The following is a 112,099-nucleotide window of genomic DNA, read 5'->3' as shown; positions in this document are numbered from 1 at the left end:
CAACAATCCGGATGCGCGGCTGAACGAGCAGATCATGGCCGCGCTCTATCTCAACCATCCCTACGGGCGTCCGGTGATCGGCTGGCATCAGGAGATCGAAAAGCTCGATCGCGAGGATGCGCTTGCCTTCTATCGCCGCTTTTATGCGCCGAACAACGCGATCCTGGTGATCGCCGGTGACGTCGACGCCGCCGAAATCCGCCCGCTGGTCGAACGCAATTTCGGCTCCATCCCGGCACAGCCCGCGATCCCGGCACGCCGCGTCCGTCCGCAGGAGCCGGAGCCCGCCGCACCGCGCACCGTCACGCTGGCCGACCCGCGCGTCGAGCAGCCGAGCATGCGGCGCTATTATCTGGTGCCCTCCGCGACCACGGCGGCAGCCGGCGAAAGCGCGGCCCTCGACGTGCTGGCGCAGCTGATGGGCAGCGGCAGCAATTCCTATCTCTACCGCGCGCTCGTCGTCGACAAGCCGCTCGCGGTGTCCGCCAACGCCAGCTATTCGAGCATCTCGCTCGACCCGACCCAGTTCGCGATCTCGGCCGCGCCGAAACCCGGCGTCAGCTTCGCAGAAGTGGAGCAGGCGGTCGATGGTGTCATTGCCAGCGTTGCGCAGAACCCGATCCGCGCCGAGGATCTGGAACGCGTGAAGACCCAGCTCATCGCCGAGGCGATCTATGCCCAGGACAACCAGGCGGTGCTGGCGCGCTGGTACGGCGGCGCGCTGACCACGGGCCTGTCGATCGAGGACATCAGGAGCTGGCCCGACCGCATCCGCGCCGTCACCGCCGAGCAGGTTCGCGCCGTCGCGCAGAAATGGCTTGAGAAGAAGCGCTCGGTGACGGGCTATCTGATCAAGGACACCGCTACCGCCAAGCGCGAGGAGAAGCGTTCGTGACCTATCCCTTCCTTCGACGCGTTGCATTCTCCCTTGCCGCCGGCGCGGCGCTCGCGCTCGCCGCCGTCTCGCCGTCACATGCCGCCGCAAAAATCCAGCGCCTGATCTCGCCCGGCGGCATCGAAGCCTGGTTCGTGCAGGACGCGACTGTGCCGCTGATCGCGATGGAATATTCCTTCGCCGGCGGTTCGTCCCAGGATCCCAAGGACAAGCCGGGCGTCGCCAATCTGGTCGGTGATCTCCTCGACGAAGGCTCCGGCGATCTCGATTCCAAGTCGTTCCATGAACGGCTCGACCGCCGCGCCATCGAGCTCTCGTTCAACGCCACCCGCGATACGTTTCGCGGCAGCCTGCGCATGCTGCGCGACAACAAGGACGAGGCCTTCGACCTGCTCAGGGGCGCGCTGACCTCGCCGCAATTCAACACCGCCGACGTCGAACGTATCCGCTCGCAGGTCATCTCGGGCCTGCGCCGCGAGACCACCAATCCGACCTCGCTGGCGAGCCGCAAATTCCTGGAAGTCGCCTTTGGCGAGCATCCTTACGGCCGGCAGACCAACGGCAACCTCGACAGCGTGCCGACCATCACGGTCGGCGACATGAGGGATTATGTCGGCCGTGTCCTCGCCAAGGATGGGCTGAAGATCGCGGTCGTCGGCGACGTCGATCCGGCGACCCTGGGCAAGCTGCTCGACCACACATTCGGCAGCCTGCCTGCCAAGGCCAATCTGACGCCGGTCCCCGATGTCGAGGCTGCAAAGCCGCCGCAACGCACCTTCGTGACACTCGACGTGCCGCAGACCGTGATCACCTTCGGCGGCCCCGGGGTGAAACGCAGCGATCCGAACTTCATGGCGGCCTATGTCGTCAACCACATCCTCGGCGGCGGCGGCCTGTCCTCCCGGCTCTATCGCGAAGTGCGCGAGAAGCGCGGGCTGGCCTATTCGGTGTTCGAATCGCTGCTCTGGATGGAGCATTCGGCGATCTTCATCGGCAACACCGGCACGCGCGCCGACCGCGCCGGCGACACCATCGACGCCATCGAGAAGGAGGTGCGCCGCATGGCCGAGGAGGGCCCGACGCAGAAGGAGCTCGATGAGGCCAAGTCCTACCTCAAGGGTTCGCAGATGCTGGCGCTCGACACCTCCTCCAAGCTGGCACAGGCGCTGCTGCAATATCAGCAGGACAAGCTGCCGATCGACTATATCGAGAAGCGCAACGCCATCGTCGACGCCGTGACGCTGGACGACGCCAAGACGGCCGCCAAGCGGTTGTGGGGCCAGGGCCTCCTCACCGTCGTCGTCGGCCGCGCCCCGCAGGCTGCGGCGCAACCGGCGGCTGCGACGCCGAAGTCGAACTGATCTGTTCTCCACACGCTCCCTGAATGGCCGGGCTCGTCCCGGCCATTTGCGTTTGCGTGAGCACCATTGCCGAACCTGGACGTCCGCGATATGTCCGGACACCACGGATGGTGCCCACATGCTGCGGATATCCCGCGATCTCGTCATCGACGAGGACGACATCGAGATTGGCTTTGTCCGCGCCTCCGGCCCGGGCGGGCAGAACGTCAACAAGGTCGCGACCTCGGCACAGCTGCGCTTCGACACGCGCAAGCTGACCTTGCCGGAGGACGCGGCCCTGCGGCTTGCGCGCCTTGCCGGCCAGCGCATGACCAAGGACGGCGTCATCGTGATCCAGGCGCAGCGCTTCCGCACCCAGGAGCGCAACCGCCAGGATGCCATCGACCGTCTCACGGAGATGCTGCGCGAGGCGATGATCAGGCCGACGCCGCGGCGCGCGACGCGGCCGACCTTCGCCTCCAAGCAGCGCCGGCTCGAGGGCAAGAAGCGCCGCAGTGACGTCAAGGCAGGACGCGGCCGGAGCTTCGACGACTAACTGGCGCGGCAAAGAGCTCCGGCCGCGAGGCGACCGGAGCTATGCCGATTCGCCCGGCGAGACTAGTAACGTTTGGACGGGGCTGCGCCGCCCGTCGCGGCATCGTCGGCCACTCCCTTGTGCGTAGCGCTGCCCGTGGTACCGACCGTGCCCCTTGTGCCTTTGGTCGACTTCATGCCGGTCTTCTCACCCGCCGCGCCCGCCTGCGGACTCATTTCTTCGTCGCCGCTGCCCATGGTGCTGCCCTGCATCGGTTTGCTCTGCACGGTGCCGCCTGTCTTGGCAGGTGGCGCGCCTTGCGCGAGAACGGGCGTGGCAGCGAGAGCCGATAGAGCGCATGCGATCATCGAGGTCTTGACCAACTTCATCCATTTCTCCTGGATTCCTTCGCGAGGAACGGCTCGGCGGCTCCCCACACCGCTCATCTGCACCGGCCATGTCATCGCGTAGAGAGTTCGAGCGGCGTGATCGTCATGCAATCCCGATGGTGTGGTGATCGTTTAGGGATTTGACGGCGGTTTCGCGGAATTGTGCTCCGCATATAAGGCGCCGCGGAACATCACACGGCCCAAGACATCTCCGTTCGCCGCGAAACAGCCCGCTACTACCACCTCATCTCTGACGCCGATTAGAGTTTGCACACGCTGGATTTGACGTGGATGAGCAAGCTCTTGGCGATGCGCGCGATCGTGCTGGGATTGTGCACCGCGATGGTGCTGATGGTGCGAGGCGCCGACGCGCAGATGCCGCTGCCGGCGGCAAAGCCGCCGGATGGCGCGACGCTGTTCAGGCAGCAATGCGCGGCGTGCCATACCACAAATCTGTCGGATCCGATGCGGCAAGGTCCGCCGCTGGTCCGGATCGTGGGCCGCGCTGCCGGCAAGGTCGAAGGCTTTCATTATTCAGACGGTCTCGCCAAAGCTGACTTCACCTGGGACGAGGCCCGGCTGGACGCGTGGCTGGCCAATCCGCAAGCCGTCATTCCTGGTGTGATCATGGCCTATCGGCAGGCCAGGCCCGAGACACGCGCCGCCATCATCACTTACCTCAAGGAGCTGAACTGAATGGCAAAGCCAGTCCATTCCATGATCCGCGTGCTGGAGGAGGCGCGCTCGCTCGACTTCTACAAGCGTGCCTTCGGCCTGGAGGTCACCGACCATTTGAAGTTCGCGGATTTCGCCCTGATCTATCTGCGTCACCCCTCCTCGCCTTTCGAGGTCGAGCTGACGGTGAATTTCGATCGCAAGGAGCCGTACCAGCTCGGCGACGGCTACGGCCATCTCGCCGTGGTGGTCGAAGACATCGATGCCGAGCATGCCCGCTTCGAACGCGAAAAGCTCGCACCAGGCCCCTTGCGCGATTTCAAGCATGACGGCCGAACATTGGCGCGCTTCTTCTTCGTCAGTGATCCCGATGGCTACAAGATCGAAGTGATCCAGCGGGGCGGCCGCTTCAACTGATCAAACCAAAATCAAAAATCTACGGAGGACATGCCATGAGAGAAATCGATCGTCGAAGCAAGCACAGCCGCCGCGTCTTTCTCAAGGGCGCGGCAACCGCCGTGCCGGTCGCGGCCGTTGCGACCAGCGTCGGTGTCAGCATCGATGACGCCTGGGCCGAGGAGACGAGCGCGCTCTCGCCCGCGACGATGAAGACGCTGCTGAAGGTCGCGCGCGACATCTATCCGCACGACGTGCTCGGCGACAGCTACTACATCACCGCGGTCAAGCCCTGGGACGGCAAGGCGGCGAAGGATCCCGCCGTCAAATCGCTGATCAGCGACGGCATTGCGCGGCTCGATCAGAACGCGCGCGACCGCCACAAGGTGCCTTATGTCGAAGTGGCCTGGGAAGCCGACCGCGTGGTGCTCCTGAAGGAGATCGAGCAAAGCGACTTTTTCCAGAAGGTGCGCGGCGATCTCGTCGTCTCGCTCTACAACCAGAAAGAGGTATGGCCGCGGTTCGGATATGAGGGCTCCTCCGCCGAGCTCGGCGGCTACATCAACCGCGGCTTTGCCGACATCGACTGGCTGCCGAAGGCTTAGATCGCCACCCCAACGGTTCAGGAGAACGCATATGGCAAAATTCGATCTGAACGACTCCGGCGTCGTGGTGATCGTCGGCTCCGGCGCCGGCGGCGGCACGCTGGGCAACGAGCTCGCGCAGAAAGGCGTCAAGGTCGTCATTCTCGAGGCAGGTCCCCGCATCGAGAACCACGACTTCATCAACGACGAATGGGAGAGCTTCTCCCAGCTCGCCTGGACCGATGCGCGCACCACGTCGGGCACATGGCGCGTCGCCAAGGATTTTTCGGGCCTTCCCGCCTGGATCGTCAAGGCGGTCGGCGGCTCGACCGTACATTGGGCCGGCGCCTCGCTGCGCTTCGACGAGCACGAGTTCAGGGTGAAGAGCACCTACGGCAACATTCCCGGCGCGAACCTGCTGGACTGGCCGGTCACGCTCGCCGAGATGGAGGCGTGGTACGCCAAGGCCGAGAACAAGATGGGCGTGACTCGCACCAACGGCATTCCCGGCCTGCCCGGCAACAATAACTTCAAGGTGCTGGAGGCCGGCGCGAAGAAGCTCGGCTACAAGACCGTGCACACCGGCAACATGGCGATCAACAGTCAGCCGCGCGACGGACGGGGCTCGTGCCAGCAGATCGGGTTCTGCTTCCAGGGCTGCAAATCCGGCGCCAAATGGTCGACGCTCTACACCGAGATCCCCAAGGGCGAGGCAACCGGCAATCTCGAGGTCCGTCCCGGCAGCATGGTGGTAAAGATCGAGCATGACGCAAGCGGCAAGGTCACCGGTGTCGTCTACGCCGACGAGCAAGGCGCGATGCAGCGTCAGAGGGCGCGCATCGTTGCGGTGGCCGGCAACTCCATCGAGAGCCCGCGGCTGCTGCTCAACAGCGCCTCGCCCATGTTCCCCGATGGCCTCGCCAACTCCAGCGGTCAGGTCGGCCGCAACTACATGCGTCACATGACCGGCAGCGTCTACGCGGTGTTCGAGAAGTCGGTGCACATGTATCGCGGCACCACCATGGCCGGCATCATCCGCGACGAGGCCGCCAACAACCCCAAGCGCGGCTTCGTCGGCGGCTACGAGATGGAGACGCTGTCGATCGGCTTGCCGTTCATGGCGGCGTTCCTCAACCCCGGCGCCTGGGGACGCTCGTTCACGTCCGCGCTCGACGGCTACCCGCGCATGGCCGGCATGTGGCTGGTCGGCGAGGACATGCCGCAGGAGACCAACCGCATCACGCTCGATCCGGTCGTGAAGGACAAGTTCGGTCAGCCGGTCGCGAGCGTGCATTTCGACGATCATCCCAACGATGTCGCGATGCGCGCGCATGCCTACAAGCAGGGCGCCGCGGTCTACGACGCCGTCGGCGCCACCGTGACCTATCCGACGCCGCCCTATCCGAGCACGCACAATCTCGGCACCAACAGGATGAGTGAGAAGCCCCGGGACGGCGTCGTCAACAAGTTCGGGCAGAGCCACGACATCAAGAACCTGTTCGTCTCCGATGGCAGCCAGTTCACCAGCGGCGCGGCCTGCAACCCGACGCTGACCATCGTCGCGCTCGCGATCCGGCAGGCGGACTACATCGCCGGTGCGATGCAGAAGAAGGAGATTTGATCTCACCTGGCATTGCCAGGGCGATATTGAGGAGAGATTGCCTGCTCACACGCCAAGGTGTCGTCCCGGCCTGGTGCGCGATTGCGCATCAGGCTGGAGCGACATCGAGAATGCGGGTGTGGCTCTCGCTGTAGGGACTATTCGGCCGCGTCGAGAATGGGCGCAACAATTGCCTTGAACTCCCGGACCGGCGCAACGCTTCGAGATCGGTAGATCAGACAGGAGCAGCGCAGCAGCGAGGCAAAATTGTTGACCTCGCCATGATGGTCGAGCACCTCGTTGTAGAGCGTGGTCAGGAACTTGCCGAGGCTCATGCTCTCCTTGGCCGCGATCTCCTCCAGCGTGTCCCAGAACGCCATTTCCAGACGGATCGACGTGCAGTGCCCACCGATCCGCAAAGACCGTGTCTGGGATTCGTAGTCGCGTTGGGGCTGATGCGCGAAGAGATGGCACATGGCGTCCTCCCGTCCTGTTGCCGTTTTTTCACGATGCTACACCGCTGCCCGGCGCCTCACAATCACAACCACGGCCGAAAGCCGGCGCATCGACACCGCGGCACTGTCCCGAACGTCCAATGTCTTCAATGTGATAGGGGGCCTTCTTCCCCAGCCCGTCACGCGGCTGTTGCCCAACGCATGCTTTTGACGCAACACGGCCTAGAATAGACCATCAGCGAATCCAAGACCGAGCCCGATCGAATTCATGCCCGTCCGCCAATTGCCAGAACAGGTCGTCAACCGCATCGCCGCCGGCGAGGTGGTCGAACGTCCGGCGAGCGTGGTCAAGGAGCTGGTCGAGAACGCCATTGATGCCGGCGCGAGCCGGATCGACGTTTTCACTGATGGCGGCGGGCGGCGGCGGATCGGCATTACCGACGACGGCAGCGGCATGACCGCAAAGGACCTCTCGCTCGCGGTCGAGCGCCACGCCACCTCCAAGCTTGACGACGAGGACCTGCTCCAGATCCGCACCCTCGGGTTCCGCGGCGAGGCCCTGCCCTCGATCGGTTCGGTGGCGCGGCTGTCCATCACCACGCGACATGCCGGCGAACCGCATGCCTGGGCTCTCACGGTCGAGGGCGGCGAGAAGTCCGAGATCATGCCGGCGGCGCTGGCCCACGGCACCCGCGTCGAGGTTGGCGACCTCTTCTATGCGACGCCGGCGCGGCTGAAGTTTTTGAAGACCGACCGCACCGAGGCGGAAGCCATCCGCGAGGTGGTGCGGCGCCTCGCCATGGCCCGGCCCGACATTGCCTTCACGCTCGCGGGCGAGGAGCGCGCGCCGGTGACCTGGTCCGCCGCCCTGCCCGGCGCCGCCGGACGGCTGACCCGGCTCGGCGATATTCTGGGGGCCGAATTCCGCAGCCACGCCATCGAGGTTCATGCCGAGCGCGAAGGTGTGGTCGTCGACGGCTATGCGGCGGCGCCGGCGCTGACCAAGGCCAACGCGCTCGGGCAATATCTCTTCGTGAACGGCCGGCCGGTCCGCGACAAGCTCATTCTCGGCGCTGTGCGCGCGGCCTATTCCGACTACCTGCCGCGCGATCGCCACCCGGTGCTGGCGCTGTTCGTCACGCTCGACCCGCGCGAGGTCGATGCCAACGTGCATCCGGCCAAGACCGAGGTGCGCTTCCGCAACGCCGGCCTTGTGCGCGCACTGATCGTGCACGGGCTGAAGGAAGCCCTCGCGCGCGAGGGCCGGCGCACCGCCGCCAACAGCGGCGAGAGCGCATTGTCCTCGTTCCGGCCTGCCTTCACGCCGCGCCCCGCTAGCTGGGACTGGCGGGCCTCGCCAGCCGCGGTCGCGCCCTGGCCGTCCTTCGAAGGCGCCGCCGCCCCCGCCTTCGCCGAGCGCGTGCAGGCTGCATTCGATGTCGGCGCGCCCAGCGCGGACGTGCGATTCGAATCGCAGCCAACCGGCGACCTCGTCGATCGCCCGCTCGGCGCAGCGCGCACGCAGATCCACGAGACCTACATCGTCTCGCAGACCCGCGACGGCCTGATCATCGTCGACCAGCACGCCGCGCATGAGCGCATCGTCTACGAGCGGCTGAAGGCCTCGCTGGCTGCCAACGGCGTGCAGCGGCAGATCCTCCTGATCCCCGAGATCGTCGAGATGGACGAGGCGACCGTCGAGCGCCTGCTCGAGCGCAGCGAGGAACTAGCCTCGTTCGGCCTCGCCATCGAATCCTTCGGCCCTGGCGCGGTCGCGGTGCGCGAGACGCCGTCGCTGCTCGGCAAGACCAATGCGGGCGGACTCTTGCGCGACCTCTCCGAGCACATGGCCGAGTGGGACGAGGCGCTGCCGTTGGAGCGCCGCCTGATGCACGTCGCCGCCACCATGGCCTGCCACGGCTCGGTGCGCGCCGGCCGCAGGCTCAGACCGGAGGAGATGAACGCGCTGCTCCGCGAGATGGAGGAGACGCCGAACTCCGGCCAGTGCAATCACGGCCGGCCGACCTATGTCGAGCTGAAGCTGAGCGACGTGGAGAAGCTGTTCGGGCGGAGGTAGCCCCGGCCTTGTAGGATGGGTCGAGCGTAGCGAAACCCATCAATTCCACCCACGCGGCGAGACGATGGGTTTCGCTACGCTCTACCCATCCTATGGCTTCCGCAGAAACACGAACTCGGTATCGTCATACGCGCGCCGCTCCAGCTCCTCGTATCCTTCCGGCGTCACGAACTGCGCGGCCTTCGCCTCCTCCACCACCAGCAGCGCGCCCGGCGTGAGCCAGCCGCCGTCGCGCAGGCTCGCGAGCGCCTTCTCCGCAAATCCCTTGCCATAGGGCGGATCGAGGAACACCAGCGAGAACGGCTCGACGGGATGCGCAGGGCCGAGATCGGTGGCATCGCGGCGATAGACCTTGGTGACGCCGCCGAGGCCGAGCGCCTCGACATTGTTACGGAGCAGCGCACGCGCCTCGGCACCGTTGTCGACGAACAGCGTAAACTTGGCGCCGCGCGAGGCCGCCTCGATGCCGAGCGCCCCGGTGCCGGCGAAGAGATCGAGCACGCGCGCGTCCTGGATCGGATCCTCATAGGCATGCACGAGGATGTTGAACACGGACTCGCGCAGGCGGTCCGCCGTGGGGCGGATGTCGCGCGAGGACGGCGAGGCCAGATTACGCCCCTTCAAGCGACCGCCGACGACGCGCATCTACATGACTCCGTCATGCCCGGGCTTGTCCCGGGCATCCACGTTCTTCAAGCCGGAAAGCAAGCAAGGCGTAGATGGCCGGGTCAAGCCCGGCCATGACGACCTGTGGCGGAGCGTCGGCATCATCTCGGCCATCGGCCTTACTCGCCGTCCCGCGGCGTCAGGTCGCGCTTGCCGTGATAGCCGCGCTTGGGACGGCGTGGCGGGCCATGGCCGGCCGCGTCCATCTCGTTGCGCTCGCGCGCCTCCTCGCTGCCGGTGCGCTGCACCAGCACGCGGCGGCCCTTGCGGTCGTTGATCACGGCGCGCTTGCTGGCGGGCTTGTTCTCGCGGGGCGCATCATCATCGGCCGCAGACGATTTCTGCGGCACATCGAACTGCGCGCCCGATTTCTCGATCACCTTGTCGCCGAGCTGCTCGCGCAGCACGCGCGAGCGGACCTCCTCGACCTGGCCCTCGGGGACCTCGCCGAGCTGGAACGGGCCGTAGGAGACCCGGATCAGTCGGTTCACCTCGAGCCCGAGATGGGCGCAGACATTGCGCACCTCGCGGTTCTTGCCTTCGCGGATTGCGAACACCAGCCAGACATTGGCGCCCTGGTCGCGCTCCAGCGTCGCCTCGATCGGGCCGTACTTGACGCCCTCGATCTCGATGCCGTTCTTGAGCTCGTCGAGCTGCGCCTGGGTGACGTCGCCATGGGCGCGGACGCGGTAGCGGCGCAGCCAGCCGGTGTCGGGCAGCTCGAGCGTGCGCGCGAGCCCGCCGTCATTGGTGAGCAGCAACAGGCCCTCGGTGTTGAAGTCGAGCCGGCCGACGCTGATCAGGCGCGGCAGGCCTTCGGGCAGGTTGTCGAACACGGTCGGACGTCCCTCGGGGTCGTCATGCGTCGTCATCAGGCCGCGTGGCTTGTGATAGAGGAACAGCCGCGTGCGCTCGCGCGGCGGCAACGGCTTGCCGTCGACGGCGACGGCGTCGTTCTGCGTGACATCGAGCGCCGGCGAGTTGATCACGCGGCCGTTGACGGTGACGCGGCCCTGCGTGACCATCTCCTCGGCGTCGCGGCGCGAGGCAAGGCCGGCGCGCGCCAGCACCTTTGCGATGCGCTCGCCGGCCTTCTTCGGCTTCGGCGCGTCTTCGCGACGCGGCCGCCCCTCGAAATCGCGATCGCGCTGACGATAGGCGCCGCGGCCGCCGAAGGCGGGGCGCTTCTCGAAAATCCTGCTCTCATCCTCGTTTTCGCGGCGCGGACGATCGCCGAAACGGCCTTCGCTGCGCGGATGCTCGTGCCAGTCGGAGCGGCCCTCGGAGCGCTCGCGTGGCCGACTGAATTTCGGGCGATCGCCGCCGCGCCCACCGCGCTCGCCCTCGGCATCACGACGAGGCCGATCGAATTTCTGGCGATCCTCGCGCGGCCGATCGAACTTGGGACGATCAGACCTGGGCCGATCAGATTTCGGCCGATCAAATTTGGGCCGCTCGCGGAACGGACGATCGCCCGGCGCGCGATCGTCGCGCGAACGCGAGAAACGCGGACGGTCCTCGCCGCCTTGCCGGTCGTCGCGCTTCTGCCACGGCTTCTCCTGGCTGCGGTCGCGGCCGCCGAAATCCTTGCGCGGCGGCCGATCGCCGCGGGAAGCCGCGTCGCGCTTCTGCCAGGGCTTTGAATCGCTGCGCTCGCCGCGATCGCGCGGGCGGTCGCTGCGATCCGGTCCGCCTCGCGAAAACTTCCGCTCGCCCTCGAACTTGCGCTCCGGGCGATCGCCACGCGGCGCGTAGGGCCGCTTCTCGCCGAACTTCCTCTCAGCGGAGCGACCTGCCGGACGGGAATCGTCGCGGCCATAGGACGGGCGATCACCGCGCGGCTTGAATGGCCGCTTCTCGCCGTCGCGCGAGGAGCGGTCGGAAAACGGGCGGTCGCCGCGCGGCTTGAAGCTGCGCTCGCCACGGCCTTCACTGCTGCGATCCTCGCGCTTGACGCGGGGACGATCACTGAAATCGCGGCGCGGGGCATCGCCCTCCTCGCGGCGGCGGAACGGACGATCCCCGCGGTCGGCGCGAGGTGGACGGCTGTCGCGGTCGCCGCGGGGCGGGCGGGGATCGCTCCTGCCCTCAGGGCCGCGCTTGGCGAACTTCTTCTCGGGGCCACGCGGCTTGCCGGACCGGCCCTTCGGCGGGCCTCCCCTTGCCGGGCCTCGCCGGCCGCGGGAATCGTTGTCTTTGTCGCTGTCGCGAGGCATGAATAATCTCACCTAGGGGGTAGCGCGATGAGCATTGTGCGCGCTCGCTGCGAGCCGCATGCTCAGGCAAAATCGGTATCCACTCTTGCTGAAGGCGGAGCTAGTAGCAGGTTTCTGGCGATGATACGAGGCATGAAAGCCCCTTCTTTCATGGATTTGGCGCTTCTGACGGCCGAAAATGCCGGAAAATCGGGCGAAGTTCCGATCGGATGCGTGGTGGTCCGCAATTACGAGGTCATCGCCACCGCCGCCAACCGGACGCTGACCGACCATGATCCGACCGCCCATGCCGAGATCATCGCGCTGCGCGAGGCCGCCGCGAAGATCGGCAGCGAGCGCCTCGTCGACTGCGACCTCTACGTGACGCTGGAGCCCTGCACCATGTGTGCGGGCGCGATCTCCTTTGCAAGGATCAGGCGGCTCTATTACGGCGCCGCCGATCCCAAGGGCGGCGCGGTGGAATCGGGCGTGCGCTTCTTTGCCTCCCCGACCTGCCACCACGCGCCGGACGTCTACTCCGGCGTCGGCGAGAGCGAGGCGGCGCGGCTGCTCAAGGAGTTCTTCCGGGAGCGGCGTTAACCCGCGGAGAAGAACTCGCGCAGCGCCTTCGCGGTCGCGTCAGGATTCTCCTCGGTCAGGAAGTGCCCGGAATCGACCGGCATGCCGTCCAGATTGGTCGCCCATTGCTTCCACGTGTCCAGCGGCGTCGCGGCGGCCTGGGCGATGCCGGCACTGCCCCACAGCGCCAGCATCGGGATCGTGATCTTCTTGCCGGCCTCGAAATCCGCCTTGTCGAGGTCGTAGTCGAAATAGGCGCCGGCGCGGTAGTCCTCGCACATCGCATGCACGCGGGCGGGATCGCGGAACGGGGCGAGGTAATGTTCGAGCGCGCGCGGGTCGATGGCGTCCAGCGTCTTCGACTTGGTCTGGCTCGCCATCTTGAAGCGCAGGAAGAACTCGCCATTGCTCGAAATCAGCGTCTCCGGCAGCGGATAAGGCTGCGCCAGGAAGGTCCAGTGATAGATCTTCAGGGCATAGGCGCGGTTCATCCGCTCCCAGTAATTATAGGTCGGCAGGATATCGAGCACGGCCAGACGCGACAGCCGGCCGGGATGGTCGAGCGCGAGGCGGTAGGAGACGCGGCCGCCGCGGTCGTGGCCGGCGAGCGCGAAATGCACATGGCCGAGACGCTCCATCGCCTCGACCATGGCTTTCGCCATCGCGCGCTTGCTGTAGGGCATGTGCAGCGCATCGCTCGCGGGCATGTCCGACCAGCCGTAGCCCGGCAGATCGGCGATGATCAGCGTGAAATGGTCGGCAAGCTCGGGCGCCACCTGGTGCCACATCACATGCGTCTCGGAGAAGCCGTGCAGCAGCAGCAGCGGCGGGCCCTTGCCGCCGACGCGGGCGAAGACGCGGCCGAAGGCGGTATCGATCCATTCGGCGGCAAAACCCGGATAGAGGTCGGCGAGGTCGGACATCTTCCTGCATCCTTGTCTGGTCAGTCCCGAAGCCGCCCCGACACACCAAAAATGTCGAAAACAACCCCATGCACAGTAGCGGTATTATCTGGGGGGCTACTAACCCCAACAGCTGATTGCACATTCTGGAATATCGATGTGGCGGCGCGGTGACACCAGAACCTCGAATCCCGCAATTGATGCGCTTTGCGGCCCGTCCGGAATGACGAGCCGATTGCTGTCAGTTCCCGGTCTTCTCCGCTTCCACCGCCTGCCAGCCGATGTCGCGGCGGCAGAAGCCCTCGGGCCAGTCGATCCGGTCGACGGCCTGGTAGGCGCGCTTCTGCGCCTCGGTCACCGTCTTGCCGAGCGCGCAGACATTGAGCACGCGGCCGCCATTGGCGAGGATCGCGCCGTCCTTCGCGACCGTGCCGGCGTGGAAGATCTCGACCGTCTCGACCCTGGCGGCCTCCTCCAACCCCTCGATGCGCGTGCCCTTCTGGTAGTCGCCGGGATAGCCCTTCGCCGCCATCACCACGGTGAGCGCGGAATCCGGATGCCAGCGCAGATCGAAATTCTTCAGCTGCCCATCGCAGGCCGCAAGGAAGGCCGGCACGATGTCGCTCATCATGCGCAGCATCAGGACCTGGCACTCGGGATCGCCGAAGCGCACGTTGAACTCGAACAGTTTTGGGCCCTGCGTCGTCAGCATGATGCCGGCATAGAGAATGCCGCGGAACGGCGTGCCGCGCTGCTTCATGCCTGATACCGTCGGCAGGATGATCTTCGCCATGATCGCGTCGTGGATCGCAGGCGTCACCAGCGGGGTCGGCGAATAGGCGCCCATGCCGCCGGTGTTCGGGCCGACGTCGTGGTCGAACACGCGCTTGTGGTCCTGCGCCGAAGCGAGCGGAATCGCGGTCTCGCCGTCGCACAGCGCGAAGAAGCTGATCTCGCGGCCGGGCAGAAACTCCTCGATCACGACCTCGGCGCCGGCCTCGCCAAAGGCGCCCTCGAACATCATGGCGATGGCGTCCTCGGCCTCGCGCACCGTCTTGGCGACCACGACGCCCTTGCCGGCGGCAAGCCCGTCGGCCTTCACCACGATCGGCGCGCCCTGGCTCTGGACATAGGCGCGCGCGTCATCGGCGTTGGTGAATCGCTCATAGGCACCGGTCGGAATGCCGAATTCGGTGCAGAGCGCCTTGGTGAACCCCTTGGAGCTTTCGAGCTGGGCCGCGACCTTGCTCGGCCCGAACGCCTTGATGCCGGCAGCGGTGAGATCATCGACGATGCCGGCCGCCAGCGGCGTTTCCGGCCCGACCACCACGAGCGCGACCTTGTTCGTCTTGCAAAAATCGATCACCGCGGCGTGGTCGGCGACATCAAGCGCGACGCATTCCGCCTCCTTCGCGATGCCGGCATTGCCGGGCGCGCACCAGAACTTGGTCACGAGGGGGGAGGCTGCGATCTTCCACGCCAGGGCATGTTCGCGGCCGCCGGAACCGAGCAGGAGAATGTGCATCGAGGGCTCAGGAATTGAGGGTTTTGCTGGGCGGAGGTCGCATGAATCGGGTTGGGGCTCAAGGGGGATCGCCCTGAACTCTCCGCCATTCCCGGGCGCGGCGAAGCCCTTCTTCCTTCTCCCCTTGTGGGATGCGCCACGCCGGGAAAAGGTCCATGAGCTCAATGACAGACGCCGCCAATGCCGGCCTAGTATCGGGAAACGGCTTTTTCGGGTGCTTCCAAGCGTCGCTTTCGGCGCGGTCGGCGCACGGCCATGCTGCTGGGATTGAGCTAAAGATAGGCCTGCAGCATCGGGCGCTGCGGCTAAGCGCAAGCCGCCCCCATCTGCGATACGCGCGCAGCGCTCTTCTAGGCTTCGCCGTCCGTCTCGCTTTCCTCAAGCGCGATCTTCATAAACTCGTTGGGATTGAACGTAACCTTATCTTTGGCGGGCACGAGGTGTTTTGTATCTAGCTCCAATCGGTGCACGCTCGTCCTGGGCAAGGCCAGCCTCGCCTGATGCGCTCGAGTTGAGCAATTTGGAAGCTGGGGATATGTCCCTTGCGGTTCTGCCAGAGCGAGCGAGCAGCGATAATCTCACCCTCACAACGCACGGGGCCGTTACGTCATGGCGTGGGCACGACCTGAACACTCGAAACGTCGCGTCAATGATGCCGGTGCATTGGTGGCGACCTGGGATTTGGGGTCCGAAAGTGACTTTTCGAAGTATCTTGAAGCTCTGGACATTGTGAACAACTGGCGCTCGGCCCACAACTTCCCTCTGAACACCTTCCACGTCGGCTTGAGGAGGAGAGGAAGACAAATCGATAGCGGGATAATCACAGCACAACGCATCAAACGTCTGTCCTCGATTGAGCACAAGCTGGATCGCTTCCCGACGATGACGCTTTCGCAGATGCAGGATATCGGGGGATGTCGCGCTATCATGAGATCGAGCAAGGCTGTGAGGCAGCTTTGCGAAGCTTATGCTTCCAGCGATCTAAAGCACACGCTGGCAGTGAACGACGATTATGTCGCTTCGCCGAAGCCCTCTGGTTATCGGGGCGTTCATCTCGTTTATAAATACTTCTCGGATCGCAAGGCCGACTACAACACGCTAAAGATCGAAATCCAGATTCGATCTCAGTTGCAGCACGCGTGGGCGACGGCAGTCGAGACCGTCGGCACGCTCCAGCAGCAGGCGCTCAAGTCCAGCCAAGGTGAGAAAGATTGGCTGCGATTCTTTGCGTTGGCCAGCAGCGCCTTTGCATTGCGGGAAGGCACGCCGCCTGTTCCGGGAACGCCGAGCGCCTATCGTGAGCTCGTCCGCGAAATGCGCGATTATGTGCGTCGGCTCGATTTAGCGAAGCGGTTGCAGGCCTACGGGCACGCGATGAAGCTATTGTCGAGCCCGCGGCACAACAGAGGAGACGATCACTACTTCCTTCTAGAGATGAATCCAGCCTTGATGTCCGTCCAGGTCACCACCTTCAAGTTCGCCGAATCGACATTGGCAAATCAAAAATATCTGGAAGTTGAACGCAAGCTGAAGGACGTCCCAGGCGCGGAGGCCGTGCTTGTCTCAGTCGATTCTCTGGACGCGGTTCGGAAGGCCTATCCGAATTATTTTCTTGATACGCAGGTGTTCGTGCGGCTTATTCAAGAGGCGACCAAAACGCTAACGCCGCCGCCGCGTCCCTCAAGGAGGCCCCCCGACACAAGGCAGCTCGATTTGTTCAAGTAGTAGCGCTACCCTGTCCCACTGTCACGCTTCCAGCTCCAGTCGGTGCTGAGCCGGTACCTTTCCTCCTTGGGCAGTGTTAGCCTTGCTTGAAGCTCCTCCGGCTCAACTCTGCGCTTGGCCCAACTGGCAAAGCTCTTCCGCTCGCAGTCGCCTTTTTCCTGCGCGAGCCAAAAGTAGTTCAAGATTTCTGGATCGGCATCCTGCCATTTGACGGACCAATCGGTCGCTGCGGTCACTTGGCGGATGCGCTGCGACTTGCCACCAATGTAGAATTACGGTGACAGTGCACATAACTCTCAGAGCACCGGTTGAAGTTTTGTGCACTGTCACCGCAATCCCCTTGCGAAACCCATCGCACTTGTTGCGTGATAAGATCGCGTCATGACCGTGTACCGCCGCAACTTCGCTCCGGGTGGGTGTTTCTTCTTCACCGTCAATCTGGCGGAGCGGAGGCTCGCGTTGCTGACGGATCATGTCGAGGCGTTTCGCGAAACGCATCAGCGTCATCCATTCACGATCGATGCCATCGTGGTTCTGCCTGACCACCTTCACACCGTGTGGACGTTGCCGAACGGTGATGCCGATTTTGCAATGCGCTGGCAGTTGATCAAATCCGCCTTTTCGCGCGGTCTGGCGCGCAACGAGAGGATATCCCAAAGCCGTTCGGCCAAAGGTGAACGGGGCATCTGGCAACGCAGATATTGGGAGCATACCATTCGCGACGACGTCGATTTCGCGCGGCATGTCGACTATGTTCATATCAATCCGGCCAAGCACCGCCTCGTCAACCGAGTGCGTGACTGGGGGCCCTCCTCGTTTCATCGCCACGTCAGGCTCGGCAATGACCCGGCCGCTTGGGCCGGCGATCAGTCGGATGACGGCCGCGATGACGGTGAACGGGGATAGGGAGGCGATGGGTTCCGCGAGGGGCTCAACCCATTCTACGGGTTCCAGGCGCTCCGGCGGCTCTGACGGAGAACTCGTTGCAAGAAGAGAATAACATGCGCCTTGTCCCTTATCGGCCCATGATGCCGTGCCGTTTTGAACGGCGATGTGCTAGGTTTCCTGCAAGCATCGAGGACTGGGGACCACATTGAGTGATTCAGGAAAATGGGTCAGCCAAGGTCAGGAACGCCTGGCCGACTTCATTCGCCACAACCAACCTGCAATCATCAAGGAATGGACAGACTTCGCGCGGACCCGTTCGCCGGCCAGCGACGGGATGTCGAAGCTTGCTCTCGAAGACCATATTGCCGACATTCTCAAGTTCATCGCCGAGGACCTGGAGTCGCCGCAAACCGCGCGCGAGCGAGTGGACAAGTCGCACGGTTTGACCGTCGAAGACGGACCCTTTAGCCAAAGCGCGGCGGAAATTCATTCCGCACTTCGCCTCGCCGATGGTTTCGACATCGACCAGATGGTTTCGGAATATCGGGCACTACGTGCAAGCGTCGTGAAGCAATGGGTGGCCAAGCAGGAAAGCCTTGCCAGCACAGATGTTGAGGACCTTACGCGGTTCAACGAAGCAATCGACCAGGCCGTGACGGAGTCGGTGGCGCATTACACCAAGACCATCAACAACTCGCGGAACCTGTTCCTCGGAGTCCTTGGGCACGACCTGCGTAACCCCATAGGCGCTGCTTCCATGGCCGCGCGGTGGATGGCACGATCGGGAACATCTGATCCGAAGCAGGCAAAAGTGGTGGCTGAGATGGTCCTGACGACGGACAGGGCCACGCGCATCCTTGATGACCTGCTGGATCTCACACGCTCGTCTTTCGGCACTGGTATCCCCGTCGAAAAAGCCAAAATGGACATGGCGAGGCTCTGTCACCAAATCGCTGATGAGTTGCGGGGCATCAACGCAGGCCAGATTATCGAAGTCACCCATCAAGGTGACCCGACGGGCCTTTGGGACGCGGCACGAATGGGACAGGTGCTCTCCAACCTGATGGGCAACGCGATTCAATACAGCGAGGCATCGGGTGCGGTCACCGTCGCGATATCCGGACTAGACCCCGAGGGGGTCGTCGTGACCGTGCATAACTTCGGCCCCCCAATTCCTCCCGAGAACCAGAAGATCATTTTTCAGTCTTGGATGCGCGGCCAGGAGGTTAAGGTCTCCGCCGAGCATGGGACACACCTCGGGCTGGGGCTCTACATTGCGAGACTGATCGTCGAAGCCCATGGCGGCGAGATCGATGTCACTTCGGACCAGAAGTCCGGCACGACATTCACGCTTCGGCTTCCGCGCTCGTGATCCTTTGGTCCGCGCATCGTTAACTCGTTGAGCGCTCTTTTCCATCGAGAATGCTTCGGGGTTTGTCGCGTTGTCAGAATGCGGGCGCAGCCTGCAGCCGCCGAGCTCGACCCCAGTCGATTGCGTTGAATGGACCCGAGCCCGTTGCATGGGTTGAGCCCTGGCGAAACCGATCACTCGAAGCGTCCTGGCCGCCGGGGCGCCCTCCGCGATTCGTCGTCACTTACAATCGGATGACGGCCGCGATTACGGTGAACGGGATAGAGAGGCGATGGGTTTCGCAAGGGCTCAACCCATTATACGAGCTGCAACGACGGAGGTGCATTCCCTTTCCCGCGTGCGGGAGAGGGCTGGGGAGAGGGTGTTTCCGCAATGGGAGAGCCACCTAGAGGAGAAAGCCCTCACCCGCGCCTTGCGCGACCTCTCCCGCACGCGGGAGAGGTTGCACCGAGCCCGCAGCAAAGGGGTCTACCGCTTCACCCTTTTTGTTTCTCTTCTGCACTTTTTCCGTCCGAGCTTTTGGCGCGCTCTTCGAAACGATCAGGCCCCTTCGCTAGATCGTGTCCCATCTTGCTCTCGTTTTTCGCTTCATCCCTCGAAGTCGCTTCACGCAAGCCTTCAGCGGCCTGTTCACCCGCCTTTGATGATTTTCGTTCGTCATCCATTGGTGGCTCCTTCCTCATAAAGACGCCTCCCAGGAAGCTCGCTGGTCTATCCCGGATTGGACGTATCAACGTTCCAATCAGATCGCCTGGACATTGTTCCCGGTCCCGTTGAGGCTCCGAGTCCGAACCGCGGCACATACCAGCCGAACAGGCAAGGCCGACATCGACGCGCTAAGCACGCTTCGACGCGCCCAACAGCGCTCGAAATGTCTGCCTTGGTTCAAGGCAATTACGGTGACAGTGCACAAAATTCCAAAGTCTGAGCACTAATTGCTCCCGACTAGTGCACTGGACTGCGCCGTCACCGTAACCTGATGCCGCCGGGCAGCGCGTCGAAGGCGGCCATGATCTTCGGACGCAGCGGCTGGTGGATGATGCCATCGAGCTCGGCCAGGCGCTTGCCGGCGATCGACTTTTCGCCGTGCGAGCAATCGGCTACACGGGAATTGCATTTTCCCCCGTGTGCTCGCGAAGCGCTGATCCAACAAGGCCTAGGGATGACTGAAAAGCCGCAGCCGGGCGCTCCCGCCCTCGAAAAAGGGCTGGACCTTCTGGAGGCGCTGGCAGGCGCCTCACGCGGCCTGAGCCAGAAGCAGCTCGCCGAACGCGTCGGGCGCTCCGTCAGCGAGATCTTCCGGATGCTGGTGGCGCTGGAGCGCCGCGGCTATGTCGCGCGCGACCCGGCGACCGGCGAATACACCTTGACGCTGAAGCTGTTCCGGATCGCCTCGCAATTCCCGCCGACCGAGCGGCTGCTGAAGGCGGCGCTGCCGGTCATGGAGCAGCTGGCCTCGCGCGTGCAATTGTCCTGTCACCTGACGGTGCTGCACGGCGAGCAGTTCATGGTGATTGCCCGGATCGAGCCGGAATGGCTGATGGGCTGGTCGGTCAAGGTCGGCGCGGTGTTTCCGCTCACCCAGCAATACGCATCGGCGAAGGTGCTGGCGGCCTTCCAGCTCGAGGGCCGGCGCGAAGAGCTTGCGCAGGTCATCGCGACAAATGATCGGATCAGCACCAGGAAGGCGCTTGCGGCGCTCGACCGCATTTCGGCGGAGGGGGGAAACTTCTCCAATGACGACGGCTATACGCGCATCCTCGCCTATAGCTGTCCGATCATCGAAGCTTCCGGCCGTGCTGTGGCCGCGATGACCGTTCCGCTGGTGAGGCAGGATCAAATCCCCGCAACGGAGGCCAGCACCATTGCCGCCGAGCTGCGCAGCGCGGCCAGGATCGTCTCCGAGAAGATCGGCGGCGTTTCCTGACGTATGTTGGGATCAGGCTCCATTGCTGCAACGACGGAGGTGCACGCCCTCCTCCCTCTTGCGGACAAGGGCTGGAGAGAGGGTGGATCCTCAAAGAAACAATATTCAATAGGTTAAGTCCCCCTGCCCCGCCGCAAGCGGGAGAGGTGAACGATCCGCAGCAATCCCTTCCAGCCGAAGCCAACCCGCTAGGACGTGTGCTCATAAGCGGCTCGGCGCCTGAGGTCCACTCAGCCCCAACGGTGGCGGAGAAGCAGCAGCCTTCCAAGGTCGCACAAGGGCCAAACGCAGACGTCGCCAGTAGTCGCGACAGTTAACGCCATTCGATTCCGTATGCATCAATGGGCTGCTGAAAGCCTTTGAGATGGTAGGCACCCAAGCTTGACACTTGCACGCGATCTCGGATGCAATCCTGTACAGCCTTTGACACCAGAATGGCATCGGGGTCGGCCAACTGACACAAACGAGCGGCCAGTTGAACGGTCGCACCGAAAAGGTCGTTGCTGTCAGCAATCGGCTCGCCGACATCGATGCCAATTCGCACCTGAAGCTTCTCCTTGCTTGCCAGATTGAAGGCTTCAAATGCGCGCTGGATGGCGCGGGCGCATTGCACGGAGGCAGAGGCGGCGGCAAAGGACGCCATGATACCATCGCCGGTGTGCTTCACCACATGCCCGCCCTCGTCCTTCAAGGCCCGGCGCACCAGCGCGTCATGAGCCCGAACCATCTCCACTGAACGGGCGTCGCCAAGACGCTCCGTCATGCTGGTAGAGCCAACGATGTCGGTGAACATGATAGCTCGCAGCGCCGAATCGAATTTGACATCGTCCGCCGCGCCGTTAGGGACCGGGTCGGACACCCTCCCCAGAAACGCCTGGACCGCCGAGAGGTCCACTTCGATGACATCTTTCGCTACGTCGCCGTGAGCTTCGTCATGAACCCTCATCGCCGTTCGGATATCCGGTGCGTCAATGAGACAGAAGCCCGTCCCGCGCGATTCATCAAACCAGTACGTTAGAAAGCGAACGCCGTATCGATCTTGCACTTCCAAATCTTTGCGATGCGCCTCGGCGATATCGGCGGCAGTCAGCCCCGACAGATCGTGTCGATCGAGGAAAATTGGCATCGGCAGCACCCTATCCAATTCTTCGAAATATGGCCTGAAGTCTGCACCAAGCTTGAAGTTCCCGAAAGGGCCAATCCCTGCGTCCTGATGTCGGCTACGGGGCCAACAGGCGACATTGTAGCCGCCGCAATGCCTAGACTTGGCGATTCCAGGAGAAAGCCTTCGAGGGCGTCCCTGTGATATTATGATCCGATGCAGCTTATTTTCATCTATGGGCAAGTCGCCTCGGGAAAACTGACTATCGCGCGCCATCTTGCCTCCCGGACAGGGATTGCGCTGTTTCACAATCACCTCGTCGTCGACGCAGTTGGCGCGGTATTTCCGTTTGGCACGGAGGCATTCTCGCGTTTACGTGAGCAGTTCTGGATGGCCGTGTTCGAGGAAGCTGCCAAGCAGAAGCGATCGTTGATATTCACATTCGCCCCCGAGCCAACGGTGGCTGAAGACTTTCCGGTCCGGGTACAAGAAATAGTGGAGCGGAATGGCGGCGAGGTCATCTTCGTAGCACTTCACTTGGAACAGGCCGAGCAAGAGCGACGCCTGGTTGATGAGGATCGTGCCGCCTTCGGCAAGATGCGGGATCTGTCGCTACTGCGCGCACTCCGCTCGCAGTTCGACGCCTGCATGGTATCGATGCCTCAGCCCGCACTCACCCTCGATGTAGGTAATCTGAAGCCGTCTGAGAGTGCCGAGGCTATCTCAAGCCTGATCTCGGCAAAGCCTGAGCGAGAGACATTGTTTCAATGAGTACACGCCTTACGCCAGCGTCATCCCGCCGTCCACGACCCACGCGGCACCGTTCACGTGCGCAGCCTCGTCGGAGGCGAGAAACGCAACGACGTTCGCGACATCCCGCGGCCGCCCATGCGCGGTCGCAACGTTTCGGCGCAACGCAATGGCGCTGTCACGCGCCTGGCCTTCCAGTTCCCGGATCATGCGCGACTCGACCGGTCCGGGCAGAACGGCGTTGACCCTGATCCTCGTCCCCGCGACATCGAGCGCCGCCGTGCGTGTCAGCCCGAGCACGGCGTGCTTGGAGGCGACATAGCCGGCGAGCCCTGCACGCCCCCGGATCGCAGAGGTCGATGCGGTGTTGATGATTGCGCCCGTCCCACGCTGCATCATCCTTGCGATCACGTGCTTGAGGCCGAGAAAAACGCCCCTCACGTTCACCTGCAGCAATTGATCGAATGTTTCGTCCGGGTATTCGTGAAGAGGCGCGACGACGCCCTCGATGCCTGCATTGTTGGCAAAGATGCCGATCGGCCCCAGGCGCGTTTCGGCCGCCTCGACGAAGGCGATCGTATCCTGCGCGAGCGAGACATCCGCACGGACGGCGAGCGCCCTTGCCCCGCCCTCCTCGACCAGCTGCGCAGTGGCACGTGCAGCCGCTTCGTCGCGATCGACGATCGCGACCGCATCGCTCATCCGCGCCAGCCTCAGCGCAATGGCGCGTCCGATATCGCCCCCGCCGCCGGTGACGAGCGCGACGCGCGGCCGGTCACTCTCGGTCACGACTTCAGGAACTCGCAGCCGCCATCTGCCAGAGGCCGCCACGCCTCGGACGGCGCAATGGTCTTGACCAGCTTGTAATAGTCCCAGGGATATTTGGAATCTCCGGGGGTCTTCACCTCGAACAGATACATGTTGTGCAGCTTGCGACCGTCGGCGCGCACGCTGCCCTTGCCGAACAGCGGATCATCGGTCGGCAGCTTCTTCATCTGTTCGACGACCGCCTTGCCGTCGCTGGAGGCGCCGAGCGCATCGACGGCCTTGAGGTAGTGCAGCGTCGTGGCATAGGCGCCCGCATGCAGCGCGGTCGGATAGCGGCCGCCATTGCGCGGCGCGAAGCGCCTGGTCCAGGCGCGGGTATCGTCGTTCAGGTCCCAGTAGAAGGATTCGGTGAACTGCAGGCCCTGCGCGATCTTGAGGCCGAGCGAGTGGACGTCGCTGAGATACAGCACCGTCGCAACGACGCGCTGACCACCTTGCGGAATGCCGAATTCGACCGCCTGCTTGATGGAGTTGATGGTGTCGCCGCCGGCATTGATCAACGCGATGATCTCCGCCTTCGAAGACTGGGCCTGCAACAGGAAGGAGGAGAAGTCCTGCGTGTTGATCGGCGTGCGCACACCGCCGAGAACCTTGCCGCCGAATTTCTGCACGACGTTCTTGATGTCGCCTTCCATGGCATGGCCGAAGGCGTAGTCGGCAGTGAGCAGGAACCAGCTCTTGCCACCGCTCTCGACGACAGCGCGCGCGACACCCGACGAGAGCGCGTAGGTATCGTAGGTCCAGTGCACGAGATTGGGCGAACAGGACTTGCCGGTCAGGTCCGACGAAGAGGCGCCGGAGACCAGCAGAGTCTTGTTGTTCTGCTGCACGACGTTGCGGACCGCGAGTGCGACGGCCGAATTCGGCGCATCGACGATCACGTCGACACTCTGCCGATCGATCCACTCGCGCGCGATGTTGGCGCCGAGATCGGCCTTGTTCATGTGGTCGCCGCTGATGATCTCGATCGGCCGGGTCATCCTGGGAGCCGAGGCCTGGAAATCCTCGACCGCCATTTTTGCCGCCAGCAGCGAGCCCGGGCCGGTGACATCGGCATAGAGGCTGGACATGTCCGTCAACACGCCGATGCGGAGCGGCTTTGCCTCCTGCGCCCGCGCACCGAGTCCCGTCATGCCCAAAGCAAATCCGCCGGCGCCGGCCAGCAGCCGGCGGCGGCTCACCCGAAATCGTCCTTCCATGTCGAATCCCTCCTTTGCCTCGTGCGTGTTTCTTCCCGGTATTCGCCGCCCGCACGTACATCGCGCGCAGGCTGATCTTGTCGTCAGGGAATGAGCCGCTCGATGAGCCGCCGGTCCTCGACCTCGAATCCGCCGCCATAGACCTCCGACACCATGAAATGCGCGCCGAGGATTTCCGGCTCGAGCTCGGCAATCGGATCGTACTCGCTGGCGTGCAGCGTCATCGCGGCACGGCCCGGCACGGGCTTGGAGTATTTCAACGGCGTGCGGCGATAGGCGATGTCCGCATAGGCGATGCCGAGGCGCTCAGGATGCGGCAAACGACGCACATGGATTTCGCCGGCCGGCAGCTCGTCGCCATCAACGATGCGGACGACGGGTGCGGATGCATCCGGTGTGAAGGCGAAATCGGCGAGTGGAATTCCGCGGCGCCGGACCCACCCGGTGATCGAGCCGTCCGGATGCTCGTCGAAGGCGTAATGGGCGTCCTTCTTGGTGTAGCCGAACACTTCGCGTCCGGCGCAGATCCCCATGGGATCGCTGCAATACATGAAGATATGCGTCTCGGTGAACAGCCCCTTGTACCGGACAGGCACGGAGATCATCAGGTCGAACATCTCGCCCGTGTGCACGGCCAGGGAGTGGCCGGGCGAACGCATGAAGCGGAAGGCGACGCGATCGCCGGCGATCTCGAACGGCGTGTCGGCCAGCAGTGCCGAGACTTTGCCCGGCGCGACACGGGTCATGATCTCGACGGTCCGCAAGGTGCAGCCCCACTCCACCGGGTAGGCCGGGGAATAGGGCGGATTGACCCCGCTATCCGGCTTGAGCCGGTACTGCGCAAACATGCGCCGACGGGGATCGTTGGGATCGGCCACGGTCATCGGGTCCGCCTCCTCCTCTTAATTCATATATGATTTTTAACTTTCATATATGAAATAAAGCGCGAGTCAAGCAGCCCTCCGCGGGCGCGGTTCCACGGCTCGCCGAATCGATTGGCGCTGGCTTGCGAAAATCCTTAACGTCGGGCTCGACCCCAACATGCCGAATCGTTCGCCGATGCCGCCCGCGGAACCACTGCTCAACGCCCCCGAATTCACCGTTTCCGAGCTCTCGCAGTCCCTGAAGCGGACGGTCGAGGATGCCTTTGGCCATGTCCGGGTCCGCGGCGAGATCTCGGGCTTTCGCGGGGCCCATTCCTCCGGCCACTGCTATTTCGCGCTCAAGGACGAGAGCGCGAAGATCGAGGCGGTGATCTGGAAGGGCGTGCACGGCCGCATGCGCTTCAAGCCCCAGGAGGGGCTCGAGGTGATCGCCACCGGCAAGCTCACGACCTATCCGGGCTCCTCGAAATACCAGATCGTGATCGAGGCGCTGGAGCCCGCCGGCATCGGCGCGCTGATGGCGCTGATGGAGGAGCGCAAGAAGAAGCTCGCGGCCGAAGGGCTGTTCGACGAGGCGCGCAAGCAACTGCTGCCTTGGCTGCCGGAGGTGATCGGCGTCGTGACCTCGCCGACCGGCGCCGTGATCCGCGACATCCTGCACCGGCTGGAGGACCGCTTCCCCCGCCGCGTGCTGGTGTGGCCGGTCAAGGTGCAGGGCGACGGCTCGGCCGAGCAGGTCGCGGCCGCGATCCGCGGCTTCAACGCGATCCCTGCGGGCGGCAGGATTCCGCGGCCCGACGTGCTGATCGTCGCACGCGGCGGCGGCTCGCTGGAGGATCTCTGGTCCTTCAACGAGGAGATCGTGGTGCGCGCGGCGGCAGAAAGCATGATCCCGCTGATCTCCGCGGTCGGGCACGAGACCGACATCACGCTGATCGATTTCGTCGCCGACAAGCGCGCGCCGACCCCGACGGCGGCGGCCGAGATGGCGGTGCCGGTGCGCGGCGAATTGTTCGTCGAGGTCGCCGATCTCGGCCGCCGCACCCGCGCCTATTGGCAGCGCGCCCAGGAGAGCCGCCGCAGCGAGCTGCGCGCCGCCGCGCGCGCGCTGCCGGCGGCCGGCGATCTGCTCGCGATCCCGCGGCAGCGGCTGGATTCGGCAGGCAGCGCCCTGCCCCGCTGCCTCAAGGCCAACACGCATGCGCATTTCCGCCGGTTCACCGCCGCCAGCTCAAAGCTGACGCTGCGGGTGCTGCACGGCCAGATATCGCAGGCCGATCACCGGCTCACCGTGTGCGGCGAGCGGCTCGGCCTCTCCGCGCGCTCGCTGCTGCGGCAACGGCGCGACCGCTTTGCCGGACTTGAAGTGCGCCTGCGCGCCTCGAGACTTTCGAATGCGCAGGCGCAGCGCAACGCGATTGCGCGCCAGCGCGAGCGCACGCATCGTCTCGCCGAACGCGCGCAACGCGCGCTTGCGACGCTGCTGCACCGGCTCGACACCCGGGTCGAGAACAGCGGCAAGCTGCTTTCCGCGCTGTCCTATCGCAGCGTGCTCGCGCGCGGCTTTGCGCTGGTGCGCGACGAGGCCGGTCACCCCCTGCATGCGGCGGACGCGATCGGCCCCGGCGCACGCGTCGAGATCGAATTCGCCGATGGCCGCGTCGGCGCGACGGCGGATGCGGATCGCCCGGCGCCCGCGCCAAGGCGCACGGCAGCGCAAGCCAAGCCGGCCACGCAGGACGCCAAGCCCGCTCCGAAACGCATGGCCAAGCCGGTGGATCAGGGCAGCTTGTTCTAAAGGCGCGAGGACGGCGCTCCACCCTCGCTGTCATTCCCCGCCTTGTGCGCAAATGCGCACTGGAGCGGGGAATCCAGTACGCCGCGGCTTCTCAGTGAATCACAGCCATCTCGGCGTACTGGATCGCCCGGTCCCGGCTCCGCCAAGGCTACGCCGGGGCTCTAAGGGTGCTCGGCCGCCGAAGCTTTAGCGAAGGCGGCAAGCCGTGCGATGACAGCGAACGGGTCGGACAATCACTCCACATCCTCGTCATTGCGAGGAGCTCTTGCGACGAAGCAATCCAGTATCTTTCCGCGGAGGGACTCTGGATTGCTTCGCTGCGCTCGCAATGACGACGTCGATGCAGCGCGTCTTACCGGCAGGACAGTCCCGCGTCGATCGTGGTCCAGAAGCCGCAATGTTCCGGCGCCAGCATTGGCGCGCCGGCGCGGGCTTCGAACAGGAAGATCGCCACGGTGAAGACGATCAGGGCGGAGGCGAAGAGGACGATGCGGTTGCGCATGTGAGACCCGTTTAACCGCCATCGTGGTCGAATGATGGCACGGTCACAGCCGAAACCGGCGCAGCATGGGGCCGTAGATTCCCGGTCGGCCATACTCCCTGCAGGGCGGTGGTCGATGCGGGGCTGCCCGCCTACGTTGTTCCTCGGGCGGCCCCGCTTGGGGATTTGTAGCCCGCATGAGCGAAGCGGTATGCGGGGACAGTCTTCCCGGATGTCGCTTCGTTCATCCGGGCTACTGGAGCTTCATCACCGCTCACCGCGCCAGCCACCGCGCGACGTCGTTCTGCGATTCCGCACGCGCCTCGGCGTCCATGCCGAAATGGCCGCGCTCGGGCGCGCCGGCCTCGCTGCTGCCGGCAGCTGCGTGCAGCGGCATGTTGGCGCGGTCGAAATCGTGATCGGCGCCGGGATAGACCACGATGCGCGCCAGCGCGCTGCGGCCGCGCGCGCCGTCCACCATCTGGCGGCAGGCCGGCGGCGACGACACGTCGTCGTCGGCGCCGATCAGCACCAGCGTCGGTACCCGCGTGCTCCACCCCAAACCCGCCGAGATCCGGCAATCCGGATAGAACGCGATCGCGGCGCGGAAATCCGGACCGAGATCGCGCGCTGCGCTCTGCGGGCGCACGGCCCAGAGCAGCGCGCTCGCGCCGTTGGCCCAGCCGATCAGGCTGACGCGGTCGTGCGCCACCCAGGCCTGCTTCATCAGCCAGGCGCGTGAGGCCGCGATATCGGCGACCCGCTCGCGCCGCGCCTTGAGATGCATCTCCCTGACGCGGCATTGCGGCCCGAGCTCGCGCGAGCCGTAGCTGTCAGGCAGCAGCACGGCATTGCCCGCCTTGAGCAGGCGCTCGGCCCAGTCTCGATAGCGCGGCAACACGGGATCGGAATGGCCGCCGAGGCCGCCGCAGCCATGCAGCGCGATCACGGTCGGAAACGGGCCTGCGCCCTCGGGCTTGTAGAGCTGCGCATGGAGGACCCCGGACGCGAGCGGAATGTCGACCGCCTGCGGCGCCGGTGCGGCATGCGCGGCCGATACCAGCAGCGCCAGGAACAGGGCGGTCAGTCGAAAGCGCATCGGAGCCTGCCGGAGAAGATGGCGGAACCAGCGATCCTTCGCTCGGGGCCTTATCACGCAGAAACGGCGGTAAAACATCACGAACCGGTGGGTTTGACGGGCGGACAAGCCACCCTATCTATGCTACATCCAAGCCAACACATCGTGCCCCCCAGGGTTTTCTGGGAGGGGCCTTCCACGGAGACTTTCGACCGTGCTGAACAAGTTCGGCCCCTCGGGCCATGGCGAAGCGCAGGTGCAGTATCTCGACGGCGATTTCCGCGTGATCTCGCCGGGGACCTTCGTGCGCTGCGCGATCACCGACACGCGGATCCCGCTCGACGAGTTGAAGTACTGGAGCGTGGATCTGCAGGAGGCCTACGCCACACCCGTCGCGGTGCTGCAGCGGCATTTCCCCGGCGCGCTCAAGCCGCAGCCGTAAGGCCCGTGGCGCGCGGCTATCGCTGCTCCGTGCCATCCGACGAGCCTGCGCAGGTCTTGATGAAATCCTTCCGGGCCTCTGCGACGATTTTCTGATCGATCGCCTGTTTCAGACAATCGACCCGCGCCTGCGCCATGCAGAGCTGCAGCTGGTCGCGCCTGTCCTGTCCCTTCAGGCTTTGCGTCGTAGCCAGGCACGTGACCCGCTTGGTGGCAGGAACCGGCACCGTGCTGGGAGCAGCGGACGGCGTCGTTTGCGCAGCAAACGCAGGCGCAATGATCAGACACACAAGGCTGGCGGCGACAGTCGCGGACGGCAATTTCATCGCATTCTCCCGATCGTCCGAACCGATAGAAGTTTTGCGATGAATGCCGCCTGAATGACCTGCAGGACCGAGAAGACGCAGACGCAGCGGCGCACGTGGTGCAGCTTGTGGCGAAGCACGGGGATGAGTGCTTCGCGTCCCGACGATGTTCGCGTGCCTGATCCGGCGGTCTCGCAGCCGTGATCTCCGTGCCGCTCCGAGTTGCATCGAACAGTTGCGTGCACTCCGCGGCGAGTCATTTCGCGCTGTGGTTGGATTCTTCGTTGCCGTTCGGCGCCCTTGAGTTGTTTGACGAAGTCTTGGCGAAACAGATCGCTGCTAAAGTGCATGTTAGGTAATCAGCGCTGTTCCTTTTCGCACAGACGATCAGATCAATTAAACAGCCATCGAGCTTCGGAATTTGCACAGTCTGTGAACGGGCTCATACCGAAGAGCCATCTGACAGGCTACGATCATGGCGAAAATTCGCGGTGGAATATCTGTAGATTGAAAGTCAAACGATGGGGGTGATCATGCCCGCCATACTGGACCTGCTCTATCGTGAATATTGCCGCGCCCGTCTCGCCGAGATGCGCAAGCAGCTTCTGATCGCAGCTGAACGCTCTGAAACTCGCGAAGCGGATCATCATCCTGCGAAGCAGGACGACGATGAGAGAACGGACGCACGCCGCAAGACCGGTCAGGACATGCCGAACTGAAGCGGCCGCAAGACCGGCGATCACTCCCGCGTAGCAGTGACCAAGCAATTGGCAACAGTTTGGGAGACAGCAATGAATACACCCGAATGCTACACTGTCATCGTGGCCTGCATGTCGTGCGTGACCATCGTCGCATTAATGGCCGTCGGGGCGTGGTGAGCAGGCTCCCTCGCCTCGTTGCAGACATGGTTCTGGCTTCGACATGAGCACAGCCGCCGCGTCGTTCGGCTGCGGCGGCTGCGCGTCAGATCCGGATATCAGCTTCCAGGCGGGGTATACGAAGAACGCAGCTTCGCCGCGTTCTGACGGACCTGCTTGATCTCGTCCTGCGTGAACAACCGGACCAGTTTCACGTCCTGCAGGGTGCCCGCCGTGACGGTCAGGCCGGAAATGGCCGGAGCCGCACTGGGATCAGGCACATCGAAAATGACCAGGACGCCAGGGCCGTCGGCCGCAACGCTGTACATTGAAATCAGCTTTCCACCGGCCGCTTCAATGAGCTTCCTGGCGGCCTCCTGGCGATTGGTTGCCGGGTTTTCCAAGATGGCGTTGAGAGCGCGTGGTGTGTATTGGCCGGTGAGGCAAAAATGCATGGCATGTTCTCCTCTGCTTTTGGCAATGACTCTCCCTGCCGCTCCGAACTGGTCGTTGCGGCCGTCGCATCTGAAATAATAAGATCGCGCCCGCCGTGGGCATAAACGCCGTCTATGATTGCCGGGAGTTCGGCACGTCCTGGTGACGGCTCTCGTGAAAGGCTACATCAACGGCCAAGAGCGCGGAAGAGAATTCGTCACCCGCGACACGTCGCTGCATGAGCTATGGCAGAGACGCTTGCCTAGTGCACGAGATCACCGCGCGCTGAACCGCCGCTCGCGCGCCCTGTAGAGATGATCGCTGATCAATTGCCTCAGCTTTGCCGGCTCGTCGAACTCGAGCTCAACGGCGAATGGCACGATGCCGTCGGGCACGTCCGCGCGGCCGCGCAGGCGTGCAAGGTCTTTCTCTGTCGTCACCAGCGTGAGCTGCTCGCGCCGCGCGTCCGCTGCGAGCGCTGCGATCTCGTCCTGCGAAAACGCGTGGTGGTCGGCGAAGGCGCGCGTGCGCGCGACCGCGATGCCGCTGGCGTGCAGAGTGCGAAAGAAGCGCTCGGGGTCGCCGATGCCGGCGAACGCGAAGACCCGCTTGCCGGTCAGCTGCGCGAGCGAGGCCGCAACCGGCTTCAGGCGTGCGCGCAGCTCCGGCTTGTCGCGCTTGGCAAGCTCGGCCGCGACATCGTTGGCGGCACGGCCATCGCCGATCAGCACCAGCGCGTCGGTGCGCGCGAGCTGCGCCTGCAGCGGCGCGCGCAGGGGGCCCGCGGGAAACACCTGGCCGTTGCCGAGGCCGCGCTCGCTGTCGATCACGATCAGCGACGCGTCCTTCAGAAGGCGCGGGTTCTGGAAACCGTCATCCATCACGATCACGGTGGCGCCCTGCGATTTCGCCAGTGCGACGCCGTCGAGCCGGTCGCGCGCGACTGCGACCGGGACGTCGCGTGCCATCATCAGGGGCTCGTCGCCGACGTCGGCCGCGGTATGACGGGCGCGGTCGACCATCACCGGGCCCTTCATGTGCCCGCCATAGCCGCGGCTGAGCACGACCGGCGTCTCGCCGAGCTCGCGAAGCAGCTTCGTCAGCGCCAGCACGGTCGGCGTCTTGCCGGCGCCGCCGACATGGTAGTTGCCGACGCAGATCACGGGAATGCCGGCGTCCACGCCGTCGCGCTGCATGCGCCATGCGGTGACGGCGCCGTAGAGCGCACCCAGCGGAAAGAGGACATGCGATAGCGGGGAATGTGGCCGGTACCAGAAGGCCGGCTCACGCATTCGCGGCCCCCATCTCGATGCGCAACTGCAGCAGATACGGCTCGAGCGCGGTCATGGTACGATCGAGCGCACCGCCGAGCTGCTCGACCACGCCTGAACCTGCGCGTTGCATCTTGTCGCGCACCATCGGCTCGGCCAGGAGCAGGCCGAGTTGCTTGACCAGCGCCTCCTGCGTATCGGCCTGGCGCGCCCCGCCGCTGCCGTCGAGCGCTTCATAGACGTCGGCGAAGTTGAAGACGTGCGGACCGTGGACGATCGCCGCGCCGAGCTTGATCGCCTCGATCGGATTCTGGCCGCCATGGTGGATCAGCGATCCGCCCATGAACACGATCGGCGAGAGACGATAGAACAGGCCGAGCTCACCCATGGTGTCGGCAACATAAACGTCGGTCGTGGCCGTCGGCAGCTCCTCGCGCGAGCGCAAGCCGGGCTTCAGGCCGGAGGACGTGACCAGGCCCGCGATTGCGGAGCCGCGATCCGGGTGCCGCGGCACGATCACGGTGAGAAGCTGCGGGAAGAAACCGGAGAGGCTGCGATGCGCCGCGATCAGCATCTCGTCCTCGCCCGGATGGGTCGAGGCCGCCACGATGATCGGACGCCCGCGCGTCATCGCCATCAGCCGTTCGAGCTTTGCGGCATCGGCCGGCGGCGCCGGCACGTCCAGCTTCAGATTGCCCGTGGTGACGACGTCGCGGCCACCGAGCGCGGAAAAGCGCTCGGCATCAGTCTTCGACTGCGCAAGACAAATGTCGAACCGCGACAGCAGCGCCGAGATGGTGCCGTGCATGCGCCGCCAGCGCGGGAAGGAACGCGGCGACATCCGCCCGTTGATCAGCACCATCGGCACCCGGCGCGCCGCGCCGGCGAGGATCAGGTTCGGCCACAGGTCGGATTCGATGAACAGCGCCAGCGACGGCTTCCAGTGATCAAGGAAGCGCGCGACATAGCGCGGAGAGTCGTACGGTACGTACTGATGAATGACGTCAGGCGGAAAGCGCTTTGCCACCACCGCCGCCGAGGTGACGGTGCCCGAGGTGAGCAGGATGCGCAGATTGAGATCGCGCAGGCGCCCGATCAGCGCCGCCGCGGCCAGCACTTCGCCGACGCTGGCGCCGTGGATCCAGACCAGCGGGCCATGCGGCCGCACGTCGCGGGACAGCCCCCGCCGCTCGCCGACGCGGGCGGGATCCTCCTTACCCTGCTTCAGCCGCCGCTTGATCAGTGCAGGCGCAAGCGGCACCAGGCCGGAGGCCAGGCGCCGATACATCCGCAGCGTGATCGGCAGCGCAATGGGCAGCGACTTAGGCATCTTCCGGTCCCGGACGGCCGAGTTGGGCGTAGGCGCGGCGGGTCGCTTCGTTCAACGTGTCTTCCAGCTCCTGCCGTAATGCTTCCATCGTGGCGGCATCGGCATCCGCAGGAACGTGGATTTCCTTGATGCCGACCAGTGCGCCGCGCCCGAACGGCAAATTGATGGTGGTGCGGTCCCAGTTCTTGAGCCGGACGAAGCGGCTGGTCGCCATCGCGAAAGGCATGATCGGCCGCCCCGATTCCCGTGCCAGCATGATGATGCCGAGCCCCGCCACGCGCGAGCGCTTGGGGACATCGGCGGTCAATGCGACATTACAACCGGCCTGGAGCGTCCGCACCATTTCCTTGAAGGCGCCCACACCTCCCTTGCGATGGAACGCCCCGCCATGGTCGCCGGAGCCGCGGATGGTGCCGATGCTGAGCCGTTCGGCCGCGATCGCATTGAACTCGCCATCGCGGTGCCGGGAGATCAGGACCTTGGCCCGATAGGAGGCCTTGTCCTGATTCTTGATGAAGGGCGTGAGGAAATGCTGGCCGTGCCAGAACGCGAAGATGGCGGGGAGCTGCGGCTCGACGCGTTCATAGACGTCCGGGGGATCGAACGTGAATTTGTTGGTCCGCCAGACCAGACGCAGATATTCGGCCGCCAGGACCCCGACGGCACGCTGAAACCAGCTGCTTCGCAGCGTATTGCGAAGCAGTCTTTTCAACGCGCCGGTTCTTGATTCGGGTCGAGCAGCCGGTGGAGATGGACGATGAAATAGCGCATCTGTGCGTTGTCGACCGTGCTCTGCGCCTTGGCCCGCCAGGCGGCGTGGGCGGCGGCATAGTTCGGATAGAGGCCGACGATGTCGACGTCATCCAGATTCTTGAAGATGTTGTGCTCGAGATCGACGAGCTCGCCGCCGATGACGAGGTGGAGCAGTTGTTGCGGGGCACTATCTGGCATGAGTTCTGTTCCTAACGGGCTGCCCGGCAAAGCAGTGTCCGACAAGCACGACGAAGCGCTTCAGGCCAAGGGACGGTTGCGAAAATGCGCGACAATGCCCGCATGACGATCGCGTCCCGCTGCCACCAGCACTCCGTGCGCCACTTCCCGGCGGTTATAGAGGATGGGTTCTCCGGAGAGGTCGCTCATCCTACCATCCGCTTCCTGCACGATCAAATCGGCCGCCGCAAGGTCCCAATCATGGCTGTTGCCCCCCGCAAAAGCCGCATCCAGCGCGCCATGGGCCACCCGGCACAGCCGCAGCGCCAGCGAGCCGATTCGCCGATGCAGCTTGATCTCGCCGAGAGACGGCTTCAGCCGCTCGACCAGGGGCTTCGGGCCGGCGACGCGGGCGAAGTCGAGCTCGGATCCGGACGTCGCCCGCACCGGCTTGTCATTGAGCGTCGTGCCCTGGCCACGCACCGCGAAGAAGAACTCGTCGCTCGCTGGTGCAAACACCGCGGCGAGAACGGGCGAGGCGTCCTCCACCAGCGCCACGCTGACGCACCACTCGTCATGACCGCCCAGATAATTGCGCGTGCCGTCGATGGGATCGACGATCCATGTCAGCCGCCGCGACAGCCGTGCCGCATCGTCGGCGCTTTCCTCCGACAGCCAGCCATAGTCGGGTGTCGCAGCGCGCAGACGCGCTTCGAGGAGATCGTTGACGGCGATGTCGGCCTCCGACACCGGGGAGGACGCGCCCTTGGTCCACTTCCTCAGCTCGGTGCGAAACATCGACTGCGCGAGCGCGCCCGCTTCTCGCACCGTGTCCTTCAGCAGCGCCGCGTCGCGGGCCAGGATGGTTTCGTCGAGAACAGGCGTCATCGGGTCAACCGGGCCGCATGCGAGGACCACCTCTCCCCATCGGGGAGAGGTCGATTTGCGCAGCAAATCGGGTGAGGGGGCGCAGGTCCCACGAGAGAGAGTAACCCCTCACCCGGATCGCATCTTGCGATGCGATCCGACCTCTCCCTACGGGAGAGGTGAGCCAAGTCGCCTCTGCTCGATCAGCGTCCGCCAAGCGTCAAACCCTCGATGCGCACCGTCGGCGCATTGATGCCGTAGCGGAACTCGAGATTGTTCGCGGGCTGCATCGACTTGAAGATCTCGAACAGATGCCCGGCGATCGTCACTTCGCTGACGGGATAGGTGATTTCGCCGTTCTCGATCCAGAAACCGGAGGCGCCGCGGCTGTAATCGCCGGTGACGCCGTTGACGCCGGAGCCGATCAAATCGGTGACATAGAACCCTTGCTTGATATCGGAGATCAATTCGGCCGGCGTCGGCGTGCCGGCCTCGAGATGCAGATTGTACGGCCCGGGCGAGGGAGAGGAGGAAACGCCGCGATGGGCATGGCCGGTCGTGGTGAGGCCGAGTTCGCGCGCGGTGGCGCAATCGAGCAGCCAGGTCGTCAGCACGCCCTCGTCGACCAGCGCGATCCTCTTCGCCGCGACGCCTTCGGCATCGAAGGTCTGCGAGCGCAGGCCGCGCTTGCGCAAGGGATCGTCGATGATGCGGATGTTGTTCGCAAACAGCTGCTGGCCGAGCCTGTCCTTCAGGAAGCTGGTCTTGCGCGCGATCGAGGCGCCGTTGATGGCGCCGACGAGGTGGCCGACCAGGGAGCCGGCAACGCGCGGATCAAACACGACCGGCACCTTGCAGGTCTCGACCTTGCGCGGATTGTAGCGCGCCACGGTGCGCTCGCCGGCGGAACGGCCGACCGTCTCCGGCGACAACAGATCGGCGCCGTGCGGCGCCGTGGTGAAGTCGTAGTCGCGCTCCATGCCGGTGCCTTCGCCGGATATGGCGGTGGCGGAAATGCCCTGGCTGGAGCGCAGGTAAGAGCCGTGGAAGCCGGTCGAGGTCACGAGCACCATGCCGCCGATGCCGGCGGAAGCCGAGGCGCCGCCGGACTTGGTCACACCCTTCACGCCGAGCGCCGCAGCTTCGGCGGCGAGCGCGCGGCGCTCGAGCTCGGCGGTCGCCGGCACATCGGGATCGAGCAGGTCGAGATCGGGGAAATCGCGCGCGAGCAGCGCGGGATCGGCGAGGCCGACATATTTGTCGTCGGGCGCAACACGCGCCATCGCGACCGCACGCTCGGCGAGCTTGGTCACGGCATCGCCGCTGACGTCGTTGGTCGAGACCACTGCCTGGCGCTGGCCGACCAGCACGCGCAGGCCGACATCGTCGCCCTCGGACCGCTCGGACTCCTCGACACGGCCGTCGCGGACCTCGACGCCCTGCGAGACGCCGCGCACCGCGACCGCATCGGCCGCATCCGCGCCGGCACGCCTGGCCGCCTCGACCAGCCGCTGCGCGAGATCGGAGAGCGCGGACTGATCGAACAGGTCGCGATTGGCCTGCGACGATGTTTGGGTCGAAAGCGTCGAGCTTGGTGAAGAGTTCACGAACGAAATCCTGTTGGGGCGGGGTTCGGGGCCGGAACTCACAGATGTGCCCTGATAGCGCGGACTTCAAGCATTTTCAGCCCGCCAAAAGCTCAGATTCGCAACTTCGGCGCAACGTCTCGTCAATCATGCGCGCCAAGGTCTTGTCAATCATGAGTAGCGGTGACGGTGGGTTAACCAGGCTTTTTAAGCGGTTTCGGAAAGGCACGCGCTAAGGTCCTCGCATCGACCGGGAACATAATCCCGGCGGGGAGAACTAAAGCCGTGAGGCGTCAAACAGCAACATGCGGGATCGCTCCCGCCGGGTCGAGCCGCTCCTTGCGGCTCGACCCCCTTTCCCTTCCGGTCCGCTTCGATGCGCATGACCCGCGCGCCGACGGACATGTCAGGCAGATCGAGCTTCATCGCGAGCGTGTCGTGCTGCGCCGTGCCGTCCGCGGCATGCAGATGGCGATCAACGTGCGCGTTGCCGACTTCACCGGCGTCGCCTTGCGCGGCAATGACGAAGCGCAGACGCTCGTCCTCGTGCATCGCGATCCCTCGCTGTCCATTCCGCTGCTGGTCGGCGCCGATGCCGACGAGATCGCGCAAGCCTGGGCGATCTGGAGCGAGCTCTTCGCGCTGCCGCAGCTCGACGAAGGCGCCCGCAAGCCAGCGCCGCGCCGTCGCCGCGCCAACGCGATCCGCGCCCGCCGCCCGAAATTCCTGATGCGCCGGCGCACCGGCATGGCGCGCGAGCTCCCGGTTCATCGGGAAGAACGCGAGATCATCGCAAGGGATTGAGCGGCAATCACGGTGCCGCAGGGTGGGCAAAGCGAAGCGTGCCCACCTTTTTCATCAATCATTGAGAGATGGTGGGCACGGCGCAAGTGCGCCTTTGCCCACCGTACGACAGCTACGCTGCCCGCATCACCGCATCGACCAGCAATCCCGCAAACAGCAACAGCCCCGCATCCCTGTTCGACTTGAACAGGCGCAGGCACAGCGCACCGTCGTCGATCCGCAGGCGTGCGATCTGCCATGCGAGATGCGCGGCGAAGGCCACGAGCCCGAGCCAGGCCGGCCAGCGCACATCGGCGGAGGCCAGCGCGATGCCGATCAACATCACCGCGAGCCCGTAGAACAGGATCAGCGCCTGGTGCGTGTGCGCGCCGAACAGGCGCGCGGTCGACTTGATGCCGATCAGCGCGTCGTCCTCGGCGTCCTGATGCGCATAGATCGTGTCATAGCCGATCACCCAGGAGATCGCGCCGGCATAGAGCACGAGTGCGGTGACGTCGATGTGTCCGAACGTGACGGCAAATCCCATCAAGGCGCCCCATGAGAAGGCAAGCCCGAGCACGATCTGCGGCCACCAGGTGATGCGCTTCATGAAGGGATAGATCGCGACGATCAGCAGCGAGGCGATGCCGGTCGCAATCGCGAAGCGGTTGAACTGCAGCAGCACGAGGAGGCCGATCAGCGCCTGCGCGACCATGAAGGCCAGCGCCTGCTTCGTGGTCACCTGCCCTGACGGCAACGGCCGCGAGCGCGTGCGCTCGACCTTGTCGTCGAGATCGCGGTCGGTGATGTCATTCCACGTGCAGCCCGCCCCGCGCATCACGAAGGCGCCGATGAAGAACAGCACGATGGTAAGCGGCAGGCCGCGGACGTCATGCGCCATGCCGGCGGCGAGCGCCGCCGACCACCAGCATGGCATCAGGAGAAGCCAGGAGCCGATCGGACGGTCGAAGCGGGACAGGCGCAGGTAAGGCCGCGCCCAATGCGGCGCGAGCGTATCGACCCAGTTGCCGGTAGAATCGGCAACGCGGGCGGATGTCTCGCTCATCGGGTCAGGACGTTGCCGTTGAGCGTATCGAAGGTGCTGCCGCCCTTCTTGCCGGCGTTGACCTCGGGCGCCGAGCCCGAACCCAGCACCTCGCTCAGGGACGGGCCGGCCGGACGCGCCTGTTGCTGCTGCATCTGCAGCGCGACGTTGCAGACCTTCGCCGCCATCGCCTCTGTGTTCTTGTGACCGTCCTTCATCTGCGCGCCGACCTGCGGCGGGATTCCGCATTTGGCGGCGTGGGCCTCGATGTACTTGATCATCTTGGTCTCGGACTGGCTGAAATTGCGAATCAGCTTGCAGGCCTCGTCCGGCGGCGCGTGACGGTCGCTCGCCGCCTTGATCAGCTTGCCGCGCTTCTCGGCTTCTTCGCGCAGGGGCATGAACGCCTTCATGCAGTCCTCGCCGGGACCGGCTTGCGTCGGCGGAGCCGCGCTGAAGGCGCCGGCACCACCGACCGGGGCGGCGCCGTTCACCGGAAACGACGATTGCGGCGTCGTGCCGACCGAGGCGACGGGCGCCGCGCCGTTCACGGGCGGAAAGGGGGAGCTGGTGGCAGCCTGGCCGGGCAGCGGCGCCGGGAAGGCGCTTTGCGCATGAGCGCCCGCGGCACCCATGGCGACCATGGCGGCAGTGATCGGAACCATCAGACGACGGATCATGAAGGCAGTCTCTCCGGCAGGAGCTTACGGGGGCGGCGTCTTCCCAATTGAAGCGCGACCAGCATGTTCGCTTTTCTACGATTCCCGCCGGCCCTTAACAACCCGTGGAATAGGGCAAGAGCGCGGCGCTGGGACGCACCAATTCGGCGATATTTACCCCCAAAACTACTGGTTTCGGTTAAGAACGGCGGCAAATCGGACCTCTGACGATGCCCTCCCACGATTTTCGCGCTCCACGGCTGTTCGTCGATGCCGCCCTCGTCCAGGACGCCAGGGTGCCGCTCGACCGCGACCAGAGCAATTACCTCGGCAACGTGCTGCGCCTTGCCGCCGGGGCCGAAGTCCTGGCCTTCAACGGCCGCGACGGCGAATGGCAGGCGGCCATCGAAGGCCGCAAGCGGCCGGAGGGCCTCGTGATCCTCCAGCAGACCCGGCCCCAGGACCGGCTGCCCGACCTCACTTACGTCTTCGCGCCGCTCAAGCATGCCCGGCTGGATTACATGGTGCAGAAGGCGATCGAGATGGGCGCCGCCGCCCTGCAGCCGGTCCTGACACGGTTCACCCAGGCCTCCCGGGTCAATACCGAGCGGATGCGCGCCAATGTGGTCGAGGCGGCCGAGCAATGCGGCATCCTCAGCATCGCCGCCGTTGCCGAGCCGGTGCCGCTGGAGCGCTTCTTGAGCCAGCGCGCCGCGGGCCGGTTGCTGATCTTCTGCGATGAGGCGGCGGAGGTCCAGGACCCCGTTCAGAGCCTGCAAAACACCCGTGAGGCCGGCGGAGGTATTGACGTGCTGATCGGCCCCGAAGGCGGCTTCGCCGAGGAGGAACGGGCACTGCTGCTGCGGCAGCCCAAGATCCTGCGGCTGGCCCTCGGCCCGCGGATCATGCGAGCCGACACCGCCGCGGTGGCGGCCCTTGCGCTGGTGCAGGCGGTGCTGGGCGACTGGGGCGGTGGACGCGGTTAGATCGTTTCCCGCATCGCGCGGCGCAGGGTCTCGGACGGCAGCTCCCCGAAGGCCGCCCTGTAACTCGCCGCGAACTCGCTCAGATGCCAGAAGCCGTGCGCAATTGCGCAGGCCTTCACACTGCGCTGCCCGGGACCGATGCGCAGTTGCTTGCGCACCGACCAGAGCCGCAGGACCCGGCTGTAGCGATGCGGGCTCATGCCGCAAATGGCTTGCGTCGCGCTCTGGAGAGTTCGGACGGACACGCCCACCTGCGCGGCCAGTTCGGGCGTCCTGGGCCAGACCGTCAGGTCTTGTCGGATCAATCTTTCCATGTCCGCGACGATCCGCCGATAGCCATCCGTGGCGGACGACGCAGGTCCGCCGCTCGCGCTGGTGCGCAGCGCAGCGTCCATCGTGCTGAGCAGGGACTGCTCGACGGCGGTCAGCGACATCGGCTCGTTCAGGAAGTCCGGATCATGTGCCGCGATTTCCAGCGTGACGGAGATCAGGCGGCGCAGCGAGGCAAGAACGTCCGACGGCGGGTTCACCAGGCAATAGCCGTCACCCAGTTGCGCCCAGGGTTCGCGCTGCGGCGGACTGAGATACACGACAGCCATCAGCCGGCCCTCCGGCTCATAGACCAGGCAATCGGAGCTGCCCGTCAGAACGACGATGGAACGGCCCATTGATTGCCCGTTGATGCGGGCCGAGGTCACCTGATCCATCGGCACCACGACGGCGGCGGCATCCGTCAATTGATAGCCGCGAACGATCCTCGGGAAGGTCTTCACCAGAGAGAGGGTCAGGGTCGGCAGGCTGAGCCGAGCCCGCATGATTGCCGTCGCCCCGGCCGACAACGGCATGCTGGATGCGCCGGCATATCTCTCGGTCTCGCCGAAATGGTCGATGTCATATGCCCTGAGCTCGAGGGCCGACGATGGCTTGAGCTCCTGGAAGGACATCAAGCGGTCCGTCGCCAGCTCTCGCGCTCCGTCGCGTGCAGTATCGAGATGGCCTTGATCCATATCGTGTCGCTTACTTTGCCCTCTTTGCGGACGTCGCGCCCCTGGAGGCGCGCAGATCATCCGGCCCGCTGATGCCGGCACGCCTGAGATCGCGAAGCAGCTTCGTGAGCAACAGCATGTTCGTCTTCTGCAGTTCGTGGTTGTTTCCAAACCTGAATGCGTTCTGCTCGGTCACGATGAGTCCGGCCTTCGTCTCGGCGAGAATCTTCCGCCTCTTCAGTCCCGTCACGCGACGGCGAACCGTCTCCAGTGGCAGGCTGAGGAAGCGGGAGAGTGCGGCACGAGAGACTCCCTGCTTGATCACATCCGGCTCGACGGCATGAATGCTGGAGAATTTCTCGTCCAACGCCGGATCGTTCATCACGTGGATGACATTGGCGTTCAGGACCGCATGAATGATCAGAAGGTCCAGCGGATCGAATTCGTCGTAGTGCCGGAACAACTCGCTCATCGAGAACAGCATATAGGCTAGCGTGTGCCGCGAGACCGTCCGGATGATATCTGAAGCATTGCGCATGAATCGAAAACCAACATTCATCTTGTAAACGATGGTTACGGCGAACGGATCATCGGCCATACCCAAAATGAGTATGCGACGACTTGCCAGCCGTCCGTAGTTTCTCATTGTGACGCCGGCCTGCTGCTGCATCTGGACATCGTTGTCGACGAGACCTTCGACGTGCCTGCCGGACCCTGGCCGCCAGGACTTCATTGCGCGAGCGCGCATCCAACAGTTTCGACGATGCCGGCGCCGTCCAGGTGGCGATCGCGATGGAAGACATGGTGATGAATGACGACCTTGTGCCCGAGGCGGGACCATGCGAGGCGCTGCGAGTCATCAGGGCGTTTCTCCGCCTCACGGACCCCGGCAGAAGGGGAAGGGTCCTCGACCTGGCGGAGCAACTCGCGGAAGCAGCGGGATCCGCGACGCCAGGGGCGACCTTTGCCGTGACCGAGGCATCATTCGTGGAATCAGCCCCAGGCCCCGGCCCAACCGAATGAAGCCGAACGCGCTCGTCCGGCGCATCCCGCGACGAAACGTGATCCATCGGAATTCGGTATCAAATTACCTAATCGGTGCCACTTTCTACACCCGGCCGACGGGGCCGGCCGTCGCGCCAAACTCGTTAAGCGATTGATCCTTTGGAGGTCGAAACCGCTTTCCGGCCATGCTAAGGGCTGCGCCAACTCCCATTCCTTTCCAGCCCTGCCCGGTTCCACCGGGCCGATGGACCCTGAGATGACCGCGACTGCCACCTCAAATGCTGCCGGCTCCGCCTGGGCGGATACGCTGCTCTTGTCGTTCGCACAGGCCGGTTACATCAGGGCCGAGCCCGCCATCCTGCAACCGGCCGAGCCGTTCCTGGATCTCTCGGGCGAGGACATCCGCAAGAGCCTGTACCTCACCACGGACCTCTCCGGCGAGGAGCTCTGCCTGCGCCCGGACCTGACGATCCCCGTCGCGCGCGACTATCTCGCCTCGACCCGCGCCGGCCAGCCGGCCGGGTTCAGCTATCTCGGCCCGGTGTTTCGCTACCGTAGCGGCCAGGCCAGCGAATTCCTGCAAGCCGGCATCGAATCGTTCGGCCGCCAGGACCGCGCCGCGGCCGACGCCGAGATGTTGGCCCTGGCGCTGGAGGCGACCGCCGCCTTCGGCGTCCGCGATGTCGAGATCCGCACCGGCGACGTCGCGCTGTTCAATGCCCTGCTGGATGCACTCAACCTCTATCCGGTCTGGCGCCGCCGCCTGGTCAAGGATTTCAACCGCAAGATCAGCCTGGAGCAGGATCTGGAGCGGCTGGCAGCCGCCAGCACCGCGACGCGCAGCGAATACGAGGGCGTGCTGGCCGCCCTCGCCGGCTCCGATCGCAAGGCGGCACTCGCCTTCGTGACCGATCTGATGTCGATCGCCGGCACCACCAATGTCGGCGGGCGCACCACGGCCGAGATCGCCGATCGCTTCCTCGAGCAATCGACGCTGAAGGGCGGCGCGCTGCCGCGCGAGGCGATCGCCGTGCTCAAGCGCTTCCTGTCGATATCAGGCAATCCCGACGACGCCATCGCCGAGCTGCGCGCACTCACGACCGACGCGAAGCTCGATCTCGCCCCGGCGATCGATCAGTTCGAGAGCCGCGTCGGCTTCATGGCGGCGCGCGGCATCGAGGTGAAGCAGACGCGCTTTTCGACCGCGTTCGGACGCGGCCTCGACTATTACACCGGCTTCGAATTCGAGCTGCATCACCGGGGCAACGGCGCCGAGCCGCTGGTCGCCGGCGGCCGCTATGATGGACTGATGACCCAGCTGGGCTCGGCTGAACCTATTCCCGCGGTCGGCTTCTCGGTCTGGGTGGATGCGCTGACGAAGATCGGCCGCAAGGTGGGAGCTTAGGTCATGAGCGCGCCATTCGTTCTGGCCGTTCCCTCCAAGGGCCGCCTTCAGGAGAATACCGAGGCCTTCTTCGCCCGCGCCGGACTCAAGCTGTCGAAGGCCGGCGGTGCCCGCGACTACCGCGGCACGATCGCAGGTCTCGACAATGTCGAGGTCGCCTATCTCTCGGCGAGCGAGATCGCCTCGCAACTCGCCCGCGGCTTTGCGCATCTCGGCGTCACCGGCGAGGACCTGGTGCGCGAGAACATCGCCGATGCCGACAAGCGCGTGTCGCTGATCGAAGGGCTCGGCTTCGGCTATGCCGACGTCGTCGTCGCGGTGCCGCAGGCCTGGATCGACGTCCGCACCATGGCGGACCTCGACGATGTCACCACCGGCTTCCGCGAGCAGCATCACATGCGGATGCGGGTCGCGACCAAGTTCGTCAACCTCACCCGCGGCTTCTTCCAGGCCCACGGCATCACCGATTACCGCATCGTCGAAAGCGCAGGCGCGACCGAAGGCGCGCCGGCGGCCGGCAGCGCCGAGCTGATCGTCGACATCACCACCACGGGCGCAACGCTCGCCGCCAACGGCTTGCGGGTGCTCGACGACGGTACAATCCTGCGCAGCCAGGCCAATCTGGTGGCATCCAAAGGGGCCGACTGGTCGCCGCAGGCGCGAGAGACGGCGCGTGTCATCCTCGATCACATCGCAGCGCGGGCGCGGGCCAACAAGTACCGCGAAGTCCGCACCCGCTTCCGGCAATGCGACGCTGCCCTGCTCGGCGAGGCCCATAGCCGGTACGGAGTCGAGGCGCCGTTCGGCGGTCCGACTTCGTCAGGCATGCTGACGCTGCACTGCCCGCCGGGTCAGCTCTATGCACTGGCGAGCTTCCTGCGCGAGCATGGCGCCGAGACCGTCTCGGTGGTCTCGCTGGACTACGTGTTCGATCGAGAGAACCCGCTGTTCGCCAAGCTCGAGGCGTTCCTCGGGCAGTGAGCCTCGGGTTCGTTCAGCATAGCGACAGCAAGCGGCAGCTACCATATGCTGTTGAGAACATCTAAACGCCTCTGGAACCTTGATCGATGACGCTGGGCTCTGACGTATCAGGCATGACGACCACCGCAGCGAGCGCCGCCGCGAAGGGGCTGTCGATAGTCGTCCCCGTCTACAACGAGGCGGCGGGGCTCGCTGCCCTGCATCAGCGCATCTGCGATCTCGCAAAGACGCTGCGGCAGCGCTATCGGCTGACTTGCGAGGTGGTCTACGTCGACGACGGCAGCAAGGACGCGACGCTGTCGATCGCGCGGTCGCTGCCGGCCGACGCGATCGACGTCCAGGTGGTGTCGCTGTCGCGCAATTTCGGCAAGGAGGCCGCGCTGATGGCGGGCCTCGACCATGCCCGGCTCGGCGCCGTCCTGTTCATGGACGGGGACGGCCAGCATCCGCCGGCGCTGATCGAACAGCTGGTGCGGCACTGGATCGATGACGGCTATGACGTCGTCTACACCGCCAAGGCGCATCGCGACAACGAGCCCTTCTTGCGCCGGGTCGCGGTGCACGGCTTCTACGCGCTGATCAATTGGGGCGCACGCCAGAAGATTCCCGAGGACGCCGGCGACTTCCGCCTGCTCTCGCCGCGCGCGGTCACCGCGCTCAGGCAGTTGCCGGAACGCAACCGTTTCTTCAAAGGCCTCGCCAGCTGGATCGGCTTTCGCCAGATCCGCGTCGACTACGAGCCTGCGGCGCGCGCCCATGGCGTCACCACCTTCAACGCCGCAAGCCTGCTCGGCCTCTCGATCGAGGGCCTGACCTCGTTCTCGGTGGCACCGCTGCGCTTCGCCAGCCTGCTCGGCGTCATCCTCGCCGGAGGTGCCTTCCTGTTCGGGCTGTCGATCCTCTGGGAGGTGTTCACGACCGGCAAGCAGGTGCCCGGCTATCCCTCGCTCGTGATCGGCCTGATGACGATCGGCGGCGTGCAGCTCATCATGATCGGCATCGTCGGCGAATATATCGGCAAGATCCTGTCCGAGCTGAAGGCGCGCCCGATCTACTTCGTCGCCGAGCACAGCGAGAAGCACTTCGAGGCCGGCAAGGCCGAGGACCCTTCAAGCCAGGACGCCCCGAACAGGACGGCGGCCGAATGAGCGCGGCCGCGAGCCCGCGGCGAATCTGGCTCTGCGCCGACGATTACGGCATCAGCCCGGCCGTCAACCGGGCCATCCGCGACCTGATCGAACGCGGCCGCCTCAACGCCACCTCGGTGATGATGGTGGGTCCGGCGATCGCGCGCAGCGAGATCGAGGCGCTTCAGTCCGCCGCAAAGACGAACCCGCGCTGCACGATCGGATTGCACGTGACGCTGTCGGCGCCGTTCCGGCCGCTCACCATGCATTTCCGACCGCTCGACGGCGACATGTTCATGCCGTTTCCCAAGCTGCTGCGTGCGGGCGTTCTGCGGCGGCTCGACCGGGAATTCTTCCGCAACGAAGTCAAGGCACAGCTGGCAGCGTTCATGGAAGCGTTCGGGCGCGCCCCCGACTTCGTCGACGGCCACCAGCATGTGCAGCTCTACCCGCAGGTGCGCGACGGCTTCGTCGATGCGGTCGTTGAGACTGCGCCGGCCGCCTGGGTGCGTCAGGGCGGCCGCGATCTGCCGCTCAGGCAACGGCTGGCCTCACCAAAAGCCATGGTGCTCGACAGTCTCAGCGCGCAATTCCGCCGCCGCGCCGGCAGCGCCGGCCTCAGCTTCAACCCCGGCTTCGCCGGCGCCTATGATTTTACGCGCGACGCCGATTTCGGCGCGCTGATGCGGCAGTTCCTGGAAGGCCTTCCCGACGGCGGCCTCGTGATGTGCCATCCCGGCTTCGTCGATGACGTCCTCGCCGGCCTCGACCCGATGACCGATGTCCGCGAGCGCGAGCACGCTTATCTCGCCAGCGACGCCTTTGCGCGCCTGCTGACGGACAGCAACGTGACACTGGGATGACCCCGGCGAGACGTGGGCCAGGAGGCAGCTTGTCGCATACGGAAATTTAATCCGGCCGGCACTGTTGGGGCCACAATGGAACCCTACATCTCCTGCGCGCTTGATTTTGCGCAAAGGAGACAGATCATGACGCCGCAGGAACGCCAGCTCGTCGACGACCTTTTCGACCGGCTTTCAAAGCTGGAAAATGCACCGCGCGATCCCGATGCGACCGCCGCGATCTCCGACGGTCTGCGCAAGGCGCCCGGCGCCGTCTATGCGCTGGTGCAGACCACGCTGTTGCAGGACGAAGCACTGAAGCGCGCCCATCATCGCATCCAGGAGCTGGAGGCCGCCCAAGCGCCCGAACCCGCCCAGTCCGGCGGCTTCCTCGACACCATGCGCGACTCGCTGTTCGGCGGCAGCCCCTCGCGTGGCTCGGTTCCGAACGTGCCGCCGCGTGAGCAGCGACCGGTCTGGAACACCGGCCAAGCGACGCAGCAGACGCAGCCAGGCTACGGCCAGCCGCCTTATGGACAGGCTTACGGCCAAGGGCCAGTGCAAGGGCCGGGACAAGGTTATGGTGCCCCGCCCGTGGGCGGTGGTGGCGGCGGCTCCTTCCTCGGCACGGCGGCGGCGGCCGCGGCCGGCGTTGTCGGCGGCTCGCTGCTGCTCTCCAGCATCCGTGGCATGATGGGTGGCTCGCATCAGCAGGCTTTCGGCGATACCAATGCCGCGGGCGACCGCAGCCCCTGGGGCGGCGGCGACCAGTCGGGCGGATCGCTGTCGCGCGATGCCGGCCTCAACGACATCGGCTCGAACCAGGATTCCCGCCAGGGCTTCGTCGACCAGGCCTCGAACGATCGCGACAACAACGATCAGAACTACGACGACAATAGCGACGACAACATGGACATGGCCGACGACAGCGATTTCGGCGGCGACGACGGCGGCAGCGATTACGCGTAAGGCCGTCTGGTAGCCGCGCAAGCAAGGACGGCCGCCCAAGAGGCGGCCGTTTTCATTTTCCAACCCTTGCTCAGAACCTCTTCCTTCTCCCCTTGTGGGAGAAGGTGGCGCGAAGCGCCGGATGAGGGGTATCTCTCCAAATTGCAACGCTGTTCGTGCGGACAGAGACCCCTCACCCGGCTTCGCTTTCAGCGAAGCCACCCTCTCCCACAAGGGGAGAGGGTAAAGCGAGCATCACATCACTACGACCCTGGTGCCGACATTGACGCGGCCGTAGAGGTCGATGACATCCTCGTTGCGCATTCGGATGCAACCGGAGGAGACGTTGGTACCGATGGTCCAGGGCTCGTTGGAGCCGTGAATGCGGTAGAGCGTCGAGCCGAGATACATCGCGCGGGCACCAAGAGGATTTTCCGGACCGCCTTCCATGTGCCGGGGCAGATCGGGACGGCGCGCGAGCATTTCCGCCGGCGGCGTCCAGTCTGGCCATTCGCGCTTGGCGGTGATCGATTTCACGCCGGACCAGGTGAAGCCGGGCCGGCCGACGCCGATGCCGTAGCGCATCGCCCTGCCGTTGCCCTCGACGAGATAGAGGAACTTGTTCGGCGTATCGACAACGATCGTGCCGGGACTTTCCTTGCCGTTATAGTCAACGAGCTGTTTCTCGAATCTCGGATCGAACGGACGCTGCCGAGGATCGATCGCCTCCTGCTGGAAAGCTGCGCCTTGCATCTGCGGCTCGCCCATCGGCGGCAGACGGCGCTGATCGTAGTAGGCCGGCTGCTGCTGATACACCGGCTGCTGTGGCGCGTAAGCCGGACCGCGGCCGGGACCGTCGCCGAACAGGAACTCGATGAAGCCGCCCCCCAGGTTCGAATTGGAAGCGACGCGCACCGGCGCCGGAGGCACCTGCGGCGCGTAGAGCACTGCGGGCGGATCGTTCGGCACGCTGTTGTCGAAGGCGCCGGCGCCGCTGGTGCCGGCCATGAAGGTGCAAGCGCTGCCGAGCAGCGCGACAGACATTTTCTTGAACATCGACGTACTCTGTACTGTTTCGTCTAGATCACATGCGTCGCGGAAGCTGCCTGGCTGATCGGCGCCGCGACGTGGTCAATAGAGAGCAAAAGCCGTTTCGTTTGGTAAACGCATCGGCCGTTTGGATTCACCACGTCGCGAGTGGCGGCGCAATTCGGCGATCAGCGTTTATTTTCCATGAACGCCGCGCGTCCATGGTTAATCGCTTCTTCGCGCAGCGTCGCCCGCGGCCGACTGGCAGTTCCCGCTGTGAACTTCGTGTTAAATCGCTTGTGCCTACAAAGACGCGTGAATGAGGTGGGGGGAGTTTCCTGATGGCTGTTCACCGCAAACGTTTTCGTGTCGAGGATATCGTCGGTGGCGAGATGCCCATTCCAGATGTAGTTGAAGAGGCCCCCCCGATGCATAACGAGATCATGGCCGAGTTGCGCGCGATCCGCGCACAGATGGCGAAGGGCGCCGCCCCGCTGTCCGGCAGCGCAGCCATGGCGGCGATCGACGCCTCGACGGCCCACGAGCTGGCCGAAGCGCGCACCATGCTCGATACCTACCGGGCACAGATCGAGCAGTGCGAGAAGCTGAAGGTCGAGCTCGACCTCATCCACGATGCCATCGATCGCACCAAGCGCGAGATCGCGACGCTGCACGGCAAGAGCTTCGACGGCGGCGAGATGGCCAAGGTCAATGGCGAGCTCGGCGCGGTGGTCGGCGGCACCGAGCAGGCGACCCAGCAGATCCTCGAAGCCGCTGAATCGATCGACCAGGCCGCCAGCGCAATGTCCAAGGTGGACTCGGCCGATCAGCAGAAGCGGCTGGCCGACGACATCCAGGAACGCGTCATCTCGATCTTCGAAGCCTGCAACTTCCAGGACCTGACCGGCCAGCGCATCAGCAAGGTCATGACCACGATGAAGTTCATCGAGCAGCACATCAACGCGATGATGGACATCTGGGGCGGCGTCGACGCCATCAAGGCCCATGTGCCCGCGCATGTCGACAACCGCAGCGACGACGAGAAGCTCCTCAACGGCCCGAAGCTCGCCGGCGACGTCGGCCATGCCTCGCAGGACGACATCGACGCGCTGTTCGACTGAGCGGACAAGACCGACAGAAAATAAAACGCCGGCCCAGGGCCGGCGTTTTTTTGATTTCTATCGCCTAACAAGAGACTGCCCCTTCTCCCCTTGTGGGAGAAGGTGGCGCGAAGCGCCGGATGAGGGGTATCTCTCCGCGCATTCCAATGAGAGTTAGACGTGGGGAGAGAGACCCCTCACCCGTCTCGCCGCTACGCGGCGAGCCACCCTCTCCCACAGGGGGAGAGGGGAAGTCGCACGATCGCCTTTAAGCCCGCGGCGCGCAGCGGACGTAGACCATGTTGCCGTAGCGGGTGGCGGCGTCCTTGTCGATGAAGCGGGTGATCAGGACGCGGCCGTCGAAGGAGATGATCTCGCGATCCTGCTCCCCAGGGGTCGGCCCCGCCGGTCCGATGTAGTTCTTGCCGCTCGGCGAGCCCTTCAGGCGCAGCTCCTGCGGCGTCGCCTGGTCGGCCAGATGCATGATCACGCCGCCGGAGGAGCCCGCGGTGATCACGTAGGGGTTCTTGCACTGCGCCCGGGCGGCTGCCTCGGTGCGGGCGCGGTCGGCCGGGTTCTGGAACGAAGCGAGACCCCAGCGGCCGACGATCTCGTCCGCGCGGATGGTGGCGGGCATTTCCGGCGCTGTGCCGGGCTCGGCTTCGGGCGGCGGAGACGACGACGAGAAGGACGGCAGGCTCATGCCGCCGCCGCAGGCGCCCAGCAACAGCGCCAGACAAGAGGCTGCCGCCAGATTGGCAACCGTGCGCGCGTGAGCTGAACTGATCATGGCATTCCCCCGAACAAGACGACGGCCGCACCCCTCCCGCAGCCAAGCGTAAAACCGCTGCCGGAGCAATGACGTCCTTCTGTACGCCGGCGCTCCGAACGAGTTTCCAATGCCACCATCCTATATCCGCCTCAACAATCGCTTAACCACCTTTGCTTGACAGGATCGCGGCCAAGCCATATTTCCGGGCGCACTATTAGCACTCGGAAAGCCCGATTGCTAAGCGCGCCGTTCGGTCTCTCGGGGAGAGGGTGGACGGTCGCGCCGCCCCACCGACTTCCACTCCTTCCGAAGCGAGCCTCCAAAGGGAAACGTCATGGCTAAATCCAAATTTCGTCCGCTGCATGACCGTGTCGTGGTCAAACGTATCGACGCCGAGGAAAAGACCAAGGGCGGCATCATCATTCCCGACACCGCCAAGGAAAAGCCGTCGCAGGGCGAGGTCGTCGCCGTCGGGCCCGGCGGCCGCGATGAGACCGGCAAGCTGATCCCGATCGACCTCAAGGTCGGCGACCGCGTGCTGTTCGGCAAGTGGTCGGGCACCGAGGTCAAGATCGACAACGAAGAGCTCCTGATCATGAAGGAGTCGGACATCATGGGCGTGCTGGCCTAAGGCCATCTGCCTGAACGGCCGCTGAATGCTCCATCGACATGCCCGGGCTTGCCCCGCCGAAGCGGCTACGGCCGTGCAGGCCGGACAAGCCCGGTAGGACGGAGAGAGCGCGGCAGCAAACAGCGCGAACAAGACACATCACGAAACACGAGGGATTGCAGACATGGCTGCCAAAGACGTCAAGTTTTCCGGAGACGCGCGCGACCGCATGCTGCGCGGCGTCGACATTCTCGCCAACGCCGTCAAGGTGACGCTCGGCCCGAAGGGCCGCAACGTCGTCATCGAGAAGTCGTTCGGCGCGCCCCGCATCACCAAGGACGGCGTCACCGTCGCCAAGGAGATCGAGCTCGAGGACAAGTTCGAGAACATGGGCGCCCAGATGCTGCGCGAGGTCGCCTCGAAGACCAACGACACCGCCGGCGACGGCACCACCACCGCGACCGTGCTGGCCCAGGCCATCGTGCGCGAAGGCGCCAAGGCGGTTGCCGCCGGCATGAACCCGATGGACCTCAAGCGCGGCATCGACACCGCGGTTGCGGCCGTGGTCAAAGACATCGAGAAGCGCGCCAAGCCGGTCGCCGCCTCCTCCGAGGTCGCCCAGGTCGGCACCATCTCGGCCAACGGTGACGCCGCCATCGGCAAGATGATCGCCCAGGCGATGCAGAAGGTCGGCAACGAGGGCGTTATCACCGTCGAGGAGAACAAGTCGCTCGACACCGAGGTCGACATCGTCGAAGGCATGAAGTTCGACCGCGGCTATCTCAGCCCCTACTTCGTCACCAACGCCGAGAAGATGACCGCCGAGCTCGAGGATGCCTACATCCTCCTGCACGAGAAGAAGCTCTCGGGCCTGCAGGCCATGCTGCCGGTGCTGGAAGCCGTGGTGCAGTCGGGCAAGCCGCTCGTCATCATCGCCGAGGACGTCGAGGGCGAGGCGCTGGCGACCCTGGTCGTCAACCGCCTGCGTGGCGGCCTCAAGGTCGCGGCCGTCAAGGCGCCGGGCTTCGGTGACCGGCGCAAGGCCATGCTGGAGGACATCGCGATCCTCACCGGCGGCCAGCTCATCTCCGAGGAACTCGGCATCAAGCTCGAGAACGTCACGGTGAAGATGCTTGGACGCGCGGGCAAGGTGGTGATCGACAAGGAGAACACCACGATCGTCAAGGGCGCCGGCAAGAAACCCGACATCGAGGCGCGCGTCGGCCAGATCAAGGCCCAGATCGAGGAGACCACCTCGGACTACGACCGCGAGAAGCTCCAGGAGCGCCTCGCCAAGCTCGCCGGCGGCGTCGCGGTGATCCGCGTCGGCGGCGCCACCGAGATCGAGGTCAAGGAGAAGAAGGACCGCGTCGAGGATGCGCTCAATGCCACCCGCGCTGCGGTGCAGGAAGGCATCGTCCCCGGCGGCGGCGTCGCGCTGCTCCGCGCCAAGAAGGCGGTGGGCCGTCTCACCAACGCCAATGACGACGTCCAGGCCGGCATCAACATCGTGCTGAAGGCACTGGAAGCCCCGATCCGCCAGATCTCCGAGAACGCGGGCGTGGAAGGCTCGATCGTCGTCGGCAAGATCCTGGAGAACAAGTCCGAGACCTTCGGCTTCGACGCCCAGACCGAGGACTATGTCGACATGGTCGAGAAGGGCATCATCGATCCCGCCAAGGTGGTGCGCACCGCGCTCCAGGACGCCTCCTCCGTGGCGGGCCTGCTGGTGACCACCGAAGCCATGGTCGCCGAGCTGCCGAAGAAGGAAGCTGCGCCGGCCATGCCGGCCGGCGGCGGCATGGGCGGCTTCTAGGCTCCGTTCCATTGCAGTATTGCGAAGGCCGCCTCCGGGCGGCCTTCTTTTTTGCCGACCCTGCCTCTCCGCTTTCCAATTCAACCGGCAGCCAAAAACCACTACGGTGGCGCCGATTCTAACTGTTTGGGCATGATCCTCTCGGAAAACCGCTTCACACTTTTCCGGATCATGCCCGTTGCCCGAGGTCTTCGTCGATGCGCGCGCTTCCGGTTTGTTCGACTGCCCTTCTGGCGGCTCTGCTCGCCGTCTCGCCCGAGTTCGCCTCCGCCCAGATGAAGCTGTCGCCGAAGGCGACGGCGCCGGGCGGCATCGAGACGCGCTATTTCACCTCGATCGACGGGCTGATGGACGGCAATGCCGACGTGATCCTGAAGGAGACGCGCCAGGGCAAGACGGTCACCGCGGCGGTGCTCGACGTCTGCTACCCGATCGCGAAAAACTCCGACCGCAAGGACCGCTTCGTCGTCAATCTCCAGGTCGCCGGCCAGACGCTGACGGGAACGACGCAGAGCATCAGTGAGAAGTCGCCGGTCAGCGTCAAGCTGACGCGCAAACAGTCCGGCGACACGTTCGAGTTCCGCGGCCAGATCGCGGTCGGCCAGGCGGTGACCGAGGTCACCTCGCCCGACAATTCCGATCTCAGCGAAAGGGAATTTCTGGACAACCAGACCTCCGACGACGGCATCACGCCGCAGCCGAAGGATTTCACCGACGTCTCGCCGGAAGCGATCGCAGTCAAGGTCAAGCTCGACGCGGCGACCGACTTCCTGAAGAGCCTGAAGGGCCAGGAGGTCGAGGTGACGCTGGCCAGCCTCACCGTCGGCTGCGACGCACTGCGCGCAGGCGAGCAGACCATCAACATGTCGGTCGATCCCGAGCGCGCCGGCGCGCTGCTGTCGAAATTCAAGGCGATGCCCGGCGTCACGGCCGCAGGCTGGACCGCGGGCATGACCGAGATGGACCGCACCATCCGCTTCCCCGCCGCGGACTGGCGCGAGGGCGACAAGATCAACAAGGGCAAGCTCGCGACTGCGGTGGCGAGCGTGCTGAGCAGGACACTCGCGGCAAAGCCGGTCTCGCAGAACTTCAACCCCGCGACCGGCAAGCTCAAGCTGGTGTTCAAGCGGCCGAACCAGGATCTTCCGGCGCTCGATCTCACCGACACGATCGAGGTCGCAGGGCTCGTGTCGCCGGACAAGCCAGGCACCACCGACAAGCTCATGCTCTGGATCGGCAGCCCCGCGACCACGACCGCCGACGAGAGCAGCGGTGCCAAGCTCAATCTGTCCGACGACGCGAGCCTGGACGAAGAAGGCGATCTGCCTGACGACAACGGCTCGATCGAGGCGCTTGCCAAGGAGCTGAAGGGCCAGCGCTGGGACGCCGACAAATCGGAGTGGAAATAGCACGCCGAACGATCATGCCCCGGACGCCATAAGCGCGTTGACGCGCGTCTTCGACGCGCTATGGCGAAGCGCTGCGAGCCGGGGCCCAGAGGCCGCAAGCGGAATCGCGGAGAGACAACTGGGTCCCGGCTCTGCGTCGCATCGCTTAGGCGACGCGCCTTGTCCGGGACACGAGAGCGTGCCTCAGTTCCCGTTGACGCGAAAGTGCAGCGGCTTGGGGCCAATCAGCGTCAGCACGTCGCCCTGGCGCCTCCAGGTTTCGACGCTGCCGAGCGCGGCCACGAGTTCGTCGTCGGCCTGCGCCTTCGCCGGCGGACAGGAACGGTCCTGGATCTGGCCGGGAAGGAAGATCACGGTGTTGCCGGCAACCGAGAACTGGCCCTTGCCGCCCTTGCACCAGAGCTCCAGCACGACTTCGCCATGGTCGCCGATCTCGATGTTCGGAATCCGCTTCGAGCCTGCTTGCGGCAATGCTTCCAGCGTCATCTCGGTGCCGAACGGGAAACCGTCCTCGGCACGCGCGAGCGTGGACATCGCGAGCATTGCAACTGCCGCACACACCAATCGCTTGAGCGAAACCATGAGACCTCTCGACCGACCCGATTTGCGGCACCTTCTATAAGATGGCGATGCCAATGAGAAGGTTCGCCCGGATGCAAAAAATCCCCGCGGGGGCGAACCTCGCGGGGATTTGTCTCAAGCGAGGCGCAGGCGACTATTTCAGGACCATCGCCGTGAACGGCCAGACATAGGCCTGCAACGTCACGAGCACGCCGACGAGGCACGCCAGCACGATCGAGTGCCAGAATACGAAGCGCAGGATGGTGCCCTCATGCCCGTACCAGTTGGTCGCTGTGGAGGCGACCACGATCGACTGGGCGTCGATCATCTTGCCCATCACGCCGCCGGAGGAGTTCGCCGCGCTCATCAGGATCGGCGACAGGCCGAGTTGCTCGGAGGTGATCTTCTGGAGGTTGCCGAACAGGATATTGGACGACGTATCCGATCCCGTCAGCGCCACGCCGAGCCAGCCGAGCAGCGTGCCGAAGAAGGGATACAACACACCGGTCGCGGCAAAGGCGAGACCCAGCGTTGCGTCGACGCCGGACAGACGCGTCAAGGTGCCGATCGCGAGCATGGCCGAGATCGTGATCAGCGAGATCGCGCACAGACGTATGGTGCGGCCATACTCGGCCACGAGCCGGCCGGGACCGACGCCCATCAGGACACCGGAGATGATCGCCGCGATCAGCATGCCCGTGCCGGTGAACGACAGGTATGTGAAGCTGAACACCGCAGCCTCTTTCGTCGGCCCTGGCGCGACCGGCGGCATCTTGTTGATCATCTGGTGCAGCTCGGGCACGGGATAGTTCCAGACGAAGATCGAGTTTGCCCAGCCCTTGAAGGCGCCGTTGCCCCAGATCAGCATCACGATGCAGACGATGATCCAGGGAAGAAGCGCATTGAAGAGCTCGGTCTGCGTCAGCGGCGTCTTGTCGAGCGGCTTTGCTGCCGCCATCGTCGAGGCCGATTCATCGTGGCCCCGCAGCGCCGGCGAGAGCCAGAGCTGCTTCGGTTGCCAGACCTTGAGGAACAGGATCAGGGCACCCATCGAGATCAGTGAGGCGCCGATGTCGACGATCCAGGGATTGATGTAGTTCGAAATCACGAATTGCGGGACGGCAAACGATAAGCCGGTGACGAGGATCGCCGGCCAGACGTCCTTCATGCCTTTCCATCCGGCGAACGCCCACACCACCCAGAACGGCACGATCAACGAGAAGAACGGCAATTGCCGGCCGACCATCGCGCCCAGGATGTAGGGATCGAGCCCGGTGACGGAGGCGAGGCCCTGGATCGGCGTGCCCAGCGCGCCATAGGCGACCGGGGCGGTGTTGGCGATCAGCGACAGGCCGGAGGCTGCGAGCGGCGAGAAGCCGAGCCCGATCAGCACGGCGCCGGTGATCGCGACCGGCGTGCCGAAGCCGGAGGCGCCCTCGAAGAACGCGCCGAACGAGAACGCGATCAGCAGCAATTGCAACCGCCGGTCCTCGGTGACCCCGCCGATGGCGCGCTTGAGCAATTCGAAGCGGCCGGTGCTCACCGTCACCTGGTAGAGGAAGATGACGTTGAGGACGATCCAGCCGATGGGGAAGAACCCGGTGACGATGCCCAGCACCGAGGCGCGGATCGACATGTTCGCGGGCATGGTGAAGACGAAGATCGTGATCAGGTTGGTCACGATCACCGCGATAACGGCCGCGATATGCGCCTGGACGCGGCCGCTCGCGATCAGGACCAGCAGCGTGACGACGGGCACCGCCGCCGCGATGGTCGACAGCACCGGGCTGTTGAGCGGATCATAGATTTGATTCCACATGGACTTTCTCCCCACGCATGTTGCGACAGGCGGCCCGCGTGGAGAGCCGTCCTGCTTGACGCTGAAAGTGAAAACCCCGAGCTGGACGCCAATTCCTCGCGAATGCAGGCGGTTCCCGTCCGCTCACAAGCTCGCGAAATCCAGACGCACCCTGCCCCGGGCCATCGAAGCCCATGCTAGGGTTGCGAGCTGCGACAATCCAACGCAAATTGCAGATCTTGCGACTTTAGTCTAAGCGCGCCCGTTTCTGCCATCGCCTCAAGTCTTTGGCTCTGGGCTGTTATGCACATCTCCCGAGGAGACCCTGCTCTGTGAAGAACATCAGCGCCACGCTCGCGATCGTCTGGCGAATCGCCATCCCTTATTTCCGATCGGAGGACAAATGGGCCGGCCGCGGCCTGCTCGCCGCCGTGGTCGCGATGGAGCTGGCACTGGTCGCGATCGACGTGCTCGTCAACCAGTGGCAGAACCGGTTCTACAGCGCGCTCCAGACCAGCGACTGGGACACCTTCGTCAGGGAGATCTGGATCTTCGTCGCGCTCGCGTTCACCTATATCGCGCTGGCTGTCTACAAGCTTTACCTGAACCAGTGGCTCCAGATTCGCTGGCGGCAATGGCTCACCCGGCATTATCTTGGCGAATGGCTTCAGAGCGCCACGCACTACCGCATGCAGCTCAAGGGCGATGCGGCCGATAACCCGGACCAGCGCATCACCGAGGACGTCAAGAGTTTCGTCGAGCAGACCCTGACCATCGGGCTCGGCCTGCTCTCGTCGATCGTGACGCTGTTCTCATTCGTCATCATCCTTTGGGGCCTATCCAACGCCGCGCCGCTACGCCTGTTCGGCACCGATCTCATGATCCCCGGCTATCTGTGCTGGGGCGCGCTGATCTACGCGATCTTCGGCACCGCGCTGACGCACTGGATCGGTGCGCCGCTGGTCAACCTCAATTTCGAGCAGCAGCGCTACGAGGCCGACTTCCGCTTCAATCTCGTCCGCGTCCGCGAGAATTCCGAGCAGATCGCGCTGCTCAGGGGTGAAGGCGCCGAACGGGCCCGCCTGCTCGATCGCTTCGGCTTCGTAATCGCCAACTGGTACGCCATCATGAGCCGGACCAAACGCCTCACCGCGTTCACGGCCAGCTATCAGCAGGCCGCAGTGATCTTTCCGTACGTGCTGGTGGCGCCGGCCTTCTTCGCCAAGAAGATTCAGCTCGGCGACATGATGCAGACCGCATCCGCCTTCTCCAGCGTACAGGGCGCGCTGTCGTTCTTCGTCACGGCTTACCGGTCACTGGCGGAGTGGCGCTCGATCGTTGCGCGCCTCGATGGCTTCGAGATGTCCGTCGATTCAGCCGCGAACCTGCCGGCACATGAGCCTGCCATTACGCTGGAGGTCGCCGGCGGCGGCCGCCATATCGACCTCGAGCAGCTCTGCGTGAACCTGCCCAACGGCACGCCGCTGGTTGCCGCCAAGGCCTTCACCATCGAGACGTCGGAGCGCGTGTTGGTGACCGGACCTTCGGGCTCCGGCAAGTCCACGCTGTTCCGGGCCATCGCCGGCATTTGGCCGTTCGGTACCGGCACGGTTGTCATCCCCGAGAAGGCAAAGCTGATGATGCTGCCGCAGCGGCCCTATTTTCCGGTCGGCATGTTGCGCGATGCCGTTGTCTATCCGGCATCGCCCGGCGCGTTTGACGCCGCGCAAGTCCGCGACGCTCTGATCGCCGTCGGGTTGCCCGACCTTGCCGAGCGGCTGGAGGAGGACGGCCACTGGAACCGGATGCTGTCGCTCGGCGAGCAGCAGCGCCTGGGGCTTGCGCGCGCGCTGTTGCATGTACCGGACTATCTGTTCCTGGACGAGGCCACGGCGTCGCTGGACGAACCCTCCGAGGCCCGGCTTTACCGCCTGCTGACGGAGAAGCTGCCGCAGGCCACCATCGTCTCGATCGGCCACCGCTCGACGCTCGACGCCTTCCACACGCGCAAGGTCGCGCTGGTGAAGGACGGTGCGATCCACGTCCTCGGCGGCGAACGGGCGGCAGCGGAGCCGAGCGCGGCGCGTTAACGCGCGAGCGGCCTGTTACCGCCGCTTTCTGCGTCGCCATGGCCGGGCTTGTCCCGGCCATCCATGAGCTCATTGCGCGACAGTGCCGAAGACGTGGACGGCGCGGGTCAAGCCCGGGTATGGCGCTTGTGGAGAGACCCGAGCCCAAAAGCAAAGGGCGGCAGATCGCTCTGCCGCCCTTGCCGAATGACTTGGTGAAGTCGTCTCCGGAAGAAACTTACTTCAGATTGGTCATCGCCGTCAGGTCGACAGAGAGCTTGGCGACGCCAGCAGCGCTACACCAGTTGGAGCCGAAAGCCGTGGCTGCGTTCGCACCACCGTTGATCGGGGTGACGAAGCCGGGGCTCGAGTTGGTGGCGGAGAAGTCACTGGTGAAGGCGTTGCAGTCACCCTTCGACAGATCGGTGTCATAGTAGCGCAGATCGAGCGTGAGCACCTTGTAGGTGAAGCCGACACCGACGTTCCAGGTGTTGTAGCTCGGCTCCTTGATGCCGTTCGCGTAGACCGGATCGCCTGCGATGCCATAGAAGATGTCGGATGTGCCGAGCCACTGGCGGCCGAACTCACCCGACACATACATGCCGACGCCACTGGCGCCGAAGGTCGTGCTCGGCGCAGTCCACTTGGCCGTGACCGAGGCGTAGTTGCCCCAGGCGCCGAGGTTCAGGAAGTTCGGCGAATAGTACTCGTTGAAGCCGACCGTCCACTGGTCGTTGATGGCGACGTTCAGCTTGGCATAGGCTTCGAAGAAGCTTGCGTCCTTCTTGGCAAAGTTGCCGTTGATCGGAAGGCCGATCGCGCCCTGGGAATTATCCAGGTCGGTACCGCAATTGCCCTGCGCGAGGGTGCCCTGCGAGCCGAAGCAGCTTCCGCCCGGATAGAGGTAGCCCCAGACACCGAAATCGAAGGCGAACATGCCGAAAGTCGGGCGGATACCGCCGTAGATGTCGACTTCTGCCGCGGCGCGGTTCGGGAACGAGATGCTCGCGGCGGCCGTACCGATATAGAGCTGGAGGTCCTTGTTGACGTTGTAGCGCGGCTCGAAATAGGCCGTCACCGACGGGTTGTGGTTCGACTGGGTAATACCGCGGAAGATGTAATCGCTCATGATGCCGGCGCCGAAAGCGACATCCCACGGATCGAAGGCCGGGGGCGGCGGGGCCTTCAGCGCCTTCACTCGCAAGTCTGCCGCGAAAGCCGAGCCCGTGACCATTGCCAGCGCCGTTGCCAACAAAACCGCTTTTTTCATTTCGATCCCCATCACCAATTCTTAGACCCCAGTCGGATCCCGGAAGCCCCCCGGGGTGCTCGACCTGATTGCAAATTACATCACTGCGACAATCTGGATCGGCGGATAGGAACCGTGAAGCAAAAAGCGCGGGCATCTGCCGACTTTTTAGGCGTTTTGACCATTTCACGAAAGGTTGTTCGCCTGTGTGGCTTCCCGATCACATTTTTCTCATTCCAAAGTGCACAGGAGGCCCGTGTAAGTCCGGGGGTCTTCGGCTGGGGTGACGCCCAGGCCACGAATCAGACAGGCGCGGCAAAGCTGAGACTGAATCAGCTTGCGACGATGCAAAAAGGCCGCAGCGCCCGGCGCCGCGGCCTTCCTGATTGCAGATCGCTTCAAGAGCCAGGGAGCGGCCGGGCTTACCCCTGTCCCTCGGCCGGCGCGGGTTCCGCAGAAGACGAAGGCATCGCCCAGCTTGTCTCGGAGGCAGGCTCGGGAGCCGGAGCTTCCACCGGTGCCGACGGTTTCGGAGCAGGAGCTGCCTTCGCCTTCTTCGGTGCCGCTTTCTTCGCGGCCTTCTTGGGTGCGGCCTTCTTGGCCGACTTCGCCGCAGCCTTCTTGGCGGCTTTCTTCGGGGCTGCCTTCCTGGCAGACTTCTTCGCAGCTTTCTTTGCAGTCTTCTTGGCAGACTTCTTTGCGGACTTCTTGGCCGACTTCCTTGCGGTCTTCCTCGCTGCTACGGCCTTCTTCGCTTTCTTGGCCTTCTTGCTTTTCTTCTTCTTCGCTTTCGCCATCGTGGTCCTCCTGTTGCCGCCGAACAATGGTCGATCGGGCGTCGTTCTGCCGTCACCTTCGGACGAAAGCTCGAGCCCCTGAAAGCTCAAGCTTGTGCATTCGATGTCGGCCGCGACCCGCCCGTAGCCCAATCGAGAAGCTCAATCGTGTGTACGACCGGAACTGACGTGCCACTGGCAATCTGCACCATGCAGCCGATATTGCCCGCGGCAATCATGTCCGGCTTGACGCTTGCGATGTTGGCGACCTTGCGGTCGCGCAACCGGCCCGCAAGCTCGGGCTGGAGAATGTTGTAGGTCCCCGCCGAGCCGCAACACAAATGGCTCTCGGGCACATCTTTCACCACGAATCCATTCTTGGAAAGCAATTCTTTCGGAAGGCCCGTGATTTTCTGCCCGTGCTGCAACGAACACGCGGAGTGATAGGCGACGACGATGTCGTCCTGTCTCGCAGTTGTCGCGAGTTCGAGGCCGGCGACGTATTCGGTGATGTCCTTGGCGAGCGCCGACACCTTCGCCGCATCGGCCGCGAACGCGGAGTCCTCGCGCAGGAGATAGCCATAGTCCTTGATGACCGTGCCGCAGCCGGAGGTCGTCACCAGGATGGCGTCGAGCCTCTCGCCGGCCGCTTCCTTGCGCCACGCCGCGACGTTGGCGCGAGCTCGCGCCAGCGCATCCCGGTCGTTGCCAAGGTGATGGGTCAGCGCACCGCAGCACTGCTCGTCCCGGACCAGGACCACCTCGATGCCGTGGCGGGTGAGGAGGCTGATGGCGGCCTGGTTGATGCGCGGCGCCAGCACCTGCTGGGCGCAGCCCTGGAGGAGCGCCACACGCCCGCGCTTCTTGCCGAGCGCCGCGAATACGCTGCCCGCGGCGGGCCCGGCCGGCGGCAATTGGTTCGGTGCCAGCGCCAGCATCGCCTTGATGCGCTGGACCAATCCGGGCGTCGCCGAAGGCCGGGGCGTCGGCAACAGGACGCTCAGCGGACGCGCCAGCCGCGCCAGCCACATGCTGATGCGGAAGCGCTGCGGGTCCGGCAGGACGAAGGCCAGCACCTGGCGCAGCAGCCGCTCGGCCAGCGGCCGCTGATAACGCTGCTCGATCCGAACCCGGGCCTGGTCGACGAGGTGCATGTAGTTCACGCCCGAGGGGCAGGTCGTCATGCAGGCAAGGCACGACAGGCAGCGGTCGATATGCTTGACCACCTCGGCCGTCGGCGCCTGGTCCTTCTCCAGCATCTCCTTGATCAGGTAGATGCGGCCGCGCGGGCTATCGAGCTCGTCGCCGAGCAGCACATAGGTCGGACAGGTTGCGGTGCAGAAGCCGCAATGGACGCAGGCACGCAGGATCTTGTCGGCTTCCGCGATATCGGGGTCGGCGAGTTGCGCGAGCGAGAATTCGGTCTTCATGACGCAGCTCCCCGCGTCAGCCGTCCCCGGTTGAGAATGGCCTTCGGATCGAAGCTGGCACGCACCCGCTCGCTGAGCGCGGCGATCCCGGGCGCCTGCGGCTGGAACACGTCGATCGCGCGCCTGACATCCTCGGCCGCCCGGATCAGCGTGGCGTGCCCACCGACCGCGTTCGTGCGCTCGCGCACGGCCGGGGCATGCGCGTCCGGCTTCGGTGGCACTGCCGCCCAGATCAGCCCGCCGCCCCAGTCGTAGATCACATCGCCCCCCGTCTCGCGTGCCAATTGGGTGCCGAGTGCCGCGCCCGAGGCCGGCGGACAGACGATCCGCCACACCGGCCAGGCGCCGAGCGCGCCGCTTGCCGCAAACGGCAGCACATCGCGGATCGCGGCCCATAGCGCCGCAGATGCCCCATCCTCGACCAGCGTCGCGGTTCCGAACGACGCCAGCAATTCGCGTAGCGATCCGGCGCGGTGCGCGGCGGAGGCGGTGATGCCCTCGACCCGCAGCGCGGTCAGCGCCTCCCCCTGGCCTGCGACGTCGCCAATCCCTTCGGTCCTGGCCCGGAATGCCGATTGCGGCAGATGCGCGGCTCCGGACACGTCGAAGGGCGAGCCCAGCGCCGCGGTCATGGCCTTGTTGGCGGCGGCATCTTCGAGCCCGTGCAGCAGCAGCGTCCGCTCGGCTTCCGGCTTCGGCATTACCTTGAGCGTGACCTCCGTCATCACCGACAGCGTGCCCCAGGAACCGGCGAGCAGCTTGCAGAGGTCGTAGCCGGTGACGTTCTTCACCACCTTGCCGCCGGTCTTGAAGCTGTCGCCAAAGCCCGAGACGGCGTGCGCCCCCAACAGATGATCACGCGCTCCGCCTGCCCGGATGCGCCGCGGACCGGCGAGCCCGGCCGCGATCATCCCGCCGATCGTCCCGAGCGCGGGGGTGCCCAGCAGCGGGGCGGTGTTCATCGGCTCGAAGGCGAATTGCTGGTTCTTGGCATCGATCAGCGACAGCACGTCGGCGAGCGGCGCCCCGGCCTGGAGCGTGACGATCAGCTCGTTGGGCTCGTAGGAGGTTACGGCATTCAGCGCGGAGACGTCGAGCACGGCGTTGGTCGCCATGGCGTGGCCGATGCTGCGCTTGGAGCCATGGCCGATGATCTCGAGCGGCTGCTCATTGGCAATCGCCGCGCGCACCACCTCTTCAACGTCTTTGGCGTCTCTGACCTTGAGCGTATCCACGGGCAAAGGCGGTAGCGAAATTCGCCGCCAAAATCAAATGCAGGGTGACGCCGGCGACCATTGCCGCCGCGATCGGGATCCACCACGGGCCCAGCCGCGATTCAATCTCCATCGAAGCATTCACGACACCGACACTTCGATCACCGGCGAACCAAAGCCGCCAGGCTATCGCTACAAGTCTGCACCGATCGCGCTCGAGGCCAACCGATGGAGACAGACATCATGAATCACTATGCCACGCAGAAATCCCTCAGCGAGGCCGTCGACGGCGGCGGCCTGCTCGTCGTCGCGCAATGGGAGGCAAGGCCGGACGAGGCCGACAAGGTCGCCGCGATCCTCGACCGCTTCCTGCCGGAGGCGCAGCGCGAGGACGGCGTCAAGCTGTTCCTGATCTCGCGCGCCAAGGACAATCCGGCCCAGTTCCTGTTCTACGAACTGTTCCGCGACGAGGCGGCATTCAAGGCGCACCAGGAGAGCGCCCATTTCAAGACCTGGATCGCCGGCGAAGCGCTGCCGCTGCTGGCAAAACGCGAACGGGCTCAATACGGGCTGCTGTGAGGGTCGCTTTCTTCCTTCTCCCCTTCACAAGGGGAGAGGGTGCAACGTCAGCACGGCCGTCAGAACCGCGGGATGTCCGGAAACGCCACCTTGCCCGCATGCACATGCATGCGGCCGAGCTCGGCGCAGCGGTGCAGGGTCGGAAACACCTTTCCGGGATTGAGCAGGCCCTGCGCATCGAAGGCGCATTTCAGCCGCTGCTGCTGGTTGAGGTCGATCTCGGAAAACATCTCCGGCATCAGGTCGCGCTTCTCGATGCCGACGCCGTGCTCGCCGGTGAGCACGCCGCCGAACTCGACGCAGGCGCGCAGGATGTCGGCGCCGAAGGCTTCGGCGCGCTCGATCTCGCCGGGCTTGTTGGCATCGTAGAGGATCAGCGGATGCAGGTTGCCGTCGCCGGCGTGGAACACGTTGGCGCAGCCGAGCTGGTATTTTTCCGAGAGCTCGCGGATGCGCGCCAGCGCCTTCGGCAGCGCGCCGCGCGGGATGGTGCCGTCCATGCAGAGATAGTCCGGCGAGATGCGGCCGACGGCAGGAAACGCGGCCTTGCGGCCGGCCCAGAACAGGTTGCGCTCGGCCTCCGAGGTCGAGATCTGGCACGTGGTCGAGCCGCAGGCATTGGCGATCGTCTCGACGCGCGTGATCAGCTCGTCGACCTCGATTTTTGGACCGTCGAGCTCGATGATGAGAAGCGCCTCGACGTCGAGCGGATAGCCGGCATGGACGAAGGCCTCGGCGGCGTGGATCGCCGGCTTGTCCATCATCTCCATGCCGCCCGGAATGATGCCGGCACCGATGATGCGCGCGACGCATTCGCCGGCCGCCTCGACCTCTGCAAAGCCGACCATCAGCGCGCGCGCCGTCTCCGGCTTCTGCAGGATGCGCACCGTGATCTCGGTGATGACACCGAGCAGGCCTTCCGACCCGGTGATGACGCCCATCAGATCGTAGCCCGCGTTCTCCGCAGACTTGCCGCCGATGCGCAATATTTCGCCGCTCATCAGCACGATCTCGCAACCGAGCACGTTGTTGGTGGTCATGCCGTATTTCAGGCAATGAACGCCGCCGGAATTCTCGGCGACATTGCCGCCGATCGAGCAGGCGATCTGCGAGGACGGATCGGGCGCGTAATAGAAGCCGGCATGCGCGACCGCCTGGCTGATCGCAAGGTTGGTGACGCCGGGCTCGGTGACGACGACGCGGTTGTCGAAATCGATCTCGCGAATGCGCTTGAACTTGCCGAGCCCCAGCAGCACGCCGTCTTCGAGCGGCAGCGCGCCGCCGGACAGCGAAGTGCCGGAGCCGCGCGGCACCACCTTGATGCCTTGCGCAGCACAATATTTCAGGACGAGCGAGACCTGCTCGGTCGTATCGGGCAGCACCACGACCATCGGCGGCTGGCGGTAGGCGGTCAGCCCGTCGGATTCATACGCCCGCATCTCGGCTGCGCTGTCGATCACGCCCTCACCGGGGACGATTGCGCGCAACGCAGCAATGATGTCCGCGCGGCGCGCGAGCACCGCCTGGTCGCTCGCAGGCATCATGATGGTCATGACATATCCTTCCGGCTCATAGCCCACGATCAAATTTATCGCGGCAAATCAATCACGTCCGCGCCTGTTTGGGTAGGCCATCCGAAAGTCGGATCGATGATGTTCCGCGAGTTCGCTCTGGGACAAGTAGGAAATCGTGAAACCTGTCATGGTTTGATGGCTTGTCCAAGCCGAGCAGGCCTGCCAAAAGCGGCGGGCCGGCGATTGTCGATCAGGCAAGAGACTGACCAGACCCACCAGGGAAGAGACGAAGAGCACCCGATGACAAAACTGACTTTTGGCGCACTGACGATCCTCACCGTGATTGCCACCGCACCCGCCGCGATGGCGCAGGATGTCGCGGCCGGCAAGACGTCGTTCAACAAATGCCTGGCCTGCCACGCGATCGGCGAAGGCGCCAAGAACAAGGTCGGCCCCGAACTCAACGGCCTCAACGGCCGCAAGTCGGGAACCGCGCCGGACTACAATTATTCGGACGCGAACAAGAATTCCGGCATCACCTGGGATGAGGCCACGTTCAAGGAATATATCAAGGACCCCAAGGCCAAGATTCCCGGCACCAAGATGGCGTTCGCCGGCATCAAGAACGAGACCGAGATCAACAATCTCTGGGCGTTCCTCGCCCAATACGACAAGGACGGGAAAATCAAGCAGTAGGCGCGCAAAAGGCGGCCGCCAGAGCTGACGCGTTTTCTTCACGCGAACTGATATCCACTTAGCTCGAGAGCGCCTTAGTCGGCGGCCGCCTGCGCCGGGACGATCCTGCCGATCATCGTCTCGATCTCCGCCTTCACGAGATCCGGCACGGCGTTCTGCACCATGTGGCCGAGGTCGGGCAGCACGATCAGCTTCGCATTGGGCACCGCTGCGGCGAACGGGCGCGCGTGGATGCTGGTTTTCACCGTCTTGTCGGGCTCACCGGCGACGATCGTGACCGGCGCCCTTATCTCGCCATAGCGCGCGACTTGCGCGGCGACCGACTCTTTCAGAGTCACCAGATCATAGGCATTGGCGATGAACTCGCGTGGACGCAGCAATAGCGGCGTCGCGGAGTCCTTGACGAAGCCATCCGGCATGGTTTGCGGCAGGAAGACGTTGCGTGCGCCGGATTCAGCGAGGACATAGCCCAGCGGCAGCGTGATCGTGTAGGCGAGCAGCGGGCCGATCACGGGCGTTGCGATGATCTCGTTGTAGCGGCCGACACCGCCGCGCCAGGGATGAGTGACGGGCGCGAGCATGATGAGACCGGCAACGCGCTGCGGATGATCGAGCGCGATCCGCGCGCCGAGGGCGCCGCTCCAGGAATGCACCACGAAAACCGCGCGATCGATCCCGAGCCTATGAAGCGCCTCATCGATCATCCGCGCCTGGATTTGCGGCGTCGAATCTTGCCGCCGCCCGCGCGTGCTCCAGCCATGGCCGGGACGATCGATCAGAATCACGCGGCGGTCCCCGGCGAGGATGTCGCCGAGCGGCCGCCGCATCGCTTCAAGATTGGAGCTCGCGCCGTGCAGCATCACGATCGGAAGACCCGAATCGCGGGGACCGATATCGACGACGTGAAGCCTCGCGCCGTCGACCTCGACCATCCGGCCCTGAGGCGGAAAGGCGCGTTGCACGGCGACGATTCCCGCCTGCGTGACCAGTGCCAGCAGGACCAGCGCCGTCACGACTGACATCACGATCATGGAGAAATTCCGAGTGATCCTGGGCACAGGGCAGCTACGGGTCTGATCGCACGGCAGTTTCGCCGCCGGCTTTCCGCGCTTCCACTGAAAATCCCGGGGCTGTGGATATGTGCATAATTGCGGAACGAGAAAACTCAATAATATCAACGATATTCCAGGAGAGCACGCAAGCCCCGGACCAGCTTCATGCAGCCGTCATCGCCGCTTCCATATAATCGCCATGGTCGGTTCCGCCATCTAGGCGCGGGTAGGTGCCGATCCTCCTCGCAGCCTCGGGCGATGCGGGAAAGACCGGCAGGATTTGTCCTGGTTTGACCGGAGAATTTTCAATGAGCTTCAGATCGAACGACACTGCAATCGACGAAATTGTCGCGAGCTGCAATGGTGACTTGCGCGGTGCCGTGCGGGCTCTGCTCCTGATCAACGAGCATCTCGAGACCGAGCTCGCAAAGGCTTACGCCGCAGCCGCCGCCCGCGGCCTCGTCGAGCGCGGCAGCAGCGTCCTGCATTGAGCGCAGGCTAGTCCGTACCGTCTTCCTCTTTCTCCTCCTCGGGCGTGACCGGGGGACAGACGCGGATCGTCGAACGGGCAAGCCTGGCATCGGCCCTGGACTTGTAGGGACCGTCGCCGAACCAGATATCGCCGATGATCACGGGATTGCTGGTCACGATATTGCATTTTCCAGTGGCGCGGTTGCCGACCACCCAGAACAATCCGTCGGCAAAGCTCACCGCCCCCGACGCGAGCAGCAATATGGCTGCGACTCCCAAACGCTTCATGGCTGTGCTCCCTGCCCTGCAGGTAGGCCTGCAGCAGGTCCCGCAATAGCCCTCGCGACGGCCCGCTTCGGATCGTGGTTAATCCGGACACGCCGCGACCGCTCGGCAGTTGATCAACTTGTCCCGATTGTCTTGAGCACGATCTTCTTCGGAAAACCGCTGCACCCCCTCTACGGATCGTGCCCTAGATGTCGCGACCTTCGACCTTCTCGGTCAGTGCCTTGACCTGATCGGGGATCTTTTCGAGGTGTGGATTGACGGCGAGCGCCTTGCGGTAAGCGTCCAGCGCGCGCTTCTCGTCGCCGACCTCCTGCATGATCATGCCGAGGCCGGCGAGCGCGCCGAAATGGCGCGGCTCCCGGACCAGCACTTGCTGGATATCCGCGAGAGAGCGGCCATAGTCGTTCTGCATGTAATAGAGCGTCGCCCGCCGATTCCAGGCCTCGATGTAATCGGGCCTGAGCTTGATGACCGAATCCAGCAGCTTGATCGCGACATCGATCTTCTTCGCATCGACCGCGGTCTTGGCGCGTGACATCAGAAGCGCGGCGGTGTCGCTCGGGGTCTGGAGCCAGATCGCCCAGATCCTCGCCTCGACATGCTTGGCGCTGGCCTCGTCGGGAGCGGCCTTCAGCGCGCCGAACAGGAAATCGAGATTCTTGCCGCGATCGACCTTGGGCAGCTTGGCCGGCGCTTCGGGTAGCTTCTTCTGCTTGCCGGGCGGCTCAACCTGCTGCGCCACGGCTGGAGCCAGACCGGCGGCTGCAAGCGCAAGGGCCAGGCATAGGGTGCGGGCGAAAGGGAATCTCACTGCCATGGTGAAAGTCTAAACGCGCAAAGCCGCCCTTGCAAAGCAAAGGCGGCGTCAAACTCGTGTGAGCCGTGGTCTTGCGGGGCGCGCGAAGGCGTCCGGCCGGGCGAGATCAGCCCTGCCGCGCCTTGAAACGGCGCTGCACCTTGTTGATCACATAAACCCGGCCCTTGCGGCGGACCAGGCGGTTGGCGCGATGGCGACCGCGCAGCGATTTCAGCGAGTTACGGACCTTCATGGCAGAATCCTGAACGTTCGAAAGGCCGTGTTCGGCACTACCGTTTCGGCACGCGCGAATGTGGCAAAATGAGATTTTTCCCGCTGGCGGACCGACCGCCCGGGACGGGGCGGTTCTTAAGGCATGGCGGGAGGTGATGTCAATGTTCACTGCCCCGGTTCGGGCCACCAAATTCGCGAAAACAACCCCATGCACAGTAGAAGCGGCCGGATCGGCCCGATCTACCCGACCGACAAGCTCCCGCAATGTCTTGCCAAATTCGTTATATCATATAATCAATTTGGCAACCGGTCGGGAGGAAACCAATGCCGAAGCTGAAGCTGCCGAACATTGACGATGTCGTCGCCATCGACATCCACACTCATGCCGAGGAGCCCTGCGGCTGCCACCCAGACGATGGCTATGATGATTTCCAGGCGCAGATGGCCGAGTACTTCAAGTCGCCGAACAAGCATCCACCGACCGTGCCGGAGACCGCGGCCTATTACCGCTCCAAGAACATCGCCGCGGTGATCTTCCCTGTCGATGCCGAGCGCGAGACGGGCTTCCGCCGCTACAACAATTACGAGATGCTGGAGGTCGCCTCCGAGCATCTCGACGTCCTCATCCCCTTCGTCTCGATCGACCCGCACAAGGGCAAGCTCGGCGCCCGCGAGGCGCGCAAGCTGATCGAGGAATACGGCGTGCGCGGCTTCAAATTCCACCCGACCATGCAGGGCTTCTACGCCAACGACCGCATGGCCTATCCGCTCTACGAAGAGATCAACAATGGCGGCGCGATCGCGCTGTTCCACACCGGCCAGACCGGCGTCGGCTCCGGCATGCCCGGCGGCATGGGCATGCGGCTGAAATATTCCAACCCGATGTACATGGACGACGTCGCGGCCGATTTCCCCGACCTCAAGATCATCCTCGCCCATCCCTCCTTCCCCTGGCAGGAGGAGGCGCTGTCGGTCGCGACCCACAAGCCGAACGTCTATATCGACCTCTCGGGCTGGTCGCCGAAATACTTTCCGCCGATCCTGGTGCGCTACATCAACTCGATTCTGCAGGACAAGATGCTGTTCGGCTCGGACTGGCCGGTGATCACGCCGGACCGCTGGCTGTCCGACTTCGCCAAGATCGAGATCCGCGACGAGATCCGGCCGAAGGTCTTGAAGGCGAACGCGCGCAGGCTGTTGGGGATCTAAGGCGGAGTGGGCTTAAGTTGAATCAAGCGGCCGCGGGCTCAGTGCACCTCCCCCGCTTGCGGGGGAGGTCGCGCCGAAGGCGCGGAGGAGGGTTCTTTCCTCCAGGGGATCGTCCCGCCGTGGTGACACCCTCCCCCGCAAGCGCAGGGCTATCGCATATGAGATGTCGCTATGGGCACCGGCTGTCTCCACAGCGTCGTGGCCGGGCTTGTCCCGGCCATCCACGCCTTTCCACGCGGCACAAGAACGTGGATGCCCGGGACAAGCCCGGGCATGACGACCTCTGCAAAATTCAAATGCGATAGCCCTGCCCGCAAGCGGGGGAGGGAGCATACCTCCATTGTTGCGGCGTTCGATCATGCGATCGAAGCGCGCAAGATGTCAGACCTGCGCAAGGCCTCCATCGACGAAGACCTCACCGCCGGTCATGAAGCTGCTGTCCGAGGACGCCAGGAATGCGGCCACGGCCCCGGTCTCGCTCGGGTCGCCCACGCGCCCGATGGGGGTCGAGCTGCCGAGCGCGTCAAATGCTTCCTCGCCCACGATCTCGAGCGCCAGCTCCGTCTTGGTCGGCCCCGGCGACAGCACATTGACGCGGATGCCGGTGCCGCGCAGGTCCAGCGCCCAGCTGCGCGCAAGGTTGCGGATCGCCGCCTTGGTCGCACTGTAGATGCTGAATTGCGGCGTGCCCATCACGCCCGTGCTCGAACCGGTCAGGATGATCGACGATCCCTTTCGCATCAGCGGCAGGGCCTTCTGCACCGTGAACACCAGCCCCTTCACATTGACGTCGAAGATGTGATCGTAGTGCTCGGGCGTGATCTCGCCGAGCGGCGCAAACAGTCCGGTCCCGGCATTGGCGAACAGGATGTCGAGCCCGCCACGTTCGGCTTTGACTGTCGCGTATAGCCGGTCGAGGTCGGACAGATCCGTGACCGAGCCTCTTACGGCGCGCGCCGAGGACCCCAGCTGCGCGAGGGCGGCGTCGAGCGGCTCCTGCCGCCGCCCGAAGATATAGACGAACGCGCCCTCATCAACGAACCGCTTGGCGGCTCCGAGCCCGATGCCGGTTCCGCCGCCTGTCACCACCGCCGTCTTGCCTTGTAGTCTGCTCATGATGTGCTCCTTCACTAGGGTTGCACTGAGCTGGCGGCGTACCCACCTATCGACAAGTATGCACCTTTTGGTAAGTACCCAAAAAATGTCGTCAGATCGTTCAGACCTCCTCTCCCCGCCGGCGCAGGCTCAAGCAGACGTCCAGCGTTGCACTCCGAATCTGCCCGGCTTCACTTGCGGCTTGGATGCGACCTTGCGGGTCATCTCGGGCAAATGGAAACCGCTGATCCTGTATTTCCTCGCCCAGGACGGACCGACCCGCTACGGCGAGCTCCGGCGAGCCGTGCGCGACGTCAGCGACAAGGTGCTGATCCAACAGCTCAAGGAGCTGGAGGCCGACGGTCTGATCAAGCGGACCGACTACAAGGAGGTGCCGCCGCGTGTGGACTACAGCCTCACGCCCCTGGGCCGCAGTCTGGCCCAGGCCCTCGTACCGCTGTGCTCCTGGGGCACGGAGCATATGGCGGAGGTCAGCCGGGTCTTCGCCGAGCGGGCGAGCTGGAACACCAAGGCACGGTAAACTGATCGGCCGGACCTTGGATCGATATCGCAGCGCCGGGTATAGTCCCCTGCGCGCGCAACGATCCCGGAGGACGGCCAATTGAGCATGAAAGCCGTCGTATTCGACGCCTACGGAACGCTGTACGACATCCAATCGGTCGCCGACATCACCGAGGATGCGTTTCCGGGCTATGGCGAGATCATCACGCAGGTCTGGCGCATCAAGCAGCTCGAATACACCTGGCTGCGCTCGCTGATGCGGCGCTACCAGGATTTTGCCGCCGTCACCCGCGACTCGCTCGCCTACACGCTCCGAATGCTGGGCCTCGCTTACGAGAACGACGTGTTCGAGCGTGTGATCGAGAAATACCTGCAGCTCGATCTCTATCCGGACGCGACAGCAGCGCTCACGGCGCTGAAGCCGCGCAAGCTCGCCATCCTTTCCAACGGCAGCCCGGACATGCTCAATGCGCTCGTGCGCAATTCGGGCCTCGATGCCCTGCTCGATGCCACCATCAGCGTCGACGCGAAGAAGATCTTCAAGCCGAGCCCGGACGCCTATGAGCTGATCGGCGAGGTCCTTGGCACCGCGCCGAACGAGGTTCTGTTCGTCTCCTCCAATCCCTGGGACGTGGCTGGTGCGAAATCCTTCGGATTGAACGTTGCCTGGATCGAACGCGTCACGCCCGAAGCCATGGCGCTGGCTTGCGTCGAAAACGAACTCGTGGCACCGCTCACCATGTTCAAGGCGATCCGTACCCAGATGGACGAGCTTGGCTTTGCGCCGGACTACCGCGTCCGCTCGCTCTCCGAGCTACCGACAATCGCTTAGGGTCGCCGCCCGCCCGTGAGATTGGAATGAGCTGCCCGGAATGAGCCTGGAATCCGTTCGCGCCTTCTTCGCCGAAAAAGCCCCCGATATCTCCGTCATCGAATCCCCAATCAGCTCCGCGACCGTGGCGCTGGCGGCCGAGGCCTATGGTGTCGAGCCGGGACGGATCGCCAAGACGCTGTCGTTGCGGATCGGCGAGCGCGTGATCCTGATCGTCGCCGCCGGCACTTCACGCATGGACAACAAGAAGGTGAAGGCGCAGTTCGGCGGCAAGCCGAAGATGCTGGGTCTGGAGGAAGTCGCCGAGATCACCGGGCACGAGGTTGGCGGCGTCTGTCCCTTCGGTCTGAAATCGCCGCTGCCGATCTATTGCGACGTCTCGCTGAAGGCGTTCGACGTGGTGGTGCCAGCGGCGGGCTCGACCCACAGCGCCGTGCGCATCACGCCCGAGCGGATGGCCGAGCTGACTGCGGCTGAATGGGTCGACGTCTGCGAACACCGACCCTAGGGCGAGCTAAAGCGCGATCGGACGAAGCTTGATTGCTACAACGACGGAGGTGCACTCCTCTCCCCTTGCGGGAGAGGTGAACGGCCCGCGGCGATCGATTCAACCTGAAGCCATTCCGCTCTAGTCGTCGTCATCGTAGGGCCCCGGTGCTGGTGCCGCAGCGGGTGGCGGCGCTGTGTTGTAGCGCGGCGGGGGCGCGACGCGGTTGCGCGGCACCGGCTGAGGCGATTGCACCTGATTGTTGGACAGGAACACGGCACGGCAACCGCCGGAGAGCTGCGCCGTGTTTTGCTGCAGGCACGCCACGATGCGGTTCACATCCGGAATCTGGTCGCTGCACAGCCGCCAAACATCCGGCGTGCAGGCCATCTGCTGTTCCATCGTGCCGCGATATTCCTGCGCGGACGCAGCGTTCTGTGCCAGGACGCCGACTGCAAGCGCCACACCTAGCGCGATCCGCTCTGTTCGCATGTTCATATCCTTCCAGGCTCATTCAAAAGCTCCTCAATCAATGAGGCGCAGGAAGGTTCTGCTTCAACAAAAAAACGTGAAAAAGGTGCTTGGAACCCGCTTCCGCGCAGCGGATCGCGGAGCGATGACGCCGCCCGCATCAGCCGCTGTTCGAGCCAAGCCGCGGCGCGGACGATTGGCCGTAGGCTGCCATCAACGCGCGTCTGCAGGCTCGAACATCGAGAAACTGATATCGCGCCGGCCAAGCCGCGCCGCGGACTTCAAATCCAGCTGCGTCTCAAGCCATCCGGATTTTCGCTTTTGTCCACATGCGGCGGCAACGCATCGAGCGCCGGCGTCACTGTCCGTTGTAGTGCCGCAACACAGCCGGACCAAATCGGTCCCTTGCGCCTATGACCATAGACCGTTTCGCATATCGCCAAGAACGGAAGCGACGCCCCCGCTAGCAATCAATTGCTGCAATGAGGGAATTGTCGATGCCGACCGCAATACCAGCCCGTGCACGAGAGGCCATGGTCACGATGCTGCGCAACAGGCTGCTTGTCACGACGGTGCTGACGCCGCTCATGCTCGCTCCGCCGATCGCCCTGATGCCTGCTCCGGCTCTCGCCGCCTGCACCGTGGCCGGCACCGGCACGATCGGCGCGCTCAATTCAGGCGACGTGGCGACCTGCACCGGCGTCGGCAACACCGATCACATCAACGCCACTGGCGGCAGCAACGTCACGGTCAACGTCGGCGACGGGACTACGACCTCGCTCACGCCGGGGGCCGGAATTCCGGCAATCACGTTCGACGGCACCAGCGCTTCGCATGCAACCGTCAACAATCAAGCGACGGTCTCGACCTACAGCGGAACCGTTCTGCTCTCCAACGGATCGAACAGCAACACTGTGACGATCGCGGCCGGCGGGATCGCGGAGGGTACGGGCAACGCCGAGGCGGCGATCGTCATCGACAATTCGAACAACAATCTCATCAACATCCGCGGGACGGCGGTCGGCACCGGAGCGAACACGACGGGGCTCCGAATAATCGGGACGTCGAATGCCAATGTCGTCACCGTCTATGAGGGCGGATCGATCGGCGGTGGCCATACCGGCTTGCAGTTCCTTGCCGGCGGCAACACTCTCATCAATGCCGGCACGATTTCCGGCGGCCTCTTGATCGCCATCCAGGGCTCTTCCGGCGCCGACACCATCCTCAATTCCGGAACCATCTCGGGCGGCGGCAGCGGGGCGATCGACCTGTCCGGCGGCGATGATTCGCTCACCCTCGCCCCAGGCTCGACGATCACCGGGACGGTACGCGGCGGGACCGGCACCGACACGCTGAATTTCGGCGGCAGCGGCAGCGCCTCGTTCGACCTCAGCAATATCGGCGCGGCTCTCCAATATGACGGATTCGAGCAGGTGACGAAAACCGGCTCCTCGGTCTGGACGCTGACCGGCACCACCGCCTTCAGCGGCACGACTACGGTGGACGCCGGCGGCCTCCTCGTGAACGGCACGCTGCCGTCCGTGGTCGCCGTCAACGGCGGCTATCTCGGCGGCACCGGCACGGTGGGTGGGCTCATCGTCAGCAGTGGCGGCGCGGTCGCACCCGGCAATTCGATCGGCACGCTCAACGTCAATGGCAACGTCGCCTTCAACGCCGGATCGACCTTCCAGGTCGAGATCAATGCCGCCGGCCAGTCCGACAGGATCGCAGCAACCGGGACCGCCACGCTCAATGGCGGCACCGTGCAGATCGTGCCGCTCGGCGCCGGCTTCATCGCCAACACCCAGTATACGATCCTGACCGCGACGGGCGGCGTCAGCGGCAGTTTCGCCAGCCTCACGAGCTCGGGCAGCCCGCTGGTTTCGGGCCAGCTCAGCTACGACGTCAACAACGTCTATTTCATCCTTCAGCAGATTGGTGGCTTCGGCACGCTGTCGGGCCTGTCGCCGAACCAGGCCGTGGTGGCCGGCGCGCTGGACCAGGCACAGCTCGGCGGCGCATCGGGGACGCTGACCACGGCGATCAACACGCTCGCCGCACTCAATGAGTCCGGCATCAAGGCCGGCCTCGATGATCTTGCCGGTCAAGTTCACGCCGATGGACGCCGCTTCGTCGCCGATCAGGCCGACATGTTCCAGACCTTCATGTGGAATGCTGGCACGCAGTCGCGCGGCGAAACCCTGCGCATGTCGGCCACCGCCTACGCCCCGGAGCCGGCGGATCCGATCGGCAAGGCTCTCGCTGGCCGGCGCCCCACGCCGGCGCTGAGCGTCTGGTTCGGCGGCTACGGCAATTGGGACAAGGTGGCGGCGAGCGGCATTGCCTTCGGAACGAACACGACCGTTGCCGGCGCAGCGCTCGGCGCCGATCTCTGGCACATGCCTGGCTTCGCGGCAGGCGTTGCGATCGGCGCATCGACCGGCCAGCTGCGGATGGCCGGCCGTGCCGACCGGATCGACGCCAATGCCGGCCATGTGGGCTTCTATGCGCGCGGCGAGAGGGGCGGCTTCAATCTCGCATCCGCCATCAGCTATTCCTTCGCGGCGCTCGAATCCTCTCGCTCGATCGCGTTCCTCGGCGAAACTGCGACCGCCTCCTCACGGGCGAACACCTTTGCCGCCTCGCTCGGCATCGCACGCCCCTTTGCGACCGGATGGGGGTTCACGGCGGAGCCGTTCGCCAAGGCCGACTGGTACTCGACACGGCAAGGCAGTCTATCCGAAGCGGGGGCGCCGGGCGTAAACCAGCTGGTGCAGGCCGGCAGCTTCGACGTTGCCTATGGCACGGCAGGCCTGCGCACCCATCACCAAGTGATGATGCCGAACGGCCAGACGGCACAATTCGGCGCGACCCTCGCCGTCCGCCACGAATTTACCGGCAGCGCGGCGTCCACCACGGCGGCCCTGGAGGGGGCCCCCGGCATTCCCTTCGCGATCACCGGCGTCGAACGCGCGCGCACGGTCGCGCTCACCGGCGCGGAGATCCGGTGGGATCTCACGACTGCGACCTCGTTCAAGGCGTCCTACGAGGGCGCGTTTGCGCCGGGATATGACCGGCACACGGTGCGAGGCGTGCTGCGCACCGGATTCTAGGACTACTCCACCTTGCCGATCTTCTGAACTGCCGCGATCAGACGCGCGCTGCCGGCCGCGATGAACTGCGTCAGGGACTGCGCATCCTGATATTGCGTCCGGTCATGAACATTCGTTTCGCTCCAGCCTGGCGCTGCGATGGGCAAGAAGCGAGATGTTTACGAAGCGCTAACCATATACGGGGGACCCGGGAACGCCTCCCGGGGACCGGCTGTTGCCCTCCCGAGGGAGTGAGCGATGCGAAATGTTGGAACCATCGACCTCGCGTTGGACGAGATGCTGGTGAATCTCGCCGCGATCGTCCTGCGGCTTTCAAAGCCCGAGCTGACGCGAACACCGGAAGCGCGGCGCGCGCTGGCGCAATCCGTCCATCAATATGCGGTGTGCGCGAAGCGTTCGAACGACCCTCGCGTTCACGAATTGAAGTCGCAGCTGGAAGAAACGCTGAAGCCGAGCTTGCGCATCGTCGCGATCGACGGCGTGGAGGTATCGTAGTTCAGCACCGTCGTTGCGAGGAGCTCTTGCGACGAAGCAATCCAGAATCCCTCCACGGAACGACTCTGGATTGCTTCGCTGCGCTCGCAATGACGAGGTCGTTGAAAGTGCTCGTTCTACGACGCCTTCGCCTTTCCGCGCGTCCGCCGCTTGCAGGTGCCCGGCAGCTTTGCCGCCAGGAAATCGCCGAGCGCCTCGACGCGCGCGGGACGCGGGCCGCCGGGCGGCGTCACCAGGTGCACGGCGCCTTCGGCCTGCGTCCAGTCCTTCAGGATGACTTCGACCTCGCCGGAGGAAATGGCTTCGCCGACGATGAATTCAGGCAGCTCGGCGATGCCGAGGCCGGCGATCAGTGCCGGCATCACGGCTTCGCCGTTGTTGACGCGAAGCTGCCCTCCCGGGCGTACGCTGGCCTGCTCGCCGGCCGAATTGGTGTAGTGCCAGACGTTCGGCGTCGAGAGATAGGCGTAGCTGAAGCACTTGTGCTGGGCGAGATGCATCGGATGCGTCGGCCTGCCGTGGCGTTTCAGATATGACGGCGCAGCGACGGTGTAGCGCGGCATGGTGAAGAGCCGCCGCGCGATCAGCGATGAGTCCGGCAGCCGCGCGATCCGCACCGCCATGTCGAAGCCCTCGCCGATCAGATCGATGGTCGCATCGCTCAAGTGCAGATCGACCGAGACTTCCGGATAGGCTTCGAAGAACTCCGGCAGCAGCGGCGCCACGGCCTTGATGCCGAACGTCATGGGGACGGCGAGCCGCACCAGCCCGCGCGGCGCGACCGATTGCGCCAGCGCCTCGTTCTCTGCGGCTTCGCCATCGACGAGCAGGCGCGTCGCGCGCTCCGCCAGCTTATGCCCGGCATCGGTCAGCGCGAGCCGGCGCGAGGTGCGGTTGAACAGCCGCGCGCCGAGCCGCTCCTCCAGCCGGGTCACCGCCTTCGACACCGTCGCCTTGGACATCGCCAGCTCGCTCGCAGCCCCCGCAAACGATCGTAATTCCACGACTTTCGCGAAAATCGCGAGGGCCTCGAAATCGGGAAGTTTTGCCATGCGGCTGATCCAATCGGGATATTTAGCGAAACAATGTGTTTCAACAGTTTCTATTTCTATACCACAGACGGAGGCTTATCCAAGGGTCATCAGAAATTCGGGACTGGAGAGACCCAATGACCAAGAAGCTTTCAGGGAAGGTTGCCCTCGTCACCGGCGGCTCGCGCGGCATCGGCGCGGCCTCTGCCCGCGCTCTCGCCGATGAAGGCGCGGATGTCGCCATCAGCTACGTCGCTTCGCCCGAGAAGGCCGAGGCCGTCGTCGCTGAATTGAAGGCGAAGGGCGTCAGGGCGCGCGCCTTCAAGGCGGACCAGGCTTCCGCGAAGGACGTGACGCAGCTCGTCAACGATGTCGCCAAGGAGTTCGGCCATCTCGATATCCTCGTCAACAACGCCGGCGTTGCCGCCGGCGGCGCGATCGACGATCCCAAAGCCGACCCAGACGCGTTTGCCCGCCAGGATGCCATCAACGTGCACGGCGTGATCGCGGCGATCCGGGCCGCTTCGCAATTGATGGACGAGGGCGGCCGCATCGTCACCGTCGGCTCGATGCTGGCCGACCGCGCCTCGTTCCCGGGCCTTGCCGACTACGTCGCGACCAAGGCGGCCGTGGTCGGTTACACCAAGGGCGCGGCGCGCGACCTCGGACCGCGCGGCATCACCGTCAACGTGGTGCAGCCCGGCTCGATCGACACCGACATGAATCCGAAGGACGGCGGCGAGTTCGCCGAGACCCAGCGCAAGCAGCACGCGCTCCAGCGCTTCGGCCGTCCCGAGGAAGTCGCAGCCGGAATCCTCTTCCTCGCAAGCCCGGAGGCCTCCTTCGTCACCGGCACGGTGCTCAATGTCGACGGCGGGTTCGGCGCCTGATCAAGGCGCAACCTGCTCAAGTAAAGGAAATTATGCAGATGATCGAACTCAGACCTTTCGCAAAGCTCGGCGGCGCCGACCATGGCTGGCTCAAGGCCAAGCATCATTTCTCCTTCGCGAGCCACTATGACCCGAACAACATGGGCCATGGCGCCTTGCGGGTGTGGAATGACGACGAGATCGCACCGAACACCGGCTTTCCCGCCCATCCCCACGCCAACATGGAAATCATCACCTATGTGCGCGAGGGTGCAATCACCCATCAGGACAGCCTCGGCAACGAGGGCCGGACTGAAGCGGGCGACGTGCAGGTGATGAGCGCCGGCAGCGGCATCCGCCACTCCGAATACAATCTCGAGCCGACCAGGACGCGGATCTTCCAGATCTGGATCGAGCCGACCGCGCGGGGCGGCCAGCCGACCTGGGGCTCAAAACCGTTCCCGAAGGCGGACCGCTCCGGCAAGCTCGTCACCATCGCGAGCGGCTTCGAGGACGATGCGGACGCACTGCCGATCCGCGCCGATGCGCGGGTGCTCGCCACCACGCTGAAGGCCGGCGAGAGCGCCGAGTACGAGCCGCAGCAGTCGCGGCACCTCTACCTCGTGCCCGCGGCGGGTTCCGTCGAGATCAACGGCGTCCGCGTCAACGCCCGCGACGGCGCCGCGATCCGCGACGAGGCCAAGCTGAAGATCACGGCGCTCGAAGACTCCGAGCTCGTGCTCGTCGACGCGGCGTAACTATCTCCTCGTCATGGCCGGGCCTGTCCCGGCCATCTCCGCAAATCCGCCATCGAACAGAGCGTGGATGCCCGGGACAAGCCCCGGGCATCACGTCCCCAATAACCAGCCGTCACCCCCACCCATCACCCCCACCCAACGGAGACCACCATGACCAAAGTTCTCGTCCTCTATTACTCCGCCTATGGCCATATCGAAGCCATGGCCAATGCCGTCGCCGAAGGCGCGCGCGAAGCCGGCGCCACCGTCGACATCAAGCGCGTGCCGGAACTGGTGCCGACCGAGGTCGCGAAGGCCTCGCACTACAAGCTCGACCAGGCCGCGCCGGTCGCTAGAATCGAGGATCTCGCGAATTACGACGCGATCATCGTCGGCACCGGCACCCGCTTCGGCCGAATGGCCTCGCAGATGGCGAACTTCCTCGACCAGGCCGGCGGGCTCTGGGCCAAGGGCGCGCTGCACGGCAAGGTCGGCGGCGCCTTCACCTCCACCGCGACCCAGCACGGCGGCCAGGAGACCACGCTATTCTCGATCATCACCAACCTGCTGCATTTCGGCATGGTGGTGGTCGGCATGAACTACGGCTTCGCCGGCCAGATGAAGCTCGACGAGGTCACGGGCGGGGCGCCCTATGGTGCCACCACCATCACCGGCGGCGACGGCAGCCGCCAGCCCAGCGCCAACGAGCTCGCCGGCGCACGCTATCAGGGCCGCCAGATCGCGGAGACCGCCAAGAAGCTGCACGACTGAGCTGCACGACTGAGCTGCACGGTTCGGCTTTGCATGGCTGGTACGACCTGGGCGGCATTCTCATGCGGGAATGCCGCCCCATCTGCAGCTCGAGCGCGATGAGATCAGGACGAATCGTCTTTGCGCTTTGGCTCTATTGCTGGAGCAAGATCCGTTCGGAACGCCGCTGCTCAGCTTTCCGGATCATGCTTCGGGATCTTCGACGAAGAACGATACGAATGGCCTTCGAACTCTTGTTGATCGCGCAGATGATCCGCAAGCCCGCACAGGCACTCGCGCGTCGCTGGTATTGTCGCAGCCTATTCCGCGCCTCGCGCGGCCGGCTTCGCTGCGCCAGTTGCACGGGATCGTAGAGCCTGCTCGGCCGGCGCGAACGCTGCACCCTGCAGCACTTTTTATCGGATTCCCTTGCCCATCGCTCGCGCCGCGAGGGAGGCGAGTTTCGGATAGCGGCGCAGGCCCTGCGCGGCGTGGTCGCGCCAGGCATAGGGTAGGCCGCGCCAGGACAGCGCCACGCTGACATCGGTCAACGGCACCTTCTCGGCGCCGAAGCGCCGCTTGTAATCCTGGTTGCCGATACTGAGATCGAAGCGGCGGATGCCTTGCGCATGCAGCGTGGCCATGGTGCGCTCGGTGACGAGCAGACCCGGCGAACAGCTCGACCATGCGTCGCTGGCGTGACTGATGCGCAGCAGGAGATAGGTCGCGCCATGCTTGACGCCGAGCGCGGTGGCAACGACACCCTCGTCGCACACCAGCGCCGAGACAATGGCGTAACCTTCCGCGACGCCCTGGCGAACGACCTCGCGATAGAATCGCGCATGGGTCTCGTCGTTGAGGACGAACGGCGAGCCGAGCTTTTGCATGCGCGCCTGCTGCTGCACATCCGTTACGTCCAGCAGTTCATGCGCGCGCCCGACGTCCGCGGCGATCTCGAAGCGCGCGCCGGCATGGCGGCTGAAGACGCGCCAGCAGCGCGGCATCTGTAGGCGCTTGATCGAGGCCTGGTAGTCGCGATAGTCATCGCCCATCAGCACGAGATTGCCGTTGAGCGAGGAGGATCCGATCCGCCCGAGCGACACCAGCGGATTGGGCTTGCCTCCGACCTGCGCCGGCATCTTCCTCAGGCGGAGCAGATCGAAACGATCGGGCAACGCGCGCAAAGCGTCGATCAGCGCCTCGTTGATCGCATCCGTCGCTTCTGCATCCAACGTAGCATCGAGCGCCAGGATCGGCGCATTGTTGTCGGAGACCCCGAGGTCTGCGAACTCGACGATGCGGATGCCACGCCTGATATGGCTGATCATCGGCACGATCGCGATGTCCTTGCCAGTGGCGACATCGAAGATCACGGCGATCAGCGGGGAGACGTCGTGAAACGCCTCGTACCAGGCGTCGAGCCAGTAGACATGCTGGAACGCGGTGCGGTGCCCGGTGCTCAGGCGTGAGGACACGTGCCGCCAGTCACGCGCGAAATCGATTGCGATTCCCGACGTGCTGGACACCTGGCCGTCTAGTTGCTCGACGCTGAGAAACGTCATTCCGCTGGACATACGACTACTGAATGTTTCCCGATAGATTATGTTTTGCTGCAGACCACAAGCAACCTCGCCGCTTATCGTTAAGCCGGTGTCACCGGCGGCTTGGCTGCGACAAGCTGTCAGCGTTTCGACTCTATCTGCTCGACGCATTGGAACCTTGCCAGGAAGTGCAGGCCGGCCACGGCAAGGGCGAACATGAACCAGATCGGATTCTGCCGTTCGAGCAGGAAGGTCTCGGTGGCTCCGTAATACAGGCCGAACAACCACACGGTCAGGAACAGCTTGGCCAGTGCGCCGCTGCGGCTGTGGGCCTGGGCCGTCTGGAAGTTGCCGAGCGGTGCGACCACGAAGGCGAGGATCACGAGCATCAGCCCCGGCAGACCGATGGTGACCGCGAGGTCGAGATAGCTGTTGTGGCTGTGCGCCGCGGTTGTCGCCCATTCGGCGCCTTGCGCGGTCTGCCGCGCGGTCACGTCGTCCCAGAACGCCGCATAGCCGTGACCGATGATCGGCTTCTCCGCGACGGCTGCGAGCGCGAACTCCCAGATCGCGGAACGGCCGGTGAAGGTCGGATCGAGCGGAAGCAGCCGGGTCATCGCCCCGAGCGCCGGGCTCATGACGCTGCCGACGGTCAACAGGTTCATCAGGATCAGCGGAGCGAAACAGATGATCCGCTTCAGCCACAGGCCCGGCGTGACATAGACCAGCGAGGCGAGAGCGTAGATCGCAAGGCACAGCACCGAGGACGTCTTGCCGCCGGTGAAGATCAGGAAGATGCCGGCCAGCGCTGCGACCGCCGGCCCCATCACGAACGAGCCCACGGCGGACAGGTAGATGCCGACATAGACCAGGATGGTCATCACGGGCGACGCGATGTTCTTGTGGGCAAAGCTGCCGCGCCAGTCGCCAGCAAGTTGCGGCTCGGTGATGTCGAGGGCCGTGTGGATCGAGTATTGCGGCGCGAGGAAGACGCCGAGATAGCAGAGCGCGAGCAGCACGAGCGCGGCGATACCCAGGCAAAGGTTGAAGCTGCGCTGCGTCGGCGGCAGCAACGGCAGCAAGACGGCGAGCGAGGTCACGCTGGCCGCGAGCACGAACCGCTGGAGCGAAACGCCGCGGTTCTCGGAGAAGGCGATGTTGATCAGCAGCCAGCCGACGAGGCAGAGGTGCAACGGCGTCACCAGGGTCCTCAGCGACGGAGCGTCGGTGGCGGCGGCGAGCAGAACCGCGACCGCAGCCAGGAGGCCGAAGGAGATGTAGGTCAGTGCCATGCGTCCGCCGACGACGGTGACGAGGTCGGGATTGCGCAGGTCCGGGAACGGATCGAGCGTGACCAGCACCAGCAGCAGCGCCGCGACGGCGACGAGGCAGCGTGCCGCGTGCGCGGCATTCAGCCTCGCGAGCCCATCGCGCAGGACGTGGTCGAACGACCGGGTCTCGACGTCGGTGATGTCAGCGGCGCTGCGATCCAAGCTGCAATCCATGGTCAGGTGGTGGAGCCGGGGAAGCTCCAGGTTCTAGCTCATCCCCGTTAACCTTCCGTCAACCAGCATCGCGACGATGGCGGACACTGGTGCCGCCGGGCTGCGGCCGCACTCTTCCGGATTTGGCACCGGCGCGATGGCACCGGCTTAACGCTAATACACGAAACCGGCGCCGCGCAGACCTTCGCGGCAACGCTTCGACCGTAATGGGGATATCATCCGCAACGGCCGAGGTTGCCTACGCTGGCGTTGGCAAGCGCGGCAGAGGCGCCCTGGTTAACAGTCCATTAAAAGGCGAGCCGCCGCTTGATCACCGCCGACGACGTTCTCGAACTTCCGGTTGCGCCGCGCGCGCCGGCAGGCCTGCGCAGCCTGCTGCCGGCGAACTCGGTCGCGGTGTCCGTCATCATTCCCGCCAAGAACGCGGCAGCCTATCTCGGCGAAACCCTCGCGAGCGCGCTGATGCAAGGCGATGTCGGCGAGGTGATCGTCGTGGACGACGGCTCGACCGACGACACCGTGGCGATCGTCCGCGCCGTGCGCGATCCGCGGCTGCGCCTGTTGCACAACGACGCTGCCGGCGTGTCGGCGGCACGCAACCTCGGCGCCCGGCATGCGAGCGGCGAGTGGCTTCTGTTCCTGGATGCCGACGACCGCCTGCGGCCCGGTGCGGTCGCGGCGCTGCTGTCGGCGGCGCGCGGTGCTCCGCGCGCGATTCTCGTCTACGGCGACTACAATACGATCGATGGCGAAGGACGGCAGATCGGCCGGCGCGACCTGTTGAAGGGACGCCGCAAGCCGTCCGGCGACGTGCTGGTGCAGCTCACGGCCGGGAACTTCATCGTCAACGGTGGCATTGTGCTCACACGTGCGGACGCTTTCCGCGCCGTCGGCGGCTTCGACGTCTCGCTCAGATATTGCGAGGACTGGCATTGCTGGTGCCGCCTTGCAGCGATCGGCGAGTTCGCATTCGCGCCGAAGCTTCTGCTCGACTATCGCCTGCATACGTCCAACACGATGAACGCGGCGGTGCGAACCCCGCAGGATTTCCTGCCTGCGGTCGCGCGGGTCTTCGACGACGGGCTGATCCTGGCGCGACTCCCCGAGGGCACGGCGAGCGGACTGCGCCAGGCTGCCGAGATTCATCTCGTCACCTATTCGGCGATGCAAGCGGTTCGCTTCGGCAGATATCGCGAAGCCATCGCCTATCTCGCAATGATCGGCCGGCTGTCGCTCAGATCGCTGCCACGCGCCGCGATCAGGGTCGCCCTCGCCCGTTTCGGCATCTAGTCCGCCGCCGCGGCATCAGGACACGATCTTCGAGGCCTCGTAGGGCCTCGGCTCGAGCCCGAAGGCCGCCAGTGCCGCGCCAAGCGCAACCATCACGGGATGCATCGCGACGACCGCCTTCGACGAGCTCAGCAAGGCTGCGGCGCGGAGCAGCGACAGCGGCACCCGCCCAAGCATCTGCGCGAAGACCCGCGCACGCGCCGCCGTGGTCTGGGCGGCCTTGTACTGCACACGATAGTTGATCGCACCGATGCGCAGGCCGCGCTTTGCGATCCAGCCGAGGCTGGTGCGGTTGTGCGGCACCGTCTCGGTGATGACGGCCTCCGCCGTCCAGTGGAATAGCATGCCGGCGTCACGGCACCGCACGAAGAAATCACAATCGCCGCCGCCGAGAAAATTGAAGCGCAAGTCGAACGCGGGACGATCGAACCGTTCGAAGGTGGCACGCGTGATCAGACAATTGCCGCACCCATAGATCAGCGGCACCGCTCCGCTGTAATCGTAGGCGGGACAGAAGGCGGGATGACGCGAAAGCCAGGGCTTGCTGTCGTCGTCGAAGACCGGCAGCACCGGCCCACCGACCACGTCGGCACCGGTCGCCTCCGCAGTGCGGACCATCAGTTCGAGCCAGTCCGGCGAAGCGATCTCGTCGTCGTCGATCATCAGGAAACGGGTTGCGGCGGGAAACAGCCCCTGCGCCGTCTCGAATGCGGCGTTGATCGCCTGGCAGTTCCCCTGCCGCTTCTCGACGAGGCAGACGCCCTGGAGCCGGCCACCGGCGAGATACTCGGCGGCGACCGGCGCGCTTTCGCGCCGCGCAGCGTCGTTCTCGACCATGACGACGGCAAAGGAGCGGGGAGTACGCTGGCTCGCCAGCGAGTCCAGGGTCAGCCGCAGATGCTGCGGGCGCCGGAAGCAGGGAATGCAGACGACAATGCCGACCGACAGATCGATGACACGGGAGCTCGCCACGATCTCCCGGTTGGGATCGCGCACGACGTCCGAGATGCGCGTGGCGGACAGGTCTGTCGGGATCAATGTCATGACGTCCTAGATGGCCGAGATATGTTGAGAAAGCCCTGCTTCGATCGCGCGGATCGGCCTCGTGCCGCGATGGCACGTCGCAGCGGGACAGATGCGTGCCAAAATGACCGATCGGCGCGCAGCGCATCCGCCACGCCATCCCGGTGATGTCCAGTCATCCTGGCACGACACCATGCACTTAACCGCCTTCGCGTGTTTCTGCCGCAAAACCTCGCACGCGTGTTAGTGCAATTCGCGGTCCAGTGCGCCGTCGACGTCTCGACATGAACAATGCCGTAGTTAACGCCTATACGCATTAACCCGACCGTAAGCACTGCGATCAGTGAGACGGCGCGGCATCGGATTTGCTCTTCGGGCGAGCGAGTCTTTTCCTGTAAATTTGAATAGAACAAGCGCGGTCAGAAAATCATGAACAAGCCAGCCACGATCGACTTCGCGACAGCCACGGCAATCAATGTCTCCGCGGCCATGACGCCCACCCAGGCGCTCCATGATCTCGTCCCCGGCGAGGCCCGCGACAGCCTGCTCGCCGTCCACGACGTGCTGTGCCGCGAGCTGCCGCAGGACCGGCTCGCCATCTATGAGGCCGGCGGCGGCTCGTGCAGCGTCCTGCCTCCGGAGTTGCTGAGCCGCAGCAAGGTCACCGTCGTCGACATCGACGAGGACCAGGTCCGCAACAACACCTACGCCGACGAGGCGATCCTCGGCGACGTCCAGACCTACCGCTTCGGGCGCGAGACCTTCGACCTCGTGATCTGCTACAACGTCATCGAGCATCTGCCGAACGTCGACGCGGCGCTCCTGAATTTCCGTGACGCGCTCAAGCGCGGCGGGATGATCCTGATCGGCGCGCCCAATCCGCGCTCGCTCTCCGGAGTCGTCACCAAGTATTCGCCGCACTGGTTTCACGTCTGGTTCTACCGGCACATCCGCGGCATCAAGGACGCCGGCCTGCCCGGCGAGCCGCCGTTCCCGACGTTCTTCCATCCGCTGGTGACGCTGCCCCGGCTCGAGGCTTTCGCGACCGCCAACGGCCTCGAGATGATCTATCGTCGCGAGGTGGAAAGCCCGCGCTACCCCGAGATGCGCCGGCGCAAGCCGTTGTTTGCGGCCCTGGTCGACGCCGGCGCCGCGGTGCTGAACGCCGTGCTGCCGCGCGGCACCGACGTCCGTCGCGGCGACTATCATGTCATCCTGCGGAAGCGCTGACGGCCATGATTCGTGCCCGGCCCATCGCTGGACGAGCGGCGGCTCGCGGCCACCCTGCGCGCGGTAACGAATCGTTAATCCCTGGGAGATCCCGGTATCGCGAGCGTCGCGAGGGCGCGCGTAGGGGTGGCATGCGCTTAAACGCTTTGTTTGCCATTTCCGTGAATAGTCCCTCAGCGAGTATGGTTAATTTTCCCTGTTGCGTTGATTGGGCACCCATATGCCGGGTGCGTGGCGTAAAGCGAAGAGTAACCCCTCAGCCCGCGGCAGTTGGAATGAAAGCTGGGGATCATGCTTGACTATAGCCAGCCGATCGATCGAGCCGGACCGGAGGCCCCGCAACGGAAGCCTCAGGCCGGCTTCAACGTGCTCGAGCTCGTCAATTTGCTCTGGCGGCGAAAGGTCGCGATCGCCGCGGCCGCCCTGCTCGGCGCGACGCTCGCAGTCGTCGCCGGCAAGAGCGTGACGCCCCGCTACACCGCCACCGCTCAGCTCTATGTCGACCCGCGCGAGCTCCAACTCGTTGACCGCGAACTCACGCCCCGCGCCCAGGACATCTCCGGCATGTCCATGGTGGTGGAGAGCCAGGCGCGCCTGATCACCTCGAACAGCGTACTGCTCCAGGTGATTCAGCAGGCAGGTCTCGACAAGGATCCGGAATTCGGAGGCGGCGACGGCAGGAGCCTGATGTCGTCGCTGCACGGCCTGATCGGCCTGCAACCCCGCGCGCCGTCCGCCGCGGAGAAGAATGAAGTTCAGCTTGCTGCGCTCGACGCATTGAACAAGCACATCACCGTCCGCAAGACCGAGAAGAGCTTCATCGTCGACATCGAGGTCTGGTCGACGGATCCCGTGAAAGCGGCGATGCTGGCCAACACGCTGACCAATGCCTACCTCGCCGAATCCCGCAACTCGCAGGCGTCGGCCGCACGACGCGCGACCAACGATCTCTCCAGCCGCCTGAAGGAGCTGCGCGACCGGCTGCGCAACGCCGAGACTGCGCTTGCCACCTACAAGGCCCAGAACAATTTCGTCGGCACCCAGGATGCGCTGATCAGCGACCAGCAACTCTCCGCCAGCAACCAGCGGCTTTCCGCGGCCCGTGCGGCGACGATGGATGCGCAGGCACGGCTCGACCAGATCGAGGCGAGCCGGCGCACGGCCACGGATGCAGGTGCGATCCCCGAGGCGCTGCAATCGCCGACGATCGCGAATCTGCGCGCGCAATATGCCGACGCCCGCAAGAAATATGCGGAGCAGGCCGGCGAGCTCGGGCCGCGCCATCCGGCGCTGCGCCAGACCGAGAAGCAGGTCGAGGACCTCAAGCGTACCATCAACGAAGAGATCGACCGCTTCGCCCAGTCCGCCAAGAACGATTTGACGCGTGCCCGCGATTTCGAAGCCTCGCTCAACCGGGCGCTGGAAGCCCAGAAGCGGCAGAGTGTCCAGCTCAGCCAGGCCGCCGTGCGCCTGCGCGAGCTCGAGCGCGAAGCCGATGCCAGCCGCGACGTCTATCAGTCCTTTCTCAAGCGCTCCCGCGAGACCGAGGAGCAGGAGAGCCTGAACACGTCGGCGGCCCGCGTCATCGGCGAGGCGACGGTGCCGCAGCGGCGCTCGTTCCCGCCAGCGATGAGCTTGTTCGCCATGATCGGCTTCATCTTCGGCGCGATCGCGGCCTCGAGCTGGTTCGTCGCGGTCGAGTTGCTATTCACCGGCGCGATCGCACCAGCGCCGGCGCCTGCCCGTTCACAGCGCGCGCCGGCGCCGGATGCAGATGCAATGAGAGCTCCGCAGCGCGCCCCCCCGCCGGAGGCTTCGCTGCCCCAACCGGCCTCGCGAATTCCGGAAGTTGAACAGATTCTGCCGGAACTTGCCGCGCCCCCGCTCCAGCCTTCGATGGTCGAAAAGCCCGTAATCGAGAAGCCGCTGATCGCACGCTTCCAGGAGGCCGACGTCATCCACACGCTCGGCGCCATCCTCGCTACGGGCGGCGGCGTCGACCTCACGCGGCTGGGTTGGCCAACGCTCCGCCCCGGCTTTCCCCTGACGACACTGCTCAACGCTTGGCGTGACATGCGCGCGGCGGTCGTCCGGCGCGCCGGCGGCAAGGCGATGCCGGTCATCGCGCTTGTCGGTGCCGGCGAGACCACCGGACGTAGCGTGACCACGCTGAATTTCGCGCTGGCCGCCGCCCGCGACGGCGCCCGCGTGCTGATGATCGATGCCGACCATCAGGCACGCTCGCTCTCGAACAAGGTCAGCCGCCCCAGCAGAAGCGAACCGAGCAGGCTCGGATGGCTCTCGATCGGCAGCAAGGACGCACGCGAGATCAAGACGGTCAACGGCATCTCGGTGCTGCCCGCCGCGGAGGGCGATGCCGACAAGGCTTCCGCCGCGATCCGCAAGGCGATTGCGCAGGCCCGTTCCGCCGGCGGCTATGATCTCGTGATCCTCGACGGCCCGGCGATGCCGCTCTCGGCCGGCGGCCGCAAGCTGCTCGACGACACCGACTCGCTGGTGGCCGTGCTGCCGACCAGCCTCGACGTCAACGACAGCCTGGAAGAGATCCTGGCCGCGCTCGGCCCCTCCGAGCGCAAGCTCGTCGGCGTCGTGCTCGACGAACTCACCCCTGCAATCCATACGCGCCATCGAGGCAGACAATATGCTTGAGCGCCGCGTCAACCTCGACGGACGGGCAGCGACTGCCGAGGTGCCGAGAATCACCGTGGGCGGGCTTCGTATGGCCGCGCTCGACCTGGAAGCCACCGCCGATTTCATGATCGAGGCGACCGATCCTGACAGTCGCATCGGCCGCCCGCTGTACTTGACCTCGGCCAATGGCGAGGTGCTGGCCCGCTGCTCGACCGAGCCGCAGACCGAGCGGCTGTTCCGCGCCGCCGACCTGATCAATGCCGACGGCCAGCCTCTGGTCGCAGCCTCGAAGCTGCAATCCTGGTTCCCGCTGCCGGAGCGCGTTGCGACCACGGACCTGTTCCATATCGTCGCGCGGAAGGCTGAAGTGCTCGGCCGCACGTTCTACATGTTCGGCGCAAGCGAGGCCGAGAACGCCGCCGCGGTCGAGAACGTCCAGAAGCTGTATCCCAGGCTCAAAATCGTCGGACGCAGCCACGGCTATCTGCGAGGCGAGGCGCTGCGTGCCAAGGTCGAGGAGATCAATGCCCTTGCACCGGACTATTTGTGGGTCGCCCTCGGCGTGCCCAATGAGCAGGCATTCGTGAGAGATTTCACGCCGCATCTCACCAATGTTGGCGTCATCAAGACCTCCGGCGGACTGTTCAATTTCCTGTCAGGCAGCCGTGCCCGCGCGCCGCAATGGATGCAGAAGTTCGGACTCGAATGGGCCTGGCGCACCTTGCTCGAGCCACGCCGTCTGCTGTGGCGCTATTTGACCACCAACCCCCGCGCGCTCTATCTTCTCCTCAGCCGCAACCGCCCCATCCGCTAGAAGAAGAGCAGAAGACGACATGACCGACCGACCGACCGTCCTCGTCACCGGGGGTGCGGGCTATATTGGCTCGCATGCGTGCCGCGCATTGACCGCCGCCGGCTATCAGCCCGTCGTTTATGACAATCTCTCGACAGGTCATCGCAGCTTCGTCTCCGGCCCGCTGGTGACGGGCGATCTGCTCGATGGCGCGGCGCTGGCGCGCGCCTTCGCCGACCACAAGGTCACGGCGGTGATGCATTTCGCGGCGGCGAGCCTCGTCGGGGAGTCCATGACCGACCCGCAGAAATACTACATCAACAACGTCCAGGGCACGTTGTCGCTGTTGCAGGCCATGCGCAACGCGGGCTGCCATCGCATCGTGTTCTCCTCGACCGGCGCCGTCTACGGCAACGCCGATTCCAAGGCGCTGCCGGAAGACTTCCCCTGCGCGCCGATCAATCCGTACGGCGCATCGAAGCTGATGATCGAGCGCATGCTCGCCGACTACCGCACCGCCTATGGCTTCGGTGCGTTCTGCCTGCGCTATTTCAATGCCAGCGGCGCCGATCCGGCCGGCGGGATCGGCGAGCTGCGCGACAACGAAACCCATCTCATTCCTCGTGCGATGATGGCCCTGCAGGGCCATGTCGACTTCGCGCTGTTCGGCGACGATTACGACACGCCGGACGGCACCGCCATTCGCGACTACATCCACGTCACGGACCTTGCGGCCGCGCACGTCGCGGCACTGAAGCTTCTGGAACAAGGGCATGCCGGCGGCAGCTTCAATCTCGGCACCGGTTCCGGCTTCTCCGTACGCGAGATCCTCGACGCGATCAGGCAGGAGGCCGGGCGCGAGGTGCCGCACAGCGTCAAGCCGCGCCGCGCCGGCGACCCCACTTATCTGGTCGCGGATCCTTCTGCCGCGAGGAAGGTGCTGAACTTCGTGCCGCGCCACTCCGATCTGCCCACGGTCATCCGCACGGCCTGGGCCTGGCACCAGAGGGCGCACCCGTTCAGGTCGCGCTAGGCGACCGTATTGCAGCTTGCCGGCGGGCACCTTAAGCCGCTAAAGGGAATGAAGAGACTATGAAAATCCGCGCCGGCCGCTTTTCCGGCCGCCGGGTGCTTGTGGTATGGCCGCCGATGGAGCGGCATACGTGGCTGCGCGACGCGCCGTTCTTCAAAGCTTCAAGACCACGACCGCGTGCGCGCATCGGCCTGCTTTCAGGCGCGACAAGGAGCACGGAGCGAATGCATCAGGCCGCAAGCCTGCAATTCGAGCGCGTGGTGAACGAATTCGCCCGCTGGCTCGCCGTGCCCGAGGACGAACGGTCGCCGGCGCCGGCCTGGTGGTGGGGACCCGCGATCGCGGTGCGCGACGCGCACCAGCCGATGCCAGGTGCGTGGTCGCGCACGCTCGGCCTCGGCGACGGATCGACCTTTGCCGACGGAGCGTGCCTGCTTCTCGCCCTGTTCGAGGATCAGACCTCACTGCCATGGCCGGACGATTTTCCGCGCAAGGCGGAACGCGAGGCTGACGAGTCCCGTGAGCTGCACCCGCAGCCGTCAGACGACAGCGCCTTTCAACCGTAGCGCCGCGGCCTCCTCGGCGACGGAATCCCGCTCCGGCTGGAGCGGCGGCGCGACGGGCAGCACCATCGGCCGCAGCAACTCCGCGATCTGCCGCGCCGGCAGCGGCTTGGAGATGAGGAAGCCCTGCATCTCGTCGCAGCCATGGGTCCGCAGGAACGCCTCCTGCTCGGCATTCTCGACGCCTTCGGCGACGACGGTCATGCCGAGTGCCTTGCCCATGCTGATGATCGCCTGTGCGATCGCCTGGTCCTCCGAATCGTGCGGCAGGTCGCGCACGAAGGAGCGGTCGATCTTGATGGTGTCGATCGGAAAGTGCTTCATCAGCGACATCGACGAATAGCCGGTGCCGAAATCGTCGATGGCGAGGCGGATGCCGCGGCTCTGGATGGAGTCGAGGACTTTGAGCGCACGACCGACATTGCGCATCATCATGCTCTCGGTGACCTCCAACTGGAGCAGCACAGGCGACATGCCGCTGGCGGCCAGCGCTTCGTCGACGTCCTGCAACAGATGCTCGTCGACAAACTGGCGTGGCGACAGGTTGACCGCCATCGACAGCGGCAACAGGCCGCGACGCTGCCAGGCCATGGCTTGCGCGCAGGCCTCATTCAGCACCCAGCGGCCGATCGGCACGATCAGCCCGGTTTCCTCCGCAAGCGGAATGAATTGCGCCGGCGAGACACTGCCGAGATCGGGATGAGCCCAGCGCAGCAGCGCTTCGACCCCCGTGATCTGGCCGGTCCCCATGTCCACCTTGGGCTGGTAGTTCAGCGAGAACTGCTCGCGCTCCAGCGCGCGGCGTAGTGCGCTCTCGAGCGACAGCCGTTCGATCGACTGCGTCTTCACTTCGTTGGAGAAGAAGCGGTAGCCGTTCTTGCCGTCTTCCTTGGCGAGGTACATCGCCATGTCGGCGTTCTTTGTCAGCGTCTGCGCGTCGGAGCCGTTGGCCGGATACATCGCGATGCCGATGGAGGCCGTCGTGTGGCACTCGTGGCCAGCCAACTCCATCGGCTCGGCGAGCGCCGCGAGCAGCCCCGTCGCGATGCGCTGGACGTCGTCGATCTCGCCGCACTGATCGAGGATCACCACGAACTCGTCGCCGCCGAGTCGCGCCACCACGTCGCTGGCCCGCAGCGCGCCGCGCAACCGGTTCGCGACTTCGAGCAGGAGCAGGTCGCCGGCCTCGTGACCCAGCGAATCGTTGATGACCTTGAATCGGTCGAGATCGATGAACAGCACCGCAAAGCGGTGATCGCGGCGCTGCGCGGTGTCGATGGCCGCGTGCAGCAGCTCGTTGAAGGTCTCGCGGTTCGGCAGGTCCGTCAGGCTGTCATGCGAGGCGAGATACTCGATCCGCTCGTCTGCCTGTTTCTTCTCGTCGGCGCGATCGAAATTCTCCATGGCGAAGGAGACGTTGTCGGCGAGGCGCTGCAACAGCTCGACGAATTCGGGCGTGAAGCTGGCCGGTTCGGTCGACATGTAGATCATGACACCGACGGCCTGATCGTGCGCGATGAGCGGAAACGCCGCGCCCGACTTCGCGCCGTCCCCGCGCACGATGGCGTGGAAGACACGGACGCGATCGTCGTTGAGATAGTCGTTGCTGATGCAGGGCTGCCGCGTCCGGAACGCCGTGCCGCTCATGCCGCGCCCTTCGGGCCGCTCGGGATCGATGGAGAGATGGACGTTGCGCGTGGTGTCGGCGGACGGGCCGGCGGCGGCTACGATCTCGAGCTGGTCCGTGCCGGCCCTGGCCAGCGCAATCGTGGTCGAGGTGAACTTGGCACCGTTCGATGCCGCAAGGCAGACGAGTTCGAACAGCTCGGCACGCGACTTTGCCCGCATGATCGCCTCGTTGGTTGCGCTCAGAGCCGCGAGCATGCGCGTCAGACGCTCCTTCTGCGCCTCGGTGCGGACCTTCTCCTCGGCGCGATCGAAATTGTCGAGGGCAAAGGAGACGTTCTCCGCCAGGCGCTCGAGCAGCTCGACCAGATCGGGGGTGAACGTATCCTCTTCCAGCGCGAGGAAGAGCAGAATGCCGACCGGCTTGTCGCCCGCCCTCAGAAGCGGGAAGCTCGCCGCAGCACGCGTTCCATCCTCGATAGCCTTTGTGCGCCAGTATGCCGACCGCGGCTCGTTCAGATAGTCGTTCATGATACTGGGCCGGCGGGTTCGGAGTGAGGTGCCGATGATGCCCTGACCCTCGGGATGGCCGGCGGAAATGTTGCAGGTACGTCCAGCCATGCGCTCCTTCAGGCGCCCCTTGACCGCAACGACTTGAACGAGCTCGCGCTCTTCATCGATGATGCCGATAGTCGCCGAGGCAAAGAGATCGCCGAGCACAGCCGCCTGGCAGGCCGCCTCGAACAGCTCCTCGCGCGTCTTGGCGCGAATGATGGCTTCGTTGGTCGCGCTCAGCGCCTCGAACATGCCGCTCAGACGATTGCGCTGCTTGTCCGCTCGCGCCTTCTCGTCGGCACGGTCGAAACTTTCGAGGGCGAAGGCGACATTGGCCTGAAGTTTGCGCAGCAGCTCGACGAGCTCCGGCGTGAAGGTGCCACGCTCCGGAGAGTTGAACAGAAAGACGCCTTCCAACCGGTCGCCGTTGAACAGCGGCAACGCCGCGGAGGATGCGATGCCGTTGCGGCGGGCGCTGGCCTGCCAGGGCGCGATGCGATCATCGGCGAGCACCTCGTTGCTGACGGCTGGCTGCCGGGTGCGGAACGCCGTGCCCGTCAGCCCGCGCCCTTCGGGCACCCGGTCGGAGGTGGAGAACGTGAAGTTGCGAACCTGATCCGCATTCGGTCCGTAGCAGGCGACGACGCGCAGCAGCTCAGCCCGACGATCGACCAGCGCGATGGTGGCCGAGGTGAACTTGGCTCCCTTCGCGGTCGCCTCGCAGACGAGGTCGAACAGCTCGGACCGCGACCGCGCACGCAGGATCGCCTCGTTGGTGGCGCTGAGCGCCGCATACATTCGCGCCAGGCACTCTTCTTCCCCGGCGATTCTGGCTTTCTCGGCCTCGCGGCCGAAATTCTCGATTGCGAACGAGACGTTCTCCGCCATGCGCAGCAGCAGCGCGACGATCTCCTCGTCCTTGGCCCAGGAGCGGCTGATGAAGAACAGCAGCACGCCGACGCTCTCGCCGTATCTGATCAGCGGCGCGACGACGCAGGCGGCAACACCGGTGTTGACGTTGGCCTGCTCCCACGGCGAGCCCCTGGTGCGGCTCGCGAGATCGTCCTCGACGATGGCTTTCTGCGTCCGGAACACCTCACCGGAGATGCCCTTGCCATAGGGATTTTCCGGATCGATCGAATAGCGCGCCTGGGTGACCAGTTCGAGGTTCTGTCCGGTTGCCGCGACCGGAATCATCCAGTGCGAATCCGGTTCGCGAAGCAGGACGATGGTCGCCAGCGACTTGCCGCTGTGGACCGAGGCATCGCACACGAGCTGGTACAGCTCCTGCTCGGTCTTGGCGCGCAGGATGGCTTCGTTGGTGGCGCTGATGGCCCCGAACATGCGGTTGAGCCGCCGCGTCGCCCGCTCACTTGCCTGCCGCGCGGTCTCGCGCGCGAAATTGTCCAGCGCATAGGAAATGTTCGCCGACATGCGCTCGAACAGCGACACCATCTGCTCGCTCAGCGAATTGGCTTCGCTGCGCGTCACGTACAATACGCCGACGCTCTTGCCGTTGCAGAGCAGCGGCAGCGCTGCGGCCGCGCCGATGTGAGCCTTGGCGGCGCCCTCGCGCCACGCCAGCGAGCGCGGATCGTTCAGATAGTCGTTGCTGATGCACAGCTTCTGATCGCGAAACGCCTCGCCGCCGACGCCGGATCCTTCAGGCGTGCCGGCTTCCGTCGTGATCACAATCGAGCGGAGCCGCGGAATGTCATCGCCACAGCCGGCCGCATAGCGCAGCCGCCGGCCGTCCGGCTCCACCAGGAACACGGCAACGGCCAGAAAATCCCCGCTCGAAAATCCGGCGTTGCAGACCTTCTGGTACAGCTCGTCCGGCGATCTCGCGTAAAGGATCGCTTCATTGATGGCGCTCAACGCCGCAAAGGTGCGCGCGAGTGTCGTCGGCACGATCTCAGCTCCCGGGGCATCTCTGCCTCTTTATCCCGGTGACTTTATCAGCGGCGATCGCCTAAGTGGTCGTTATTGCGCACTGCAAACCGTCGATCAAAGTGAACGAGCAGCGAACGAGCAACGCAAAACTGCGGGAAACGCCGCCGCGCGGGCCGAATCATCGGGCAAAGGCGCGTTCTCTCTACGAATTTGCAGCCCTGCGATGGTTTACGGGAGATTGATATCGCTCCTGCGCTTTGAGACGATGGCACCCAACAAGCAGCCCGTTACGGGCACCAAGCCGAGGGAACGCCATGCCGATCGTCAGGGCCGATCGCCTCGCACGCATCAGCGCCGCCCTGCTCCGCGCCGCCGGAGCATCCGAGGCAGAGGCCGATGCCGTCGCGACGGCATCGAGATCGAGGATGCCGCATGGAAAAAATCGCGCGCTTCGGCGCGTGAGTACAGGCTCGACACCGTGCTCGATCTGGCCTGACGGCATCAGGAGAACAGCAGCATGAATCGGCAGATGGTATTGGTCGGCTTCCTCCAGGCGCAGAACTGCACGAACCTGCCGAGTTCCTGGCGGCATCCTGACTCGCGCAGCGATTCGATGTCGGCGGACTATTATCAGGAGATCGCCAGGATTCTGGAGGCCGGCAAGTTCCACATGGCCTTCTTCGACGACCGCCTGGCGATGCCGGACCGCTACGGCAACGACCACGCCCACACCGTCGAATACGGCATCCGCTGCGTGAAGATGGATCCGCTGATCGTGCTGACCACGATGGGCATGGTCACCGAGAAGCTCGGCCTTGGCGCGACCTGCTCGACCACCTACTACGAGCCCTTCGATGTCGCGCGCCGCTTCGCAACGCTCGACCTGATGTCGGGCGGACGCGCCGGCTGGAACGTCGTCACCTCGCTCAACGACGGCGAGGCGCTCAACATGGGACGCGACTCCCACCCTGAGCATGATTCCCGCTACGACCGTGCCGACGAGTTCATGGAGGTCGTGCTCGGCCATTGGGACACCTGGGAAGACGGCGCGCTGATCATGGACAAGCAAAGCGGTCGCTTCGCCGATCCGACCAGGGTGAAGCGGCTCGACCACAAGGGACCGGCCTTCAGGTCGCGCGGGCCGTTCACTGTTCCGCGTTCGCAACAAGGCCATCCCGTGATCATCCAGGCCGGCGCATCGGGCCGTGGCCAGCGCTTCGCAGGACGCTGGGGCGAGGTGATCTTCACCGCCGCGCGCAATCTCGCTGCCGCCAAGGACGGCTATGCCTCCGTGCGCAACGAGGCGGCGACGGCCGGCCGCGACCCTGACCAGATGTTCCTGTGCAATCTGACCACGCCGGTCTGCGCCGCAACCAAGGCTGAGGCCGAAGACAGGATGGCGCTGATCGACAAGCTGCCGCTCCAGATCGACGCGCTGTCGCTGCTCGCCGAAGCACTCAACTACGATTTCGCCTCCAAGGATCTCGACGAGCCGCTGACGACGGAGGAACTGAAGAGCATGCAGGGCATATTGGGCATCCGCGACGGCGTGATGAAGGCGTCAGGCAAGAGCAACCCGAGCGCGCGCGACTTCGTCACCTTCTCCGGCCGCGGGCAAGTGCAGGACGCGATGGTCGGCGGTCCCAAGGAGATCGCGGACAAGCTGGAGGAAATGTTCGTGGAGCGCGGTTGCGATGGCTTCGTCATCGCCGCAACCTACGTGCCCGGCTCCTACGCCGATTTCGTCAAGCATATCGTACCAGAATTGCAGCGTCGCGGCCTGTTCCAGAAGGACTATCGCGGCAGGACGCTGCGCGAAAATCTCGGGCTCGAGCGGCCTGCTGCCGGCGCCTGGAAGGTGCGGCCGCGCGAGGCTGCGGAATAACGGGGACATGACATGCGCTGGCTGAAATTCACCGCCTCGGGCACGACGTCCTGGGGGATCGTTGAAGGCGACCGGGTGATCGCGGTCGATGGCGATCCCTTCGCCGGATGGCAGCGCACCTCGCGGATGCTGCCGTTGTCCGAGGTCAAGATCGAACTGCCGCTGATCCCGCGCACCTTTTATTGCGTCGGCTTGAACTATCTGAAGCACCTCAAGGAAGCCGCCGACAAGCGCGGCGAAGTGCCGGCCGTCCCGGACAGGCCCGAGATCGGCTATCGCGCGCAGAACGCGCTGATCGCGCATGACGAGGAGGTCGTGATCCCCTCCTTCGCGACGGACAAGATCCATTATGAGGGCGAACTCGTCGTCGTCATCGGCAAGAAGGTGAAGCATCTCACCGAGCAGAACGCGATGGATTGCGTGTTCGGCTACACCATCGGCAACGACGTCAGCGAGCGCAGCTGGCAGAAGGCGGATCGCAGCCTGTGGCGCTCCAAGAACGCCGACACGTTCAAGCCGATGGGGCCGTGGATCGAGACCGAAGCCGATCTCGAAAAGATGGAAACGATCGTCCGCGTCAACGGCAAGGAGACCAACCGCTTCGCGACCGCCGACATGATCTTCGGCGTGGTGCCTTTCCTGGTCGAGCTGACCAGGTATTTCACGCTATGGCCCGGCGACGTGATCTGGATGGGCACCGACGGCGCTTCGCCGGATATCAAGCACGGCGACGTCGTGGAGGTCGAGATCACGGGCGTCGGGACGTTGCGGAACAGGTTCGTGCGGGAGGAGCGGTAGGCTGACCTCCCCTGCGGCGCTTCCCGCAGGTCAGAACGGCAACGCCACACCCGTCTTGATCTCCTTCAGCACGACATTGCTGCGGACGTAGCGGATGCCGGGGATGCGGAACATGAACTCGTCGAGGAAGCGATTGTAGGCCGCCATGTCCTGCACGACGACGCGCAGATGATAGTCGGCGTCGCCCGTGGTCGCAAAGCACTCCAGCACCTCGCGGCGCGTCGTGACCCTGGCCACGAACTCGTCGACGAACTTCGCGTCATGCCGCTCCAGCGAGACGTGGAGGATGGCCGACATCGCAAATCCCGCCTGCTCGCGCGCGACCAGCGCCGCATAGCCGCGAATGACGCCGCTGTCCTCCAGTGCCCGCACCCGGCGCCAGCAGGCGGAGGTGGACATGCCGACCTCATCGGCCAGCTGCTGGTTGGTGGCACGGCCGTCCCTCTGGAGATAGGCGAGAATCCGGGTGTCCTGCTCTTCGATCATGCGCGCCTCTCCAGGCGACATTTTCTACCAGATTCGGGCGTCGGATGCAAAATTCTACCAGATTATCGATCCATACGGGATAGATAGGTAAGACCTACCAGTCGTCCGGGCATAACCTTCCATCATCCGGCAGGATGCCGCACGAGGTCCGCCATGGACGCCATTTCGTCACTCGACACTTACGAGCTCTCCGACCGCTACGAGCGCCAGGAGGGCCGCGTCTTCCTCACAGGCACGCAGGCCATCGTCCGCATCGCACTCGATCAGGCGCGTCGGGACCGTATGGCCGGGCTCAACACCGCCGGCTTCATCTCCGGCTATCGCGGCTCGCCGCTCGGCGGCGTTGACCTCGAACTGTGGCGCATCCAGGAACGGCTCAACCGGGACCGCATCGAATTTCTTCCGGCCGTCAACGAAGACCTCGCGGCGACAGCGGTGCTGGGCTCGCAGCAGGTCGAAACGCAAGCCGACCGCGAAGTCGATGGCGTGTTCGGGCTCTGGTACGGCAAGGGCCCCGGCATCGATCGATCCGGCGATGCGCTCAAGCACGGCAACGCCTATGGCTCCTCGCCGCATGGCGGCGTTCTGGTGGTCGCCGGCGACGACCATGGCTGCGTCTCCTCTTCGATGCCGCACCAGTCCGACGTCGCCTTCATGAGCTGGTTCATGCCGACGCTGCATCCGGCAAGCGTCGGCGAATATCTGGCGTTCGGCGAATATGGCTATGCGCTGAGCCGTTTCTCCGGCATGTGGGTCGGCTTCAAGGCGATCTCGGAGATCGTGGAATCAGGCGCCTCCGTCGCGCTGCGCCCGCCGCGCGCTTTTCTCACGCCCGACTTCACGCCGCCTCCCGGCGGCCTGCACTATCGTTGGCCCGACCTGCCGGGCCCGCAGATCGAGGAGCGGCTGGAGGCGAAGAAGCACGCGGTCTACGCCTTCGCCAAGGCCAACCCGATCGACCGCCACATCTACGACATTCCAAACGCCACCTACGGCATCGTCACCACGGGCAAGGCGCATCTCGATCTGATGGAGGCGTTGCGGCTGATGGGCCTCGACGAAGCGGCCTGCCGCAGCATCGGCATCGACGTCTACAAGGTCGGCATGGTCTGGCCGCTGGCGCTGCATGATGCGATGGACTTCGTGAAGGGCAAGCGCGAGATCCTCGTGGTCGAGGAGAAGCGCGGCATCATCGAGAGCCAGTTCAAGGAATATTTTTACGACTATCCCGGTAGCAAGCCCGAACGCATGGTCGGCAAGCACGACGAGCGAGGGGCAAGGCTGATCTCCTGGATCGGCGAATTGTCGCCGCGGGCGCTCGCTTCTGTGCTCGCGCGCCGGCTCGACCCGATGTTTCCGGGCCTCAACCTCGCCGCACGTGCAGCCGCCCTGATGCCGGAAGCGGCGCGCACCATCAACGTCAGCGGCGCAACGCGAACGCCGTATTTCTGCTCGGGATGCCCGCACAACACGTCGACAAAAGTGCCGGAGGGATCGAAGGCGTTGGCCGGCATCGGCTGCCATTTCATGGCGAGCTGGATGGACCGCGAGACCTCCTCGCTGATCCAGATGGGCGGCGAGGGCGTGAACTGGGCGGCATCGTCAAGATTCACCGGCAACAAGCACGTGTTCCAGAATCTCGGTGAAGGCACCTATTATCACTCCGGCTCGATGGCGATCCGGCAGGCGATCGCAGCCAGGGCCAACATCACCTACAAGATCCTGTTCAACGATGCCGTGGCGATGACTGGCGGCCAGCCGGTCGACGGCCCGGTCAGCGTGCAGGCCATCGCCCACAGCGTCCGCGCCGAGGGCGTGGCGCGTATCGCGCTGGTGTCGGATGATCCCGCACAGTTCTCGCCTGCCGGCCTGCCGACCGGTGTCACCATCCATGGGCGCGAGGAGATGGATGCCGTGCAGCGCGAGCTGCGCGACGTCTCCGGCGTGTCCGTCCTGATCTATCAGCAGACCTGCGCCACCGAGAAGCGACGCCGCCGCAAGCGCGGGCAGATGGCCGACCCCAAACGCTTCGCCTACATCAACGACCTCGTCTGCGAAGGCTGCGGCGACTGCTCGGTCGAATCCAACTGCCTCAGCGTCGAGCCGAAGGAGACGGCGTTCGGCCGCAAGCGTCAGATCAACCTGTCGGCCTGCAACAAGGATTTCTCCTGCCTCAACGGCTTCTGCCCGAGTTTCGTCACGGTCGAAGGCGCGACGCGCCGGAAGAAAAGCGCGAGCCAGATCGACGCGGTCGGCCGCGCAGCCACGCTACCCCTGCCCACGCCAGCAACGCTCGAGCGACCCTACGATCTGCTGGTGACCGGCGTCGGCGGCACCGGCGTGATCACGGTTGGCGCGCTGATCGGCATGGCTGCGCATCTCGAACGCCGCGGCGTCTCGGTACTGGACTTCACCGGCTTCGCGCAGAAATTCGGTCCCGTGCTGAGCTACATCCGCCTCGCCGCGAGCCCGGATGCGTTGCATCAGGTCCGCATCGACCAGGGGGCGGCCGACGCGCTGATCGGCTGCGATCTCGTCGTCAGCTCATCGCCGAAGGCGTCCGGAACCTACCGGAAAGGCACGGGCGCTGCGCTCAACACCGCGGAGATGCCGACCGGCGACGTCGTCCGCTTCCGCGACGCCGATCTCGCCTCGCCAGCCCGCCTGCGCGCGATCGGCCACGTGATCGGCGAGAGCAATCTCGGCGCGATCAATGCCAATGCTCTGGCCGAACGGCTGCTCGGCGATGCCGTCTATGCCAACGTCATCATGCTCGGCTTTGCCTGGCAACGCGGACTGGTACCGGTCTCACTGCAAGCCCTATTGCGCGCGATCGAGCTCAACGGCGTCGCGATCGAACGCAACAAGCAGGCCTTCGCCTGGGGCCGGATTGCCGCGGCCGATCCGGATTTTGTGCCGAACGGGGACGATGCGCCCAAAGCCGAGACCCTCGACCAGCTCATCGCTCGGCGCTTCGATTTCCTCACGGCCTATCAGAACGCGGCCTATGCCGCGCGATACCGGGCGATCGTCGCAGGAGTCCGCGACGCCGAGGCCGACCTGAACAGCGAGGCACTGACCGAGGCCGTCGCGCGCACCCTGTTCAAGCTGATGGCCTACAAGGACGAGTACGAGGTGGCGCGGCTGCATATGCAAAGCGGCTTCCTCGACGAGCTGAAGCGCGAATTCGAGGACGGCTTCAGCATCCAGTATCACCTCGCCCCGCCGGTCCTGCCGTCGCAGCGCGACGCACGCGGACGTCCGCGCAAACGGGCCTTCGGCCAGTGGATCCAGGTGCCTCTGACCGTGCTCGCACGCCTGAAGGGGCTGCGCGGGACGCGGTTCGATCCATTCGGCTACACCGCGGAACGGCGAGCCGAGCGGGAGCTGATCGCCTGGTATCAAGGCCTGATCGAGCGGATGCTCGGCGGGCTCGACACGGCGCGTCTTCCGGATCTCGTCGCGATTGCAAGGGCGCCCATGGAGATCCGGGGGTATGGGCCGGTCAAGGACGCCGCGATCGCGAAGGTGAAGTCCGAAATCGAGCGGCTGCTCGCCGAACTCCCCACGCCGTCGCCGGCAAGGATGCGCGCCGCCGGTTGACGCGGCGCCGGCGAGGCTTCAGCCTCTGAACCTGGAGGGACGCCCTGATGGCGCTCCCGCGATCGGGTGACGCATCATGAATTTCGACCAGCTGACACTGACCGAGGCAACGGACGGCCTCAGCGCGGGGGAGGTCACGAGCACCGCGCTCACCCGGGAAGCTCTTGCCCGCGCCAAAGCCAACGCCGACCTGAATGCCTTCGTCACGCTGGACGAGGCCGGTGCCCTGGAGGCCGCCGCGGCGTTCGACGCCAAGGGCGACAGGAGCAAGCCGCTCGGCGGCGTGCCCGTCGTGATCAAGGACAATATCGAGGTGGCCGGGCTGCCCTGTAGCGCCGGCACCCCGGCGCTGAAGGACTATATTCCAAAGGCCGATGCACCCGTTGTGGCAAAGCTGCGCGCCGCGGGAGCGATCATCATCGGCAAGACGAGCATGCACGAGCTGGCCTTCGGCATCTCCGGCTACAACACCGCGTTCAAGACCGGCGCCGAGTTCGGCGTGCGCAATGCCTATGATCGCGCGCGGATCGCCGGCGGCTCCTCGTCCGGGACGGGCGCCGCGATCGGCGCGCGGATCGTCGCGGGCGGGCTCGGCACCGACACCGGCGGATCGGTGCGCGTGCCCGCCGCCTTGAACGGGTGCGCCTCGCTGCGGCCAACCGTCGGGCGCTATCCGCAAGAGGGCATCGCGCCGATCTCGCACACCCGCGATACCGCGGGTCCGATGGCCGCAACCATGGCCGACGTCGCGCTGCTCGACCGCGTCATTGCCGGTGGCGATCCGGTCCTGCCTGCGGATCTCAGGCTGGTCCGCATCGGCATTGCCAAGGCGATGCTGGCCAATCTCGACGGCGACACCGAGGCCGCCTTCCATAGGGCGGTCGCGCAGATGAAAGCCCAGGGCATGGTCGTGGTCGAGATCGAGATGCCCCGACTGGCGGAGCTCAATGGCCAGGTCAGCTTTCCAGTCGCGCTCTACGAGGCCTATGACGATCTGGTCGCCTATCTCGCCCACACCGGCACCGGCCTCAGCGTCGAAGCGCTGGCGCAGGAGATCTCCAGCGCCGACGTCAAGGGTACCTATGAGGGCCTCGTGATCCCGCGAAAGCTGCCCGGTCCCGACGACACGCTTGTCGACGCCAAGCCGATCTACGACGACGCGGTCAAGACCGCGCGGCCTGCGCTTCAGGCGCTCTACGGCAACACGTTCTCCGGAAACAAGCTCGACGCCATCGCCTTTCCGACCACGCCGCGCGTCGCCATCCCCTCCAACCCGGACTCCAGCAGCCTGGAGAATTTCGCGCTGTTCATCCAGAACACCGATCCCGGCAGCAATGCCGGCATTCCCGGCATCCAGATCCCAATCGCACTCGGCGCCAGCAGCGGACTGCCGATCGGGCTCGAACTCGACGGCCCTGCGGGCAGCGATCGCCGCCTGCTTGTGATCGGCATGGCACTCGACAGCGTATTTGGCCGGTTGCCGCCGCCGCATCGCTCATGAATAGGGGTTGATCAGCTTCTGCTGCTCGGCGCTGTGGTGCGCGAGCAGGTCGATGAAGGTCCTGACCTTCGCCGACAGATGATGGCGATGCGGATAGACCGCGTTCATGGACAGCTCGACCGTCCGATATTCCGGCAAGAGGCGCACGAGGCGGCCGGTCTCGAGATCGTCCTGAATGAGAAACCCCGCCATCAGGCAGACAGCGGCGCCCTCCAGTGCGACCTTCCGCAGCGCTTCCCCGCTATTGGTGACGAAGCTGCCCGAGATGCGAACGGAGGCCGGAGTGCCTTTGCGGTCAAGGAAGCGCCATTCGTCGCCAAACGGATAGTTCAAGTGCCGGCCGCAATTGTGCCCGGTGAGCTCGTCGAGCTTCTGCACCCGGCCGTGCTTCTCGAGATAGTCGTGCGAGCAGCAGAGCACGTGACGCCAGGTGGCAAGTCTCCGCACGATCAGGCTCGAATCCGGCGGCGGGGTCATGCGGAGGGCAACGTCGTAGCCCTCCTCGATGAGATCGACATCGGCCTCGCCCATGCGCAGATCGATCCTGAGTTCCGCATGGGTCGACAGCAGCTTCGCCACGATCGGCGCGACAAGGGGCACCATGTGCGTGGCGACGTGAATGCGCAGCGTGCCGCGGGGCACCGACTGCAATTCGCTCGCGATGTCGTCGGCCTGTTCGAGATCTGCGAGAATCTGGGTTGAGCGATCGTAATAAGCCTTGCCGATCTCCGTGAGGCTCACCTTCCGCGTGGTGCGGTTGAGTAGCCGCACCCCGAGCCGGTCCTCCAGCGCCTGGACGTGGTTGCTCACCATGGTCGTCGACATGTTGAGGCGGCGGGCGGCCGCGGAAAACCCACCGTTTTCGACCACGTGGACGAAGGCGGTGAGGCTGGTGAAGCGATCCATGGCCAAGGCTCCGATTATCCGCGACTACTGGATAATGCTTCAAATAATTCCGGGATTATCACAACTGCCGGGACAACGCATCTTCTCCACGTCAATGCGCGCGCCCTTCGAACAGGCGGCCGGGAATTTCCGAGGATGTCATGTCGAACGCTTCTTATGTCTCTGGAACAACTGCAAAAATCGGCCTGCGGCTGTCTCGGCAGACAATCAATCGGGCGGCCATCGGCCTGGCGCTGATCCTCGGCATCGCGGTGGCCGGCGACTATGGCTACGACTATCTGAAGACCGGCCGGTACCTCGAATCCACTGACGACGCCTATGTGAAGGCCGATTCCACGATCGTCGCGCCGAAGGTGTCCGGCTACATCGCCAAGGTGCTGGTCGGCGACAACGAGAAGGTCAAGGCAGGCCAGCTGCTGGCCAAGATCGACGACCGCGATTTCAGGGCAGCGCTCGATCAAGCCCGCGCCGACGTCGCGGCTGCCGAGGCCTCCGTGCGCAACATCGATGCCCAGCTCGAGCTGCAACAGCCGATCATCGAGCAGAGCACGGCTGACGTCGCTGCCGCGGACGCCAATCTGAAATTCGCACAAGAGGAGCGCGCCCGCTACGACGACCTCATGAAGTCGGGCTCCGGCACCATCCAGCGCGCGCAGCAGACCGACGCGGCGCTGCGCGCCAGCAGCGCGCAATTGCAGCACGCGAAGTTCGGCCTTGTGGCTGCACAGCGCAAGATCGACGTGCTCACAAGCCAGCGGGCCCAGGCCGCAGCCCAGCTCGAACGTGCCCGTGCGGTCGCGCAGCAGGCAACGCTGAACCTGTCCTATACCGAGATCACAGCGCCGGTGGATGGCACGATCGGCGCCCGCAGCTTGCGCGTCGGCCAATACGTGCAAGCCGGCACGCAATTGATGGCTGTGGTGCCGCTCGATGCGGTCTATGTCGTTGCCAACTTCAAGGAGACCCAGCTCACACATGTGCGGCCCGGCCAGCCGGTCGAGCTGTACGTCGACAGCTTCCGCAATCGGGCGCTGCACGGCCATGTCGACAGCCTGTCGCCGGCGAGCGGGCTGGAATTCGCATTGCTGCCGCCCGACAACGCCACGGGCAACTTCACCAAGATCGTGCAGCGCGTTCCGGTGAAGATCGTGCTCGACGACCACAGCCTCACCGGCCTGCTTCGCCCCGGCATGTCCGCGGTGCCGACCATCGACACCAAGGCGACCGTGCTGGCCGAGCGCGAGACGGCCAGGCGTCTCGCCGACAACATGCTCCGACCGAACGGCGGCTGACCCGGCGTCGGCAGATTCACACCCTGTCGGAAGATCGTTCCGGAACGTCCTCGATCGTCGAAATCATCCGCATCCTGTCTCCGTAGCCGAGACGAGGCTTCCATGAGCACGCTTCAACCCGCCCTCAACGCCGCATCCGCCGCCAGCAATCCCGCACCCGCCGCCCCGTCGGTGCCGGCCAAAACCTGGATCGCGGTGATCGGCGCGACGCTTGGCGCCTTCATGGCGGTGCTGAACATCCAGATCGTCAACGCTTCGCTCGCCGACATCCAGGGCGCGATCGGCGCCGGTATCGACGACGGCGGCTGGATCTCGACCTCCTATCTGATCGCCGAGATCGTAGTGATCCCGCTGTCCGGCTGGCTGGCGCAGGTGTTCTCGATCCGCATCTATCTGCTCACCAACGCGATCCTGTTCCTGGTCCTGTCCGCGGCCTGCGCACTGGCGCATGACCTATCGCAGATGATCGTGCTGCGCGCCATCCAGGGCTTCACCGGCGGCGTGCTGATCCCGATGGCCTTCACGTTGATCATCACCCTGCTGCCGCGCGGAAAGCAGCCGGTGGGCCTCGCGCTGTTCGCGCTGTCGGCGACGTTCGCACCGGCGATCGGCCCGACCATCGGCGGCTATCTCACCGAGAATTTCGGCTGGCAGTACATCTTCTACGTCAATCTCGTGCCGGGCGCGGTCATGGTCGGCATGCTCTGGTACGCGCTCGAGGCCAAGCCGATGAAACTGTCGCAGCTAGCGGAGGGCGACTGGGCCGGCATCGTCACGATGGCAATCGGCCTATCGGCGCTGCAGACCGTGCTCGAGGAGGGCAACAAGGACGACTGGTTCGGCTCACCCTTCATCGTCAAGCTGTCGGTGATCGCGGCGGTGGCGCTGACCGCCTTCCTGATCATCGAGCTCACGGTGAAGAAGCCGCTCTTGAACCTGCGCCTGCTGGTACGCCGCAATTTCGGCTTCGGCATGCTCGCGAACTTCCTGCTGGGCATCGCGCTCTACGGCTCGGTGTTCATCCTGCCGCAGTATCTGTCACGCATCCAGGGCTACAATGCCGAGCAGATCGGCATGGTGCTGGCCTGGACCGGACTGCCGCAACTGGTGTTGATCCCGCTGGTGCCGCGACTGATGCAGAAGCTCGATGCGCGCATCGTGATCGGCGTCGGCTTCGTGCTGTTTGCGGCCTCCAACTTCATGAACATCTACATGACCAGCGACTACGCCGCCGACCAGCTGCTGTGGCCCAACATCGTTCGCGCGATCGGGCAGGCACTGGTCATGGCGCCGCTGTCGGCGGTGGCAACCGCCGGCATCGAAGCCGAGAACGCAGGCTCGGCGTCGGGCCTGTTCAACATGATGCGCAACCTCGGCGGCGCCGTCGGAATTGCGATCCTGCAGACCGTTCTGACCAAGCGCGAGCAGTATCACTCCAACGTGCTGATGCAGTCGGTCTCGATATTCGAGCAGGCGACGCGCACGCGGCTGGAGCAACTCACCCAGTATTTCGTCAATCACGGCGTCCTCGACCAAGCAGATGCCGCGCATCGCGCCTATGTCGCGATCGGCCGCATCGTGCAGAAGCAGGCCTATATCCTCGCCTTCAGCGACACCTTCTATCTGCTCGGCATGGCGCTGATCGTGGCGTTGCTCGCCGTCCTCTTCCTGAAGAAGCCTGGCCAGACCTCGGCCGGTGGCGCCCACTGACCTCAACCCAAGAAGCAAGGAGACGATCATGAAGCCTCGCATGAACTACTTCCAGGCCGCGCCCGATACGATGAAAGCGCTGATGGCGCTGGAGGAGCAGATCCAGTCGACCGGCATCGAGAAATCGCTGATCGAGCTGATCAAGATCCGGGCGTCGCAGATCAACGGCTGCGCCTTCTGCATCAACATGCACAGCGAGGACGCGCGCAAGCGCGGCGAGACCGAGCAGCGCATCTACCTGCTCAATGCTTGGCGCGAATCCCCGCTCTATACCGAACGCGAGCGCGCCGCGCTGGCGTGGACCGAGGCGGTGACGCTGATCTCGCAGACGCATGCGCCGGACGACGTCTACGAACAGGTCCGCGCGCAGTTCTCCGATGAGGAGACGGTGAACCTGACCATGCTGATCGGCGCCATCAACGCCTGGAACAGGCTCGCGATCTCGTTCCGCGCAGTGCATCCGGTGAAGGTGAAGGCTTCGGTGGCGTGAGGGCGGCGCTCGCTCACCAAGTCCGCTGTCATGCCACGCGAAAGCGGGGCATCCAGTACGCCGCGGCCTGTCAATGAAACCACGAATGCCTCGGCGTACTGGGTCGCCCGGTCAAGCCGGGCGATGACACCTGAGTTCGCTTTTGCAGTATCGCACTCCTCGCTCTTCGTAGAGCGTGGCTTAAACCGCCGTCGCCCTGGCGAACTCCACATAGATCTCGCGAAGGCGCATTGCGATCGGACCGGGCTTGCCGTCGCCGATTGTCTTGCCGTCGATGGCGACCACCGGCTGCACGAACGAGGACGCGCTGGTGATGAACGCCTCCTTGGCAGCGAGCGCCTCGGCGACCGTGAAGGACCGTTCCTCGACGCGGAGCTGGCGCTCCTCGGCAAGCGCGATCACGGCCTTGCGCGTGCAGCCCGGCAGGATCGCGTTGGAATTCTTGCGCGTGACGATGACATCATCCTTGGTCAGGATGAACGCCGACGACGAGCCGCCCTCGGTGACGTAGCCATCCTGCAGCATCCAGGCCTCGCCCGCGCCGGCTTCTGCCGCGGCCTGCTTCGCCAGCACCTGCGCCAGCAGCGCCACGCTCTTGATGTCGCGGCGTTCCCAGCGGATGTCAGGCACCGTGATGACATTGATGCCGGTCTTCGCCGCCGCCGCGTTGATGATGTCCTTTTCGGACGTGAACATCACCAGGCTCGATTTGACGTCCCCCTTGGGAAACGGGAAGTCGCGCCCCTTGTCGGCGCCGCGCGTGACCTGGAGATAGACGAGACCGTTCTGGAGCTTGTTGCGCGCGATCAGCTCCTTCTGGAGCTCGGTGATGCGCTCGATCGTCTCCGGCAGCTTCAGCTTGATTTCCCCGACCGAACGCTCCAGCCGGGCCAGATGCGAGGCATTGTCAACCAGCTTGCCGTCCAGCACGGCCGAGACCTCGTAGATGCCGTCGGCGAACAGGAAGCCGCGATCGAGCACCGAGATCTTGGCCTCCGAGAGCGGGACGAATGAGCCGTTGACATAGGCGATCGGGTCCAAGGCAGGTCTCCTGGAGAGGAAGGGAATTCGCCCATCCCTATAGGAGATTTGGCAAGTCCGATAAACCCTCGATCCGTCATTCCGGGGCATTCGCGCAGCGAATGAGCCCGGAATCTCGAGATTCCGGGGTCGATGCTTCGCAGCGCTCCGGAATGGCGGATGTGGTCAGTGCGACAGGATCTTCGACAAGAACTTCTGCGCGCGGTCGCTGCGCGGCTTGCCGAAGAAGTCTTCCTTCGCCGCGTCCTCGACGATCTCGCCGCGGTCCATGAAGATCACACGGTTGGCGACCTTGCGGGCAAAACCCATCTCATGGGTGACAACCATCATGGTCATGCCCTCATGAGCGAGATCCACCATGACGTCGAGCACCTCGCTGACCATTTCCGGATCGAGCGCGGAAGTCGGCTCATCGAACAGCATGACGATCGGATCCATGGCGAGCGCACGGGCGATCGCAACGCGCTGCTGTTGGCCGCCGGACAGGTTCGCGGGATACTTTTGCGCCTGTTCCTTGAGGCCGACGCGCTCCAGCAGCTGCATGCCTTTCGCCTTCGCCTTGTCGCGCGACCGGTCGAGCACCTTCTCCTGCGCGAGGCAGAGATTGTCGATGATCTTCAGGTGAGGAAACAGCTCGAAGTGCTGGAACACCATGCCGACCCGCGAACGCAGCTTCGGGAGGTTGGTCTTGGGATCGTTGACCTTGATGCCGTCGACAAGGATGTCGCCGCTCTGGAACGGCTCCAGCGCATTGACGCATTTGATCAGCGTCGACTTGCCCGAGCCGGAGGGGCCGCAGACCACGACCACCTCGCCCTTGGTGACGTTGGTGGTGCAGTCGGTCAGCACCTGGAAGCTCGGGCTGTACCATTTGTTGACGTGGCTGATTTCGATCATGACCGACACGCTCTAGCGAATGATGGCGATGCGCGCCTGGAGGCGGCGGACGCCATAGGACGCGATACAGGAGATGGTGAAGTAGACGACTGCTGCGAACAGATACATTTCGACGAGGCGCCCGTCGCGCTGCGCCACCTTGCTGGCCGCTCCCAGGAAGTCCGTGATCGACAGGACGTAGACCAGCGAGGTGTCCTGGAACAGCACGATGGTCTGCGTGATCAGAACCGGAAGCATGTTGCGGAAGGCCTGCGGCAGCACGACGTAACGCATGCTCTGCGCGTAGGTCAGCCCCAGCGCGCTCGCCGCGGCCGGCTGTCCGCGCGAGATCGACTGGATGCCGGCGCGCATGATCTCGGAGAAGTACGCCGCTTCGAACATGATGAAGGTGATGAGCGAGGAGGCGAAGGCGCCGACGCTGATCGGCCGCGAGGCGCCGGTCACCCACTGCCCGATATAGGGCACCAGGAAGTAGAACCAGAAGATGACCAGCACCAGCGGCAGCGAGCGCATGAAGTCGACATAAAGTCCGGCGATGCGGCCGAGGACCTTGAAGCCGGAGAGCCGCATCAGCGCGAGTGCCGTGCCGAAGACGAGACCGCCAAGGGCCGCGAGCCCCGTCAACGTCAGCGTGAAGGTCATGCCCTCCAAGAACAGATAGGGCAGCGCGCGGCGGATGACGTCGAAATCGAGATTGCCGAACATCGCTTATTTCCCCGTGATGTAGCCGGGGATCGCGACCCAGCGCTCGAGGAGGCGCATTCCGGTCACGACGACGGCGTTGACGAGGAGGTAGAGGATGGTCGCGGCGGTGAAGGCCTCGAACACCTGGAACGAGAATTCCTGCATCGAGCGCGCCTGTCCGGTCAGCTCGAGCAGGCCGATGGTGATCGCGACCGCCGTGTTCTTGATGGTGTTGAGGAATTCAGAGGTCAGCGGCGGCAGGATGATGCGGAACGCCATCGGCAGCAGCACGTAGCGATAGGCCTGCACCGTGGTCAGGCCCAGCGCGGTTGCCGCCATCTTCTGCCCGCGCGGCAGCGAACCGATGCCGGCCTGCAATTGCACGGCGACGCGG

106 protein-coding genes and 1 pseudogene (2 of these 107 only partly in view) are annotated in these 112,099 nt (G+C 64.8%); 55 read left to right on the top strand and 52 right to left on the bottom strand.

Annotated features, from left to right (window positions below; all coding sequences use genetic code 11):
* From FJV43_RS22650 to arfB, 3 genes are all read left to right on the top strand, one after another.
* On the top strand, window positions 1-895 hold the 3' portion of the coding sequence (locus tag FJV43_RS22650; RefSeq protein WP_239629556.1) for a pitrilysin family protein. It extends 497 nt beyond the left edge of the window; only the last 895 of its 1,392 coding nucleotides appear in the window; its start codon lies beyond the left edge, outside the window; it ends in the stop codon at window positions 893-895.
* Complete coding sequence (locus FJV43_RS22645; RefSeq protein WP_239621141.1) at window positions 892-2,256, top strand: pitrilysin family protein; 1,365 nt, start codon at window positions 892-894, stop codon at window positions 2,254-2,256. Before FJV43_RS22650 ends, FJV43_RS22645 begins: the two co-directional genes overlap by 4 nt.
* A gap of 118 nt (window positions 2,257-2,374) precedes the next feature.
* The gene (arfB, locus tag FJV43_RS22640) at window positions 2,375-2,791 is read left to right on the top strand and encodes an alternative ribosome rescue aminoacyl-tRNA hydrolase ArfB (RefSeq protein WP_239621139.1); all 417 of its coding nucleotides are present in this window, start codon (window positions 2,375-2,377) and stop codon (window positions 2,789-2,791) included.
* Window positions 2,792-2,853: 62 nt separating this feature from the next.
* On the opposite strand, the gene FJV43_RS22635 is transcribed toward arfB, so the two are convergent.
* The gene (locus tag FJV43_RS22635; RefSeq protein WP_239621138.1) at window positions 2,854-3,159 is read right to left on the bottom strand and encodes a hypothetical protein; all 306 of its coding nucleotides are present in this window, start codon (window positions 3,157-3,159) and stop codon (window positions 2,854-2,856) included.
* A 309-nt stretch (window positions 3,160-3,468) separates the two neighbouring features.
* On the opposite strand from FJV43_RS22635, the gene FJV43_RS22630 reads away from it, so the two are divergent.
* From FJV43_RS22630 to FJV43_RS22615, 4 genes are read left to right on the top strand one after another with little or no spacing between them, the layout of a single operon-like run.
* A complete protein-coding gene (locus tag FJV43_RS22630) occupies window positions 3,469-3,855 on the top strand; it encodes a c-type cytochrome (RefSeq protein WP_239629554.1) in 387 nt (128 codons plus the stop codon).
* Window positions 3,856-4,251 carry a VOC family protein gene (locus FJV43_RS22625; RefSeq protein ID WP_061877409.1) on the top strand — a complete coding sequence of 132 codons (396 nt, stop codon included), beginning with the start codon at window positions 3,856-3,858 and terminating at the stop codon, window positions 4,249-4,251.
* Window positions 4,252-4,286: 35 nt separating this feature from the next.
* A complete protein-coding gene (locus tag FJV43_RS22620) occupies window positions 4,287-4,835 on the top strand; it encodes a gluconate 2-dehydrogenase subunit 3 family protein (RefSeq protein WP_239621136.1) in 549 nt (182 codons plus the stop codon).
* A 31-nt stretch (window positions 4,836-4,866) separates the two neighbouring features.
* Window positions 4,867-6,435, top strand: coding sequence for a GMC family oxidoreductase (locus FJV43_RS22615; RefSeq protein ID WP_239621134.1), 1,569 nt, complete (start codon window positions 4,867-4,869; stop codon window positions 6,433-6,435).
* Between the two features lie 137 nt (window positions 6,436-6,572).
* On the opposite strand, the gene FJV43_RS22610 is transcribed toward FJV43_RS22615, so the two are convergent.
* Window positions 6,573-6,890 carry a ribbon-helix-helix domain-containing protein gene (locus FJV43_RS22610; protein WP_194391492.1) on the bottom strand — a complete coding sequence of 106 codons (318 nt, stop codon included), beginning with the start codon at window positions 6,888-6,890 and terminating at the stop codon, window positions 6,573-6,575.
* A gap of 247 nt (window positions 6,891-7,137) precedes the next feature.
* Here FJV43_RS22610 and mutL point away from each other — a divergent pair, with 247 nt between their 5' ends.
* On the top strand, window positions 7,138-8,946 hold the full coding sequence (mutL, locus tag FJV43_RS22605) for a DNA mismatch repair endonuclease MutL (protein WP_239621133.1): 1,809 nt from the start codon (window positions 7,138-7,140) through the stop codon (window positions 8,944-8,946).
* 90 nt (window positions 8,947-9,036) lie between these two features.
* On the opposite strand, the gene rsmD is transcribed toward mutL, so the two are convergent.
* Window positions 9,037-9,591, bottom strand: a complete 555-nt coding sequence (gene rsmD / locus FJV43_RS22600) for a 16S rRNA (guanine(966)-N(2))-methyltransferase RsmD (RefSeq protein ID WP_239621131.1) — start codon at window positions 9,589-9,591, stop codon at window positions 9,037-9,039.
* A 140-nt stretch (window positions 9,592-9,731) separates the two neighbouring features.
* Complete coding sequence (locus FJV43_RS22595; RefSeq protein WP_239621129.1) at window positions 9,732-11,828, bottom strand: pseudouridine synthase; 2,097 nt, start codon at window positions 11,826-11,828, stop codon at window positions 9,732-9,734.
* A gap of 120 nt (window positions 11,829-11,948) precedes the next feature.
* On the opposite strand from FJV43_RS22595, the gene FJV43_RS22590 reads away from it, so the two are divergent.
* On the top strand, window positions 11,949-12,407 hold the full coding sequence (locus FJV43_RS22590; RefSeq protein WP_035678381.1) for a nucleoside deaminase: 459 nt from the start codon (window positions 11,949-11,951) through the stop codon (window positions 12,405-12,407).
* Here the strand turns inward: FJV43_RS22590 and FJV43_RS22585 are convergent.
* A complete protein-coding gene (locus FJV43_RS22585; protein WP_239621128.1) occupies window positions 12,404-13,309 on the bottom strand; it encodes an alpha/beta hydrolase in 906 nt (301 codons plus the stop codon). The genes FJV43_RS22590 and FJV43_RS22585 overlap by 4 nt on opposite strands.
* A gap of 220 nt (window positions 13,310-13,529) precedes the next feature.
* Window positions 13,530-14,813: a phosphoribosylamine--glycine ligase gene (gene purD, locus FJV43_RS22580; protein ID WP_239621126.1), complete on the bottom strand. Its 1,284-nt coding sequence runs from the start codon at window positions 14,811-14,813 to the stop codon at window positions 13,530-13,532.
* A 609-nt stretch (window positions 14,814-15,422) separates the two neighbouring features.
* On the opposite strand from purD, the gene FJV43_RS22575 reads away from it, so the two are divergent.
* The 3 genes from FJV43_RS22575 (at window position 15,423) to FJV43_RS22565 (ending at window position 18,798) form a co-directional block, all read left to right on the top strand.
* Window positions 15,423-16,538, top strand: a complete 1,116-nt coding sequence (locus FJV43_RS22575; protein WP_239621124.1) for a RelA/SpoT domain-containing protein — start codon at window positions 15,423-15,425, stop codon at window positions 16,536-16,538.
* Between the two features lie 381 nt (window positions 16,539-16,919).
* Window positions 16,920-17,444 carry a transposase gene (locus FJV43_RS22570; RefSeq protein ID WP_239621122.1) on the top strand — a complete coding sequence of 175 codons (525 nt, stop codon included), beginning with the start codon at window positions 16,920-16,922 and terminating at the stop codon, window positions 17,442-17,444.
* A gap of 187 nt (window positions 17,445-17,631) precedes the next feature.
* Window positions 17,632-18,798 carry a sensor histidine kinase gene (locus FJV43_RS22565; RefSeq protein WP_239621121.1) on the top strand — a complete coding sequence of 389 codons (1,167 nt, stop codon included), beginning with the start codon at window positions 17,632-17,634 and terminating at the stop codon, window positions 18,796-18,798.
* Window positions 18,799-19,274: 476 nt separating this feature from the next.
* Here the strand turns inward: FJV43_RS22565 and FJV43_RS22560 are convergent, their stop codons facing one another.
* Both FJV43_RS22560 and FJV43_RS22555 read right to left on the bottom strand, forming a co-directional pair.
* A complete protein-coding gene (locus FJV43_RS22560; RefSeq protein WP_239621119.1) occupies window positions 19,275-19,463 on the bottom strand; it encodes a hypothetical protein in 189 nt (62 codons plus the stop codon).
* Between the two features lie 322 nt (window positions 19,464-19,785).
* A pseudogene (locus tag FJV43_RS22555) lies at window positions 19,786-19,857 on the bottom strand (transcriptional regulator); the annotation flags it as partial.
* Window positions 19,858-19,960: 103 nt separating this feature from the next.
* On the opposite strand from FJV43_RS22555, the gene FJV43_RS22550 reads away from it, so the two are divergent.
* Window positions 19,961-20,725 carry an IclR family transcriptional regulator gene (locus FJV43_RS22550; RefSeq protein ID WP_239621117.1) on the top strand — a complete coding sequence of 255 codons (765 nt, stop codon included), beginning with the start codon at window positions 19,961-19,963 and terminating at the stop codon, window positions 20,723-20,725.
* 313 nt (window positions 20,726-21,038) lie between these two features.
* Here FJV43_RS22550 and FJV43_RS22545 read toward each other — a convergent pair whose 3' ends face one another.
* Window positions 21,039-21,851: a nickel-binding protein gene (locus FJV43_RS22545; protein WP_239621110.1), complete on the bottom strand. Its 813-nt coding sequence runs from the start codon at window positions 21,849-21,851 to the stop codon at window positions 21,039-21,041.
* Between the two features lie 192 nt (window positions 21,852-22,043).
* On the opposite strand from FJV43_RS22545, the gene FJV43_RS22540 reads away from it, so the two are divergent.
* Window positions 22,044-22,598: an AAA family ATPase gene (locus FJV43_RS22540; protein ID WP_239621108.1), complete on the top strand. Its 555-nt coding sequence runs from the start codon at window positions 22,044-22,046 to the stop codon at window positions 22,596-22,598.
* A 9-nt stretch (window positions 22,599-22,607) separates the two neighbouring features.
* Here FJV43_RS22540 and FJV43_RS22535 read toward each other — a convergent pair whose 3' ends face one another.
* From FJV43_RS22535 to FJV43_RS22525, 3 genes are all read right to left on the bottom strand, one after another.
* The gene (locus tag FJV43_RS22535) at window positions 22,608-23,366 is read right to left on the bottom strand and encodes an SDR family NAD(P)-dependent oxidoreductase (protein ID WP_239621106.1); all 759 of its coding nucleotides are present in this window, start codon (window positions 23,364-23,366) and stop codon (window positions 22,608-22,610) included.
* Window positions 23,363-24,538: an ABC transporter substrate-binding protein gene (locus FJV43_RS22530; RefSeq protein ID WP_239629553.1), complete on the bottom strand. Its 1,176-nt coding sequence runs from the start codon at window positions 24,536-24,538 to the stop codon at window positions 23,363-23,365. The genes FJV43_RS22535 and FJV43_RS22530 overlap by 4 nt, the downstream gene beginning before the upstream one ends.
* Before the next feature lie 149 nt (window positions 24,539-24,687).
* Complete coding sequence (locus tag FJV43_RS22525; RefSeq protein ID WP_239621105.1) at window positions 24,688-25,488, bottom strand: acetoacetate decarboxylase family protein; 801 nt, start codon at window positions 25,486-25,488, stop codon at window positions 24,688-24,690.
* A gap of 175 nt (window positions 25,489-25,663) precedes the next feature.
* Between FJV43_RS22525 and xseA the strand changes: the two genes are divergently transcribed.
* On the top strand, window positions 25,664-27,286 hold the full coding sequence (xseA, locus tag FJV43_RS22520; protein WP_239629551.1) for an exodeoxyribonuclease VII large subunit: 1,623 nt from the start codon (window positions 25,664-25,666) through the stop codon (window positions 27,284-27,286).
* Window positions 27,287-27,638: 352 nt separating this feature from the next.
* Here the strand turns inward: xseA and FJV43_RS22515 are convergent, their stop codons facing one another.
* Complete coding sequence (locus FJV43_RS22515; protein WP_162832052.1) at window positions 27,639-27,788, bottom strand: hypothetical protein; 150 nt, start codon at window positions 27,786-27,788, stop codon at window positions 27,639-27,641.
* 253 nt (window positions 27,789-28,041) lie between these two features.
* Complete coding sequence (locus tag FJV43_RS22510; RefSeq protein ID WP_239621104.1) at window positions 28,042-28,866, bottom strand: dienelactone hydrolase family protein; 825 nt, start codon at window positions 28,864-28,866, stop codon at window positions 28,042-28,044.
* A gap of 193 nt (window positions 28,867-29,059) precedes the next feature.
* On the opposite strand from FJV43_RS22510, the gene FJV43_RS22505 reads away from it, so the two are divergent.
* A complete protein-coding gene (locus FJV43_RS22505; RefSeq protein ID WP_028181257.1) occupies window positions 29,060-29,287 on the top strand; it encodes a DUF2093 domain-containing protein in 228 nt (75 codons plus the stop codon).
* A gap of 16 nt (window positions 29,288-29,303) precedes the next feature.
* On the opposite strand, the gene FJV43_RS22500 is transcribed toward FJV43_RS22505, so the two are convergent.
* Entirely contained in the window at window positions 29,304-29,612 is a 309-nt protein-coding gene (locus FJV43_RS22500) for a hypothetical protein (RefSeq protein WP_239621102.1), read from the bottom strand.
* Between the two features lie 500 nt (window positions 29,613-30,112).
* Here FJV43_RS22500 and FJV43_RS22495 point away from each other — a divergent pair, with 500 nt between their 5' ends.
* Window positions 30,113-30,310: a hypothetical protein gene (locus tag FJV43_RS22495; RefSeq protein WP_239621101.1), complete on the top strand. Its 198-nt coding sequence runs from the start codon at window positions 30,113-30,115 to the stop codon at window positions 30,308-30,310.
* 257 nt (window positions 30,311-30,567) lie between these two features.
* On the opposite strand, the gene FJV43_RS22490 is transcribed toward FJV43_RS22495, so the two are convergent.
* The 7 genes from FJV43_RS22490 to FJV43_RS22460 form a co-directional block, all read right to left on the bottom strand.
* A complete protein-coding gene (locus tag FJV43_RS22490) occupies window positions 30,568-30,903 on the bottom strand; it encodes a GYD domain-containing protein (RefSeq protein ID WP_028181254.1) in 336 nt (111 codons plus the stop codon).
* A gap of 255 nt (window positions 30,904-31,158) precedes the next feature.
* Window positions 31,159-32,175 (bottom strand): tetraacyldisaccharide 4'-kinase, encoded by a 1,017-nt coding sequence (gene lpxK / locus FJV43_RS22485; protein WP_239621099.1) that lies wholly within the window; start codon window positions 32,173-32,175, stop codon window positions 31,159-31,161.
* The gene (locus FJV43_RS22480) at window positions 32,168-33,484 is read right to left on the bottom strand and encodes a 3-deoxy-D-manno-octulosonic acid transferase (protein WP_239621098.1); all 1,317 of its coding nucleotides are present in this window, start codon (window positions 33,482-33,484) and stop codon (window positions 32,168-32,170) included. The genes lpxK and FJV43_RS22480 overlap by 8 nt, the downstream gene beginning before the upstream one ends.
* On the bottom strand, window positions 33,477-34,196 hold the full coding sequence (locus FJV43_RS22475; protein WP_239621096.1) for a lysophospholipid acyltransferase family protein: 720 nt from the start codon (window positions 34,194-34,196) through the stop codon (window positions 33,477-33,479). Before FJV43_RS22475 ends, FJV43_RS22480 begins: the two co-directional genes overlap by 8 nt.
* A complete protein-coding gene (locus tag FJV43_RS22470) occupies window positions 34,193-34,435 on the bottom strand; it encodes a DUF4170 domain-containing protein (protein ID WP_028179575.1) in 243 nt (80 codons plus the stop codon). The genes FJV43_RS22475 and FJV43_RS22470 overlap by 4 nt, the downstream gene beginning before the upstream one ends.
* A gap of 60 nt (window positions 34,436-34,495) precedes the next feature.
* A complete protein-coding gene (locus tag FJV43_RS22465; protein WP_131869148.1) occupies window positions 34,496-35,302 on the bottom strand; it encodes a 3'(2'),5'-bisphosphate nucleotidase CysQ in 807 nt (268 codons plus the stop codon).
* 182 nt (window positions 35,303-35,484) lie between these two features.
* Entirely contained in the window at window positions 35,485-36,888 is a 1,404-nt protein-coding gene (locus FJV43_RS22460) for a TldD/PmbA family protein (RefSeq protein ID WP_239621095.1), read from the bottom strand.
* A 264-nt stretch (window positions 36,889-37,152) separates the two neighbouring features.
* Between FJV43_RS22460 and FJV43_RS22455 the strand changes: the two genes are divergently transcribed.
* The gene (locus FJV43_RS22455; protein WP_239621093.1) at window positions 37,153-37,671 is read left to right on the top strand and encodes a DUF6101 family protein; all 519 of its coding nucleotides are present in this window, start codon (window positions 37,153-37,155) and stop codon (window positions 37,669-37,671) included.
* A 112-nt stretch (window positions 37,672-37,783) separates the two neighbouring features.
* On the opposite strand, the gene ubiA is transcribed toward FJV43_RS22455, so the two are convergent.
* Both ubiA and FJV43_RS22445 read right to left on the bottom strand, forming a co-directional pair.
* A complete protein-coding gene (ubiA, locus tag FJV43_RS22450) occupies window positions 37,784-38,716 on the bottom strand; it encodes a 4-hydroxybenzoate octaprenyltransferase (RefSeq protein WP_239621091.1) in 933 nt (310 codons plus the stop codon).
* A complete protein-coding gene (locus tag FJV43_RS22445) occupies window positions 38,713-39,375 on the bottom strand; it encodes a hypothetical protein (protein WP_239621090.1) in 663 nt (220 codons plus the stop codon). Before FJV43_RS22445 ends, ubiA begins: the two co-directional genes overlap by 4 nt.
* Window positions 39,376-39,584: 209 nt before the next feature.
* On the opposite strand from FJV43_RS22445, the gene FJV43_RS22440 reads away from it, so the two are divergent.
* A complete protein-coding gene (locus FJV43_RS22440; protein ID WP_239621088.1) occupies window positions 39,585-40,340 on the top strand; it encodes a 16S rRNA (uracil(1498)-N(3))-methyltransferase in 756 nt (251 codons plus the stop codon).
* Here FJV43_RS22440 and FJV43_RS22435 read toward each other — a convergent pair.
* Together FJV43_RS22435 and FJV43_RS22430 are read right to left on the bottom strand one after the other, a co-directional pair.
* On the bottom strand, window positions 40,337-41,185 hold the full coding sequence (locus tag FJV43_RS22435) for a helix-turn-helix domain-containing protein (RefSeq protein ID WP_239621086.1): 849 nt from the start codon (window positions 41,183-41,185) through the stop codon (window positions 40,337-40,339). The genes FJV43_RS22440 and FJV43_RS22435 overlap by 4 nt on opposite strands.
* Before the next feature lie 172 nt (window positions 41,186-41,357).
* Window positions 41,358-41,996, bottom strand: a complete 639-nt coding sequence (locus tag FJV43_RS22430; protein WP_239621085.1) for a hypothetical protein — start codon at window positions 41,994-41,996, stop codon at window positions 41,358-41,360.
* A 591-nt stretch (window positions 41,997-42,587) separates the two neighbouring features.
* On the opposite strand from FJV43_RS22430, the gene FJV43_RS22425 reads away from it, so the two are divergent.
* The 5 genes from FJV43_RS22425 (at window position 42,588) to FJV43_RS22405 (ending at window position 47,655) form a co-directional block, all read left to right on the top strand.
* Entirely contained in the window at window positions 42,588-43,736 is a 1,149-nt protein-coding gene (locus tag FJV43_RS22425) for an ATP phosphoribosyltransferase regulatory subunit (RefSeq protein WP_239621077.1), read from the top strand.
* A gap of 3 nt (window positions 43,737-43,739) precedes the next feature.
* Window positions 43,740-44,717 (top strand): ATP phosphoribosyltransferase, encoded by a 978-nt coding sequence (gene hisG, locus FJV43_RS22420; protein ID WP_028179564.1) that lies wholly within the window; start codon window positions 43,740-43,742, stop codon window positions 44,715-44,717.
* A gap of 86 nt (window positions 44,718-44,803) precedes the next feature.
* Window positions 44,804-45,865, top strand: coding sequence for a glycosyltransferase family 2 protein (locus FJV43_RS22415; RefSeq protein ID WP_239621075.1), 1,062 nt, complete (start codon window positions 44,804-44,806; stop codon window positions 45,863-45,865).
* A complete protein-coding gene (locus tag FJV43_RS22410) occupies window positions 45,862-46,707 on the top strand; it encodes a ChbG/HpnK family deacetylase (protein WP_239621073.1) in 846 nt (281 codons plus the stop codon). The genes FJV43_RS22415 and FJV43_RS22410 overlap by 4 nt, the downstream gene beginning before the upstream one ends.
* 126 nt (window positions 46,708-46,833) lie before the next feature.
* Window positions 46,834-47,655 carry a DUF2076 domain-containing protein gene (locus tag FJV43_RS22405; RefSeq protein ID WP_239621072.1) on the top strand — a complete coding sequence of 274 codons (822 nt, stop codon included), beginning with the start codon at window positions 46,834-46,836 and terminating at the stop codon, window positions 47,653-47,655.
* A gap of 234 nt (window positions 47,656-47,889) precedes the next feature.
* Here the strand turns inward: FJV43_RS22405 and FJV43_RS22400 are convergent, their stop codons facing one another.
* A complete protein-coding gene (locus tag FJV43_RS22400) occupies window positions 47,890-48,690 on the bottom strand; it encodes a L,D-transpeptidase (RefSeq protein WP_239621070.1) in 801 nt (266 codons plus the stop codon).
* 314 nt (window positions 48,691-49,004) lie between these two features.
* On the opposite strand from FJV43_RS22400, the gene FJV43_RS22395 reads away from it, so the two are divergent.
* On the top strand, window positions 49,005-49,784 hold the full coding sequence (locus FJV43_RS22395; RefSeq protein ID WP_239621068.1) for a protein phosphatase CheZ: 780 nt from the start codon (window positions 49,005-49,007) through the stop codon (window positions 49,782-49,784).
* Between the two features lie 247 nt (window positions 49,785-50,031).
* On the opposite strand, the gene FJV43_RS22390 is transcribed toward FJV43_RS22395, so the two are convergent.
* Window positions 50,032-50,553: a hypothetical protein gene (locus FJV43_RS22390; RefSeq protein WP_061879002.1), complete on the bottom strand. Its 522-nt coding sequence runs from the start codon at window positions 50,551-50,553 to the stop codon at window positions 50,032-50,034.
* A gap of 316 nt (window positions 50,554-50,869) precedes the next feature.
* Between FJV43_RS22390 and FJV43_RS22385 the strand changes: the two genes are divergently transcribed.
* From FJV43_RS22385 to FJV43_RS22375, 3 genes are all read left to right on the top strand, one after another.
* Window positions 50,870-51,166: a co-chaperone GroES gene (locus FJV43_RS22385; protein ID WP_025033779.1), complete on the top strand. Its 297-nt coding sequence runs from the start codon at window positions 50,870-50,872 to the stop codon at window positions 51,164-51,166.
* A gap of 163 nt (window positions 51,167-51,329) precedes the next feature.
* Window positions 51,330-52,961: a chaperonin GroEL gene (gene groL / locus FJV43_RS22380; RefSeq protein WP_028179556.1), complete on the top strand. Its 1,632-nt coding sequence runs from the start codon at window positions 51,330-51,332 to the stop codon at window positions 52,959-52,961.
* A gap of 197 nt (window positions 52,962-53,158) precedes the next feature.
* On the top strand, window positions 53,159-54,370 hold the full coding sequence (locus FJV43_RS22375) for a hypothetical protein (RefSeq protein ID WP_239621061.1): 1,212 nt from the start codon (window positions 53,159-53,161) through the stop codon (window positions 54,368-54,370).
* 183 nt (window positions 54,371-54,553) lie between these two features.
* Here FJV43_RS22375 and FJV43_RS22370 read toward each other — a convergent pair whose 3' ends face one another.
* Complete coding sequence (locus FJV43_RS22370; RefSeq protein ID WP_239621059.1) at window positions 54,554-54,952, bottom strand: META domain-containing protein; 399 nt, start codon at window positions 54,950-54,952, stop codon at window positions 54,554-54,556.
* Window positions 54,953-55,085: 133 nt separating this feature from the next.
* Window positions 55,086-56,750 carry an L-lactate permease gene (locus FJV43_RS22365; protein ID WP_239621057.1) on the bottom strand — a complete coding sequence of 555 codons (1,665 nt, stop codon included), beginning with the start codon at window positions 56,748-56,750 and terminating at the stop codon, window positions 55,086-55,088.
* 311 nt (window positions 56,751-57,061) lie between these two features.
* Here FJV43_RS22365 and FJV43_RS22360 point away from each other — a divergent pair, with 311 nt between their 5' ends.
* Window positions 57,062-58,819 (top strand): ABC transporter ATP-binding protein/permease, encoded by a 1,758-nt coding sequence (locus tag FJV43_RS22360; RefSeq protein ID WP_239621055.1) that lies wholly within the window; start codon window positions 57,062-57,064, stop codon window positions 58,817-58,819.
* A 217-nt stretch (window positions 58,820-59,036) separates the two neighbouring features.
* On the opposite strand, the gene FJV43_RS22355 is transcribed toward FJV43_RS22360, so the two are convergent.
* The 4 genes from FJV43_RS22355 to FJV43_RS22340 form a co-directional block, all read right to left on the bottom strand.
* Window positions 59,037-60,068 (bottom strand): TorF family putative porin, encoded by a 1,032-nt coding sequence (locus FJV43_RS22355; RefSeq protein ID WP_239621053.1) that lies wholly within the window; start codon window positions 60,066-60,068, stop codon window positions 59,037-59,039.
* 401 nt (window positions 60,069-60,469) lie between these two features.
* Entirely contained in the window at window positions 60,470-60,844 is a 375-nt protein-coding gene (locus FJV43_RS22350; RefSeq protein WP_239621046.1) for a histone, read from the bottom strand.
* An 86-nt stretch (window positions 60,845-60,930) separates the two neighbouring features.
* Window positions 60,931-62,253, bottom strand: coding sequence for a glycolate oxidase subunit GlcF (gene glcF, locus FJV43_RS22345; protein ID WP_239621045.1), 1,323 nt, complete (start codon window positions 62,251-62,253; stop codon window positions 60,931-60,933).
* The gene (locus FJV43_RS22340; protein ID WP_239621044.1) at window positions 62,250-63,488 is read right to left on the bottom strand and encodes an FAD-binding protein; all 1,239 of its coding nucleotides are present in this window, start codon (window positions 63,486-63,488) and stop codon (window positions 62,250-62,252) included. Before FJV43_RS22340 ends, glcF begins: the two co-directional genes overlap by 4 nt.
* Window positions 63,489-63,710: 222 nt before the next feature.
* On the opposite strand from FJV43_RS22340, the gene FJV43_RS22335 reads away from it, so the two are divergent.
* On the top strand, window positions 63,711-64,046 hold the full coding sequence (locus FJV43_RS22335; protein ID WP_239621043.1) for a putative quinol monooxygenase: 336 nt from the start codon (window positions 63,711-63,713) through the stop codon (window positions 64,044-64,046).
* A gap of 59 nt (window positions 64,047-64,105) precedes the next feature.
* On the opposite strand, the gene FJV43_RS22330 is transcribed toward FJV43_RS22335, so the two are convergent.
* Window positions 64,106-65,599 carry an FAD-linked oxidase C-terminal domain-containing protein gene (locus tag FJV43_RS22330; RefSeq protein ID WP_239621041.1) on the bottom strand — a complete coding sequence of 498 codons (1,494 nt, stop codon included), beginning with the start codon at window positions 65,597-65,599 and terminating at the stop codon, window positions 64,106-64,108.
* A gap of 261 nt (window positions 65,600-65,860) precedes the next feature.
* Between FJV43_RS22330 and cycA the strand changes: the two genes are divergently transcribed.
* On the top strand, window positions 65,861-66,256 hold the full coding sequence (gene cycA, locus FJV43_RS22325; RefSeq protein ID WP_028182288.1) for a cytochrome c-550 CycA: 396 nt from the start codon (window positions 65,861-65,863) through the stop codon (window positions 66,254-66,256).
* A 74-nt stretch (window positions 66,257-66,330) separates the two neighbouring features.
* Here the strand turns inward: cycA and FJV43_RS22320 are convergent, their stop codons facing one another.
* A complete protein-coding gene (locus FJV43_RS22320; RefSeq protein WP_239621040.1) occupies window positions 66,331-67,287 on the bottom strand; it encodes an alpha/beta hydrolase in 957 nt (318 codons plus the stop codon).
* Between the two features lie 329 nt (window positions 67,288-67,616).
* Between FJV43_RS22320 and FJV43_RS22315 the strand changes: the two genes are divergently transcribed.
* Window positions 67,617-67,799, top strand: a complete 183-nt coding sequence (locus FJV43_RS22315; protein ID WP_061879013.1) for a hypothetical protein — start codon at window positions 67,617-67,619, stop codon at window positions 67,797-67,799.
* 7 nt (window positions 67,800-67,806) lie between these two features.
* On the opposite strand, the gene FJV43_RS22310 is transcribed toward FJV43_RS22315, so the two are convergent.
* From FJV43_RS22310 to ykgO, 3 genes are all read right to left on the bottom strand, one after another.
* The gene (locus tag FJV43_RS22310) at window positions 67,807-68,067 is read right to left on the bottom strand and encodes a hypothetical protein (protein ID WP_239621038.1); all 261 of its coding nucleotides are present in this window, start codon (window positions 68,065-68,067) and stop codon (window positions 67,807-67,809) included.
* Window positions 68,068-68,251: 184 nt separating this feature from the next.
* A complete protein-coding gene (locus tag FJV43_RS22305) occupies window positions 68,252-68,884 on the bottom strand; it encodes a tetratricopeptide repeat protein (protein ID WP_239621036.1) in 633 nt (210 codons plus the stop codon).
* 106 nt (window positions 68,885-68,990) lie between these two features.
* A complete protein-coding gene (gene ykgO / locus FJV43_RS22300) occupies window positions 68,991-69,116 on the bottom strand; it encodes a type B 50S ribosomal protein L36 (protein ID WP_006611362.1) in 126 nt (41 codons plus the stop codon).
* Between the two features lie 305 nt (window positions 69,117-69,421).
* On the opposite strand from ykgO, the gene FJV43_RS22295 reads away from it, so the two are divergent.
* Complete coding sequence (locus FJV43_RS22295; protein WP_239621034.1) at window positions 69,422-70,306, top strand: amidohydrolase family protein; 885 nt, start codon at window positions 69,422-69,424, stop codon at window positions 70,304-70,306.
* A 381-nt stretch (window positions 70,307-70,687) separates the two neighbouring features.
* On the opposite strand, the gene FJV43_RS22290 is transcribed toward FJV43_RS22295, so the two are convergent.
* On the bottom strand, window positions 70,688-71,422 hold the full coding sequence (locus FJV43_RS22290; protein WP_239621032.1) for an SDR family oxidoreductase: 735 nt from the start codon (window positions 71,420-71,422) through the stop codon (window positions 70,688-70,690).
* Window positions 71,423-71,582: 160 nt separating this feature from the next.
* On the opposite strand from FJV43_RS22290, the gene FJV43_RS22285 reads away from it, so the two are divergent.
* From FJV43_RS22285 to FJV43_RS22275, 3 genes are all read left to right on the top strand, one after another.
* Complete coding sequence (locus tag FJV43_RS22285; RefSeq protein ID WP_239629550.1) at window positions 71,583-71,942, top strand: helix-turn-helix domain-containing protein; 360 nt, start codon at window positions 71,583-71,585, stop codon at window positions 71,940-71,942.
* 81 nt (window positions 71,943-72,023) lie between these two features.
* Window positions 72,024-72,755 carry a haloacid dehalogenase type II gene (locus FJV43_RS22280; protein ID WP_239621030.1) on the top strand — a complete coding sequence of 244 codons (732 nt, stop codon included), beginning with the start codon at window positions 72,024-72,026 and terminating at the stop codon, window positions 72,753-72,755.
* Between the two features lie 40 nt (window positions 72,756-72,795).
* Complete coding sequence (locus FJV43_RS22275) at window positions 72,796-73,263, top strand: YbaK/EbsC family protein (protein ID WP_239621014.1); 468 nt, start codon at window positions 72,796-72,798, stop codon at window positions 73,261-73,263.
* A 120-nt stretch (window positions 73,264-73,383) separates the two neighbouring features.
* Here the strand turns inward: FJV43_RS22275 and FJV43_RS22270 are convergent, their stop codons facing one another.
* Window positions 73,384-73,734 (bottom strand): hypothetical protein, encoded by a 351-nt coding sequence (locus tag FJV43_RS22270; protein WP_239621013.1) that lies wholly within the window; start codon window positions 73,732-73,734, stop codon window positions 73,384-73,386.
* A gap of 512 nt (window positions 73,735-74,246) precedes the next feature.
* Between FJV43_RS22270 and FJV43_RS22265 the strand changes: the two genes are divergently transcribed.
* Window positions 74,247-76,826: an autotransporter outer membrane beta-barrel domain-containing protein gene (locus FJV43_RS22265; RefSeq protein ID WP_239621011.1), complete on the top strand. Its 2,580-nt coding sequence runs from the start codon at window positions 74,247-74,249 to the stop codon at window positions 76,824-76,826.
* Between the two features lie 237 nt (window positions 76,827-77,063).
* Entirely contained in the window at window positions 77,064-77,321 is a 258-nt protein-coding gene (locus FJV43_RS22260) for a hypothetical protein (protein ID WP_028180458.1), read from the top strand.
* A 116-nt stretch (window positions 77,322-77,437) separates the two neighbouring features.
* On the opposite strand, the gene FJV43_RS22255 is transcribed toward FJV43_RS22260, so the two are convergent.
* The gene (locus tag FJV43_RS22255) at window positions 77,438-78,373 is read right to left on the bottom strand and encodes a LysR family transcriptional regulator (RefSeq protein WP_028180459.1); all 936 of its coding nucleotides are present in this window, start codon (window positions 78,371-78,373) and stop codon (window positions 77,438-77,440) included.
* A gap of 116 nt (window positions 78,374-78,489) precedes the next feature.
* Between FJV43_RS22255 and FJV43_RS22250 the strand changes: the two genes are divergently transcribed.
* From FJV43_RS22250 to wrbA, 3 genes are all read left to right on the top strand, one after another.
* On the top strand, window positions 78,490-79,242 hold the full coding sequence (locus FJV43_RS22250; protein ID WP_239621009.1) for a 3-oxoacyl-ACP reductase family protein: 753 nt from the start codon (window positions 78,490-78,492) through the stop codon (window positions 79,240-79,242).
* A 38-nt stretch (window positions 79,243-79,280) separates the two neighbouring features.
* Window positions 79,281-79,979, top strand: coding sequence for a pirin family protein (locus FJV43_RS22245; RefSeq protein WP_239621007.1), 699 nt, complete (start codon window positions 79,281-79,283; stop codon window positions 79,977-79,979).
* A gap of 150 nt (window positions 79,980-80,129) precedes the next feature.
* Complete coding sequence (wrbA, locus tag FJV43_RS22240) at window positions 80,130-80,729, top strand: NAD(P)H:quinone oxidoreductase (protein ID WP_239621005.1); 600 nt, start codon at window positions 80,130-80,132, stop codon at window positions 80,727-80,729.
* Between the two features lie 395 nt (window positions 80,730-81,124).
* On the opposite strand, the gene FJV43_RS22235 is transcribed toward wrbA, so the two are convergent.
* A complete protein-coding gene (locus FJV43_RS22235) occupies window positions 81,125-82,270 on the bottom strand; it encodes a GNAT family N-acetyltransferase (protein ID WP_239621004.1) in 1,146 nt (381 codons plus the stop codon).
* A gap of 119 nt (window positions 82,271-82,389) precedes the next feature.
* Window positions 82,390-83,742 (bottom strand): O-antigen ligase, encoded by a 1,353-nt coding sequence (locus FJV43_RS22230; protein WP_239621002.1) that lies wholly within the window; start codon window positions 83,740-83,742, stop codon window positions 82,390-82,392.
* 318 nt (window positions 83,743-84,060) lie between these two features.
* Here FJV43_RS22230 and FJV43_RS22225 point away from each other — a divergent pair, with 318 nt between their 5' ends.
* Entirely contained in the window at window positions 84,061-85,044 is a 984-nt protein-coding gene (locus FJV43_RS22225) for a glycosyltransferase (RefSeq protein ID WP_239621001.1), read from the top strand.
* A 15-nt stretch (window positions 85,045-85,059) separates the two neighbouring features.
* Here the strand turns inward: FJV43_RS22225 and FJV43_RS22220 are convergent, their stop codons facing one another.
* A complete protein-coding gene (locus tag FJV43_RS22220) occupies window positions 85,060-86,088 on the bottom strand; it encodes a glycosyltransferase family 2 protein (protein WP_239620999.1) in 1,029 nt (342 codons plus the stop codon).
* A 408-nt stretch (window positions 86,089-86,496) separates the two neighbouring features.
* Between FJV43_RS22220 and FJV43_RS22215 the strand changes: the two genes are divergently transcribed.
* The 5 genes from FJV43_RS22215 to FJV43_RS22195 all read left to right on the top strand — a co-directional run bounded on the left by FJV43_RS22215 (window position 86,497) and on the right by FJV43_RS22195 (window position 92,341).
* Window positions 86,497-87,297, top strand: a complete 801-nt coding sequence (locus FJV43_RS22215) for a methyltransferase (RefSeq protein ID WP_239620998.1) — start codon at window positions 86,497-86,499, stop codon at window positions 87,295-87,297.
* 291 nt (window positions 87,298-87,588) lie between these two features.
* A complete protein-coding gene (locus FJV43_RS22210; RefSeq protein ID WP_239620996.1) occupies window positions 87,589-89,967 on the top strand; it encodes an exopolysaccharide transport family protein in 2,379 nt (792 codons plus the stop codon).
* Window positions 89,960-90,763 carry a WecB/TagA/CpsF family glycosyltransferase gene (locus FJV43_RS22205; RefSeq protein ID WP_239620995.1) on the top strand — a complete coding sequence of 268 codons (804 nt, stop codon included), beginning with the start codon at window positions 89,960-89,962 and terminating at the stop codon, window positions 90,761-90,763. Before FJV43_RS22210 ends, FJV43_RS22205 begins: the two co-directional genes overlap by 8 nt.
* 19 nt (window positions 90,764-90,782) lie before the next feature.
* Window positions 90,783-91,775 carry a UDP-glucose 4-epimerase GalE gene (galE, locus tag FJV43_RS22200; protein WP_239620993.1) on the top strand — a complete coding sequence of 331 codons (993 nt, stop codon included), beginning with the start codon at window positions 90,783-90,785 and terminating at the stop codon, window positions 91,773-91,775.
* A 224-nt stretch (window positions 91,776-91,999) separates the two neighbouring features.
* On the top strand, window positions 92,000-92,341 hold the full coding sequence (locus FJV43_RS22195; protein ID WP_239620992.1) for a hypothetical protein: 342 nt from the start codon (window positions 92,000-92,002) through the stop codon (window positions 92,339-92,341).
* Here the strand turns inward: FJV43_RS22195 and FJV43_RS22190 are convergent.
* Window positions 92,315-96,430: a GAF domain-containing protein gene (locus tag FJV43_RS22190; protein WP_239620990.1), complete on the bottom strand. Its 4,116-nt coding sequence runs from the start codon at window positions 96,428-96,430 to the stop codon at window positions 92,315-92,317. The two genes, FJV43_RS22195 and FJV43_RS22190, sit on opposite strands and share 27 nt — an antisense overlap.
* Between FJV43_RS22190 and FJV43_RS22185 the strand changes: the two genes are divergently transcribed.
* The 3 genes from FJV43_RS22185 to FJV43_RS22175 are packed head-to-tail and all read left to right on the top strand — an operon-like array spanning window position 96,387 to window position 99,095.
* Window positions 96,387-96,908 carry a hypothetical protein gene (locus tag FJV43_RS22185; protein WP_239620988.1) on the top strand — a complete coding sequence of 174 codons (522 nt, stop codon included), beginning with the start codon at window positions 96,387-96,389 and terminating at the stop codon, window positions 96,906-96,908. The two genes, FJV43_RS22190 and FJV43_RS22185, sit on opposite strands and share 44 nt — an antisense overlap.
* Window positions 96,909-96,929: 21 nt before the next feature.
* Window positions 96,930-98,297 (top strand): LLM class flavin-dependent oxidoreductase, encoded by a 1,368-nt coding sequence (locus tag FJV43_RS22180; protein ID WP_239620987.1) that lies wholly within the window; start codon window positions 96,930-96,932, stop codon window positions 98,295-98,297.
* Between the two features lie 12 nt (window positions 98,298-98,309).
* Window positions 98,310-99,095, top strand: coding sequence for a fumarylacetoacetate hydrolase family protein (locus tag FJV43_RS22175; RefSeq protein ID WP_239620985.1), 786 nt, complete (start codon window positions 98,310-98,312; stop codon window positions 99,093-99,095).
* A gap of 30 nt (window positions 99,096-99,125) precedes the next feature.
* Here the strand turns inward: FJV43_RS22175 and FJV43_RS22170 are convergent, their stop codons facing one another.
* Window positions 99,126-99,581 carry an Lrp/AsnC family transcriptional regulator gene (locus FJV43_RS22170; RefSeq protein ID WP_239620984.1) on the bottom strand — a complete coding sequence of 152 codons (456 nt, stop codon included), beginning with the start codon at window positions 99,579-99,581 and terminating at the stop codon, window positions 99,126-99,128.
* 153 nt (window positions 99,582-99,734) lie between these two features.
* On the opposite strand from FJV43_RS22170, the gene FJV43_RS22165 reads away from it, so the two are divergent.
* Both FJV43_RS22165 and iaaH read left to right on the top strand, forming a co-directional pair.
* Window positions 99,735-103,184 (top strand): indolepyruvate ferredoxin oxidoreductase family protein, encoded by a 3,450-nt coding sequence (locus tag FJV43_RS22165; RefSeq protein WP_239620982.1) that lies wholly within the window; start codon window positions 99,735-99,737, stop codon window positions 103,182-103,184.
* Between the two features lie 76 nt (window positions 103,185-103,260).
* Window positions 103,261-104,685 carry an indoleacetamide hydrolase gene (gene iaaH, locus FJV43_RS22160; protein WP_239620980.1) on the top strand — a complete coding sequence of 475 codons (1,425 nt, stop codon included), beginning with the start codon at window positions 103,261-103,263 and terminating at the stop codon, window positions 104,683-104,685.
* On the opposite strand, the gene FJV43_RS22155 is transcribed toward iaaH, so the two are convergent.
* Entirely contained in the window at window positions 104,680-105,591 is a 912-nt protein-coding gene (locus FJV43_RS22155; protein ID WP_239620978.1) for a LysR family transcriptional regulator, read from the bottom strand. The genes iaaH and FJV43_RS22155 overlap by 6 nt on opposite strands.
* Before the next feature lie 140 nt (window positions 105,592-105,731).
* Here FJV43_RS22155 and FJV43_RS22150 point away from each other — a divergent pair, with 140 nt between their 5' ends.
* The 3 genes from FJV43_RS22150 (at window position 105,732) to FJV43_RS22140 (ending at window position 109,083) form a co-directional block, all read left to right on the top strand.
* Window positions 105,732-106,883: an HlyD family secretion protein gene (locus FJV43_RS22150; protein WP_239620977.1), complete on the top strand. Its 1,152-nt coding sequence runs from the start codon at window positions 105,732-105,734 to the stop codon at window positions 106,881-106,883.
* A gap of 102 nt (window positions 106,884-106,985) precedes the next feature.
* Complete coding sequence (locus FJV43_RS22145) at window positions 106,986-108,593, top strand: MDR family MFS transporter (protein WP_239620972.1); 1,608 nt, start codon at window positions 106,986-106,988, stop codon at window positions 108,591-108,593.
* Between the two features lie 28 nt (window positions 108,594-108,621).
* Window positions 108,622-109,083: a carboxymuconolactone decarboxylase family protein gene (locus FJV43_RS22140; RefSeq protein WP_239620970.1), complete on the top strand. Its 462-nt coding sequence runs from the start codon at window positions 108,622-108,624 to the stop codon at window positions 109,081-109,083.
* A 180-nt stretch (window positions 109,084-109,263) separates the two neighbouring features.
* On the opposite strand, the gene FJV43_RS22135 is transcribed toward FJV43_RS22140, so the two are convergent.
* From FJV43_RS22135 to FJV43_RS22120, 4 genes are all read right to left on the bottom strand, one after another.
* On the bottom strand, window positions 109,264-110,124 hold the full coding sequence (locus FJV43_RS22135) for a D-amino-acid transaminase (protein WP_239620968.1): 861 nt from the start codon (window positions 110,122-110,124) through the stop codon (window positions 109,264-109,266).
* Window positions 110,125-110,289: 165 nt separating this feature from the next.
* Window positions 110,290-111,021 carry an amino acid ABC transporter ATP-binding protein gene (locus FJV43_RS22130; protein ID WP_028180573.1) on the bottom strand — a complete coding sequence of 244 codons (732 nt, stop codon included), beginning with the start codon at window positions 111,019-111,021 and terminating at the stop codon, window positions 110,290-110,292.
* 12 nt (window positions 111,022-111,033) lie between these two features.
* Window positions 111,034-111,726 (bottom strand): ABC transporter permease subunit, encoded by a 693-nt coding sequence (locus FJV43_RS22125; RefSeq protein WP_239620966.1) that lies wholly within the window; start codon window positions 111,724-111,726, stop codon window positions 111,034-111,036.
* A gap of 3 nt (window positions 111,727-111,729) precedes the next feature.
* Window positions 111,730-112,099, bottom strand: the 3' portion of a protein-coding gene (locus FJV43_RS22120; protein WP_239620964.1) for an amino acid ABC transporter permease. 362 nt of this gene lie beyond the right edge of the window; only the last 370 of its 732 coding nucleotides appear in the window; the start codon falls outside the window, past its right edge — the gene reads right to left on this strand; it ends in the stop codon at window positions 111,730-111,732.

Origin of the sequence: Bradyrhizobium sp. I71, from assembly GCF_022354745.1 — a bacterium.
In the GTDB taxonomy this organism is placed as follows: domain Bacteria; phylum Pseudomonadota; class Alphaproteobacteria; order Rhizobiales; family Xanthobacteraceae; genus Bradyrhizobium; species Bradyrhizobium liaoningense.
The sequence above is the reverse complement of the archived record's forward strand: the minus strand, read 5'-3'. Positions and strand labels throughout refer to the sequence as shown.

What these genes read in the sequence shown, in the direction of transcription:
- FJV43_RS22145 (WP_239620972.1), top strand. Translation starts at nt 106,986, where the DNA reads ATGAGCACGCTTCAACCCGCCCTCAACGCCGCATCCGCCGCCAGCAAT.
- FJV43_RS22130 (WP_028180573.1), bottom strand. Translation starts at nt 111,021, where the DNA reads ATGATCGAAATCAGCCACGTCAACAAATGGTACAGCCCGAGCTTCCAG.
- FJV43_RS22215 (WP_239620998.1), top strand. Translation starts at nt 86,497, where the DNA reads ATGAACAAGCCAGCCACGATCGACTTCGCGACAGCCACGGCAATCAAT.
- FJV43_RS22150 (WP_239620977.1), top strand. Translation starts at nt 105,732, where the DNA reads ATGTCGAACGCTTCTTATGTCTCTGGAACAACTGCAAAAATCGGCCTG.
- ubiA (WP_239621091.1), bottom strand. Translation starts at nt 38,716, where the DNA reads ATGAGCGAGACATCCGCCCGCGTTGCCGATTCTACCGGCAACTGGGTC.
- FJV43_RS22205 (WP_239620995.1), top strand. Translation starts at nt 89,960, where the DNA reads ATGCTTGAGCGCCGCGTCAACCTCGACGGACGGGCAGCGACTGCCGAG.
- FJV43_RS22355 (WP_239621053.1), bottom strand. Translation starts at nt 60,068, where the DNA reads ATGAAAAAAGCGGTTTTGTTGGCAACGGCGCTGGCAATGGTCACGGGC.
- FJV43_RS22435 (WP_239621086.1), bottom strand. Translation starts at nt 41,185, where the DNA reads ATGCCGTTGTCGGCCGGGGCGACGGCAATCATGCGGGCTCGGCTCAGC.
- rsmD (WP_239621131.1), bottom strand. Translation starts at nt 9,591, where the DNA reads ATGCGCGTCGTCGGCGGTCGCTTGAAGGGGCGTAATCTGGCCTCGCCG.
- FJV43_RS22495 (WP_239621101.1), top strand. Translation starts at nt 30,113, where the DNA reads ATGGGGGTGATCATGCCCGCCATACTGGACCTGCTCTATCGTGAATAT.
- FJV43_RS22490 (WP_028181254.1), bottom strand. Translation starts at nt 30,903, where the DNA reads ATGCATTTTTGCCTCACCGGCCAATACACACCACGCGCTCTCAACGCC.
- FJV43_RS22440 (WP_239621088.1), top strand. Translation starts at nt 39,585, where the DNA reads ATGCCCTCCCACGATTTTCGCGCTCCACGGCTGTTCGTCGATGCCGCC.
- FJV43_RS22175 (WP_239620985.1), top strand. Translation starts at nt 98,310, where the DNA reads ATGCGCTGGCTGAAATTCACCGCCTCGGGCACGACGTCCTGGGGGATC.
- iaaH (WP_239620980.1), top strand. Translation starts at nt 103,261, where the DNA reads ATGAATTTCGACCAGCTGACACTGACCGAGGCAACGGACGGCCTCAGC.
- FJV43_RS22470 (WP_028179575.1), bottom strand. Translation starts at nt 34,435, where the DNA reads ATGCCAGATAGTGCCCCGCAACAACTGCTCCACCTCGTCATCGGCGGC.
- FJV43_RS22250 (WP_239621009.1), top strand. Translation starts at nt 78,490, where the DNA reads ATGACCAAGAAGCTTTCAGGGAAGGTTGCCCTCGTCACCGGCGGCTCG.
- FJV43_RS22220 (WP_239620999.1), bottom strand. Translation starts at nt 86,088, where the DNA reads ATGACATTGATCCCGACAGACCTGTCCGCCACGCGCATCTCGGACGTC.
- FJV43_RS22350 (WP_239621046.1), bottom strand. Translation starts at nt 60,844, where the DNA reads ATGGCGAAAGCGAAGAAGAAGAAAAGCAAGAAGGCCAAGAAAGCGAAG.
- FJV43_RS22610 (WP_194391492.1), bottom strand. Translation starts at nt 6,890, where the DNA reads ATGTGCCATCTCTTCGCGCATCAGCCCCAACGCGACTACGAATCCCAG.
- FJV43_RS22585 (WP_239621128.1), bottom strand. Translation starts at nt 13,309, where the DNA reads ATGTCCGACCTCGCCGACCTCTATCCGGGTTTTGCCGCCGAATGGATC.
- FJV43_RS22465 (WP_131869148.1), bottom strand. Translation starts at nt 35,302, where the DNA reads ATGACGCCTGTTCTCGACGAAACCATCCTGGCCCGCGACGCGGCGCTG.
- FJV43_RS22210 (WP_239620996.1), top strand. Translation starts at nt 87,589, where the DNA reads ATGCTTGACTATAGCCAGCCGATCGATCGAGCCGGACCGGAGGCCCCG.
- arfB (WP_239621139.1), top strand. Translation starts at nt 2,375, where the DNA reads ATGCTGCGGATATCCCGCGATCTCGTCATCGACGAGGACGACATCGAG.
- FJV43_RS22545 (WP_239621110.1), bottom strand. Translation starts at nt 21,851, where the DNA reads ATGCCAATTTTCCTCGATCGACACGATCTGTCGGGGCTGACTGCCGCC.
- FJV43_RS22320 (WP_239621040.1), bottom strand. Translation starts at nt 67,287, where the DNA reads ATGATCGTGATGTCAGTCGTGACGGCGCTGGTCCTGCTGGCACTGGTC.
- cycA (WP_028182288.1), top strand. Translation starts at nt 65,861, where the DNA reads ATGACAAAACTGACTTTTGGCGCACTGACGATCCTCACCGTGATTGCC.
- FJV43_RS22310 (WP_239621038.1), bottom strand. Translation starts at nt 68,067, where the DNA reads ATGAAGCGTTTGGGAGTCGCAGCCATATTGCTGCTCGCGTCGGGGGCG.
- FJV43_RS22315 (WP_061879013.1), top strand. Translation starts at nt 67,617, where the DNA reads ATGAGCTTCAGATCGAACGACACTGCAATCGACGAAATTGTCGCGAGC.
- FJV43_RS22425 (WP_239621077.1), top strand. Translation starts at nt 42,588, where the DNA reads ATGACCGCGACTGCCACCTCAAATGCTGCCGGCTCCGCCTGGGCGGAT.
- FJV43_RS22395 (WP_239621068.1), top strand. Translation starts at nt 49,005, where the DNA reads ATGGCTGTTCACCGCAAACGTTTTCGTGTCGAGGATATCGTCGGTGGC.
- FJV43_RS22260 (WP_028180458.1), top strand. Translation starts at nt 77,064, where the DNA reads ATGCGAAATGTTGGAACCATCGACCTCGCGTTGGACGAGATGCTGGTG.
- FJV43_RS22625 (WP_061877409.1), top strand. Translation starts at nt 3,856, where the DNA reads ATGGCAAAGCCAGTCCATTCCATGATCCGCGTGCTGGAGGAGGCGCGC.
- FJV43_RS22530 (WP_239629553.1), bottom strand. Translation starts at nt 24,538, where the DNA reads ATGACGGGACTCGGTGCGCGGGCGCAGGAGGCAAAGCCGCTCCGCATC.
- ykgO (WP_006611362.1), bottom strand. Translation starts at nt 69,116, where the DNA reads ATGAAGGTCCGTAACTCGCTGAAATCGCTGCGCGGTCGCCATCGCGCC.
- FJV43_RS22550 (WP_239621117.1), top strand. Translation starts at nt 19,961, where the DNA reads ATGACTGAAAAGCCGCAGCCGGGCGCTCCCGCCCTCGAAAAAGGGCTG.
- FJV43_RS22370 (WP_239621059.1), bottom strand. Translation starts at nt 54,952, where the DNA reads ATGGTTTCGCTCAAGCGATTGGTGTGTGCGGCAGTTGCAATGCTCGCG.
- glcF (WP_239621045.1), bottom strand. Translation starts at nt 62,253, where the DNA reads ATGAAGACCGAATTCTCGCTCGCGCAACTCGCCGACCCCGATATCGCG.
- FJV43_RS22635 (WP_239621138.1), bottom strand. Translation starts at nt 3,159, where the DNA reads ATGAAGTTGGTCAAGACCTCGATGATCGCATGCGCTCTATCGGCTCTC.
- FJV43_RS22195 (WP_239620992.1), top strand. Translation starts at nt 92,000, where the DNA reads ATGCATCAGGCCGCAAGCCTGCAATTCGAGCGCGTGGTGAACGAATTC.
- FJV43_RS22170 (WP_239620984.1), bottom strand. Translation starts at nt 99,581, where the DNA reads ATGATCGAAGAGCAGGACACCCGGATTCTCGCCTATCTCCAGAGGGAC.
- FJV43_RS22140 (WP_239620970.1), top strand. Translation starts at nt 108,622, where the DNA reads ATGAAGCCTCGCATGAACTACTTCCAGGCCGCGCCCGATACGATGAAA.
- FJV43_RS22305 (WP_239621036.1), bottom strand. Translation starts at nt 68,884, where the DNA reads ATGGCAGTGAGATTCCCTTTCGCCCGCACCCTATGCCTGGCCCTTGCG.
- FJV43_RS22385 (WP_025033779.1), top strand. Translation starts at nt 50,870, where the DNA reads ATGGCTAAATCCAAATTTCGTCCGCTGCATGACCGTGTCGTGGTCAAA.
- FJV43_RS22330 (WP_239621041.1), bottom strand. Translation starts at nt 65,599, where the DNA reads ATGACCATCATGATGCCTGCGAGCGACCAGGCGGTGCTCGCGCGCCGC.
- purD (WP_239621126.1), bottom strand. Translation starts at nt 14,813, where the DNA reads ATGCACATTCTCCTGCTCGGTTCCGGCGGCCGCGAACATGCCCTGGCG.
- xseA (WP_239629551.1), top strand. Translation starts at nt 25,664, where the DNA reads ATGCCGCCCGCGGAACCACTGCTCAACGCCCCCGAATTCACCGTTTCC.
- FJV43_RS22375 (WP_239621061.1), top strand. Translation starts at nt 53,159, where the DNA reads ATGCGCGCGCTTCCGGTTTGTTCGACTGCCCTTCTGGCGGCTCTGCTC.
- FJV43_RS22515 (WP_162832052.1), bottom strand. Translation starts at nt 27,788, where the DNA reads ATGCGCAACCGCATCGTCCTCTTCGCCTCCGCCCTGATCGTCTTCACC.
- FJV43_RS22245 (WP_239621007.1), top strand. Translation starts at nt 79,281, where the DNA reads ATGATCGAACTCAGACCTTTCGCAAAGCTCGGCGGCGCCGACCATGGC.
- FJV43_RS22335 (WP_239621043.1), top strand. Translation starts at nt 63,711, where the DNA reads ATGAATCACTATGCCACGCAGAAATCCCTCAGCGAGGCCGTCGACGGC.
- FJV43_RS22415 (WP_239621075.1), top strand. Translation starts at nt 44,804, where the DNA reads ATGACGCTGGGCTCTGACGTATCAGGCATGACGACCACCGCAGCGAGC.
- FJV43_RS22270 (WP_239621013.1), bottom strand. Translation starts at nt 73,734, where the DNA reads ATGCGAACAGAGCGGATCGCGCTAGGTGTGGCGCTTGCAGTCGGCGTC.
- FJV43_RS22295 (WP_239621034.1), top strand. Translation starts at nt 69,422, where the DNA reads ATGCCGAAGCTGAAGCTGCCGAACATTGACGATGTCGTCGCCATCGAC.
- FJV43_RS22275 (WP_239621014.1), top strand. Translation starts at nt 72,796, where the DNA reads ATGAGCCTGGAATCCGTTCGCGCCTTCTTCGCCGAAAAAGCCCCCGAT.
- lpxK (WP_239621099.1), bottom strand. Translation starts at nt 32,175, where the DNA reads ATGCGTGAGCCGGCCTTCTGGTACCGGCCACATTCCCCGCTATCGCAT.
- FJV43_RS22180 (WP_239620987.1), top strand. Translation starts at nt 96,930, where the DNA reads ATGAATCGGCAGATGGTATTGGTCGGCTTCCTCCAGGCGCAGAACTGC.
- FJV43_RS22595 (WP_239621129.1), bottom strand. Translation starts at nt 11,828, where the DNA reads ATGCCTCGCGACAGCGACAAAGACAACGATTCCCGCGGCCGGCGAGGC.
- FJV43_RS22560 (WP_239621119.1), bottom strand. Translation starts at nt 19,463, where the DNA reads ATGGATGACGAACGAAAATCATCAAAGGCGGGTGAACAGGCCGCTGAA.
- FJV43_RS22405 (WP_239621072.1), top strand. Translation starts at nt 46,834, where the DNA reads ATGACGCCGCAGGAACGCCAGCTCGTCGACGACCTTTTCGACCGGCTT.
- groL (WP_028179556.1), top strand. Translation starts at nt 51,330, where the DNA reads ATGGCTGCCAAAGACGTCAAGTTTTCCGGAGACGCGCGCGACCGCATG.
- FJV43_RS22575 (WP_239621124.1), top strand. Translation starts at nt 15,423, where the DNA reads ATGGCGTGGGCACGACCTGAACACTCGAAACGTCGCGTCAATGATGCC.
- FJV43_RS22630 (WP_239629554.1), top strand. Translation starts at nt 3,469, where the DNA reads ATGCGCGCGATCGTGCTGGGATTGTGCACCGCGATGGTGCTGATGGTG.
- hisG (WP_028179564.1), top strand. Translation starts at nt 43,740, where the DNA reads ATGAGCGCGCCATTCGTTCTGGCCGTTCCCTCCAAGGGCCGCCTTCAG.
- FJV43_RS22400 (WP_239621070.1), bottom strand. Translation starts at nt 48,690, where the DNA reads ATGTTCAAGAAAATGTCTGTCGCGCTGCTCGGCAGCGCTTGCACCTTC.
- wrbA (WP_239621005.1), top strand. Translation starts at nt 80,130, where the DNA reads ATGACCAAAGTTCTCGTCCTCTATTACTCCGCCTATGGCCATATCGAA.
- FJV43_RS22125 (WP_239620966.1), bottom strand. Translation starts at nt 111,726, where the DNA reads ATGTTCGGCAATCTCGATTTCGACGTCATCCGCCGCGCGCTGCCCTAT.
- FJV43_RS22620 (WP_239621136.1), top strand. Translation starts at nt 4,287, where the DNA reads ATGAGAGAAATCGATCGTCGAAGCAAGCACAGCCGCCGCGTCTTTCTC.
- FJV43_RS22185 (WP_239620988.1), top strand. Translation starts at nt 96,387, where the DNA reads ATGGCGCTCAACGCCGCAAAGGTGCGCGCGAGTGTCGTCGGCACGATC.
- FJV43_RS22615 (WP_239621134.1), top strand. Translation starts at nt 4,867, where the DNA reads ATGGCAAAATTCGATCTGAACGACTCCGGCGTCGTGGTGATCGTCGGC.
- FJV43_RS22365 (WP_239621057.1), bottom strand. Translation starts at nt 56,750, where the DNA reads ATGTGGAATCAAATCTATGATCCGCTCAACAGCCCGGTGCTGTCGACC.
- FJV43_RS22500 (WP_239621102.1), bottom strand. Translation starts at nt 29,612, where the DNA reads ATGAAATTGCCGTCCGCGACTGTCGCCGCCAGCCTTGTGTGTCTGATC.
- galE (WP_239620993.1), top strand. Translation starts at nt 90,783, where the DNA reads ATGACCGACCGACCGACCGTCCTCGTCACCGGGGGTGCGGGCTATATT.
- FJV43_RS22430 (WP_239621085.1), bottom strand. Translation starts at nt 41,996, where the DNA reads ATGCAGCAGCAGGCCGGCGTCACAATGAGAAACTACGGACGGCTGGCA.
- FJV43_RS22165 (WP_239620982.1), top strand. Translation starts at nt 99,735, where the DNA reads ATGGACGCCATTTCGTCACTCGACACTTACGAGCTCTCCGACCGCTAC.
- FJV43_RS22510 (WP_239621104.1), bottom strand. Translation starts at nt 28,866, where the DNA reads ATGCGCTTTCGACTGACCGCCCTGTTCCTGGCGCTGCTGGTATCGGCC.
- FJV43_RS22410 (WP_239621073.1), top strand. Translation starts at nt 45,862, where the DNA reads ATGAGCGCGGCCGCGAGCCCGCGGCGAATCTGGCTCTGCGCCGACGAT.
- FJV43_RS22570 (WP_239621122.1), top strand. Translation starts at nt 16,920, where the DNA reads ATGACCGTGTACCGCCGCAACTTCGCTCCGGGTGGGTGTTTCTTCTTC.
- FJV43_RS22445 (WP_239621090.1), bottom strand. Translation starts at nt 39,375, where the DNA reads ATGATCCGTCGTCTGATGGTTCCGATCACTGCCGCCATGGTCGCCATG.
- FJV43_RS22390 (WP_061879002.1), bottom strand. Translation starts at nt 50,553, where the DNA reads ATGATCAGTTCAGCTCACGCGCGCACGGTTGCCAATCTGGCGGCAGCC.
- FJV43_RS22155 (WP_239620978.1), bottom strand. Translation starts at nt 105,591, where the DNA reads ATGGATCGCTTCACCAGCCTCACCGCCTTCGTCCACGTGGTCGAAAAC.
- FJV43_RS22540 (WP_239621108.1), top strand. Translation starts at nt 22,044, where the DNA reads ATGCAGCTTATTTTCATCTATGGGCAAGTCGCCTCGGGAAAACTGACT.
- FJV43_RS22480 (WP_239621098.1), bottom strand. Translation starts at nt 33,484, where the DNA reads ATGCCTAAGTCGCTGCCCATTGCGCTGCCGATCACGCTGCGGATGTAT.
- FJV43_RS22265 (WP_239621011.1), top strand. Translation starts at nt 74,247, where the DNA reads ATGGTCACGATGCTGCGCAACAGGCTGCTTGTCACGACGGTGCTGACG.
- FJV43_RS22235 (WP_239621004.1), bottom strand. Translation starts at nt 82,270, where the DNA reads ATGACGTTTCTCAGCGTCGAGCAACTAGACGGCCAGGTGTCCAGCACG.
- FJV43_RS22525 (WP_239621105.1), bottom strand. Translation starts at nt 25,488, where the DNA reads ATGACCGTGGCCGATCCCAACGATCCCCGTCGGCGCATGTTTGCGCAG.
- mutL (WP_239621133.1), top strand. Translation starts at nt 7,138, where the DNA reads ATGCCCGTCCGCCAATTGCCAGAACAGGTCGTCAACCGCATCGCCGCC.
- FJV43_RS22255 (WP_028180459.1), bottom strand. Translation starts at nt 78,373, where the DNA reads ATGGCAAAACTTCCCGATTTCGAGGCCCTCGCGATTTTCGCGAAAGTC.
- FJV43_RS22590 (WP_035678381.1), top strand. Translation starts at nt 11,949, where the DNA reads ATGATACGAGGCATGAAAGCCCCTTCTTTCATGGATTTGGCGCTTCTG.
- FJV43_RS22290 (WP_239621032.1), bottom strand. Translation starts at nt 71,422, where the DNA reads ATGAGCAGACTACAAGGCAAGACGGCGGTGGTGACAGGCGGCGGAACC.